At 32.8% G+C, this 115343-nt stretch carries 113 protein-coding genes, 1 tRNA gene and 1 pseudogene (2 of these 115 cut by a window edge); 63 read left to right on the top strand and 52 right to left on the bottom strand.

The window, feature by feature from the left end:
• The 11 genes from ACWNT5_RS10410 to ACWNT5_RS10360 form a co-directional block, all read right to left on the bottom strand.
• Nucleotides 1–5497, bottom strand: partial view of a hypothetical protein gene (locus ACWNT5_RS10410; RefSeq protein WP_456517295.1) — the 5' portion only. The gene continues 50 nt to the left of window position 1, outside the view; the window shows 5497 of its 5547 coding nt (coding positions 1–5497); the start codon lies at nucleotides 5495–5497; the stop codon falls past the left edge of the window.
• Between the two features lie 256 nt (nucleotides 5498–5753).
• Nucleotides 5754–6359, bottom strand: a complete 606-nt coding sequence (locus tag ACWNT5_RS10405; protein ID WP_456517294.1) for a hypothetical protein — start codon at nucleotides 6357–6359, stop codon at nucleotides 5754–5756.
• 148 nt (nucleotides 6360–6507) lie between these two features.
• Nucleotides 6508–7041, bottom strand: a complete 534-nt coding sequence (locus ACWNT5_RS10400) for an OmpH family outer membrane protein (protein WP_299600623.1) — start codon at nucleotides 7039–7041, stop codon at nucleotides 6508–6510.
• 163 nt (nucleotides 7042–7204) lie between these two features.
• Nucleotides 7205–8806, bottom strand: coding sequence for a hypothetical protein (locus ACWNT5_RS10395; RefSeq protein ID WP_456517293.1), 1602 nt, complete (start codon nucleotides 8804–8806; stop codon nucleotides 7205–7207).
• Nucleotides 8807–8864: 58 nt separating this feature from the next.
• Nucleotides 8865–10409, bottom strand: coding sequence for a hypothetical protein (locus ACWNT5_RS10390; RefSeq protein ID WP_456517292.1), 1545 nt, complete (start codon nucleotides 10407–10409; stop codon nucleotides 8865–8867).
• Nucleotides 10410–10946: 537 nt separating this feature from the next.
• Nucleotides 10947–11465 carry a hypothetical protein gene (locus ACWNT5_RS10385; RefSeq protein WP_456517291.1) on the bottom strand — a complete coding sequence of 173 codons (519 nt, stop codon included), beginning with the start codon at nucleotides 11463–11465 and terminating at the stop codon, nucleotides 10947–10949.
• On the bottom strand, nucleotides 11449–12651 hold the full coding sequence (locus ACWNT5_RS10380) for a hypothetical protein (protein ID WP_456517290.1): 1203 nt from the start codon (nucleotides 12649–12651) through the stop codon (nucleotides 11449–11451). The genes ACWNT5_RS10385 and ACWNT5_RS10380 overlap by 17 nt, the downstream gene beginning before the upstream one ends.
• Nucleotides 12651–14873 (bottom strand): type II secretion system protein GspD, encoded by a 2223-nt coding sequence (locus ACWNT5_RS10375; protein ID WP_456517289.1) that lies wholly within the window; start codon nucleotides 14871–14873, stop codon nucleotides 12651–12653. The genes ACWNT5_RS10380 and ACWNT5_RS10375 overlap by 1 nt, the downstream gene beginning before the upstream one ends.
• A 5-nt stretch (nucleotides 14874–14878) precedes the next feature.
• Nucleotides 14879–16294 carry a GspE/PulE family protein gene (locus ACWNT5_RS10370; RefSeq protein ID WP_456517288.1) on the bottom strand — a complete coding sequence of 472 codons (1416 nt, stop codon included), beginning with the start codon at nucleotides 16292–16294 and terminating at the stop codon, nucleotides 14879–14881.
• Complete coding sequence (locus ACWNT5_RS10365) at nucleotides 16294–16776, bottom strand: hypothetical protein (RefSeq protein ID WP_456517287.1); 483 nt, start codon at nucleotides 16774–16776, stop codon at nucleotides 16294–16296. Before ACWNT5_RS10365 ends, ACWNT5_RS10370 begins: the two co-directional genes overlap by 1 nt.
• A complete protein-coding gene (locus ACWNT5_RS10360) occupies nucleotides 16776–17183 on the bottom strand; it encodes a prepilin-type N-terminal cleavage/methylation domain-containing protein (RefSeq protein ID WP_299600641.1) in 408 nt (135 codons plus the stop codon). Before ACWNT5_RS10360 ends, ACWNT5_RS10365 begins: the two co-directional genes overlap by 1 nt.
• 265 nt (nucleotides 17184–17448) lie before the next feature.
• Between ACWNT5_RS10360 and ACWNT5_RS10355 the strand changes: the two genes are divergently transcribed.
• Nucleotides 17449–17583 (top strand): hypothetical protein, encoded by a 135-nt coding sequence (locus ACWNT5_RS10355; protein WP_456517286.1) that lies wholly within the window; start codon nucleotides 17449–17451, stop codon nucleotides 17581–17583.
• A 366-nt stretch (nucleotides 17584–17949) separates the two neighbouring features.
• Here ACWNT5_RS10355 and ACWNT5_RS10350 read toward each other — a convergent pair whose 3' ends face one another.
• From ACWNT5_RS10350 to ACWNT5_RS10340, 3 genes are read right to left on the bottom strand one after another with little or no spacing between them, the layout of a single operon-like run.
• Entirely contained in the window at nucleotides 17950–18513 is a 564-nt protein-coding gene (locus ACWNT5_RS10350) for an RsmD family RNA methyltransferase (RefSeq protein WP_456517285.1), read from the bottom strand.
• A gap of 1 nt (nucleotide 18514) precedes the next feature.
• Nucleotides 18515–19351 carry a DUF3822 family protein gene (locus ACWNT5_RS10345; protein WP_456517284.1) on the bottom strand — a complete coding sequence of 279 codons (837 nt, stop codon included), beginning with the start codon at nucleotides 19349–19351 and terminating at the stop codon, nucleotides 18515–18517.
• Nucleotides 19320–19979: a hypothetical protein gene (locus ACWNT5_RS10340; protein WP_456517283.1), complete on the bottom strand. Its 660-nt coding sequence runs from the start codon at nucleotides 19977–19979 to the stop codon at nucleotides 19320–19322. The genes ACWNT5_RS10345 and ACWNT5_RS10340 overlap by 32 nt, the downstream gene beginning before the upstream one ends.
• A gap of 136 nt (nucleotides 19980–20115) precedes the next feature.
• Between ACWNT5_RS10340 and ACWNT5_RS10335 the strand changes: the two genes are divergently transcribed.
• From ACWNT5_RS10335 to ACWNT5_RS10310, 6 genes and pseudogenes are all read left to right on the top strand, one after another.
• Nucleotides 20116–21543, top strand: coding sequence for an ATP-dependent DNA helicase (locus ACWNT5_RS10335; protein WP_299600654.1), 1428 nt, complete (start codon nucleotides 20116–20118; stop codon nucleotides 21541–21543).
• Nucleotides 21544–21554: 11 nt separating this feature from the next.
• Nucleotides 21555–22118 carry a DUF4126 domain-containing protein gene (locus tag ACWNT5_RS10330; RefSeq protein WP_299600656.1) on the top strand — a complete coding sequence of 188 codons (564 nt, stop codon included), beginning with the start codon at nucleotides 21555–21557 and terminating at the stop codon, nucleotides 22116–22118.
• 76 nt (nucleotides 22119–22194) lie between these two features.
• A pseudogene (gene kdsB, locus ACWNT5_RS10325) lies at nucleotides 22195–22899 on the top strand (3-deoxy-manno-octulosonate cytidylyltransferase); the annotation flags it as partial.
• A 78-nt stretch (nucleotides 22900–22977) separates the two neighbouring features.
• Nucleotides 22978–24039: an iron-containing alcohol dehydrogenase family protein gene (locus tag ACWNT5_RS10320; RefSeq protein WP_456517399.1), complete on the top strand. Its 1062-nt coding sequence runs from the start codon at nucleotides 22978–22980 to the stop codon at nucleotides 24037–24039.
• A gap of 26 nt (nucleotides 24040–24065) precedes the next feature.
• Nucleotides 24066–24617 carry a 1-acyl-sn-glycerol-3-phosphate acyltransferase gene (locus ACWNT5_RS10315; protein WP_456517282.1) on the top strand — a complete coding sequence of 184 codons (552 nt, stop codon included), beginning with the start codon at nucleotides 24066–24068 and terminating at the stop codon, nucleotides 24615–24617.
• A gap of 39 nt (nucleotides 24618–24656) precedes the next feature.
• Nucleotides 24657–25388, top strand: a complete 732-nt coding sequence (locus tag ACWNT5_RS10310) for a hypothetical protein (RefSeq protein WP_456517281.1) — start codon at nucleotides 24657–24659, stop codon at nucleotides 25386–25388.
• Here the strand turns inward: ACWNT5_RS10310 and ACWNT5_RS10305 are convergent.
• The 7 genes from ACWNT5_RS10305 to ACWNT5_RS10275 all read right to left on the bottom strand — a co-directional run bounded on the left by ACWNT5_RS10305 (nucleotide 25385) and on the right by ACWNT5_RS10275 (nucleotide 31948).
• Complete coding sequence (locus ACWNT5_RS10305; RefSeq protein WP_299897610.1) at nucleotides 25385–25900, bottom strand: hypothetical protein; 516 nt, start codon at nucleotides 25898–25900, stop codon at nucleotides 25385–25387. The two genes, ACWNT5_RS10310 and ACWNT5_RS10305, sit on opposite strands and share 4 nt — an antisense overlap.
• A 100-nt stretch (nucleotides 25901–26000) precedes the next feature.
• Nucleotides 26001–26726 (bottom strand): YebC/PmpR family DNA-binding transcriptional regulator, encoded by a 726-nt coding sequence (locus tag ACWNT5_RS10300; protein WP_299897607.1) that lies wholly within the window; start codon nucleotides 26724–26726, stop codon nucleotides 26001–26003.
• Between the two features lie 81 nt (nucleotides 26727–26807).
• Nucleotides 26808–27092 (bottom strand): 4a-hydroxytetrahydrobiopterin dehydratase, encoded by a 285-nt coding sequence (locus ACWNT5_RS10295; protein ID WP_299897605.1) that lies wholly within the window; start codon nucleotides 27090–27092, stop codon nucleotides 26808–26810.
• 16 nt (nucleotides 27093–27108) lie between these two features.
• The gene (locus ACWNT5_RS10290; RefSeq protein ID WP_456517280.1) at nucleotides 27109–29271 is read right to left on the bottom strand and encodes a glycoside hydrolase family 9 protein; all 2163 of its coding nucleotides are present in this window, start codon (nucleotides 29269–29271) and stop codon (nucleotides 27109–27111) included.
• Nucleotides 29272–29423: 152 nt separating this feature from the next.
• Nucleotides 29424–30371, bottom strand: coding sequence for a septum formation inhibitor Maf (locus ACWNT5_RS10285; protein WP_456517279.1), 948 nt, complete (start codon nucleotides 30369–30371; stop codon nucleotides 29424–29426).
• Nucleotides 30372–30472: 101 nt separating this feature from the next.
• Nucleotides 30473–31060: a Maf-like protein gene (locus tag ACWNT5_RS10280; RefSeq protein ID WP_456517278.1), complete on the bottom strand. Its 588-nt coding sequence runs from the start codon at nucleotides 31058–31060 to the stop codon at nucleotides 30473–30475.
• A 3-nt stretch (nucleotides 31061–31063) separates the two neighbouring features.
• The gene (locus ACWNT5_RS10275; RefSeq protein ID WP_456517277.1) at nucleotides 31064–31948 is read right to left on the bottom strand and encodes a geranylgeranylglycerol-phosphate geranylgeranyltransferase; all 885 of its coding nucleotides are present in this window, start codon (nucleotides 31946–31948) and stop codon (nucleotides 31064–31066) included.
• Nucleotides 31949–32149: 201 nt separating this feature from the next.
• Here ACWNT5_RS10275 and ACWNT5_RS10270 point away from each other — a divergent pair, with 201 nt between their 5' ends.
• The 6 genes from ACWNT5_RS10270 (at nucleotide 32150) to ACWNT5_RS10245 (ending at nucleotide 37686) form a co-directional block, all read left to right on the top strand.
• Entirely contained in the window at nucleotides 32150–33337 is a 1188-nt protein-coding gene (locus ACWNT5_RS10270; RefSeq protein ID WP_456517276.1) for a S41 family peptidase, read from the top strand.
• Nucleotides 33337–34734: a sensor histidine kinase gene (locus ACWNT5_RS10265; RefSeq protein WP_456517275.1), complete on the top strand. Its 1398-nt coding sequence runs from the start codon at nucleotides 33337–33339 to the stop codon at nucleotides 34732–34734. The genes ACWNT5_RS10270 and ACWNT5_RS10265 overlap by 1 nt, the downstream gene beginning before the upstream one ends.
• Nucleotide 34735: 1 nt before the next feature.
• Entirely contained in the window at nucleotides 34736–35416 is a 681-nt protein-coding gene (locus tag ACWNT5_RS10260) for a response regulator transcription factor (protein ID WP_456517274.1), read from the top strand.
• A 33-nt stretch (nucleotides 35417–35449) separates the two neighbouring features.
• The gene (locus tag ACWNT5_RS10255) at nucleotides 35450–36661 is read left to right on the top strand and encodes a serine hydrolase domain-containing protein (RefSeq protein WP_456517273.1); all 1212 of its coding nucleotides are present in this window, start codon (nucleotides 35450–35452) and stop codon (nucleotides 36659–36661) included.
• 90 nt (nucleotides 36662–36751) lie between these two features.
• Nucleotides 36752–37198, top strand: a complete 447-nt coding sequence (locus ACWNT5_RS10250; RefSeq protein ID WP_456517272.1) for a hypothetical protein — start codon at nucleotides 36752–36754, stop codon at nucleotides 37196–37198.
• A 71-nt stretch (nucleotides 37199–37269) separates the two neighbouring features.
• A complete protein-coding gene (locus tag ACWNT5_RS10245; RefSeq protein ID WP_456517271.1) occupies nucleotides 37270–37686 on the top strand; it encodes a hypothetical protein in 417 nt (138 codons plus the stop codon).
• Nucleotides 37687–37742: 56 nt separating this feature from the next.
• On the opposite strand, the gene rlmH is transcribed toward ACWNT5_RS10245, so the two are convergent.
• A complete protein-coding gene (rlmH, locus tag ACWNT5_RS10240) occupies nucleotides 37743–38216 on the bottom strand; it encodes a 23S rRNA (pseudouridine(1915)-N(3))-methyltransferase RlmH (protein ID WP_299600689.1) in 474 nt (157 codons plus the stop codon).
• 84 nt (nucleotides 38217–38300) lie between these two features.
• Between rlmH and nadC the strand changes: the two genes are divergently transcribed.
• From nadC to priA, 7 genes are all read left to right on the top strand, one after another.
• Complete coding sequence (gene nadC / locus ACWNT5_RS10235) at nucleotides 38301–39158, top strand: carboxylating nicotinate-nucleotide diphosphorylase (protein WP_299897563.1); 858 nt, start codon at nucleotides 38301–38303, stop codon at nucleotides 39156–39158.
• 3 nt (nucleotides 39159–39161) lie between these two features.
• The gene (locus ACWNT5_RS10230; RefSeq protein ID WP_299600693.1) at nucleotides 39162–40079 is read left to right on the top strand and encodes a YihY/virulence factor BrkB family protein; all 918 of its coding nucleotides are present in this window, start codon (nucleotides 39162–39164) and stop codon (nucleotides 40077–40079) included.
• A 36-nt stretch (nucleotides 40080–40115) separates the two neighbouring features.
• Entirely contained in the window at nucleotides 40116–40679 is a 564-nt protein-coding gene (locus ACWNT5_RS10225; protein WP_299600695.1) for a chalcone isomerase family protein, read from the top strand.
• A 143-nt stretch (nucleotides 40680–40822) separates the two neighbouring features.
• Nucleotides 40823–41386 (top strand): chalcone isomerase family protein, encoded by a 564-nt coding sequence (locus ACWNT5_RS10220; RefSeq protein WP_299600698.1) that lies wholly within the window; start codon nucleotides 40823–40825, stop codon nucleotides 41384–41386.
• A gap of 101 nt (nucleotides 41387–41487) precedes the next feature.
• Nucleotides 41488–41916 (top strand): DUF2147 domain-containing protein, encoded by a 429-nt coding sequence (locus ACWNT5_RS10215; protein WP_299600699.1) that lies wholly within the window; start codon nucleotides 41488–41490, stop codon nucleotides 41914–41916.
• Between the two features lie 106 nt (nucleotides 41917–42022).
• Complete coding sequence (locus ACWNT5_RS10210) at nucleotides 42023–42589, top strand: chalcone isomerase family protein (RefSeq protein ID WP_299600701.1); 567 nt, start codon at nucleotides 42023–42025, stop codon at nucleotides 42587–42589.
• Nucleotides 42590–42692: 103 nt separating this feature from the next.
• Entirely contained in the window at nucleotides 42693–45146 is a 2454-nt protein-coding gene (gene priA / locus ACWNT5_RS10205; RefSeq protein WP_456517270.1) for a replication restart helicase PriA, read from the top strand.
• A 77-nt stretch (nucleotides 45147–45223) separates the two neighbouring features.
• Here priA and ACWNT5_RS10200 read toward each other — a convergent pair whose 3' ends face one another.
• Both ACWNT5_RS10200 and ACWNT5_RS10195 read right to left on the bottom strand, forming a co-directional pair.
• On the bottom strand, nucleotides 45224–45937 hold the full coding sequence (locus ACWNT5_RS10200; RefSeq protein WP_299600705.1) for a LytR/AlgR family response regulator transcription factor: 714 nt from the start codon (nucleotides 45935–45937) through the stop codon (nucleotides 45224–45226).
• A gap of 182 nt (nucleotides 45938–46119) precedes the next feature.
• Nucleotides 46120–46830, bottom strand: coding sequence for a LytR/AlgR family response regulator transcription factor (locus ACWNT5_RS10195; protein ID WP_299897550.1), 711 nt, complete (start codon nucleotides 46828–46830; stop codon nucleotides 46120–46122).
• A gap of 213 nt (nucleotides 46831–47043) precedes the next feature.
• Between ACWNT5_RS10195 and rpsF the strand changes: the two genes are divergently transcribed.
• The 5 genes from rpsF to ACWNT5_RS10170 all read left to right on the top strand — a co-directional run bounded on the left by rpsF (nucleotide 47044) and on the right by ACWNT5_RS10170 (nucleotide 52029).
• Complete coding sequence (gene rpsF, locus ACWNT5_RS10190; RefSeq protein WP_299600709.1) at nucleotides 47044–47382, top strand: 30S ribosomal protein S6; 339 nt, start codon at nucleotides 47044–47046, stop codon at nucleotides 47380–47382.
• On the top strand, nucleotides 47382–47681 hold the full coding sequence (gene rpsR, locus ACWNT5_RS10185; RefSeq protein WP_174412104.1) for a 30S ribosomal protein S18: 300 nt from the start codon (nucleotides 47382–47384) through the stop codon (nucleotides 47679–47681). The genes rpsF and rpsR overlap by 1 nt, the downstream gene beginning before the upstream one ends.
• Nucleotides 47682–47697: 16 nt before the next feature.
• Nucleotides 47698–48147, top strand: coding sequence for a 50S ribosomal protein L9 (rplI, locus tag ACWNT5_RS10180; RefSeq protein ID WP_299897547.1), 450 nt, complete (start codon nucleotides 47698–47700; stop codon nucleotides 48145–48147).
• Nucleotides 48148–48250: 103 nt separating this feature from the next.
• Complete coding sequence (locus ACWNT5_RS10175) at nucleotides 48251–51454, top strand: TonB-dependent receptor (protein ID WP_456517269.1); 3204 nt, start codon at nucleotides 48251–48253, stop codon at nucleotides 51452–51454.
• A gap of 95 nt (nucleotides 51455–51549) precedes the next feature.
• The gene (locus tag ACWNT5_RS10170; RefSeq protein ID WP_456517268.1) at nucleotides 51550–52029 is read left to right on the top strand and encodes a DUF6495 family protein; all 480 of its coding nucleotides are present in this window, start codon (nucleotides 51550–51552) and stop codon (nucleotides 52027–52029) included.
• 469 nt (nucleotides 52030–52498) lie between these two features.
• On the opposite strand, the gene ACWNT5_RS10165 is transcribed toward ACWNT5_RS10170, so the two are convergent.
• Complete coding sequence (locus tag ACWNT5_RS10165) at nucleotides 52499–53740, bottom strand: ABC transporter permease (RefSeq protein ID WP_299600718.1); 1242 nt, start codon at nucleotides 53738–53740, stop codon at nucleotides 52499–52501.
• Between the two features lie 218 nt (nucleotides 53741–53958).
• On the opposite strand from ACWNT5_RS10165, the gene hisS reads away from it, so the two are divergent.
• Entirely contained in the window at nucleotides 53959–55329 is a 1371-nt protein-coding gene (gene hisS, locus ACWNT5_RS10160; RefSeq protein WP_456517267.1) for a histidine--tRNA ligase, read from the top strand.
• Between the two features lie 64 nt (nucleotides 55330–55393).
• Nucleotides 55394–55861, top strand: a complete 468-nt coding sequence (locus ACWNT5_RS10155) for a hypothetical protein (RefSeq protein WP_456517266.1) — start codon at nucleotides 55394–55396, stop codon at nucleotides 55859–55861.
• A gap of 222 nt (nucleotides 55862–56083) precedes the next feature.
• Here the strand turns inward: ACWNT5_RS10155 and ACWNT5_RS10150 are convergent.
• Nucleotides 56084–56157, bottom strand: a tRNA-Met gene (locus ACWNT5_RS10150).
• A 143-nt stretch (nucleotides 56158–56300) separates the two neighbouring features.
• On the opposite strand from ACWNT5_RS10150, the gene ACWNT5_RS10145 reads away from it, so the two are divergent.
• Nucleotides 56301–56693 carry an START-like domain-containing protein gene (locus ACWNT5_RS10145; RefSeq protein WP_299600729.1) on the top strand — a complete coding sequence of 131 codons (393 nt, stop codon included), beginning with the start codon at nucleotides 56301–56303 and terminating at the stop codon, nucleotides 56691–56693.
• Between the two features lie 64 nt (nucleotides 56694–56757).
• Nucleotides 56758–57606 carry an aminotransferase class IV gene (locus tag ACWNT5_RS10140; protein ID WP_299600731.1) on the top strand — a complete coding sequence of 283 codons (849 nt, stop codon included), beginning with the start codon at nucleotides 56758–56760 and terminating at the stop codon, nucleotides 57604–57606.
• Here the strand turns inward: ACWNT5_RS10140 and ACWNT5_RS10135 are convergent.
• From ACWNT5_RS10135 to ACWNT5_RS10115, 5 genes are all read right to left on the bottom strand, one after another.
• Complete coding sequence (locus tag ACWNT5_RS10135) at nucleotides 57603–58163, bottom strand: YqgE/AlgH family protein (RefSeq protein ID WP_299600733.1); 561 nt, start codon at nucleotides 58161–58163, stop codon at nucleotides 57603–57605. The genes ACWNT5_RS10140 and ACWNT5_RS10135 overlap by 4 nt on opposite strands.
• Before the next feature lie 131 nt (nucleotides 58164–58294).
• Nucleotides 58295–58567 carry an HU family DNA-binding protein gene (locus ACWNT5_RS10130; protein WP_027391128.1) on the bottom strand — a complete coding sequence of 91 codons (273 nt, stop codon included), beginning with the start codon at nucleotides 58565–58567 and terminating at the stop codon, nucleotides 58295–58297.
• Nucleotides 58568–58753: 186 nt separating this feature from the next.
• Nucleotides 58754–59701, bottom strand: coding sequence for a methionyl-tRNA formyltransferase (fmt, locus tag ACWNT5_RS10125; RefSeq protein ID WP_456517265.1), 948 nt, complete (start codon nucleotides 59699–59701; stop codon nucleotides 58754–58756).
• A gap of 4 nt (nucleotides 59702–59705) precedes the next feature.
• Nucleotides 59706–61598: a RecQ family ATP-dependent DNA helicase gene (locus ACWNT5_RS10120; RefSeq protein ID WP_456517264.1), complete on the bottom strand. Its 1893-nt coding sequence runs from the start codon at nucleotides 61596–61598 to the stop codon at nucleotides 59706–59708.
• A 10-nt stretch (nucleotides 61599–61608) separates the two neighbouring features.
• Nucleotides 61609–62166 carry an AAA family ATPase gene (locus ACWNT5_RS10115; RefSeq protein WP_456517263.1) on the bottom strand — a complete coding sequence of 186 codons (558 nt, stop codon included), beginning with the start codon at nucleotides 62164–62166 and terminating at the stop codon, nucleotides 61609–61611.
• A gap of 180 nt (nucleotides 62167–62346) precedes the next feature.
• Here ACWNT5_RS10115 and ACWNT5_RS10110 point away from each other — a divergent pair, with 180 nt between their 5' ends.
• The 7 genes from ACWNT5_RS10110 to murA all read left to right on the top strand — a co-directional run bounded on the left by ACWNT5_RS10110 (nucleotide 62347) and on the right by murA (nucleotide 69163).
• The gene (locus tag ACWNT5_RS10110) at nucleotides 62347–62808 is read left to right on the top strand and encodes a (2Fe-2S)-binding protein (protein ID WP_456517262.1); all 462 of its coding nucleotides are present in this window, start codon (nucleotides 62347–62349) and stop codon (nucleotides 62806–62808) included.
• Nucleotides 62809–62827: 19 nt separating this feature from the next.
• A complete protein-coding gene (locus tag ACWNT5_RS10105; protein WP_456517261.1) occupies nucleotides 62828–64981 on the top strand; it encodes a molybdopterin cofactor-binding domain-containing protein in 2154 nt (717 codons plus the stop codon).
• Between the two features lie 3 nt (nucleotides 64982–64984).
• Nucleotides 64985–66055 (top strand): XdhC family protein, encoded by a 1071-nt coding sequence (locus ACWNT5_RS10100; protein WP_299600749.1) that lies wholly within the window; start codon nucleotides 64985–64987, stop codon nucleotides 66053–66055.
• Nucleotides 66048–66650 carry a nucleotidyltransferase family protein gene (locus tag ACWNT5_RS10095; protein WP_456517398.1) on the top strand — a complete coding sequence of 201 codons (603 nt, stop codon included), beginning with the start codon at nucleotides 66048–66050 and terminating at the stop codon, nucleotides 66648–66650. Before ACWNT5_RS10100 ends, ACWNT5_RS10095 begins: the two co-directional genes overlap by 8 nt.
• Nucleotides 66651–66710: 60 nt before the next feature.
• A complete protein-coding gene (locus tag ACWNT5_RS10090; protein WP_299600752.1) occupies nucleotides 66711–67004 on the top strand; it encodes a DUF493 family protein in 294 nt (97 codons plus the stop codon).
• Between the two features lie 158 nt (nucleotides 67005–67162).
• The gene (locus tag ACWNT5_RS10085) at nucleotides 67163–67816 is read left to right on the top strand and encodes a DUF4290 domain-containing protein (protein ID WP_299600754.1); all 654 of its coding nucleotides are present in this window, start codon (nucleotides 67163–67165) and stop codon (nucleotides 67814–67816) included.
• 30 nt (nucleotides 67817–67846) lie between these two features.
• Complete coding sequence (gene murA, locus ACWNT5_RS10080) at nucleotides 67847–69163, top strand: UDP-N-acetylglucosamine 1-carboxyvinyltransferase (RefSeq protein ID WP_299600756.1); 1317 nt, start codon at nucleotides 67847–67849, stop codon at nucleotides 69161–69163.
• A 70-nt stretch (nucleotides 69164–69233) separates the two neighbouring features.
• Here the strand turns inward: murA and ACWNT5_RS10075 are convergent, their stop codons facing one another.
• Entirely contained in the window at nucleotides 69234–70544 is a 1311-nt protein-coding gene (locus ACWNT5_RS10075; protein ID WP_299600759.1) for a DEAD/DEAH box helicase, read from the bottom strand.
• A 275-nt stretch (nucleotides 70545–70819) separates the two neighbouring features.
• Between ACWNT5_RS10075 and ACWNT5_RS10070 the strand changes: the two genes are divergently transcribed.
• Nucleotides 70820–71968 (top strand): response regulator, encoded by a 1149-nt coding sequence (locus ACWNT5_RS10070; RefSeq protein ID WP_299600762.1) that lies wholly within the window; start codon nucleotides 70820–70822, stop codon nucleotides 71966–71968.
• 11 nt (nucleotides 71969–71979) lie between these two features.
• Here ACWNT5_RS10070 and ACWNT5_RS10065 read toward each other — a convergent pair whose 3' ends face one another.
• Nucleotides 71980–72300, bottom strand: a complete 321-nt coding sequence (locus ACWNT5_RS10065) for an Hpt domain-containing protein (RefSeq protein WP_299600765.1) — start codon at nucleotides 72298–72300, stop codon at nucleotides 71980–71982.
• Between the two features lie 692 nt (nucleotides 72301–72992).
• Between ACWNT5_RS10065 and ACWNT5_RS10060 the strand changes: the two genes are divergently transcribed.
• From ACWNT5_RS10060 to ACWNT5_RS09995, 14 genes are all read left to right on the top strand, one after another.
• Complete coding sequence (locus ACWNT5_RS10060) at nucleotides 72993–73565, top strand: Crp/Fnr family transcriptional regulator (protein ID WP_299600767.1); 573 nt, start codon at nucleotides 72993–72995, stop codon at nucleotides 73563–73565.
• Nucleotides 73566–73699: 134 nt separating this feature from the next.
• Complete coding sequence (locus ACWNT5_RS10055; RefSeq protein WP_299600769.1) at nucleotides 73700–75514, top strand: acyl-CoA dehydrogenase; 1815 nt, start codon at nucleotides 73700–73702, stop codon at nucleotides 75512–75514.
• 42 nt (nucleotides 75515–75556) lie between these two features.
• Nucleotides 75557–76333 (top strand): SDR family NAD(P)-dependent oxidoreductase, encoded by a 777-nt coding sequence (locus tag ACWNT5_RS10050; RefSeq protein ID WP_299600771.1) that lies wholly within the window; start codon nucleotides 75557–75559, stop codon nucleotides 76331–76333.
• A gap of 36 nt (nucleotides 76334–76369) precedes the next feature.
• On the top strand, nucleotides 76370–77584 hold the full coding sequence (locus tag ACWNT5_RS10045) for an acyl-CoA dehydrogenase family protein (protein ID WP_299600773.1): 1215 nt from the start codon (nucleotides 76370–76372) through the stop codon (nucleotides 77582–77584).
• 34 nt (nucleotides 77585–77618) lie between these two features.
• Nucleotides 77619–78671 carry a phosphotransferase family protein gene (locus ACWNT5_RS10040; RefSeq protein WP_299600775.1) on the top strand — a complete coding sequence of 351 codons (1053 nt, stop codon included), beginning with the start codon at nucleotides 77619–77621 and terminating at the stop codon, nucleotides 78669–78671.
• An 11-nt stretch (nucleotides 78672–78682) separates the two neighbouring features.
• Entirely contained in the window at nucleotides 78683–79318 is a 636-nt protein-coding gene (locus tag ACWNT5_RS10035) for a transglutaminase-like domain-containing protein (protein WP_299600777.1), read from the top strand.
• Nucleotides 79319–79328: 10 nt separating this feature from the next.
• On the top strand, nucleotides 79329–79712 hold the full coding sequence (locus ACWNT5_RS10030) for a hypothetical protein (protein WP_456517260.1): 384 nt from the start codon (nucleotides 79329–79331) through the stop codon (nucleotides 79710–79712).
• Between the two features lie 28 nt (nucleotides 79713–79740).
• Complete coding sequence (locus tag ACWNT5_RS10025; RefSeq protein WP_299600781.1) at nucleotides 79741–80496, top strand: SDR family NAD(P)-dependent oxidoreductase; 756 nt, start codon at nucleotides 79741–79743, stop codon at nucleotides 80494–80496.
• 66 nt (nucleotides 80497–80562) lie between these two features.
• Entirely contained in the window at nucleotides 80563–81567 is a 1005-nt protein-coding gene (locus ACWNT5_RS10020) for an NADP-dependent oxidoreductase (protein ID WP_299600783.1), read from the top strand.
• 2 nt (nucleotides 81568–81569) lie between these two features.
• The gene (locus ACWNT5_RS10015) at nucleotides 81570–82547 is read left to right on the top strand and encodes an NADPH:quinone oxidoreductase family protein (RefSeq protein WP_299600785.1); all 978 of its coding nucleotides are present in this window, start codon (nucleotides 81570–81572) and stop codon (nucleotides 82545–82547) included.
• Nucleotides 82548–82572: 25 nt separating this feature from the next.
• Nucleotides 82573–83310 (top strand): 3-oxoacyl-ACP reductase FabG, encoded by a 738-nt coding sequence (gene fabG, locus ACWNT5_RS10010; protein WP_299600788.1) that lies wholly within the window; start codon nucleotides 82573–82575, stop codon nucleotides 83308–83310.
• Between the two features lie 20 nt (nucleotides 83311–83330).
• Entirely contained in the window at nucleotides 83331–83804 is a 474-nt protein-coding gene (locus ACWNT5_RS10005; protein ID WP_299600790.1) for a MaoC family dehydratase, read from the top strand.
• 83 nt (nucleotides 83805–83887) lie between these two features.
• Nucleotides 83888–84202 (top strand): hypothetical protein, encoded by a 315-nt coding sequence (locus ACWNT5_RS10000; RefSeq protein WP_299600792.1) that lies wholly within the window; start codon nucleotides 83888–83890, stop codon nucleotides 84200–84202.
• 104 nt (nucleotides 84203–84306) lie between these two features.
• Nucleotides 84307–84819: a ferritin gene (locus ACWNT5_RS09995; RefSeq protein WP_456517259.1), complete on the top strand. Its 513-nt coding sequence runs from the start codon at nucleotides 84307–84309 to the stop codon at nucleotides 84817–84819.
• Between the two features lie 24 nt (nucleotides 84820–84843).
• Here the strand turns inward: ACWNT5_RS09995 and ACWNT5_RS09990 are convergent, their stop codons facing one another.
• On the bottom strand, nucleotides 84844–86724 hold the full coding sequence (locus ACWNT5_RS09990) for a PAS domain-containing sensor histidine kinase (protein ID WP_456517258.1): 1881 nt from the start codon (nucleotides 86722–86724) through the stop codon (nucleotides 84844–84846).
• Nucleotides 86725–87035: 311 nt separating this feature from the next.
• Between ACWNT5_RS09990 and ACWNT5_RS09985 the strand changes: the two genes are divergently transcribed.
• Complete coding sequence (locus tag ACWNT5_RS09985; RefSeq protein ID WP_456517257.1) at nucleotides 87036–87512, top strand: hypothetical protein; 477 nt, start codon at nucleotides 87036–87038, stop codon at nucleotides 87510–87512.
• 16 nt (nucleotides 87513–87528) lie between these two features.
• Here the strand turns inward: ACWNT5_RS09985 and ACWNT5_RS09980 are convergent, their stop codons facing one another.
• From ACWNT5_RS09980 to hutH, 6 genes are read right to left on the bottom strand one after another with little or no spacing between them, the layout of a single operon-like run.
• Entirely contained in the window at nucleotides 87529–88047 is a 519-nt protein-coding gene (locus ACWNT5_RS09980) for a hypothetical protein (protein ID WP_456517256.1), read from the bottom strand.
• 51 nt (nucleotides 88048–88098) lie between these two features.
• On the bottom strand, nucleotides 88099–88734 hold the full coding sequence (locus tag ACWNT5_RS09975; protein ID WP_299600804.1) for a hypothetical protein: 636 nt from the start codon (nucleotides 88732–88734) through the stop codon (nucleotides 88099–88101).
• 55 nt (nucleotides 88735–88789) lie between these two features.
• Complete coding sequence (gene hutG, locus ACWNT5_RS09970; RefSeq protein ID WP_456517255.1) at nucleotides 88790–89743, bottom strand: formimidoylglutamase; 954 nt, start codon at nucleotides 89741–89743, stop codon at nucleotides 88790–88792.
• 52 nt (nucleotides 89744–89795) lie between these two features.
• The gene (locus ACWNT5_RS09965; protein WP_299600809.1) at nucleotides 89796–91799 is read right to left on the bottom strand and encodes a urocanate hydratase; all 2004 of its coding nucleotides are present in this window, start codon (nucleotides 91797–91799) and stop codon (nucleotides 89796–89798) included.
• A 50-nt stretch (nucleotides 91800–91849) separates the two neighbouring features.
• Nucleotides 91850–93097 (bottom strand): imidazolonepropionase, encoded by a 1248-nt coding sequence (hutI, locus tag ACWNT5_RS09960; RefSeq protein WP_299600811.1) that lies wholly within the window; start codon nucleotides 93095–93097, stop codon nucleotides 91850–91852.
• Between the two features lie 2 nt (nucleotides 93098–93099).
• The gene (hutH, locus tag ACWNT5_RS09955) at nucleotides 93100–94680 is read right to left on the bottom strand and encodes a histidine ammonia-lyase (protein WP_456517254.1); all 1581 of its coding nucleotides are present in this window, start codon (nucleotides 94678–94680) and stop codon (nucleotides 93100–93102) included.
• A gap of 85 nt (nucleotides 94681–94765) precedes the next feature.
• Here hutH and ACWNT5_RS09950 point away from each other — a divergent pair, with 85 nt between their 5' ends.
• Both ACWNT5_RS09950 and ACWNT5_RS09945 read left to right on the top strand, forming a co-directional pair.
• Complete coding sequence (locus ACWNT5_RS09950; RefSeq protein ID WP_299897433.1) at nucleotides 94766–95647, top strand: LysR family transcriptional regulator; 882 nt, start codon at nucleotides 94766–94768, stop codon at nucleotides 95645–95647.
• A 108-nt stretch (nucleotides 95648–95755) separates the two neighbouring features.
• Nucleotides 95756–97198, top strand: coding sequence for a T9SS type A sorting domain-containing protein (locus ACWNT5_RS09945; RefSeq protein ID WP_456517253.1), 1443 nt, complete (start codon nucleotides 95756–95758; stop codon nucleotides 97196–97198).
• 95 nt (nucleotides 97199–97293) lie between these two features.
• Here ACWNT5_RS09945 and ACWNT5_RS09940 read toward each other — a convergent pair whose 3' ends face one another.
• The 6 genes from ACWNT5_RS09940 to ACWNT5_RS09915 all read right to left on the bottom strand — a co-directional run bounded on the left by ACWNT5_RS09940 (nucleotide 97294) and on the right by ACWNT5_RS09915 (nucleotide 101422).
• Nucleotides 97294–97659 carry a SnoaL-like domain-containing protein gene (locus tag ACWNT5_RS09940; protein WP_299600819.1) on the bottom strand — a complete coding sequence of 122 codons (366 nt, stop codon included), beginning with the start codon at nucleotides 97657–97659 and terminating at the stop codon, nucleotides 97294–97296.
• A gap of 83 nt (nucleotides 97660–97742) precedes the next feature.
• Nucleotides 97743–99050 (bottom strand): cryptochrome/photolyase family protein, encoded by a 1308-nt coding sequence (locus ACWNT5_RS09935; RefSeq protein WP_299897428.1) that lies wholly within the window; start codon nucleotides 99048–99050, stop codon nucleotides 97743–97745.
• 1 nt (nucleotide 99051) lies between these two features.
• A complete protein-coding gene (locus tag ACWNT5_RS09930) occupies nucleotides 99052–99750 on the bottom strand; it encodes an SDR family NAD(P)-dependent oxidoreductase (RefSeq protein WP_299600825.1) in 699 nt (232 codons plus the stop codon).
• Between the two features lie 14 nt (nucleotides 99751–99764).
• On the bottom strand, nucleotides 99765–100259 hold the full coding sequence (locus ACWNT5_RS09925) for an SRPBCC family protein (protein WP_299600828.1): 495 nt from the start codon (nucleotides 100257–100259) through the stop codon (nucleotides 99765–99767).
• 71 nt (nucleotides 100260–100330) lie between these two features.
• Complete coding sequence (locus ACWNT5_RS09920) at nucleotides 100331–100687, bottom strand: hypothetical protein (RefSeq protein WP_299600829.1); 357 nt, start codon at nucleotides 100685–100687, stop codon at nucleotides 100331–100333.
• 72 nt (nucleotides 100688–100759) lie between these two features.
• Nucleotides 100760–101422, bottom strand: a complete 663-nt coding sequence (locus ACWNT5_RS09915) for an MIP/aquaporin family protein (RefSeq protein ID WP_299600831.1) — start codon at nucleotides 101420–101422, stop codon at nucleotides 100760–100762.
• Between the two features lie 127 nt (nucleotides 101423–101549).
• On the opposite strand from ACWNT5_RS09915, the gene ACWNT5_RS09910 reads away from it, so the two are divergent.
• The gene (locus tag ACWNT5_RS09910) at nucleotides 101550–102389 is read left to right on the top strand and encodes a DUF2911 domain-containing protein (protein ID WP_299600832.1); all 840 of its coding nucleotides are present in this window, start codon (nucleotides 101550–101552) and stop codon (nucleotides 102387–102389) included.
• Between the two features lie 55 nt (nucleotides 102390–102444).
• Here the strand turns inward: ACWNT5_RS09910 and ACWNT5_RS09905 are convergent, their stop codons facing one another.
• The 3 genes from ACWNT5_RS09905 to ACWNT5_RS09895 form a co-directional block, all read right to left on the bottom strand.
• The gene (locus tag ACWNT5_RS09905; protein ID WP_456517252.1) at nucleotides 102445–102645 is read right to left on the bottom strand and encodes a helix-turn-helix transcriptional regulator; all 201 of its coding nucleotides are present in this window, start codon (nucleotides 102643–102645) and stop codon (nucleotides 102445–102447) included.
• Nucleotides 102642–103103 (bottom strand): hypothetical protein, encoded by a 462-nt coding sequence (locus ACWNT5_RS09900; RefSeq protein ID WP_299600836.1) that lies wholly within the window; start codon nucleotides 103101–103103, stop codon nucleotides 102642–102644. Before ACWNT5_RS09900 ends, ACWNT5_RS09905 begins: the two co-directional genes overlap by 4 nt.
• Nucleotides 103104–103222: 119 nt before the next feature.
• The gene (locus ACWNT5_RS09895; protein WP_299600838.1) at nucleotides 103223–104200 is read right to left on the bottom strand and encodes a Gfo/Idh/MocA family protein; all 978 of its coding nucleotides are present in this window, start codon (nucleotides 104198–104200) and stop codon (nucleotides 103223–103225) included.
• Nucleotides 104201–104484: 284 nt separating this feature from the next.
• Between ACWNT5_RS09895 and ACWNT5_RS09890 the strand changes: the two genes are divergently transcribed.
• The 5 genes from ACWNT5_RS09890 (at nucleotide 104485) to ACWNT5_RS09870 (ending at nucleotide 109722) form a co-directional block, all read left to right on the top strand.
• Entirely contained in the window at nucleotides 104485–104751 is a 267-nt protein-coding gene (locus tag ACWNT5_RS09890) for a hypothetical protein (protein ID WP_299600840.1), read from the top strand.
• Nucleotides 104752–105050: 299 nt separating this feature from the next.
• Nucleotides 105051–105797: a 3-oxoacyl-[acyl-carrier-protein] reductase gene (gene fabG, locus ACWNT5_RS09885; protein ID WP_299600842.1), complete on the top strand. Its 747-nt coding sequence runs from the start codon at nucleotides 105051–105053 to the stop codon at nucleotides 105795–105797.
• Between the two features lie 101 nt (nucleotides 105798–105898).
• Nucleotides 105899–107929 carry a VWA domain-containing protein gene (locus tag ACWNT5_RS09880; RefSeq protein ID WP_456517251.1) on the top strand — a complete coding sequence of 677 codons (2031 nt, stop codon included), beginning with the start codon at nucleotides 105899–105901 and terminating at the stop codon, nucleotides 107927–107929.
• A 24-nt stretch (nucleotides 107930–107953) separates the two neighbouring features.
• Nucleotides 107954–108769, top strand: a complete 816-nt coding sequence (locus ACWNT5_RS09875) for a prohibitin family protein (RefSeq protein ID WP_299600846.1) — start codon at nucleotides 107954–107956, stop codon at nucleotides 108767–108769.
• Between the two features lie 326 nt (nucleotides 108770–109095).
• Nucleotides 109096–109722 (top strand): hypothetical protein, encoded by a 627-nt coding sequence (locus tag ACWNT5_RS09870; RefSeq protein WP_456517250.1) that lies wholly within the window; start codon nucleotides 109096–109098, stop codon nucleotides 109720–109722.
• Here ACWNT5_RS09870 and ACWNT5_RS09865 read toward each other — a convergent pair.
• The 3 genes from ACWNT5_RS09865 to ACWNT5_RS09855 all read right to left on the bottom strand — a co-directional run bounded on the left by ACWNT5_RS09865 (nucleotide 109707) and on the right by ACWNT5_RS09855 (nucleotide 113051).
• Nucleotides 109707–111494 (bottom strand): sodium:solute symporter family protein, encoded by a 1788-nt coding sequence (locus ACWNT5_RS09865; protein WP_456517249.1) that lies wholly within the window; start codon nucleotides 111492–111494, stop codon nucleotides 109707–109709. The two genes, ACWNT5_RS09870 and ACWNT5_RS09865, sit on opposite strands and share 16 nt — an antisense overlap.
• 117 nt (nucleotides 111495–111611) lie before the next feature.
• A complete protein-coding gene (locus ACWNT5_RS09860) occupies nucleotides 111612–112124 on the bottom strand; it encodes a hypothetical protein (RefSeq protein WP_456517248.1) in 513 nt (170 codons plus the stop codon).
• 15 nt (nucleotides 112125–112139) lie between these two features.
• Nucleotides 112140–113051, bottom strand: coding sequence for an OmpA family protein (locus ACWNT5_RS09855; protein WP_456517247.1), 912 nt, complete (start codon nucleotides 113049–113051; stop codon nucleotides 112140–112142).
• A gap of 327 nt (nucleotides 113052–113378) precedes the next feature.
• On the opposite strand from ACWNT5_RS09855, the gene hisG reads away from it, so the two are divergent.
• The 3 genes in view from hisG to hisD are tightly spaced (at most 45 nt apart) and all read left to right on the top strand, a layout consistent with a single transcriptional unit that may run on beyond the window.
• On the top strand, nucleotides 113379–114236 hold the full coding sequence (gene hisG / locus ACWNT5_RS09850) for an ATP phosphoribosyltransferase (RefSeq protein ID WP_299600856.1): 858 nt from the start codon (nucleotides 113379–113381) through the stop codon (nucleotides 114234–114236).
• A complete protein-coding gene (locus ACWNT5_RS09845; RefSeq protein ID WP_299600858.1) occupies nucleotides 114233–114652 on the top strand; it encodes a GNAT family N-acetyltransferase in 420 nt (139 codons plus the stop codon). Before hisG ends, ACWNT5_RS09845 begins: the two co-directional genes overlap by 4 nt.
• A gap of 45 nt (nucleotides 114653–114697) precedes the next feature.
• Nucleotides 114698–115343, top strand: partial view of a histidinol dehydrogenase gene (gene hisD, locus ACWNT5_RS09840; RefSeq protein WP_299600861.1) — the 5' portion only. It continues 644 nt past the right edge of the window; the window shows 646 of its 1290 coding nt (coding positions 1–646); the start codon lies at nucleotides 114698–114700; its stop codon lies off the right edge, out of view.

Below are 115343 nucleotides of genomic sequence, written 5' to 3'. Positions count from 1 at the left end.
CTCCACATCCTTGTTTTTGATGATTGCCTATCGTTTCTTTCGTATCACCTGTGTTTTTATCACGTACCTGACATTTGTAATGTACTCTTCCGTTTGGTCCGCACTCTGTGAAAATGTTGCGTGTGTTAGAACTTGACCAAGACCCATAACTTAAAGTATTTGGGTTGTTACCAATGGCCCAACGATATTCATACTCAAAAGTACCTCCATTTGCTGTAGCTGTAAGCGTAGGCGAGGATATATTGTAGTTACTTACTCCTATGGATAGTGTTAATGCATTTGGATTTGTAACATTCGTATTGATAGGTGTACTATAGTTATAATTGATTTCACTATTTAGTTTAAAACCGCCAGGAATTCCTGGAGTATCCATCACCTCTGAATATGTTTTATGAAGTCTTCCAGCGTCGTCATATTCATATTTCGTAGCCATATTGTTTGCGCCAATGATATAGGTAAGTTCATCCCAATCATTATAGACATAACTTGTCATAGAAGAGGTAAAAGGAACCATTCTAAAATCATCATAAATAGTTGTTCCCGATGTATTATATACATACACTTCTTGAGCGTTTCCAATATCTTGCGTATAAAAGTTCAATTGTACCCAATCGCCTGCTGGAATTACTTCTCCAGAATGATAAGAGATCACAGCATTAGCAGCTTTCACTTTTGTATTTACATAATTGTTGTTAGCACCTTTGTATACCCAAACAGAGATTTTGTATTTTCCAGCTTCTGGGTTTACGGCAAAAGCTTTTACATTAGCAGCAGCTTGTACACCTTTAGCTCCTGTATGATAGGTGTCGGACAGGGTAGCGGTATTGCCTTTACTCACTTGACCACTAAAATAATTGGTGTTTTCAACAAGATCCTCAGCTCCAGAATAAAACATTTGATTATATCCAGCATTCGCAACTGCGAATACTTTGGATTCATCATCTCCCATTTTAGTACTTAATTTATTGTCATTGATATCTATCGATTCTAAAGGCATTGAATAATGATCATATAAACTAACTTCAGAAGTTTTGATCCATTCTATATTGTTTTGATTGTCAGGGTTAAACCAATTAAAGTTATCATCCTCACCAGTATAACCTATATATACTCCATCAACATCAACTTCACCTTTCCAAACAAAAGATTGATGTTTACGCCAGATTTTTTCTGCATTATTAGTTGGAGTAGAAGTGGATCCGTCATAGTTTTGATAAGTCCAATTGTTATTCCAAGTACTTATATTTGCATTAATGGTAGCCCAGTCACCAGTATTATTTTTAATCTGCGTTAATGTTACTGCTGTTTGAGATAACATATTTTTATTAGTGGGGTTGTTTACTTTTGCCCCCATACTATATCCTTCTACGTTATTAGAATATTTATCTATATGATATGCAGGAACAATTTTAGTCTTAAATTCTAAACCAGTGCTTGACTTAGTTTGGGTTTCTAATAATTGCCCAGAAATATTATCATGCCTAATGAAATTTGTAGTACTAGTATAGCCATTAGTAATAGTGGTTGTACTTTTTAATAAAGAAGGATATATAATTCTAGTTGAAGTATTTATTAACCATTCATCCTGAATATCCGAACTTCTATAATTAATATCTTTATAAGACTGGAAAGATTCTTTGATAATGCCCTGACTTATTTCATTACTTGAGGCATATTCATTTATAGTTTTAGATAATAACTGTTCCTTATTATTAAAATGATTTATTTCCAATATTTGCCCTAAACATGCAAAATTGTCTATTAATTCATAACTCTTTATGTTTACATTCTTTTGGATATTATTATTGTAATTATTTAGATTTGTTTGCTCCGAAATTTCGAACAAATCACCAAACTTAATTTTATCCTGTTGTTTTTCTTCTAATACTTTAAACTTGTATGTCGTTTTATTAATAAAGCTATTAGTAGTTGAATTAACTCCACTTTTTACTGTTACATATTCATACATCGGAGTTGGTGTGGGTAGTTCTGAACCGTATGAAAAAGGTTGATCAGAGGTAGAAGGGAAAGGTAAATAACTAATAACTCCTGATGAGGTATAATTAGAATTGTTTGGATTTTCCGCTGAATTCGGTTTGTTATATAAATATTGCGTTTTGTAAACTTTTACACCATCTAAAATACTTAATTCTTTTACTCTTAAACCTCCACCAACATTGCCTTCAGGTCTTTTATTCGAAATTATATTATGAATCAAAGAATATGCTCGTGTCGAATTAGAAGCAGTTAAAGGTCTAGGCTTTTTCTGGTTTTCAGTATAATTGTTTGATCCTGTTACACTTGATATTGGAACTGCGTCTAAGATTTTAGCTAAAGTATTAGAGTTATAATTCAATTTTCCGATTGCTTCAACCTCAATAATCATAGAGTTATCCGAAGTATTCATCGATACAATGCTTGCCTTTTGAGGTTTAATATCAATTGATGGTATTAACCTTTGTGTTGGACTGGCAATATTCATACTTATGGTTGAAAACCAAATATCTACGTGAATTTTCTTATTAGGGTTAAAATAATCCGAAAGTAAAAAGTTAGATGTAGAACTATCTTGGTCATCAACTTCAATTTTTAGTTTTATTTTGGTTGGTGTACCGTTTACGAGCGGTAATTCGTCTGGAAAAAAAGTGAACTTCAGATGTTTATTAAAAATTCTTCCAGTTTCCGCTACTGCAATATCATAATCATCTGATTCATAATTTATATCAATAGTTCCTCCAGTTGGAGTGATTATTTTATTTAAAGACCATGTTTCAGGACCATTTTCATAATATCCCCATAGGTCCTTTTTGTCATAATCAAAGTTTACGTTGTTTGAATATTTGAATTTATAAGGAGGAATCAGTTGATTACCTTTTTTTCCTTTAATTGATAATCCATTTAGTGTTAACCTACCATTTAAAGAATTCGGAGAGCCTTTAGCTAGATCATAAGAGTAATGAGGAGCAAAATCAATTATTTTAATTGCACTATCTATTGTTTCAGAAATATTATCTCCTACATCTATAATATTATCTTGTAAGTTATAATCCGGAATAGATTCTTCTGTTATAGAATTAAAAATAGTGCCTGTGCTCGGTAGAGAATTACCAAGTGTTTTATTTATTAAATCATCTTCATTTTTTACAAGAATTATTTTTTCCAGTTTTAAAGATTTTTGTTCTGGTATATTAAATCTAATTTCATCGAAAAATTGTGAAGTAGGTTGTGCTCCATTTGCTTGAAAAACATGCCTTTCCCAGTTTGGGCTCGTGTAATCCACTCTAGTATTTTTAACAAATATTGCGCTATGTGTTCTTGTTTTTATTCTATCAAGATAATAAAGCTGTTTTTTTCCATATGTCTTAGTTTTTACGTTAGGATTATCTTCTGATATGCTGTATTCTTCAGCATAAGGTAGCTTCCAAACAGAATTATTAGTCCATTTTCCATAATCAAACCTCACCCAATACCCCATGTCCTTGCCGTCTGGGAAGTTTCTTGTATTAGGTTGAGTATTTACATAGTCAGGGCCGGTTATCGCTGTTAATAACCAATGTGTAGCGTAGGCACCTTGTCTAACTTCAAAATAAGATTCTCTTTCTGGTTTATTTTGTACTGCACCTATTGTTCTAATATTAGTATTTAGATTAAATACAGGTAGTGAATAATGATAAGTCTTTCCATCTGGTGCTACAATTTTAAAACCACCAATTGCGCTATCACTGTATTCACCAGTGTTAAACATTCCATCATACACACCCACACCATTTGTAGCATTTTCTACATCATATTCATATGGTAATAAAAGTCCATCTGACGCAGCTGTCCCGTCTTTTATCTGCTTAAGAGTATAATAGGATACAAAACGACCGTCTTTTTTTCTTGAAGATGACATTGTTCCAGACGAGGTATTATAGTGATCATAAATATCAGAATGGGATATATTAGTGTTAAATGAAGCTGGCTCAATGTTTAAAGATGAAGAATATTGATTGTTGAAATAAAAATTAACTTCTGGTTTGTTCTGAGAGTTGTTGTTATGGAATCCAGAATAAGATGACAGGTTGTAATTGACTTCAAAAAGATTTGAATTAGCAAAATTTCTATGTAATCCTAATAATGTTCCCGTTCTGGATATTCTTGGAGTCATTGATCCAGATAATCCTTGTGCAGAAACATTAAAAGAATCAAAAGCTGGAAACATTGCATTATTTTTGTTAAGTTCTCTTGATCCGTTAGTTACTCCAACCTCATTTACATCCATGAAATATTTACCTCCATTTGTTGGACTAGAAGAAACTAAATTAGTATCGGTACAAATAAAAAGGCTAGAACTACCTTGTAAGTTACTACAGCTACATTCATCTGGAGAATCTACATAAGCTATTGACTTGTATCTTCGTGGTTGACCATAATAAGTATTGAAAATGTACTCCACTTCACATTCATATTTTATAGCATCTCCAAAATATAACGCACCACTAACATTACTTGATTTATGAGAGTTTAAATACCATTCTACTTTTTGTTTATTATAACCTAAACTAAATATTCCAATAGGTGTACCAACCATTAATGAATAAGATTCATTATCCTGTTCAACATTGTAATCATTCATATTTATAGAATTCATGAATGATATATTGGACCCAATTCCAATTCCACCTAATTTTCCATTCACGGATATTCCACGTGAGGAAAAATTAACACCAACACCAGATTTTTTAAATGACTCTCCTTTACCGTAGGTAATGGATAAGGAGTTTTCTCCTTCGTAGCTACTATTATATCCCACAGAAATCTGATTATTTCCCCAATTATATCCTGCGTTTACTCCGACTCCGCTAGTACCAACATTAATACCAGTCGAAATTCCAAAGGAAGAAGTATAACCTACATTTGCGGATCCATAGAATTGACCTCCAGGTCGTATACCAGCGGTCGCCCCAGCACCAATTATACCACCAGCGCCATCTGGAATACCATATCCTATACTTACAGAACCTCCGAAACCTTTGTTTGAATTATATGAACTAGTATGTCCAAAGGTCCAACCTCCAGCTATTGTTGTGTAAGTTGAACCAATAGAATGAGTAGTTTCAGAACCACCAACATCGTAAAAACTTTCTTGGATAAGACCATTTTTCCAATCATCTGGATATCCATTGACACCACGATTTATCGCGCCAGGATTTAAACTCCAACCTAATCCTACCCAAGAGGCTTCTTGATCCATGGCAATACCTGCATGATATGATAATGCCAATGGATAGCCACCTTCAGGAGAAGGAACGTTTAGTATTGGAATTACATAAGTTAAATCTCCGGTTAATAGATTTACCATATCTGTTGCATCTACGGGTTCAAAAGCGGCTGCTTCTGGCGCGTTGGGTCCCTGTGCAAAAAGACTATTTAACGATAGAATAAAAGAACATATAAAACTTGTAAGTATAGATTTATATGAAATTTTAAAATGTTCTGTGTTCTGTTTTCTCATCAGCTTATGATTTGATGTTTTACTTTTTTTGTTTTTTCCTTTGACAAGCTCAGGATGCTGGATGTTGGATGTCAGGTGTGAGCTGACTGAGGTTTGGTGCCCGATTTTGGATGTCTGATGTTCGATGTTTGGTGTTGCGAAGCAAAGCTTTGCCTTTTGTCTTCCAATCTCTGACCTCTGACCCCTGACTTGGATCCTCTGTCTTCAAACATCTGATATCGGCCTTGTGACTTTTTATATCTAACTCTTTTCATTCTTACTTAAAAGCTAGTTCTAATTCGTTTTTAAATATTTTTGTGGGGACTTTAAACTTTACTTCGCCCGTGTAAAACCCAAGGTCCTCAATACTGAGTGTCATGAACTCTTGATTTGTTACTATCTTTTCTTTAGGATATACCAATAAAATTGTTGTTGCTCCACTCATACCATACATTCTAGGATAGATGTAATCAGCAATTTCTACAGTATCTTTCTTGGGTGTACAGAAATGTATTTTCTGTTCCATTCCGAAGGCTAGCTGATTTACCATTGCACCAAATTGTTGCTTGTTTCCAGCTACATTGCTTAGTAACTCCTTATTGTTTTTAGACATCGATAGGTTGAAATAGAGATATTCTCTGTATTTATTTCTTAAGCTGTCGATCTCTTTAGCGGTGGCCTGGCCACTTAATTCCTGATCTACTAAGATATCTGTAGGTTTATACACTAATGAAAAATCAACTCCATTTACTGTTTTGGTATGTATATACTCATTTTTAGGATCATTAATATATTCCCACAACTCTTCTTTGCTGTTAAAAGTTCTGCTAGAGCAGGAGGTGAGCATCAGAGTTGTTAGTATGATATATATTGTTTGTTTCATAGTGTTTTTAGTTTGATGTTTAAAGTCAGGAGTTTGGTGACCTATGACAGATGTTTTGGTGTTGTAAAGCAAAGCTTTGTTTTCGAACCCCTAACTTCCAACCTTTGTCTTTTGACTTCGGACTTCCTTCTTCTGTAATCCAACATTACTACTTCCCTTCGAATTCGGCATTTAATTTTTCCAGCACTTTATCTGTTAGATCTGCACCTTCTTCACCATACATAATAGTTCCATTTCCAGTGGCACCAAAAATGACTTTGTATCCATTTTTTTTCCCGTATTCTTTTACAAAATCATTGATATCATTGATAACTGTTTGTGTTACTTTTTTGTCTTCGTCTTGTAATTGCTTTTGTACAGCTTGTTGATAATTGTTAATCTGTTGTTGTTTATTTCCTAATAACTGCTGTTTTAGCTCTAGTTCCTTTTTACTAAGGCTACTGCGCTCTTTTTCATATGTTTTTAGTTCTTTTTGCCAATCTGCTAATAAACTATCTACATTAGACTTCATGGTTTTTGCTTTCTCATCAAATTCCGCTTTTACAATTTTGGTTCGTTTATAACCATCTAAAAGTTTATTTACATCTACATAGACTAAATCTGATGAAGATTGTAGGTAAAAGAAAGATGCTACTGCAATGGCAAGTGCTATAATGGAGATGGGTAGTGCTAATTTGTTCATTTGTTTTGTATTTGTTTTAACTGACAGTTGTCAGGTGTTCGATGTCCTAAGTTTGTTGTCAGGAGCTTGATGTTAATTGTGTTCCAAAACGGAGCTTTATCCTCGGTCTTCTGACTTCTATCTTCCGACTTTTATCTTATTTTTGTTATGATTCTTACTTTTTTTATTTTTTGTTGATTAATTCTTCAATTTTAGCTAATCTTTTTTCCAGTTCTTGGTTGTTATTTTCTAAACCTTGAATCTTATCTTTTGCTTCTTTCAATTCTTTCTCTTGAGCTATAGTGTATAATGTGAGCTCTTCAATTTTTTCTAATAATTGTAGATTCATTTGTTTGAGTTCGATACCATTTTTTTCCATTTCTGCTGCCGAAGGAATATTCGGTAAGTGTCCTTGATCATTGATATAGGCTTCTACTTCTTCAATAGATTTTAGATCATAATCTTCTAGAAATACATAATCAGGCGCTACTGCGCCGTTAAGATCTACTTTTACTTCTTGAGTATGAATATCTCCTTTTACGGTAAGTTTTGCATCTGGATTGGCGGTTCCAATACCTAATGCGCCTTCAATATATTGATTGCCTACACTGTGTACTAGTCTGGCCCAATTTCCAGTACCTTCTTTGTTTGTGCTTCTAAAATACATCCTTGGATGTACGGAGTTGTTTTTAATTACAATTTGACCGTTATATCTATAATCTGCATTGTTAGAACTATGATTCATGTTTATACCCCAAAACCACTGATTAGCTTCAGGAACATTTGCAGCATTGTAACTTTGATAAAAACCACTTTGCCATAATGTATTCCAGTCTGATGTATTATTTGGATCTTTAAGCAATAACTTTTGACTTTGGATCGTACCTATTACATCTAGTTTTTCTGAAGGACTTTGTGTACCTATTCCGACATTTCCATTGTTAGCAACGATTGTGTTGTTTTGAAGTTGAAATTCTGGTCTTCCCGATGTCGATCGAGATAATTTTAATACTGCTTCCTGAGTATCATTATTATCTGAAGCAGTAATATCTAGGTCAATGGCGTTTCCTCTATCATGAGTATTAAATCTCCAACGATATTTGTTTTCATAATTAGCAGATAAAATTAGGTTGTTAGAATTACCATTTGCCCCATAAATATCTAACTTTGCATCTGGATTTGTAGTGCCGATTCCTACATTTTTAGTTTGGTTGATACTTAATACCTCTGTTAAACCAGATGTTTTATTCGCAGCTACAGCAAATCTCCAACCTAGCCCATCTTTGTATTTTAATAAAGAACCATTGTATTCTCCATTAAAACCACGTCTTTGCATTTCTATAGTTGCAGTACCATCGGTATTCCGATGAGTCATGAACCATGTTGATACATGACTATTTCCCGTAGTTACACCTTTAGCAGACAGAATTAAATTAGCACCTTGGTAATTACCTGTTCCAGAACCTTCTATATGAATAGAAGGGTTACTATTAAAAGTTCTAATATTTCCATTTGGAGTAAAAAACACTCTGTGGATATTATTAAACGCAAAACCTATTCCTTCTGTTTTATGGATGTTAATACCATAACCAGTGTTGTCAATTGTTCCTAATGTTGGGTCGTTTGCTGCAAAAGTATTTGGGAGTCTCAGTTCATTACTTAAACGAATAACGGGAGCAACAATTTCATTGTTTGTTTGAGCTTCATTATTTGTAAATGTAAATTGAGAATAACTCTTAAATACGAATAAAATGATTGCAGTAAGAAATAAAAGATTTCTTTTCATAGTTTTATTTTATATTGGTCGTATATTAATAATATGATCTTTTCTAAGTCTTCGTTTCTTATTTTTTAGTGAGGAGAGCTTCCAATTTTTCTAAACGTGTTTCTAGCTCGTTATTTTTATTTTTCTGATTTTGTAGTTCTTTCTCTTGAGCTATAGTGTATAATGTGAGCTCTTCAATTTTTTCTAATAATTGTAGATTCATTTGTTTGAGTTCGATACCATTTTTTTCCATTTCTGCTGCTGAAGGAATATTCGGTAAGTGTCCTTGATCATTGATGTAAGCTTCTACTTCTTCAATAGATTTTAGATCATAATCTTCTAGAAATACATAATCAGGCGCCACAGCTCCGTTAAGATCTACTTTTACTTCTTGGGTATGAATGTCTCCTTTTACCGTAAGTTTTGCATCTGGAGCAGTGGTTCCTATTCCTAGGTTTCCACTATTTGTTAGACGCATGTACTCAGAAAGTTGGTGTTGTGCATCAGAATCATAATTGTTATGATTCCTGAATAACCATCTAAACCCATAGTTAGAACCTTCAAAAACACCTTTAGAAGTATATCGATTCGGACCTTTATAATTATCTTTTGGATCCTCATTATTTCTAGTAGCATTAAAACCAATATATCCAGCCCATTTGTTAGAACTTCCTCCCCAATTTGGTTCGTTAGTCCAATCCAATGTTAGTACTCCTGATCTCCCTACTCTGGTTTGACCTTCTACTTGTAGTTTTGCACTTGGGTTAGTGGTACCGATCCCAATATTTCCATTTTGATGTATACCAAAAGAACCGTTTGCTGTTTTTAATAGAAGCCCATAATAACCTGCTAATTGAACTGATGATTTGTCTGTATTGCTAGAAAGACCTTTAAAATTCCCTCTTCCTAAACCGTACCACGGACTATCGTTTATTAAATCGTTTATACTTTCCAGCGAAAATTTATCAGCTCTAACTCCATTTCCAACAACATGAAATCTTGCCGCGGGACTATTTGTGCCAACTCCTACATTTCCATCTTGATTTATAGTAACATCACTACCATGGTTATTTACTCTAAATATCATACTGTTAGTAGTGTGGACATACTGCATTCCTCCGACAAAATTATCTTCGGTGTCGGAGAATCCATAATAACCGGTTTTATTATTTGGAGATAAAAGATTGATCATAGTATTATCATCATCCTCAACTGTTAAATCAGAAAAATCATGGGTTGAACCACCAGAACTTCCATTATAAACATGAAGTTTCGTTGAGGGATTACTCGTGCCAACTCCTACATAACCATTCGTCTGAATTTTAAAGAAAGAATTTGTAAAATTGTTTTTTCCAAAATCAAAACCTTTAGCATCACTTATACGAAGGCCATAAGTGTTTTCTTCGGTATTTCCGCCACCATGTTTTAATGATAGATAATCACCAATACCTGATAACCAGCCAGATTGGAGTAGTGGTCTTGTATATTGAGCATCTTCGATCTTGAAGACAAAATCTGTTTTGATTTCATTTACTCGACCACTAGATGAATTTAAATTTACTTGCGCCGAAGTTGGCAATGCTAAAAACGTAAAAATTATAGCAAATAATACTGATTTGTTCATAGACCTATTGTTCCCCCTTATTGTTTATTTTAAAAAAGCTGCAAATATAGATATCAGTATATTACTTTTATGAGGAAAAAACATGTTTGTTAACAAATGCTTAAAAATGTTAAAAACTAATGTTTAGCTCTTCTTGTTTTCATGTAAAGTGTCTGATAATGTATAAATTTCTGGCTCTTAATTTTTTGTTATATACTATAGTGTCAGTAATACGATAAATGTTACTATGAAAAATGGACTTTTTTTTGATTTTTTTTTGATAGTGTTAAAATTTGGACTGTTTGGACTTCATTTTTTTGAGCAAAAAGGCTTACACACGAGATAAGTTTAGTAATGTTAAGTATGATAAGTCTGATGTCGTAAATCCTATGTTTGGAGTCTTGCGTTTGATGTTATGAGTCGGATGTCCGAGGACTGAGGTTCCCGAAGTCCAGTTAAGTAGAGAATTAGGAGTCAGGTTTTGGATGTTAGGAATCGAATGCTCAAGGTTTTGAATTTATTTTTTATCAGCTAATAACCTTCGTCTTCGGTTAGGAACTAATTTAACCGCTGTAAAAAAATGGTGCATTGTAAATGATTCTTCCCCGTTTTGAAATTTTTCTTTTTTTCAAAATTATTATGAATAATATTACCAAAACTATAGCTTTGTTCCAAAGCGTAAATTACTTTTATTAAAGAACTGTAAGATCCTTGTAATGTGAAATTATAGGTAGTACTCGTTTTTTGTGAAGCTTCATCTTTATATATATGAGGCTCTTCGAAAGCTATAATAGTAAAATTAGAAGTACTTGATAGTGTATTTAAAGCTTTTAATAAATTATTTTGGATAGAATTACCCTCTACATTGTTCTGCTTTAAAATTTCATCTAATTGTTTTTCTTTATTAGCTAGTGCCGCCAGTTGATTAGGTGCCGTTTCATAAGCATGCTTTTGCATTTCTAATGTATGGACCTGATCATTGACAACAAAAGTTTTAGATATTCCATATTTATAAGCAAAAAATGAAACCAGTAGTAAAGCTATTATTAGGATTATATTTTTATTTTTTTGTGTCATCAATCAGTTTAATTTCAATTTCGAAAATGGCAGTCTTTTTTTTCTGTATTCCATAGGATAGAATAGTCACTTTGTCCACAAAGTTTAGGTCTTCAATTTTATGAATCCAATTAGTGAAACTTGTTTTATCTAAAGAGTCTCCTGTTATTACTATTGCTTTTTGTTTAATAGTAATCGGTTTGTCATTTCTTAATGTTTTTAGAACAGGTTGATAGTTATATGATTTTAATAATACTGATAGTGGTAATGACTGAATTATTTGATCTGCATAATATGAACTTTTAGAAAATCCGGTAGAAAGGATACTTTGTACAATATTCTCCTTTGTGTTTACTATAAGCTGTTGTTTTTTTATAGTTTCTTTTTGAGTGTTATATACTTGCTCTTCTTCTTTTAATTCTTGTAATTTTTTATAGCTCGAATTAAAAACAAAAAAGTTAATGAGTAGGGCTATGAGCAAAAAACCAATCCCGTAGTATAAAGTTTTTTTAAAAAATCGAAGTTCTTTATGTGTTATTTCTAAAGTTGTATTCTTTTCGATAACATTACCAGAAATATTTGATATACCAGAAACTTTATGTAGAATACTGGCAAAGGGTAACAGATGAGAACTAGGGATCACTAAAGAATCAATTTCATAGTGTTCTATTTGTTGATTATTTCGAGTAATAGATAGTAATTCTTCATTCTGTATAGTAATACTTGCTGTAAAAGTTAAGACTTTAGAATCTTTTATAAAAGGAATTAATGCTGTAGTTGTAAGATTTCCAAGATCAATAGATGTGATGGCTATTTTAGCATCTTTATATGTCGAAATGATATTATCTACATATGTTTTTCTGCAGATAGAAATAAATGATTTTTCTGATGTTTTTAGAATTTGATAATAAAAATTATCTACCTCTAAATTTGGATATGCTTCAGATACGATTTCCTGATCTGTTCCTTTGGTAACAATTTCTTTAGTTAATATTTGATTATCGGTTATCACCAAATGAGCTGAGGAGATATTACTTTCAGGAAGATCTTTTAGATCATTAATCATGAATTTTTTTGTAATATCTAATTCACCATTTTTCTTAGCGACTTCTACACCAATAATTATAGTACCGTTTTCATCTTCGGTATGTTCAAAAGCATAGATAGATCTCTTTATAGGGTTATATGGTAATCTAAATCTGTTCATTAATAGAACACTGTTGGTTTGATAATTACATTTAACTTTTTCTTGGAGTCTTCTCTTCTTCTTTTACTAAATAACCATTTTATAATTGGGATCCTAGATAATAAAGGAGTTCCAGATCCAGAATCATTTTTAATTTTTTCTTCGATTCCACCTAAAATAGCTACATCATTGGCTTGCATTCTCATAATAGAAGAGAACCTTCTGCTATTAATATCTGGTGGAGCATCTTCTGCAATTCGCTCTCCACTAAAATTAGACTGTATTACCTGTATATCCAATGTAATCTGACCATCTCCCGATACAAAAGGTTTGAATTCTAACGCCAATTCAGCATCTATTGGTTGATAATTTACAATTTCTGAGGTTTGCGGATTTTGAGATCCAAAAATATTCTGACTAGTAATTGCATAATACGTTGTTTGACCACTAGACAAGTATGCTTTGTGACCATTTAATGTGCTTAGTTTAGGAGTGGATAAGATTTTGACATTCCCGTTAGATTCCATAGCCTTGATATCCATATAAAAGTTGGGAACTACATTACCCAAATTTAAAGATCCAAAACCATCGAAACCACCGATGATTCTATTAATTGTCTGTGCACCAAGGGTAATGTTTGTGTTAGGAAAAGTTGCTCCTTCTGTTGTGTTGGGTTGTTTTCCAATTCCAAATTCTAATCCAGCTTCGACTGTTGCACTTCTACTTACTTCCAGAATCATAACTTCGATAAGAATTAGAGGAACTGGCTTATCTATATACTTAACAAAGTTTTTGAATTTTTCTACTCTTGTCCCAGATCCACTTACGATAAAGCTATTTAATTCTGTATCTATCTTTATATCTAAACCTTCTGTTACAGAGGCAGGGAAAATATCAGAAATTGATCCCGCTTGCGTATCGTTATTGCCAGAACCATTGGTTCTTCCGATATTAGAATTTATACTCCCTTGGTTTCTGTTATTAATTCTGTTTTGATTGAAATTAGAATTACCTTGATTTCCAAAAAAATTTGTTCCTCCAGTTACAAAATTATTATTTCCAAAGCTGCTACCTCCAAAACCACCAGCAGGATTAGCATCACCAAGCATGGCGATTGATCGATGCATCATTTGTATCATTTCGATCTTTTTAACTGTTAATTGATTTTCAGTTCCGAAATAATATACGTTTCCTTCTTTCTTAAAAGTAAAATTATTTGTGGTAGTATTCGTATTCTGGAAATTGCCTTGAGTATTTGAATTTGTATTTCGATTATTTTGATTACTGGATGTATTATTTGTAGCACTGCTGTTAGCATTACTTTCAAAAATTTTGACTAATAAATCATCAAAACTAATAGCTTCAGCTTTTACGGTAACATTTCCAGCATTCTCTAAAGGAGAAGCTGTAAAAATATTTAACCCTAAATCTTCTGATACATTGTTTATTAATTGAGCTACAGATGCATTTTTTAAATCTACAGATAAAACATTGTGTAGCGTGTCTACAATTTTGTAATTAGTATTTCTTCGATTTCTTCTTTGTCTAGAAGTAGCGTTATTTCCATCATTTACTCCTGGAATACCTTCGAATTCATAAAACCCATCTTTAGTTTTATTAAATATTAAATCATTTGTTTCTGCTAATTTTTGTAATGCTAAATCGATAGGTACATTGCTAATGTATAGTGTTAAGTTTTTAGAATTTAATTCTGGAGTAAAAAGTAAATTCTTGCCAGAGAATTCGGTGATTTTTCGAAAAACCTTAGGAAGAGGATCATTTCTAAGATCTGTAGATAAAGTTCCAGCTGCAAGATCATAATTAATGATAGGCTCTTTTTCTGGAGCTATTTCCGCAGGTGGATTGTATTTTTTTAAGGATAAAATATTGCCAGTAAATTCTATATCTAATTGGTATTCTTTAACTAGGAATAGAAGAAGATCCTGTACATTAACATCATTAAAACCATTTACAATAGAAATAGAATTAAGATCATTAGAAAGGTTAATATTGATTTTATGTACTTGGGAAACTGCCCGTACAAAATTAGGAAGTGAAGTATTAGAAATATTCACGTTCACTTTCTCCGCTAAACCAGGTACTTCTACACTTAGAAGTTGTAATTTATTTTCTAGAGTAAGAAATCGAGCATTATCTTGTGATTGATTTTGAAAAGTATCTTGTGCATAAGAGAGTATTCCAAAACTAAAAATGAGATATATTAAAAATATATTTTTTTTCATAAATCTTAGTTATTAGCTAATAATGCATATACTTCTTCAACCGAAGTTACACCTTCCCTTACTAGGCGAATTGCATTATCTTGTAGCGTATCAATATTTTGGGTAGCAATATAATCATCGATCTGAATTTCGTTATGACGTATTGCGGTTTCTAATTCTTTTGTAAGTGGAAGTAATTCATATATAGCTTTTCTTCCTAAATATCCTGTTTGGTAACAATAATTACATCCCACAGGGATGTAGTGGTTCTGGATTTCTTCTGGGATATCATATCCTAACGGAAAATCTTCAACTTCTGATTTTTTTTCTGTTTTACAATGAGTACATAGTTTTCTTACTAACCGCTGTGCAATACTCATGGTTAATGTACTCGCTAATAGAAAAGAAGGAACTTTCATATCAATAAGTCTAGAAATAGTAGCCCAAGCGGAGTTCGTATGAATTGTAGATAATACCAAATGACCTGTTAGAGCTGCTTTTATAGCCATATTTGCCGTCTTGTCATCCCTAATTTCACCTACCATAATGATATCTGGATCTTGGCGCAGGAAAGCGCGAAGAGCAGCAGGAAAATCAAACTCAATATCTTCTCTTAGTTGTACTTGATTTATTCCCTCTAATGTATATTCTATTGGATCTTCTATCGTTAATATATTAGAAACCTCTTTGTTAAGCTCTTTTAAAGTACCATATAAAGTAGTTGTTTTACCAGACCCTGTTGGACCAGAAATCAAAATAATACCTTGAGGTTTTTTGGTAGCTTCTCTATAAAGCTTTAATTCTTTATCTGTAAAACCAAGATCTTCTAATCGGATATCTTGTGTATCTCTACTTAATAGACGAAGTACTATTTTTTCTCCATGTAATGTAGGCATTGTGGATACCCTAATATCAAATTCTTCTGAACCGTTTTTAAAAGTAATACGACCGTCCTGAGCTAATCTTTTTTGAGAAATATCAAGCCCCGATTGTATTTTTATTTGGTTTACTAATTGAGGATATTCTTTATTACTAATAGTATACTGCTCTTTTAATTTCCCGTCAAGTCTTAATCGAACTCTACAAAATTTTTCATAAGGTTCCATATGAATATCACTACTACCAAAATCTTTTGCGGTAGCGATTAATTTTTGTAAAAAATTATCCTCGTAGTGTAATTTTTGATGAGAAGAAGAAGTTGTTTTTCTATAATTTAAAGAAAGATAAGATTGTAAATTTTCTGTTGTTTCAGAAATAAGTGTAATCTTATGATTTAATATGATAGAGAGTTCTTTAGCTAATTCATCACTGTTTTTAGAATCAGTTTTGAATTGCACGATATCGTTTTCTTTTAGAAAAGGAATGATTCGATAATGGAAAGCTTGATTAGGAGTAATCAATTGCTTCAGATCTACGGGTATTTCAAAAGAATCTATTTTCATTATATTATATATAAATTAATAGTGTCTGTAATCCAATTTCCCAAAAAAATAAAAACAAAAAACAATGACATATATCCTGCTAATGGTATAGTTTCATGTTTAGCATTCTTTTTAGTAATTAACCAAGTAAACAAAGAGAAAAGTATTGAAAATACAAATAGAATAATAAAACTAATCGTAGGAAAAGCAACCGCCAATACGGTAAAAAACAATGCGTCTCCTAAACCAAATACGTCTTTAAAAAATGAACGTTTCATGATAATTCTAGCATAGGCATACAGGATAAGCATTATAGAAACTATTACTCCAATATTAATCACAATAGAATTTTTAAAATGAATAGGAAGAACATTTTTATAATGTAAATATCCTAATAGCATCAAAAGACTAGGAAACAGAAACCAATATACTTTCCGATTCTTAATATCTTGTACTATAATATAGATAAGATTAAGTATGATAAGTCCTTTAAGCAACAACATTAGTCCTTAGTAATTTGTTTAGGATTACCATTTTGATCAATTTCCCATACGTTAAATATCCCATCACCATCAAAGTCAACAACTGCGGTTGCTCTTGCTTTAAAATTGGAAATAGAAGCTTCGATCATTTCATAACTATAATTTGCAGTGCCACCATTTTTAACAGTTAGAGGAGCTTCATAATTTATCTCATTGAAATCATTGGAATATTTCGAATTAAGATATCTATATTGGGTCTGCATACTACTGATGGATTTCAACTGAATCTTTGCTTCTTGTGCTTTGGTCTGCGCTATCAATGGCAAGAAATTTGGCAACGCAATTAGAAGTAAAATTCCAATTATTGCTAATACCAAAAGCATTTCCTGAAGGTTGAATGCTTTGACCTTATATATTTTATTTCTCATATAGATATAGCTTTTCTGAACTCCTGTTTCAAGTCTGCAAAAATATACTTTTTTGACTTACTTAGTAATCTGATATTCATTATATTGATTATAGTTAAAATATCTACTTATTATTATAGTGTCTTTAAGAGCAAATTTGTTACCATGAAAATCGAATAAAATTCTATTTTAACTATTTTAAATTTATTTTCAGTAAAAGCATATTTCTAGTTAAGATGTTGTAAGCTATCATATTAAACAACGACATTTGTCTAAAAGTTTATATATGGACATTATCGATTACCTATTGGGTAGAGGAGGGTTTGCTATTTTGGCGTTGATTGTTGTTGTTATTCTACTATACAATAAGATCAAAGCACGTAGACAGTTTGGAGTATCTGATAAAAAGAGGAGAAAGTAAGTTTTTGTGATATACAATTTTGATTAGCTTCATTTAATATTATAAAAAGAGGATAAGAAAACTAACTTGTCTTCGATACAATTTTTTATCAAAAATCACTCTGACTGACGTACGTTTTCGTTTTTAAATAATTCTCGATTGATCTGTCCATGACATCATTAATTGGTATTCTATTATGGTATATATTTATCAAAACGTCAGTTCGAGTTATCTTTCGAAATGAGAATGGAGAAATATTGTATCGAGAACAAGGATTTTTATATCGATACGATCTTTCAAAGACAAATCACACTTTTAAACACGTACTAGGATATTTATGGATAATTAGAATTTCCTCCTTTGAAATAGGATAGAGGAGGATGTTTTTCAATCTTGATTATCGACCTCAACAGAAGCATTTTCGAAAAAGCTAAAAACTGAACCTCCATACTTTCTCGAATTCCTAAAGTTAGGAAGGTGTTCTAACGATGTGTGCTTAGAATGTTCTATAATTAACACACCATCATCATTGAGTAATTCGTTTTCAAATACTAACGCGGGTATTTTGGCAAACTCTTGTGCCGTAAAATCATAAGGAGGATCAGCAAAAATAATATCAGAAGTTCTTTTTACTTTTTCTAGATAGCTATATACATCACTTTTAATAGTATCAATATCAAAGTCAAGCTCTTTGGCGACACTTTTGATATACCCTACGCATCCATAATGGGCATCGACTGCAGTAATATGCTCGGTTCCACGAGATGCAAATTCATAGCTGATATTTCCTGTTCCTGCAAAAAGGTCTAACAACGTAACTTCAGAAAAAGCATAATGATGATTAAGAATGTTAAATAACCCTTCTTTAGCCATATCGGTTGTAGGACGTACAGGTAGTTTTTTAGGTGCTTGTAACCGTTTTCCTTTATATTTTCCTGAGATAATTCGCATATTAAAAATGACTTAATAACAAATAGTGTTCATGTTCATGAATGGTTGAGATCTCTTCTGAAAGATTGATAAGATTACTTCTTTTTCCAAAACTGATATGTCTAATATAAGTATATGCAATAGTGTAGCAACTACTTCTTTCCGTAATGTATCCTAAAAAGATAAGCTCAAACTCTTCTGGGTTTAACCGAAGTTGTTCTGCTGCAAACATTACATAATATAAAAAGTCTTCTTCGTTTGCGTACGGATACGAGTTGGTTAATAATAGTTTACCTTTTGATGTAATGACTAAATCAAAAGATGCCGCATTCATATGAGCATATATTTTAGTGCTATCGCTATTTTTTTCTTTGGCTAATAAAGTGTCCACTAACATTGTAGCGGCATGTTTATAGGTAAAAGTGCCAAAGGTATCGAAAAAGAAATTATTGATGTTTGCATAGGGTACATACACAATGATGATATCATGCTGGTATAATTCGTCATAAGCAATAAAATCATTTTCTAATACCTTGATATTGTACTTTAAATATTCTTTGAGCTGTTCCTCATCAAACAAGGCTTTGGGAACACAAGTGTATAAGTCATTCTGATAAATAACTTCTACACTTTCAAAATCATTGTTGAACTTAGGATGGTGATCAAATACATATTTGATTTTATCCAGTACCTGTTCTGGAGACAAGTGGATCCCGAAATTATCTTGCTCTAAGGCAATGATTTCTTTTTCTGAATTTGCGATACAAAAAGAAAGTCCATTCAGGCTAACCTGAATGGACAATGTATGTTTTTTATTACCAGAGGTGTTACTCTTCTGTGGTTGTAACGTTGGTGTCATAAATTTTTGGCCAGTTTCCTTTAGTATTAACTTCCTGCATAGAACCTACTGACAAGAATGGTCCGTTTACCTCTTCAACAGAAACAACTTGCTTTTCCTGAAATAATAGATCTTTATCAAGATCGTGTAATAAAACATCTTTCGCTACTCTCGCTTCGAAAACACTTACACGAATACCATTTTTATCAATGAATCCAGCATCTAATTCAAAATTAGCTTCTTTACCTTCTACAGGAACTTTCATCATATTTTTATAACGATCACTTCCTTTAAATAACGAATCTTTTACAGAAGCATAACCAAGAGTATCTACTACGACAGTATCTTTTGGCTCATCAATTTGTAATATTTTATTAAATCTTACAAAACTTGAATCTCTACGCTGTGTAAGAGTAAATTTAGCAGTATCTATAAAAGCAATTAATTTAGTTGGATCTTTTTCGAATCTACCAACTACGGTTTTATGAGCTAATTCTGCTTGTCGGATATCTCTTAAGTTTTCAATGGCTTTTGCGTAACGCGCTTCTTTAACTTTATTGAACCTTACAGGACCCATTACAGAATTAAATACCAGGTATCCTAAAACTCCGATAACTACCCATAGAACTAATTGAAGAACAATTTTCATTTTATAATTTAGCTTTTAGACATTAGTGTATACGCAAATCTACAATTTTTTTTTAATCGTAAAAGTTTATAGCCAAAAAATCATTACTATCTTTGATTTATTAACAGATTATGGATTTACGGAACAAGAATTTTTCATGAGGGAAATAGAGTTTTATCAATTATTAAAAGATGATTTTCCTTTTGAACCCACTCTAAAACAGGATGTTGTACTTCAAAAACTTTCAGCTTTTATTTTATCGAGTAAAAAAGATGATCTTTTTTTATTAAAAGGGTATGCCGGAACAGGAAAAACTACTTTAATAGGTACTTTGGTAAAAAACCTATGGAAAGCAAAGTTAAGCTCCGTTTTATTAGCGCCAACAGGTCGAGCTGCAAAGGTAATTAGTAATTATTCTGGACGACAAGCACAAACCATTCATAGGAATATTTACTATCCTAAAAAAACCAATAGTGGTGGTCTAGCTTTTCAACTAAAACAAAACAAGAAAAGAAATACCATTTTTATCGTAGATGAAGCTTCCATGATACCAGATACTCCAAGTGACAGTAAACTGTTTGAGAATGGTTCATTACTAGATGATCTAATGATGTTTGTTTATTCTGGTCATAATTGTAAGATCTTGTTTATAGGGGATACTGCACAGTTGCCGCCAGTAAAGCTTGAAGTTAGTCCCGCTTTAGATCCTGACACCTTATCAATGGGATTTAATAAAGAGGTAACACAAATAGAATTAGACGAAGTCGTAAGGCAAGCCGAAGATAGTGGTATACTTATGAATGCCACTAATCTTAGGGAATTATTAAATGGTGGGTTTTATGATTCTTTTCAGTTCGATATTCAGGGATATCCAGATATTATTCGATTAGTGGATGGTCATGATATCATGGATGCTTTAAATGATTCTTATGCCAGCTCAGGACATGAAGAGTCTGTTATTATACTAAGATCTAACAAAAGAGCTAATATCTATAATCAACAGATTAGATCCAGAATCTTATTTCAGGAAGAAGAGTTATCTTCTGGAGATTATCTAATGGTGGTAAAGAATAACTATTTTTGGTTAGATAATAAAAGTGAAGCAGGTTTTATTGCAAATGGAGATATTATTAAAATTCTTGAAATTTATGCAATTAAAGAATTATACGGTTTTCGTTTTGCAGAAGTAAAAATTATGATGGTGGATTATCCTGATCAAAAACCATTAGAAACAGTATTAATTCTTGACACCTTAACTTCGGAGAGCCCATCATTGTCCTATGAGGATTCGAATAAATTATATCAAGAAGTTTTAAAGGATTTCGAAGATGAAAAATCTAAGTATAAGAAGTTTTTAGGGGTAAAAAACAACAAGTTTTTTAATGGACTTCAAGTTAAATTTTCATATGGGATTACTTGCCATAAATCGCAAGGAGGACAGTGGGATACAGTTTTTATAGAACAACCTTATCTTCCTGATGGAATTAATAAAGACTATCTACGATGGCTGTATACTGCAGTGACCCGAGCGAAAGAAAAATTATATCTTATAGGTTTTAAAGATGAATTTTTTATCGAAAATTAAAGTAAAAGTATATGCAAGAGACTATTTTGAGTATATGTTTAGGAGTTGGTTTGGCTGCTTCTGTAGGATTTAGAGTTTTTTTACCCTTGTTAGCAATCAGTATAGCAGGGCATTATGGAGTTATTCCTTTAAATTCTGAATGGGAGTGGGTAGGGAGCAATACTGCGTTAATCGTTTTATCCATAGCAACGGTAGTAGAGATATTGGCTTACTATATTCCTTGGTTTGATAATTTGCTCGACACCATAGCAATTCCACTTGCAGCAATTGCAGGAACAGCAGTGATGGTTTCTACCGTCGCTAATTTGAGTCCTGTAGTTACTTGGGCACTTGCAATTATTGCTGGTGGAGGAACGGCGGCTACTGTAAAAAGTACCATGGGAGCATCGCGGTTAACATCTTCTGCTACGACTGGAGGATTGGCAAATCCGATAATAGCTACAGTAGAAACGGGAACTGCAACTGTTATGTCGATATTATCTGTATTTCTTCCATTGGTAGCTATTATTTTGGTAATAGTGTTGTTTTTTGGTTTAAGAAAAGTTTATAAAAAACTATTCAGGCGCTCTTCTTGAAAATCGATTTAAAAAACCTATTTTTGACCCGCAAAAGCAAGCAATTTTGAACAAAACTGAACTAAAAACTATCGCAATGATTCCTGCGAGATACGCTGCATCCCGATTTCCAGGGAAACTTATGCAAGATCTTGAGGGAAAATCCGTTATATTGAGAACATACGAAGCTGCGGTAAAAACATCATTATTTAGCGAGGTATATGTAGTTACCGATAGCGAAATTATATTTGATGAAATTACATCTCATGGTGGTAAAGCTATTATGAGTAAAAAAGAACATGACTGCGGAAGCGATAGAATTGCTGAAGCTGTAGCAGATATGGATATCGATATCGTGGTTAATGTTCAGGGAGATGAGCCATTTACAGAAAGAGAAAGTCTTGAAAAAGTCTTAGAGGTCTTTCAGGGAGAAGATGCAGATAAGATCGATTTGGCAAGTTTGATGACTCCCATGACCGATTGGGATGATATCGTAAATCCTAATAGTGTAAAGGTAATCGTAGATGAGAATGATTACGCATTGTATTTTTCTCGTGCTCCCATACCTTACCCACGTGATAAACAAGTAAGTCATACCTATTTTAAACATAAAGGGATCTATGCATTTAGAAAGCAAGCAATTTTAGATTTTTATCGCCTACCGATGAGAACGCTAGAAGCTTCTGAGAAAATTGAATGCATACGATATTTAGAATATGGTAAGAATATAAAAATGATAGAGACACACCATGAAGGTGTGGAAATAGATACCCCGGAAGATTTAGAAAAAGCAAGAAATTTAATTAACAAACAAAATCTTTTGAACATTACATCTACGGTTACTCCTAAAGTAAAAGAATCTTTCCATAAGAATTTTCCTATGGTGCCAAGAGTGGTTTTTGGTAAAGGATCCTTTAATCAACTAGGACAAATCCTCTCTGCAGAACGAAAGAATGGAGCCCCATTCATCTATCTTATTGATGATGTCTTTGAGAACAATAAAACATTTATCGAAGATAGGATTGAATTATCAGGTACAGACAAGATTATATATGTTTCTACAAAAGAAGAACCTAAAACTTCTCAAGTAGATCAACTTGTAACAGAATTAAAGCAAGAATTTGGCTTTACTCCAAGCGGAATTATAGGAATTGGAGGAGGATCTATTATGGATCTTGCTAAAGCGGTTGCTATTATGATGAATAATTCTGGAAGTGCTACTGAGTATCAAGGATGGGATCTGGTGAATCACAAAGCAGTGTACCACGTTGGTATTCCCACAATATCTGGAACTGGAGCAGAGGTGTCGAGAACAACAGTATTGACAGGTCCTGAAAAAAAATTAGGTATTAATTCTGATTTCACTCCGTTTGATCAGGTAATACTAGATCCAGAACTTATAAAAGACGTACCAAAAGATCAGTGGTTTTATACAGGTATGGATTGCTATATACATTGTATAGAATCTCTAAAAGGTACTTATCTTAATGCATTTAGTCAAAGTTATGGCGAAAAGGCGTATGATCTTTGTAAGGAAATATTTTTAGATAATACTTTAGACAAAGAAGAAGCTGATGCTAAATTAATGATGGCTTCATGGCATGGAGGAATGAGCATAGCTTATTCTCAAGTTGGTATTGCTCATGCTATGAGTTATGGATTGGCATACGTTTTAGGAACAAAACATGGTATTGGTAATTGCATCGTATTCGATAAATTAGGTGAGTACTATCCTGAAGGCGTAGCGATTTTTAAACAAATGAAAGAGCTCCACAATATACATATACCAGAAGGTATATGTGCTAATGTTTCAGAAGATCAATTAGATACTATGGTCTCTGTGGCTCTTGGATTGGTTCCTTTATGGGAAAATGCGCTGGGTAAAAATTGGAAGGAACATATCAATGCAGATAAGTTAAAAGGTATTTATCGCTCTTTGTAACTTCTCTTTATAATATTTAATAACTCATGAGAAAGCTATCATCTTTTATATTTCATAAAATTATGGGCTGGGAGATGATAGGTGATTTCGATGCTGATAATGTAAAAAAGTGTGTGGTAATTGCTGTCCCTCATACTAGTTGGCACGACTTTTATATAGGGCTGTTAATTAGGCAATTAGCAGGTGTTAAAATTAGCTTCATGGGAAAAAAAGAGCTTTTTAAATGGCCGTTTGGATGGTATTTTAGAAAGGTAGGAGGGATTGCACTTGATAGGACACCTGGGCAGAATAAAGTAGAAGCGATTGCTAAAGAATTTGAAAAGCGTGATGAATTAAGAATTACCCTAGCTCCAGAAGGTACCAGAAAAAAAGTGGAATCTTGGAAAACAGGATTTTATTATATCGCAATGGCAGCAAATGTTCCAATAATCATGGTAGCCTTTGATTTTGGAAGAAAGCGAGTAGTGATTTCTAAAGCTTTTCATCCAACTGGTGATTTGGATAAGGATTTACAGCATATTTACAGCTTTTTTAAAGGTGTTAAGGGAAAAGTTCCCGAATATAGTTTTGATCCTTAAATCTTTTCAATTATACCATAAAAGAACAGTGTTAATGTTATGAATAGTAATCGATTACAGTGTCCTAGTTGTGGAGCAAATGACTCTTTTAAAGAGAATAAACCAAATCTATATACTTGCTCATATTGTAATTCTGTTTTTGAGCATGTAAGTGTTATTGATTATAAAAACATAGAAGACGTTCTATATAATCAAGTGATTACACTTCTTGAGGAAAGTACCCTACTAACTCCTGATCAACCCAAGTACTTAGTCAATTTTTATGCTAAAATGGAACAAATCCATGCATACCTTAGTCAATTGGATAAAAGTAGTTTTTATCATAAGTTGTTCTCTAGATTTGAAAAAGTATTAGATCAAGAAATAGTAAGGTTACATGATATGGGTGTTTCTCTTGATGCTAGTAAAGAGTCTTTATTTGAAGAGGGTAATTATATGAAGTTTTATTCATTGATTAATTATCAAAAAATGAAAGCACTACATCTAAGTAAGATCCATGATAAAAAGGATGGGCTGCTAGAAACGCTAAAAATTGCTCAATTGGCCAAAGATATTCAGGATAAATTCATTGGAGAATATCAGGAGGAAATAGTAAGGTGTATTCTATTTTTATTACAAGAACTTAAGGAGAAAGAACGTTTGTCTTTATATCTGGACGCCTTATGTAAACAATATAAAGATAACAATACTGAAATGGAACAGCTTGATTCCGATATATATGAAATTATTGGAAAAGAAGGATATACTGAATTTAAGAATCGAAATAATTAAAATTTTCGAGTACTCTCTTTTTTAATCACTTCTTTTTTAGGTTCTTCCTTTTTTTCTTCTTCTAAAGCACTGGCTCCAAAAAGTAATTCTGTACTAGAAAATGTAGTCCCAAAGGTTTTGGCAGCAAGATAAACCTGTGATAAAGCACTTTCGACCTGTTCCGTGGTAAGTTCTTTTAACGGGTGCACATAAGCAGACCATAGGATTCCATTAGAAATGGCGTATTTTACATCCAAGGCAGAATGAAAATTCGCAGTCATAGAATCTAACAATAAATCTTTATCTAGATTACTGGAATCTGTTATAGGAGCAATGATTCTCATTCGGTTATTCCTTTCGTCGGTAACACACAACATTGGGATTTCTTTATAAATAAATTGCCAATTACCAGTGATTCCATTTATCGTATCAGCTTTTTGGGTAATTATTTCTCCTAGTGTTTCATTATTCATTTGTTGGGCTGTAACGCTTACACCAAACGATAATAAAATCAAAAATATCCATTGTTTCATTGTGTGTTGTTTTGATGTAAGTCGGAAAGATTATTTAAACATAACAAAAAAGACTGCCTTTTATAGACAGTCTTTTCATAAAGTATTGTTATACTTTTAATTATGCTTCAGAAGAAGATTCTTGCATCGTATGATATACATTTTGCACATCATCATCTTCTTCAATTTTTTCTAAAAGCTTTTCTACATCCGCTGCTTGCTCTGGAGTTAATTCTTTAGTTACTTGTGGGATACGCTCAAAACCAGAAGAAAGAATTTCAATTTCGCGACTTTCTAATTCTTTTTGGATAGTTCCAAAACTACCAAAAGGAGCATAGATTAAAATTCCATCTTCATCCTGAAACACCTCTTCAGCACCAAAATCAATAAATTCTAGTTCTAATTCTTCTGGATCTAGACCTTCTCCGTTAATTCTAAAATTGCAAGTGTGATCAAACATAAATTCTACAGATCCCGAAGTTCCTAAATTTCCATCGCATTTATTAAAATAAGATCTAATATTGGCAACGGTTCTATTATTATTATCGGTAGCAGTTTCTACAAGAATAGCAATGCCATGAGGAGCATATCCTTCGAAAAGAACTTCTTTATAATCTCCTTGTGTTTTATCAGAAGCTCTTTTGATCGCACGCTCGATATTGTCCTTTGGCATATTTACAGACTTAGCATTCTGTATAACCGCTCTTAAACGTGAATTAGAATCAGGATCTGGTCCTCCTTCTTTCACAGCCATTACAATATCTTTACCAATTCTAGTAAATGCTTTGGCCATTGCAGACCAACGTTTCATTTTACGTGCCTTTCTGAACTCAAAAGCTCTTCCCATAATCTAAATTTAAAATCTAATTACAAACATAAGTAGAAACCAAAAGTTTCACAAATAGATGTTTGATTCTACATCATATTTTTATTCTTCTTCTACAATGCCGTCAATTGCCTTTGCAAGTTCAAAGTCTTTATCCGTTACTCCATCGGCATCATGTGTAGACAAGGATATATTTACTACATTATATACATTAGACCAATCTGGATGATGATTTAATGCTTCCGCTTCAAAAGCTATTCTAGACATCGCAGAGAAAGCATCTTTAAAGTTTTCAAATTCAAAAGATGTATGTAGGGCATTATCTTCATATTCCCATCCGTCCATAGTTTTAAGACGATCCGTAATTTCAGTTTCTGAAAGTTTCATTTGGTATAATTTTATTTTATTGAATAATAATTTTTTGACTAAAAGTTTTCATTTTATTTTCGGCAGTTAATATATACATTCCTTGGTTTAATTTAGAAACATTTATGTAATCTTTAATTTTGGTTTCAATTAATTTTTTTCCAACTAGAGAAGAAATAGTTACTGTATAGTCTGAAGTATCTATATCATTCGGGAATTTTATTTTTATTTGATTTTTAGCAGGGTTAGGATATACCACTAACTTAGGATTCTTGGTGTTTGGTGTATTTACAGATAAAGTATTATTAGAATCTGAAACAAATTTTGATAAAAGTCTAATATATGCTATCTGATATCCACAACTATTTTCAGAAATTGACCATGAATTCAATGGCCAGTTGTTATTAAAATCTAGATAAGATTTCTGATCAGGTTGTCCTTTAGGAGGATTGACGGAAATAGCATTACACAAAGCATCATTTGCGGTACTTCCACAGCTACTGTTACAGCATTGATCTCTATCATAGCTTGGATTAGGTCCTCCAGGAACAAAACCGGGAGCAGGACCATATAAAGAAACACCTGTTTCATCCCAATCCGTTCCATCCTGAAACCAAGTGTGGTATATTTGATTAGCACAGCGATCACCTCCATAAGAATACATATTGGTTAGGTATACCATATTCAAAGGGTTTACTCCATGCATATAATGAATGTAGTTTTCTGCCGCTTTTTCTGCATCTACTTCTCTGGCATTGTTAAGTGCATATTCTTTAATACTATAAAATGTTAGCCCTTTCTTAGCTTTCGTGTTATTACTTCCCCAAGTGTAGGTGTCTAAATGAGCCATGTAAGGATCAACCTTATTATCAAATGACATAAAGTTAATAGCATTAGAATTCATCGAACCGTTATACGTGTTCACAATATTATCCTTAACATTGGTAGAAACTCCAGGAATTCTAGTATAGTATAATAAAGTTTCTTGTTCTCTAGCTTCGTAAGGAAAAACAAAGTTCCAAGCGATCATATGAGTTTCTGTATAGTTACTTTCAAAAAATGTTTTATAGCTATCTTGATTTGTAATTTCATACAAATGTGCTGCAGCACGCAGTTTGTACATGGCTCTTCCGTAATCATCTACTTCTTGTTGCCCAGCACCAATACCTTGCGATCCGTTAGCTGCATCATTATTTCTCCATACCACGTTAGGATTTGCCGTTGCCCAATTCCACGCATTTATGGCTGCCTGTTCTAGAGTGCTGGCGTAAGCAGTCATTCCTAAAGAGGTAAATATTTTGGCTCCATAAGCAAAAGTACTAGCAGAATTCCAAGTGCTACTTGTATTAACGGCTCCATACAAACTTGGTCCTGTTGCAGCAGAAGGAGGACTTGCATGACTTTCGGATACTACGGCAATCATACTACCATCATTATTTTGTAATCGTAGTAAATGATCCATTCCCCATTTGACTTCATCAATAATATCTGGAATGGCATTACCTGATTCCGGAATATTATAATCATCTCCCCAAACATCAGGTGATTCCTCATAGGCTAATAACATTTCGTAGATATAGTTAGAAGTCCAGTTGGTGTATTTATTATAATCACCAGCATCATACCAACCACCACTTACATCCTTTTCTGTACTAGCATCGTTTGGAGCATCGTAACTTCTGCATTGCGTATCTTGTAAAGCGCCCATATGACTGGCACTATCTGCCCAATTAGGTTCTGCGTAAGGAGTCTCTTTTGCAAACCCTACACGCTGATAATAAAATGTTCGAACTGCTTGTTTGAGTATTTCATTGTATATATCCTCTCTAATTTCGAATTCAAAAGAGCGAACATTATTAGTAGTATCTAGAATATAATAAGTTCCAGGATTTGTATGACTACTAAAATCAAACCACCAAGCTTTATCTCCTGATGATGTGTCTTCTGCACCAGCATTCCAGGTTACAGGAGTTCCTGTAAATACCTGTTGATCGTTGGAAGCATTTACTAACGCGTATGTATTTCCTGGATTAAAAGATTCGCTAGAATCAAAACCTGTTTGTGGATCTCTAATTACCGCGATTTTGTCAGAGTTTGGTCTATATCCAAATTGATCAATAACAATATGATTCGTTAACGACTGTGCTTGCATTTCGCATATGCACATGAGTAACCATATGCATAACATGAGTTTTTTCATAATTAAGTAGATTTGTTAAGTTTAATTCTTTGGTAGTAGCAATTTCTTAATAAATGCTTAGTTTTCCTAATATCACTTAACAAATATATCTCAAGAAATAAGATTTTTTGTTTGGTTTTCAGTAAGTTATGAAAAGGTTGTGCAGGTTTGTATTATTTCAAATCTAAAGCATCTCTAAGAACTTCATCTTTATTACTGTTCTTTCCCCAATACGCAGATTTAATGCTTTTTAATTTTGTAGCTGTTGTTACTAATTCCTTTGTGTTTGGACCAAAACCACTTGTAAAAGTTTCTGTCCAACTTTCTATTTCATAAGGAAAAGAAGTTGAAAAAGTAATATTCAATTTCCTCTTTAGTTCGGGATATTCCAAGCTATAATTACTATAGTTCCCTTCTTTAGTGATGGTAGCTTTGGCGTTGTAAGCTTTGATTTCTTTATGTTTTAATCGGCAATATTCCAGGGATGGGATTACTTTTATGTCTCCAGTAGGAAGATTTTCAGGATCTATTCTAATCTTAGTCCAGAGTTCATTTTCCAAAATATCCTTATCTAACGTAAAGTTTTGATCAGCCTCTCCTTGAAAATAGGAATGCGACGTAATCTCATAATTCTCTTTGTTGTTAATTTGTGCGTATACATGACCACACCATTCTTGCATAGAGCTGGATACTTTAATCGCATGTTTATTGTCAGATACTGGATAGAACGTACTTTGCATAATGGAATAAGGATAGATTCCAGTATTAAATTTTTTAGTAGCATTGAGTTTTAGAACAGGCACGTTAGTATCGTTTTGGTAATCAGCTTTTACTTGTTCTTTTGGTAAAAAATCCTCTGTTACATAAATCAGCACAGCTTTTCCTTCTCTTATTTCTCCATATCTTGCTTGTTCTAGAGTATAAGAAGTGATTTCTGCTTTTCCTGCATACCAATATTTTTTAAAATCTTCTGAAAGTTCTTTTGCTGGTTGTAATTCAGATTCTGCTGATTCGGAACTATTGTTTAATGCCGTATTGTTTTTTTCATCAGCTTTGATATTACTACAGGCAATAATAACTAAAACTCCAAGTGCACCAAATAATAGTAAAGACTTTTTCATAGCGGTAATTTTAAGTTTTATGATCTATATGATTATTCAAAATCCTTCTTACTAGTAATCCTTTTGAATAATAGATCAACAAAAACTAAATTACGACAAAGCTATGATCTAGCAAGCGCTATTAACGTTTCATAAACAAGTTGTACAGGTAGTCCCATAACATTATAGTAACTACCTTCTATATTTGTTATACCGATATATCCTATCCATTCTTGTATTCCGTAGGCACCAGCTTTATCTAATGGAGAAAACGTGTCAACATAATAATCGATTTCATCTTTCGATAAGGTTTTAAAGGTGACTTTGGTGGTTTGGTTAATAATTTTAGTTTGGTGTATCGTCTTAAAACACACAGAAGTGATGACTTCATGAGTCTTGCCAGATAAAGAAGCAATCATTTGTTTAGCATCTTCAGGATTTTTTGGTTTGCCTAATGCTTTATTCTCATGCCAAACAATAGTGTCACTTGTAACTAAAATATCATTGGGTCGTAAATCAGAAAACTCTCCAGCTTTTAGATTAGCTAAATAATCTGATATTTCGGAGCCTTTTAGATCTTCGGGATACACCTCATTTACTTCTCTTATTTGTATGATAAAATCGAGATCTAGATCTTTAAAAAATTGTTGTCTTCTGGGTGAACCTGAAGCCAAAATAAGTTGATAATCTTTTAAAACAGTTTTAAGCATAGCTTATTTCAATATGAATTGATACAATAGCATAGATAAAGAAGTAGCAAATAAGACTAGTTTTAAAATTATACTTAAAACTTTATAATCTTTGTCGTTTTCTGCTCCCCAACTTCTAAACATAAAGTATAATAAAGGAGCTACCAATACTGCTAAGACTATAACAACAGCGGTTGAATTATTAAACAAGTAAGTGTATACATAGTAAATAATCAAACCAATAGGAATTATAGTAAGACCACTGATAAGCTTTGCTGTTCTGTCTTTTCCTAAAGCAATTGGGATGGTTTGTAATCCTGCATTATGATCTTTATCCACAGTAAGAAGGTCTTTTACAATTTCTCTAATGGTAATCATAATAAACGCAAACACTGCATAGTCTACAATAATCAGGAAAATAACTTTTTGGGATGCCTTGTTCTGCTCTGTGATTGCAGGAAGTAAATCAAAAATGGCTACGGCAATTAGCCCTAAAGCCATCATTATACCCATTAGTGCATTTTTGACCACAATGATTTCTTTTAAATAGGTGGTGTAAATATAGAATATGCCAGAAACGACAATAAATAAAGCAGCCAATTTGGGTCGACCAATAATATTAGAAAGGTAAAAACCAATACCTACGGCAATAACATTAAAGATAATGAAAAGTCGGTTTGCTATTTTTTCAGAGATTACAATATTCGATTTTTCTTTATCCTCTAGATATAGCATAACATTAAGAGCTGCCACTAGAGAAATGGTAGCAATAATTAGAAGCGAGATTCCAAATCCGTTTAAAGTAATATCAATTCCAAAAGGTTCAAAAAGCCCGTACTTAATGCATAATTGAGCTAATGCTATAAGAAGAAGATTATCAAGTTTAATGAGCTTTAGATATGATTGCATAAGTGTTTGAATTGGTTTGTTCGCAAATGTAATAATTAATCTTTTTTATAGCGGTATTAACTTAGCCTCTTCAATCCTTTATATTATAAGGGTTTTTGATACTTGTTAACGTTAATGCAGGGTTAACGATCTGTAATTTTTCGATTTCTTAGAAAGCCTTCTATACTTTTGATACCATCAACAATCAAAAAACGAATAGTAATGTTAAGAATCATCATCATTTTAGGAATCGTATCGAGTTCATTCGCCCAAACAAAGTATCAAAAGGATTTTAACACCTATTGGGAAACAGTGGATCAATACTTTGCTTATTTCGACGTTCAGAAAACGAATTGGGATAAAGTACGAAGTATTTACCAACCGATTGTAGATACGATTCAAAATGATGATGATTTTATTCGTTTGTTAGAGATGACTAATAATGAGCTTTATAATGGTCATATTGGTTTAAATAGAAATTTAGCTTCCTCTAGTAGAGTAATTCCATCAGGAACTGATATATGGGTTTCATATAAAAACAAACAATTCATTGTATCTGGTATTAGAGATGGCTTTTCGGCTCAAAAATCAGGAGTTAAATTAGGAATGTGTATTACAGCATATAATGGAGTTTTAATATCAAAAGCTATTAAAAAGTTTTTACCTAAGAGTGTTACCACATATACAAAAGAAATGTATGAGTACGCAGCCAACTTATTATTGGCAGGGACGCATAATCAAAGTAGAGTTTTGAATGTTAATGACTCATTAACATTCGAATTAGAAAAGGTGAGAAACAAAAATTATGAAGAATTGGTGACCTCAAAAATCATCGATAATAATATTGGGTACATAAAAATAAATAACTCATTAGGAAATAATAATACCATTGCTGCCTTCGATGAAGCATTGCGCGCTTTAGAAAATACAAACGGAATGATATTAGACCTTAGAGATACTCCTGGAGGCGGAAATACCACAGTAGCAAGAGGAATTATGGGAAGATTTATCAACAAAGAAGCAGCCTACCAAATACATAGCTTTACGTATGAAGAAAGATTATATGGAGTAGAAAGAAAAACGATAGAATTGGTTATGCCAAGAGGAAAGATATATGGTAAGAAGTTAGTTGTTCTTTGTGGTAAATGGACAGGAAGTATGGGAGAAGGAATGACGATTGGTTTCGATGGATTAAAAAGATCCGAAACCGTAGGTGCTGATATGGCTGATTTATTAGGTGCCATCTATAATTATACTTTGCCAGAAACGAATATTGGTTTTCAAATTCCTGTAGAAAAACTATTTCATATAAATGGAAAGCCTAGAGAAGATTTTAAACCAAAACACTTTATCTTAGATTCTCAAGATCAGTTGCAAAAGGCAATTGAAATTATTAACGCATCTCTATAATGAAGAAAAATATAAACTTATTAATTATTACTTCGGTTATTGCTTTACTTGCTTTATCTGGTATACAAGGGTATTTGATATATAATACATATCAATTAAAGAAAGATGTCTTTATAAAAGAAACAAAGAAAGCTATTAGCAATATAGATAATACCAAGGAAATGGATTCTCTCGCGGAACAATGGTATACATATCTGAGTGAGAATTTAGTGGAGTACAAGAAAAACAAAATTCAAAAGAAAGAAGCTCTTGATAAGTTTAGACCTAAAACAGATTCGTTAAATGATCTTTTTAAAGAATATTATAAGAAAGAGATTGCCAAACGCAATTTAGAGTATGATATTCAATATAAAAAGGATATAAAAAGTATCGTCCTTTTTGAAGACGAAAGGATGGACAGTATATTTTCTGCAGTAGACGGTGAAAATATATACACTTTCGGAGAAAAGTTTCCACAAAAAGATGAGGTGGTAATGAGTAATGCTCGATGGTTTACAGATTTTGAGTATGAAGATGAAGTAAATAGTGGTGGAATTAAAATATCCATGGATTTAGAAGTTCGTACTGTAGATTATATCAATATCATTGGTTGGAAAAGAATCGTATTTGGGCAAATGGCATCATTGTTTATTTTTTCAGTTTTGTTAATTCTTTTTGTGGTAATACTACTATTCTATTCCATAAGGAATTTGATTCGACAAAAGAAATTAGCGGATATTAAAACTGATTTTATTAATAACATAACTCATGAATTAAAAACGCCAATGGCAACTTTAGGAATAGCTTCTAAAACCCTAAGAAAACCTGAGATACAAAGTTCACCAGATGCTTTTGCTAACACTTTAGATATACTGGATCGACAAAATGATAGATTGCAAAAGTTAGTAGATCAGGTGGTTACAAATAGTTTGGGATCCGAAGAGATTATTCTTAAAAAAGAAGAAGTATTAGATGATACTTATTTTAAAAATGTATTAAAGGATTTTCAATTATCAGTACAAAACAAAAATGTTACCGTCACCTCCAAAATAGAATTTAGAGAAGTGAATTTAAATATAGACAAGTTTATGTTTACTACAGCTTTGTTAAATATCTTAGATAACGCAGTAAAATATGGAAAAGATGAGGTAGAAATTGTTTTTAGAACTTATTTAAAAGATGATTTGTATGAAATATCAATACATGATAACGGAATTGGAATTTCACCAAAGGAACAGCGAAAGATTTTTGAAAAATTTTACCGTATTACCGAAGGAGATGTGCACGATGTAAAAGGATTAGGTTTAGGATTGTTTTTTACCAATCAAATTGTAAAAGCACATCAGGGCAATATAAGCTTGGAAAGCAAATTAGATTTAGGAACCACATTTACCATCAATATACCAATCAATGAATAAGATGAAGCATATATTATTAGCAGAGGACGATTTTGATTTCGGAAGTATTCTAAAACAATATTTAGAACTTCATGGATATAAAGTGGTATGGGCCAAAGATGGGAAAGAAGCTTTAGAAATATTTGGGCAAGAACAATTCGACATCTGCGTCTTTGATGTTATGATGCCCAAAATGGATGGGTTTACACTGGCAGAAAAAGTTATCGAAATACACCCAGAAACTCCCTTTGTTTTTTTAACAGCAAAAAAAATGAAAGAAGATAAAATACGAGGGCTAAAACTAGGTGCAGATGATTATATCGTAAAACCTTTTGAAGCAGATATTCTTGTATTACGTCTTCAGAATATTTTAAAAAGATCTCAAAGAACTCAAGTAATAAAGGAAGAGGTGTTGTCTATCGGTGATTTTAAATTCGATGCTGTAAATCATTGTTTAAAATTGAACGAGGATCGACAAAAATTAACCGAAAAAGAAACAATATTAATTCAGTATTTGTTTGATCATAAAAATACTATGATCAAAAGAGAAAACCTACTGAAAGATGTTTGGGGAAATGACGATTTCTTTTCAGGAAGGAGTATGGATGTATTTATCAGCAGACTAAGGAAGTATTTTAAAAAAGATAGTAAAATAAAAATCGAAAGTGTACGAGGTGTGGGACTAACATTTCAAATAGAATAAATTAAATCAATCATCAATCAAAAAACGAACATCATGAAAACATTACAAGTACTACTATTCTGTTGCATATCATTATATGTAAACGCTCAATTAAAAGGAGAGCAATTAGATCAAAAGCTGGAAAATATTTATAAATCCAGTAAAATTGCTGGTTTTGGAGTTTCCGTATTTACTCCTAATCAAATTTTGTATCAGAACGGTTTTGGTTATGCGGATAAAGAAACACAAAAGCCTTATACGATCAATACAGTACAAAATATCGGTTCGGTTTCTAAAACTTTTATAGGAGTAGCACTAATGAAAGCTATCGAAGAAGGGAAACTTTCTATAGACACTCCTATTAATGATATTTTGCCTTTTAGAATAAATCATCCAAGACATCCTGAAACGCCAATAACGGTAAAACATTTGGCAACACATACTTCTTCGATTTTAGATACAGATGCTTATGAAAAAAGCTATATTTTAGAAAATGAAGCGGAATTTGATGAAAAAAAATATACTAAAAGCGAGTTAAAGGACCTTATCTTGATGAAGAGCAATAAAAAGTATAGTTTAGAAGCTTTTCTAAAAAATCATTTGACATCAAAAGGGGAGTGGTTTCGAAAAAATAACTTCTCTAAGCTTCAACCAGGCGACCGATATGAATATTCCAATATAGGTTCGGCACTATTAGCATATATTATTGAAATAGCCACAGAAACTTCATTTACAGAATATACACAACAAATTATATTAGATCCACTAGGGATGAGCGACTCGGGTTGGTCTTATGAAGCATCAAACCCAGAAAACTACGCATCGATTTACACAGAAAATGGGAATAAAATACCAAGGTATGATTTAATTACGTATCCAGACGGAGGATTCAGGAGTAGTATAAAAGACCTTTCAGCGTATTTACAAGGATTGATGAAAGGATATTATGGAGAAGATTCTGTATTAAAAACCGCATCTTTTCAACAAATGATGTCCGCTAAACTGGATAAAGACCAGTTAAATAATAAAGGAAATGAAAAAGATAATTATGGTTTCTTTTGGGAAGTAGGAACTTCCGGAAAGATTGGTCATAATGGATCGGATCCAGGAATCTTAACACTAATGTATTTTAATAAAAATGATCAAATAGGAGCTATATTTTTTATGAATACAGGTTTGGAAGAAGATAAAGATGTTCTTCAATCAGTAAAAAGTATTTGGAAAGAAGTAAAACAATATAGATCCGAGTACTCCAAAAGCTTGTAAGCTTCTACAAGCAATTAATATATCAATCAATCAATCATTAACATAGTTGAGATTTCGTATTAGCGATTTCTCTTCATAAAAGCGAACAATATGAAAACAGTAATTTTTGTTATTGTAAGTCTTGTATTTGGCTTACTAACAACACAGGCACAAATCGATAAGAGATCATCGGGATCTTCTTCTAGTATTTCTATAACCTATGATACCGATGCAGAGCATAAGACATTTTACAGATCATTTGTTACGCTCGATACAGATGATAACTATCGTATTAAGATTAAGTTTATGAAACGCATGAAGTCTCACATAAAATCTTATTTGATCGATCAGTTTGGGCAAAAGGATATGGTAATAAAGGACAATACTTATTCTTGGACAAAAGGTTTAGAAGATGAAGAGGTATACGTAGTAAAACTAAAAGGAAATAAACTAAGAATAAACGTAAACAAAGAATTAGCTTCAGATAAATTATTAAAGAGATTTGGACTTATCGGTAAAGAATTAAAAGAAATGACTTCCCAAGAATCAGGAAGTTAGTATTAGTAATTATTAAAATCAATCAATAATCTTTTCACTTAAAGTGAATCATTAATCAAAAAACATGAATTATGAAAACAATCATTTTTATCTTATGTATGACAATGGCACTGCCAACAGCACATGCGCAAACAAATTCAAACACTAAAGTAACGGTTAATTATTCTAGTGATGATACGGATACAGGGTACAATATCAATATTTCTGTCTCCAATACCGATGATAGTTATAGATTAAAAGCAAGTTTTCCTTCAGATAAAACGGATAAAGTAAAAAAGTTTTTAAAAGAACATTTAGATGCAAAAATGACTAAAAGTTATGGAGCTTACGAATGGAACTATTTGGCTAAGGGAGAAGATGGGTATAAAGTGAAACTTAAAAAAGGAAAATTATCAGTCTTTTTAGATAAAGATGCAGTTTCTATTGATTTGGTAGAAGATCTTATTGATACTTTTTATGATCTAAGAAGCTTAATAAAGGATAACTAATACAATGAGTTTTGTCTCAATAGCTATAAAAATTGAGATGATTTTAGAGATGAGCTTTATCTGTGATGATAAGGCTCATTTCTTAAGATGGTAAAACCTCTGTAGAGTTGTTCGATAAAAAATAAGCGAATCATTTGATGAGAAAATGTCATTTTGGATAAAGAAAGTTTTCCGTTCGCTCGATTATAGACTTCTGGACTAAATCCATATGGTCCTCCTATAACAAATATTAATTGTTTAATACCACTATTCATATGTTTCTGTAATAGATCAGCAAAACCTACAGAGTCATATTGCTTTCCATTCTCATCCAATAAAACTAGCACATCAGAAGTGGTTATTTTCTGCAGGATCAATTTTCCTTCTTTGTCTTTTTGTTGTGCTTCACTAAGATTCTTGGAATTTTTGATATCAGGTATAATGTCAAAAGAAAACTTGATATAAAAACCTAGTCTTTTAATATATTCTGCAGTAAGATCCTGTAATTGTTTATGATCTGTTTTACCAACTGCAATTAATTTAATAGTCATTTGTATTGATTATTTATGCACTTTGTAGTTACTACTTCATTCTTCCAACTACTTTTCCTACTTTAGCAAAAATAACCATTCAATATGATTACAAAGGCTCAATTCGACAACGAAATTGAATTAATTATTGCTAATGCTATTAGAGAAGATGTAGGTGATGGAGATCATAGCTCTCTTGCTTGTATTCCAGATACGGCAACTGGCAAAGCAAAACTTCTCGTAAAGGATGAAGGAATATTGGCAGGAGTAGATTTTGCTAAGAAAGTATTTAATTATGTAGATCCAAATATGGAAATCGAGGTGATGATCGAAGATGGATCCAAAGTAAAATACGGAGATATTGCCTTTTATGTTTCTGGAAGCTCTCAATCTATTCTTAAGGCGGAGCGACTTGTATTGAATGCAATGCAAAGAATGAGTGCTATTGCCACAAAAACAAATCATTTTGTGCAACTTCTGGAAGGAACAGGAACTAAAATTTTAGATACTAGAAAAACAACTCCCGGAATTAGAGCTTTAGAAAAATGGGCTGTAAAAATTGGTGGTGGTGAAAATCATAGGTTTGCTTTATATGATATGATTATGCTAAAAGATAACCATATTGATTTTGCGGGAGGAATCACAAAAGCCATAGAAAAGACAAAAAAATACCTAGCTGATACCAAAAGAGATTTAAAAATAATTGTAGAAGCTAGAAACCTTGAAGAGATCCAAGAAATTCTTAAAACACCTGGTGTCTATAGAATTTTGATTGATAACTTTAATTATGAAGATACTAGAACAGCAGTAAAGCTTATCGGTGATACCTGTCTTACCGAATCTAGTGGTGGTATTAATGAAAATACAGTTCGTAAATACGCAGAGTGTGGTGTTAATTATATAAGCAGCGGTGCGTTAACGCATTCGGTATATAATCTAGATTTGAGTTTGAAAGCAGTATAATATATGTCTAAAGAAGTCGAAGATAAACTCCATAAAATTCCGATTATTAATCTTTTTGTTAAAATCGGTAAAAAAGTAATTCTTCCAGGCTTCGAAGGACTATCATTATATGATTTAGTAGAAATTTATTCCATCGGTATCGTAAAAGGTACATTTTCGGCAAGAGCAAGTTCTATATCATGGAGTTTTTTCTTGTCCCTGTTTCCCTTTTTACTTTTCTTACTTAATTTAATTCCTATAATTCAGATTGATGGTTTTCAGGAAAATTTCTTCGAGTTTATTACCTCTGCTTTACCCAATCAATCAAAACTTTTTTTTGAAGGGATTTATAAAGATATCTCCGATACACCAAGAACAGGTTTATTATCTACAGTTTTTGTTTTATCGCTGTTTTTAATGACGAATGGGATCAATGCAGTTTTTTCGGGATTCGAATACTCCTATCACGTAACACTGAACCGCAATTTTGTAAAGCAATATATAGTTGCCTTAGGTGTGTCTTTAATTGTGGCATCATTGTTGCTTATCACGGTAATAGTAACATTATATTTTAGTTACTTGTTAGAAAATTTAAAAGAAATAGGAGTAATGGACAATACTGTTTTTTGGTTACAATTTGGAAAATATGGATTATTCGTACTGATGATCTTTCTCATTGTAGCTACTTTGTTTTATTTCGGTACCACTGAAGGTAAAATGAATAGATTCTTTTCTCCAGGTGCTTTTATGACCACCATTCTAATTATGGTTACGACCTATTTGTTTGGTATTTACATAGATAATTTTTCTAACTATAATAAATTGTATGGTTCTATAGGTGCAATGCTAATTCTAATGGTATACATTTGGCTCAACGCTAATTTACTTTTATTAGGATTTGAATTAAACGCATCTCTTATTAAATTGAAGAAGAATTTTTAATATTTTAGCATCATACAAACATTTAATTTAATAAAAATGAAAAAACTAAGCTTATTATTTATTCTTTTAGCAATTGTAGGAACTACTCAAGCTCAAGTGAAGGTAGGAGATGCTACACTTCCAAATACAGTAACGTTTAGCGGAGAAGACCTTTCCATAAATGGAGCTGGATTAAGAGAGAAGTTCTTTTTCGATATTTATGCTGGAGGATTATATCTTAAGAAGAAAAGTGCTAGTGGGAATACGATAGCGGCAGCCGATGAAACGATGGCAATTAAATTGCATATTTTATCAGGAATGATGTCTAGAAGTAAAATGGCTGGTGCCTTAAGAGATGGATTTAAAAAATCTACAAATGGTAATACAGCACCTTTAGATGATAGAATTAATACATTTATTGGTTTCATAAAAGATGAGATCGAAGAAGGTCAGATATACGATATAGTATATGAAAAAGGAAAGGGAAGTGTGATCTATAAAGATGGTGTAGAAAAGGGATATGTAGAAGGTTTAGACTTCAAAGAAGCACTTTTTAAGATATGGATCGGAGATAATCCAGCAGATAAAGGGTTAAAAAATGAAATGTTAGGTGCTTTTTAGGATAAAATGCTTATTTTAGCGGTGAAATACACAATTTAACGTTTTTTTTTGAAAATTGCTATGCGCGCATAACAGATTTTATTACTTTTGAAACTTGATGGAAAAATTGATATTAATATACCCCAAATAAAACTTTGACAAAGATGAAGAATATTACTTTATTAATTGTAGCGTTAATTTCTCTAAATACAGCTACAGCACAAATTAGAGTAGGTAAGGCTGTGTTACCTTACGAAGAGAACTTTGGCGATACGGATCTGAAGTTAAATGGTGCGGGGATGCGCGAAATGTTATGGATTGATCTATACGCTGGAGGGTTGTATTTACAGAAAAAGAGTAAAGACCCTAGAGCGATTTTGGATGCCGACGAAACAATGGCTATTAAACTAAATATTGTTTCTGGATTTGTTACACAAAAGAAAATGATCAAAGCAGTAAGAGATGGTTTTAATAAAGCAACTTTTGGCAATACAAAAACGTTAGATGAGAGAATCAATAAGTTTATTAAGTTTTTTAATGAGCCTATTGTGAAGAACGATATTTTTGATATTGTATATATAAAGGATAAAGGCGTTCACTGTTTCAAAAATGGAAAAAAACTAGGAGAAATAGAAGGACGTGACTTTAAATATGCATTATTTAAAATATGGTTAGGTGATGAACCTGCTAGTGAAGGAATCAAAAATGGAATGTTAGGATTACAGTAATTCTAATTCCTTAATGATAAACATAAAAGCTACCTGAGCTCAGGTAGCTTTTTTAGTATCACATATTTTTTTAATATTATAATCTAAAATAAATACTCAATATGAAATTATCTCAAATCATTATTAGCTGTTTTATATTACTATCAAGTTTTGTAAATGCTCAAAATGGAATTATTGGAAAATGGAAAACAATAGATGATACTACTGGAGAAGCCAGATCTATCGTAGAAATCTACAAAAAGGGAGATAAAATTTACGGAAAGATTGATCGAATTTTAAAGGAATCGGATAGAGGACAATTATGTAAAGAATGTGAAGGAGAAGATTATAATAAACCTATCGAGGGTATGGTTATTATAAAAGGTTTAACAAAAGATGGGAATGAATATGAAGATGGAACAATTTTAGATCCTGAAAATGGAAAGGTGTACAGATGCAAAATTTGGTTAGAAGAAAATGATCCAAACACCTTAAATGTAAGGGGTTACATTGCCTTTTTATTTCGTACTCAACAGTGGGTTAAAGCATAGTGTGTTTCTTAATGGTTTAATGTTTAAACAAAATTTTAACATTTTTGATTGTTAGTTTTTAAAAAAATACAGAACTAAGACTTTGTAATTTTTAAAAAACTAAATCATGAAAAAAATAATTACCCTATCTATATTACTGCTAGTTGCAACAATGGCAACAGCCCAAATTCGAGTTGGTGATGCAGTAGTTCCTTATAAAGTAAATTTTGAAGGAGAAGAACTTACCCTTAATGGTGCCGGAGTTAGAAAAGTACTTGGCGTAGAAACATATTCCGGAGGTTTATATACCGTAAATAAATATACAGATGATAGAAAAGTTTTAGATGCAGATGAGAGTATGTCTATTAGATTAGTTATCAATTCTAAAAAAGTAACTAATAAAAGAATGATCAAAGTGTTTAGAAAAGGTTTTGATGATGCTATGTTTGGAAATACACAAAGTTTAGATGAAAGAATCGATAAGTTTTTAGAACTATTTGGTAGTAGTACGCAAATCAATGATTTCTTTGATCTTGTTTACATAAAAGGAAAAGGAATAAGAACGTATAAGAATGGAGAAGAAATTGGATATATAGAAGGAAGAGATTTTAAATATGCGTTATTCAAAATTTGGTTGGGAGATGAGCCAGCGTGTAAATTAATCAAAGGAGGAATGTTAGGTCAAAACGGATAAAATAAATTTACCCCAAAATCTAGCAAAAGCCAGGTCAATTGATCTGGCTTTTGTTGTTTATAATTTGGCTAAAGATGTATTTTTGTATGAATCAAAAATGTCGATGCAGTATTATATAGATGTAATTCTTCCTATTCCTCTTCATAAAGAGTTTACGTATAGTGTTAATGAGAGCGAGGCTCATTTCCTAAAACCAGGAATGAGAGTAGCTGTACAATTTGGTAAAAGTAAAGTGTATTCTGCATTGGTAACGAACATTCATCAAACGGCTCCTCAGGTTTATGAAGCTAAAGAGATCGAGCATATTTTGGATGAGGTTCCTATTGTAACAAATGATCAATTACAACTTTGGTCTTGGATATCAGAATACTATATGTGTTCTAAGGGAGAAGTAATGAGAGCTGCCTTACCTAGTGCATTCTTACTCGAAAGTGAAACTATTATTCTTAGAAATGATTCACATGCAATAGATGAACAAGAATTAAAAGATGATGAGTTTTTATTGTACGAAGCACTGCAGCATCAAAGTTTACTTCGCATACAGGAGGTAATGGATATTGTAGGGAAGAAAAGTGTACTTCCACTTATAAAAAGGCTTATAGAGAAAAATGTAATTACTGTTCAGGAGGAGATTTATGAGCAATACAAACCTAAACTAGTTCGGTATGTTAAATTACAGAATGCATATAGTACCGAAGAAGCATTACAAGATTTATTAGATTCTTTAACAAGAGCTCCTAAGCAAAAGGAAGTGTTAATGCATTTGTTTATGTTGCAAGCCAAAACAAATAAAGCTATTAAAGTAGCAGACCTAATTAAAGTAGCTAATAGCAGTACTAGTATTATTAAGACCTTAGTTGATAAAGGTATTTTAGAAGAGTATCACAAGCAAACCGATAGAGTAGAGTATATGTCTAATGTTAATGTTGCTAGCAAAGAATTGAATTCTTTTCAAAAACAAGCATTAGAGCAAATACAAAAACATTTACTGGAAAAAGATGTCTGTTTGTTTCATGGGGTTACTTCTTCTGGTAAGACAGAAGTATACGTGAAACTAATAGAAGAGCAAATTGCAAAAGGAAAACAAGTTTTGTATTTGTTACCCGAAATAGCTTTGACCACGCAACTAATTAGTAGATTGCAAGAATACTTTGGTGAAAAATTGACCGTATACCATTCAAAATATTCGGTAAATGAAAGAGTAGAAGCTTGGAATAATGTAAAAGAATCTAAAGCAAAAGCACAAATAGTTATTGGTGCTAGATCTTCAATCTTTCTTCCATTCACAAACCTGGGGTTAATCATTATAGATGAGGAGCACGAAAGTTCGTTTAAGCAGTATGATCCAGCTCCTAGATACCATGCAAGAGATACAGCAATTGTACTTTCCAAACTATTTAATGGTAAAGTAGTTCTTGGATCTGCTACTCCTTCTTTAGAATCATACTATAATGCCAATCAAAAAAAGTACGGATTGGTTACTCTAAATAGAAGATATGGTAATGTATTGATGCCAGATATTAATCTGGTAGATCTTAAAACGAAGTACAAGCGTAAAGAGATGAAAGGGCACTTTAGTGATACCCTATTAACAGCTATCGAAGAAGCTTTAAAAGAAGATGAACAGGTAATTTTATTTCAAAATAGGAGAGGATATTCTCCTGTCGTAGAATGTAATACTTGCGGCCATTCTCCGCAGTGTCCTAATTGTGATGTTAGCTTAACATATCATAATTATAGAAATCAATTGAGATGTCATTATTGCGGATATCATATCGCAATGTTGCAAAAATGTCTTGCCTGCGATAGCCCTGAGTTAACTACAAAGGGTTTTGGTACTGAACAGATAGAAAATGAACTTAAAGAGCTTTTTCCAGAACATCATATTGGTCGAATGGATCAGGATACTACAAGAGGAAAGCATGGATACGAAAAAATTATTACCAAATTCGAAAATGGAGAAATTGATATTTTAGTAGGAACTCAAATGCTTACAAAAGGACTTGACTTTAGAAATGTAACTTTGGTGGGTATTATGAATGCGGATAATTTGCTAAACTTTCCTGATTTCAGAGCGCATGAAAGAAGTTTTCAATTAATGCAACAGGTAGCTGGTAGAGCTGGTAGAACCAGTAAGAGAGGAAAAGTTCTGATACAGACCTATAATCCTTTTCATCAAATTCTACAACAGGTATCTATTAATGACTTTGAAGGAATGTATAAAGATCATATGGAAGAGCGTTATCAATATAAATATCCTCCATTTTACAGGATTATTAAAATAACAGGACGTCATAAAGATTATAATAGAGTTAATGACGCTACAGCCTGGTTTGCTAAATCTCTTAGAATGAGTTTTAAAGAACATGTTTTAGGGCCCGAATTCCCTCCAATCTCCAGAATTAGAAACCAGTATAATAAAAATATATTGGTTAAAATACCAGCAGGACAATCTCTAAAAAAAACAAAAGACGTTATTAAAAAAATTGAGAACTCATTTAAAAGTATTAGAGAGTTTTCTGGAGTACGGATAATTATCAACGTCGATAATTATTAATGCTCATTACAGGTTTCATTAAATAAAAAATCCCATCACTTAGAAGTAACGGGATTGTATATTTATTATACTTTGTTTTATCCGCTTAACGCCTCTATCAAGGAATGTTTTTTATGTCTACTTAGCGGTATTTTTTCATCCGCTATTTCTATGTTACGACTGTTATAACGTTCTACTTTATCAAGATTTACGATGTACGATTTGTGTATTCTTAAAAAACGATCGCTTGGTAATTCTGCCTCAAATGATTTCATCGTAGCCAAAACCACAATAGGATCACCATCTTCCATAATTAACTTTACATAATCACCTAAAGCTTCTACATACTTTAATTGATTTAAAAATATTTTTCGTTTTTTCAGATTACTTTTTACAAAGATGTAATCATCATCCTCTACAGAAGCTTGTTCTGAATTTAAACGAGACATGCTAAGTGCTTTCTCTACAGCTGCATTAAATCGATCTTTTTTTAGGGGCTTTCTTAAATAATCGATAGCATCGTAGTCAAAGGCTTTAAAAGCATATTTTGTTTTTCCAGTAACAAATATGATATGAGGTTTGTTTTCCAGATCATCTAAAAGATCAAAACCGGTGAGTATTGGCATTTCGATATCTAGAAACAATAGGTCGACCGGAGTATCTAATAATCCGTTTTTCGTCTCAATAGCATTGTTCCACTCAGCCACTAATTCTAGTGATGAGTGTTCATCTATTAATTTTACAATTGCGAGTCTTTGGAGACGTGAATCGTCTACTACTGCGCATTTTAATTGAGATTGTTCCACTTGCATAGGTTAATATTCTATACAATATTAATGAATATATATTATTTCCACAAACATTTTACGCTTTTTATCGATAAAAAATGTGTTTCATCGAAATGAAAAATTCCGATGTTTTTTTATTTTAAATGTCATTTTTTAGAATCACTTTAATCACAGTTACTTGTAAATAATTTTTATGGTTATTAATACTAAAAAGATTTTAAAATATCCCTTAATTCTTGTTTCTTTTGTCTACTAATGGGAATGGCCTCGTTTTTAATTTCCAAATAACTGGAGGTAAAACGTTCTATTTTTTCCAGATTTACAATAAATGATCGATGTACTCTAAAAAAGTATTGTTTTGGTAATAATGATTCTAAGTAAGTCATCGTGCCAGTTACAACCAAAGGAGAGCTTTTTTCTAAATGAATTTTTGCAAAATCTCCCATTGCTGATACGTATAAAATGTCTTGTAAATAAACCTTATATTCTTTTAAACCGCTTTTTATGAATATCGAAGGACTATTTTTTTCCGCTTCGATTTTTTTATGAAAATTATCGGCTTGTAAAAGTTTATCTATGGTGATAGAAAAACGACTTGATTTCAAAGGTTTTTTTAAAAAATCTATCGCATTATAATCAAAGGCTTTATGAGCATATTTCGATTTTCCAGTAACGATGACAACATGAGGCTTGTCTTCTAAATAATCAAGAAGATTAAATCCATTTAGTACAGGCATTTCTATGTCGAGAAATAATACATCCGTGTGTACATCTAGTAATCCATTCTTTGCTTCGATGGCGTTGCTCCATTCACCTACCAGTTCTAATTGGGGTTGTTTTCTGATTAATTGGGTTATAGCAAGACGCTGCATATTAGAATCATCTACTACTGCGCATTTGATTAAAGGTTTTTTCATTTTATTAGATTTAGGATGTTACAATAGTACTCAAAAATTATCTAAACTTAAATGAATTTGTGTATTTTATCGATGAATTGTGTTTTTTAACGATAGATGGATGGTTTTTACATTTTTGATAATACTTTTTATTTACTCTCTTGTTGCGTTTGTTGAATATTTTAAAAAATAGTATTACTTTTGCAGCCAATTTTAATTAAAAATAGATTTTTTATGAATCATTATGAAACTGTTTTCATCTTGAATCCCGTTTTATCTGAAGAGCAGATAAAGGAAACAGTTAAGAAATACGAAGACATTCTTGTTTCTAACGGTGCCAAGATGATATCTAAAGAAGACTGGGGTCTTAAGAAGTTAGCTTATGCAATCCAGCACAAGAAAAGTGGATTTTATCACTTATTTGAGTATACTGTACCAGGAGAAGCTATCAACACCGTAGAGGTTGAGTTCAGAAGAGATGAAAGAGTGATGCGTTATTTAACTGTAAAATTAGATAAGCATGCAATCGCTTGGGCTGAGAAAAGAAGAAATAGAAACAAACAAAAAGCTTAATTATGTCATCGATAGAACAACAAGCTAAAGGAAAAAAAGATGGAGAGATCAGATATCTTACTCCATTAAATATAGATACTTCTAAAACGAAGAAATATTGTCGTTTTAAAAAATCAGGAATTAAATATATCGATTATAAAGATCCTGATTTCTTAATGGCTTTTGTAAATGAACAAGGGAAATTATTGCCTCGTCGTCTTACAGGAACATCTTTAAAATATCAACGTAAAGTGAGTGTTGCTGTAAAAAGAGCAAGACACTTAGCATTAATGCCATACGTTGGAGATTTATTAAAATAAAATTCGTCATAACATTATGGAACTTATATTAAAGAAAGACGTTGAGAATCTAGGATTCGCAGACGATGTAGTAGAGGTGAAGAACGGTTATGGACGTAACTTTTTAATCCCAGGAGGATATGCAGTATTAGCTACTCCATCTGCTAAGAAAGTATTAGAAGAAACGTTAAAGCAACGTGCTTTTAAAGAAAAGAAAGAAATTGAAGATGCAGAAAAATTAGCGAAGAAAATTGCTGCTTTTGAAATTAAAATCGCTGCAAAAGTTGGAACAGGTGATAAATTATTTGGTTCTGTTTCTAGTGCTGATGTTTCTGAAGCTTTAGCTAAAGAAGGCGTTGAATTAGAGAAAAAATTCATCACGGTACCAGGAGGAACAATAAAACGTCTTGGTCAGTACGAAGCTTCAATTCGTCTTCACAGAGCCGTTATTACTCCACTTACGTTTGAAGTTATAGCGCAAGCATAATACTAAATCGGTTAATAAACCAGTTTATAAGAATATAAAAACCGCTCCTTTGGAGTGGTTTTTTTGTTTATTTTCATTGTATTCACACAAAAACGATCAATCAATGAAAAAAACTCTTATCACTCTAGTCTTTGCCTTATTGGTAATTACTATTCATGCTCAGGTAACGACATCCAATATTTCTGGTTTGGTATATGATAATGCTAATCAATTACTACCAGGAGCTAATATCACTGCTGTTCATTCGCCTACTGGAACCACTTATGGTGGAACAACCAATTTCGATGGTAGATTTGATCTTATTAATTTACGAGTAGGAGGACCCTATCGTGTAACAATTAGCTATGTTGGATTTAAGAAAAAGGTATTTGATGATGTGTATCTTCAGTTAGGGCAAACGTACAATATTGATGTGGTTATGATTGAGGACGCTAATCAATTAGAAGAGGTTGTAATCACTACGAATAAAAATGCTACGTTTAGTAGCGAAAGAACAGGTGCTGAAACCAGTATTGGTAATAGAGAAATAAAATCGTTACCGACGATTACTAGGTCTGCAGCGGATTTTTACCGTTTAGAACCAACAGCTTCGAGTAATGGTTCTTTTGGAGGAAGAAATGATCAGTTTAATAATTTTAGTTTAGATGGTTCTATTTTTAATAACCCTTTTGGATTAGATGCTGCAACTCCAGGTGGTCAGACCAATGCGCAACCTATTTCTTTAGATGCTATTGATCAAATTCAAGTCTCTACAGCTCCTTATGATGTTACACAGGCTGGATTTACCGGAGCATCGGTAAATGCTGTTACCAAAAGTGGTACGAATGAATGGAAAGGTACTGTATATGGTTTTTATCGTAATCAGGATTTAACAGGAGATAAAGTCGGAGATGATGATATTATAGTTCCAGATTTGACCCAAGCACAATATGGTTTAAGTATTGGAGGACCGATTGTAAAAAACAAATTATTTGTTTTCGCAAACTTCGAGATAGATGATCGCGAAGATTTAGGTTCTAATTTCTTAGCAGCCAGACCTGGATTGACTGGTGCGAATGTATCTCGTGTTTCTGCGGAAGATTTAGAATTTGTGTCAAGAAAATTAGACTCATTAGGGTATCAAACAGGACCTTATGAAGGATATACGCATAATACAGAATCAACAAAAGGAATTCTAAAACTAGATTGGAATATTAGTGATAATCACCGGTTAGCTTTAATTTATAACTTTTTAGACGCTTCTAGAGATCTACCAGCAAATCCAGAAGCAATCGGCAGAAGAGGGCCTGATCTTACTACTTTACAGTTTAGAAATTCTGGTTACACAATTAATAACAAGATTAATTCCTTTTTAGTAGAATTAAATTCCAATTTTGGAGGAAATATCTCTAATAAATTTCAGGCAGGTTATACCTTGTTTGACGATAGTAGAGATCCTTTTTCAGCACCAGCTCCACCTATTAATATTGCACAAGATGGTGTTCGATATATTGTTGCCGGGCATGAACCGTTTTCTATAAATAATAGATTGGAACAAAAAGTATATCAGGTAACTAATAATTTAAATATTGTAACCGGTAAACATACAATTACTCTAGGAGGAAGTTTTGAAAGATTTGAGTTTGATAATTCTTTTAATCTTGGAGTATATACGTATTTTAATGCCGATGGTGGGGTGGGTACTTTTGCGCCAGATTTTGATAGTGTAAGGATTACACCTGGTTCTACGAATAGTTTTGAACAAGCTGTAAATAACGGTCTTATTACAGAAGCGCTTGCGAATGCTAGAAATGTATTCGATACCAATAATTCGACAGATAATTGGGCGTTGGCAGAAACAAATGTTGGGCAATTGGCTTTTTATGCACAGGATAAATGGAGAATGAGTGACAAGTTTACGTTAACTTATGGGATTAGAGTGGATCAACCACTATTTTTTGATACCAGAGATAAAATTGCCGAAAATATCGAAAGAGCAGCTGGCGGAGAGTTCCCAGATGGGAATTACCAACCTGGAATTACTTATTTTGATGAAAATGGAAGCCCAACTAATTTAAATAGCTTAGACTTACCTTCTAAAAAATTATTAATTTCTCCTAGATTAGGATTTAACTATGATATACTAGGAGATAAGACATTGCAAGTAAGAGGAGGAACAGGGATTTTTACGGGGCGACTTCCTTTTGTATGGATAGGGAATCAAGTGGCAAATCCAAATTTCTTCTTTTACACTACGTCTTCTCCAGATTTTCAATTCCCTCAAGTATTTAGAAATAGTTTAGGAATTGATTATAAGTTTAAAAATGGTTTGATTGCATCCACTGATATTATTTATACTGAAGATATCAATGCGCAAATGGTTCGTAATTTTGGATTAGCGACACCTTCTGGAACATTAAATGGAGCTGATAGTAGACCAATATATTTGGCATCTGATAGGGCTGTTAATGAGTTTGGAGGAGTTACAAATGCCTATGTTTTTACAAATACGAATGTAGGACATTCTTTTAATTGGTCATTTAAATTACAAAAGAGTTTTAAGAATGGATTATTTGCCAGTGTTGCTTATAACTTCTTAGAAGCTGAAGATGCGAGTTCGCTTGATGCAGAAATTTCGAGTGATGCTTATGATAGAAATCCGGCTCTTGGAAATGTAAATCAGGCGATAAGTACTGCATCTAGATATGGGGATAGGCATAGAATTGTGGGGCAATTAAATAAATTTTTCCACTATGGAAAGAATAAACAATGGAGAACATCATTAGGGGCTTTTTATGAATATGCTCAAGGAGGAAGATTCTCTTACACCTATTCTGGAGATATCAATAATGATGGATCGGTATTGAATGATTTGATTTATATTCCAACACAAACAGAATTAGGGACTTATAACTTTAGTGGAACTCCAGCAGAACAAGAAGAGCAAAGAGCTGCGCTAGAAGCATATATCCAACAGGATGAGTATCTTAGAGGAAGAAGGGGGAATTATGCTGAGAAGTATGCAATTTTAAGTCCCTGGCGAGGAAGATGGGATGTAAAACTTTTACAGGATTATAATTTTCAAATAGGTGATAAGACGAATACAATCCAATTAAGCGTTGATATTCTAAATTTTGGAAATTTGTTAAATTCTGATTGGGGTGTGATCAAGATACCAGTAAATGATCAGCCAATTGGTGTTACTGTGGATGCTACTAATACACCAACCTATTCTTTTGACACTTCGCAGACAAAGACATTCGCAAATGATTTTAGTTTAGACTCTAGATGGCAAGCACAAGTTGGTTTGCGCTATATATTTAACTAAAACCATTGTATTCAGAATACTATAAAAAATCCGTTCCTAATTATTAGGAGCGGATTTTTAATTATTACTATTTTTGCAGCCAATTTATAGAAAAGATGAAGTATAAAAGGCTCACCAAAGAACAATTAGAGGAATTACATCAAGAGTTTATTAATTTTTTAGCGACACAATCTATTACAGCTGAAGAATGGAGTGATATCAAGGCAAATAAACCTGAAGTGGCAGAGGAAGAGATAGATGTTTTTAGTGATCTAGTTTGGGAAGGAGTTCTTAATAGCGCTCAGTTTTTAGAACATTTTTCTAAAGATCAAATACATCTGTTTCATCTTGGAGAAATGGAAATGCATTTGATTGCTATAAAAGTAAATGTAGAAGATATTGATATCACTACAAAAGAAGGATATGATTGGTTACGAAATAATTTATTAGACGATAAAGTAGCTTTCTATAATGCCAATAAAGCCTACGGAGAGGATCCAAATATGGATAAGTTTAAACTGATTCTTCAAGGTGCAAATATTACCAAAGGTGAGTTGTTTCAATATTTTGATAAACTTATTGGAGATAAAGAATAAGAAAAATTATTTTTTGGTTTTAGCCAATAGTAATTTTAAACCTTTATCTGATAAAACATGACCATTAAAAGAATATGTCTTATTTGTTAAAGCGTACGTTATTTTACAAGTACTATCGTATTTTTTTCTCAGCAAAATATTATAGATATTGCTAGGGAGTGACTTGTAATCTACCTTTCGTCCCTTTATGGTTTTTAAATCTACTAGTTTAATAGTTATACCAAAAATATTTTTGAATATAAGAATCTTCTTTTTAATAGAAATCGAGTGAACCATTAGGAAAAAAATAATGGTTATTACTATTCCATGTAATATGAATAGGTAATTTGGAATATTAAATAAGGCAGTACCAGTATACAAGGTTTTGCCTATTATTAATAGAGTAAAGATTGAAACATTAATTAAAATAAATCTGGATATCAGAAAAAAGTAATTTTTTTCAAATGTCATTTTAAGGTTTTATATCCAATTACTCATATCGTAACGATTCGATAGGATCTTGTTTTGCTGCTTTTACAGCTGGATAGGACCCAGAAACAACTGCAGTTAAAAATGAGGTAACTACTGCGGCGAAAATCGCTAACCAAGGCGTACTAAATTCAAAGCCTGAAACAGCTACAATAATAGCTCCAATCGTTATTCCTAGTATAATACCTACTACGCCACCGATTTGACCAATAATAACGGTTTCCATAAAAAATTGAGTAGAAATTGTGTTCTTTTTAGCTCCAAGAGCTTTTCGAACTCCTATCTCTCTGGTTCGCTCCGTTACTGAAACGAGCATGATGTTCATAAGTGCAATCGAAGATCCGAAAATAGTAATGATACTAATGATCCATGCTGCCCAATACAAATATCCAGTAATACTAGAAATACGGTTAATCAAGTCATCACTTCGTTCTAGACCAAAGTTATTTTCTTCTATAGGATTGAGACCGCGTATTTTTCTAAAAGTAATAATAGCTTCATCTTGCGCGCCTTCTAAAAACTGTTTATCATCTACCTTTACACTGATGTTATAGTTAATGTTTGGTAAAGTATAAATCGAACGTGCTACTTGCAAAGGAATTAAAACTTTAAGATCTTGATTGTTTCTAAAAGTTGCTCCCTTACTCTCTAAAACACCAATCACTTTAAATTTTACACCTCTAATGCTAATTGTTTTATTTACAGGATCAGTATCTTTAAAAATATTCTTCTTAAAATCTGGTCCGATTAGACAAACACGATTGTTGTTTTCTATATCAAAAAAAGTAAAATTTCTTCCAAATTCTACTTCTGTACCGCTATTTTCTAAATAGTTTTCATTAACTCCTACTACCGAAGCTTCAGGATCTGTTTTTTCATTTTCAAATTTTACTTCTGCATTTCGTGTTCCTGTGAATGAAATTGAAGTTTTAGAAAAAGGATATTGGAATTTTTCTTTAAACTGTCGTACGTTTCTATAACTAATAATAGGGTTTATTTTCTCTCTTTCGCCGCTACCACCTCTTCTGGTAGTAAATTCATAACGCTGAATATTAAAAGTATTAGAACCCATAGAGGCAAAATCTCCAGTAATGGTGTTTTCTAAAGCTCCTAAAAAAGTTAATATCCCTACCAATGCTGTAATACCAATAGCAATGATTAATACGGTAAGAATAGTGCGTAAAAGTTGCCCTTTAATAGAGTCTAAGGCAATACGAACATTCTCGCGAAAAAGTGAAAACATAATTAGTGAATTAGTATCGTTTCCTGTATAAGACTACAAAACGTCCTTAAAGTTACTCAAAAAAGTAAATTTTATTTAAATAAGTAAAACTCTTTATGTTTTTTAATATAAAATTTTAAGCTTTTTTAGATCTTTACATCCTTTAGAATGAATTAGAATTAGTGGTAAAAGTATAAATAAAGAATTGTATACTTTTGCGAAAAATTTAATATAAATATATGGCACAAAAACCTTCTATACCAAAAGGAACACGTGATTTTTCTCCAATTGAAGTAGCTAAGAGAAGTTATATTATGAATACTATTAGAGAACAATTTCAGTTGTTTGGTTTCCATCCCATAGAAACTCCAAGTTTTGAAAATAGTGAAACATTGATGGGTAAATATGGAGAAGAAGGAGATCGTCTTATTTTTAAAATATTGAATAGTGGAGATTATCTAAATAAGGTAGATGACACATTATATGCTACAAAAGATAGTGGTAAGATGACCTCTAAAATCAGCGAGAAAGCGCTTCGTTATGATTTAACAGTTCCATTTGCCAGATACGTGGTTCAGCATCAAAATGAAATTGATTTTCCGTTTAAAAGATATCAGATTCAACCCGTATGGAGAGCGGATAAACCTCAGAAAGGAAGGTTTAGGGAGTTTTATCAGTGTGATGCAGATGTGGTAGGTAGTAAATCGTTATGGCAAGAAGTAGATTTTGTTCAGCTTTATGATAAAGTATTTTCTAAATTAGGTTTAGAAGGAGTTACGATAAAAATGAATAATCGTAAGATTCTTTCAGGGATTGCAGAAGTGATTGGAGCTAGTGATAAATTGATTGATTTTACGGTAGCTCTGGATAAATTGGATAAGATAGGAGAAGAAGGTGTTAAAAAAGAAATGCTTTCTAAAGGTATCGAACAAACCGCCATAGATAAGGTGCAACTTCTTTTTAATTTTACAGGAACTACTGCAGAGAAGTTAGCGAAGTTGAGAGAGCTTCTGAATGCCTCTGAAGAAGGTATAAAAGGAGTAGATGAATTAGAGTTTATCATAAATGCTATCAAGGAAATTCCGTTAGAAACTGCAGAACTTGATTTGGATGTTACTTTAGCACGAGGTTTAAATTACTACACAGGAGCAATTTTTGAAGTATCAGCTCCAGAAGGAGTCAAAATGGGGTCTATCGGAGGTGGTGGTCGTTATGATGATCTTACGGGTATTTTTGGACTTAAAGATGTAAGTGGAGTAGGTATTTCATTTGGATTGGACAGGATATATTTGGTTATTGAGGAATTAGGGCTGTTTCCTGATACTGTAGCTCCAGGAACTAAAGCCTTATTTATTAATTTTGGAACGGATGAGGGATTGTATAGTCTTAAAGCGGTTGCTCAGTTAAGAAAAGAAGGTATTATTGCTGAGCTATATCCTGATAGTGCAAAAATGAATAAACAAATGAAATATGCTAATAAAAGAGCAATACCATTTGTGGTGCTTGCGGGAACTTCAGAAATAGAAAATAACAATTATACAGTTAAAAATATGAAGACTGGAACGCAAGAAACTATGAATTTTGAAGAATTAAAGTTACTTTTAAGCTAAAATTACAACCAATAAATAGACCGTACTAAAAGCAAATACTATTAACTACCCTAAAATTATAATTATGAAAAATATCTTATTGAGTTCTCTTTTATGTCTCTTATTATCTTTTGCGGTATCCTGCAAAAAGGATCCTAAAGAAGATAAAGTCGAAGTTGTGGAAGAGGTTGTTGACTCAACGGATGTTGTTGAAGTTGTGGAAGAAAAAAAACCAGTAGTAAAGAAGAAAAAGAAACCTAAGAAGAAGCCAAAAACTGAGGAAATAAAATTACCTGCTGGAGCACCTTCATTTGATAGTCAGGAAGCAAAAAAGTATATCAGGGATTATGAAGCTTATGTGGCAAAATATAAAAAAGCTGTAGAGTCCAAAGCCGATTTGGACGCTTTTTTAAAGCTGAGTGAGTCTAGTACTAGCCTTACCAAACAGTACAGGAAATTAATTTCTACATTACCTGCAGAGGAAATGGAAAAGATGAGTAAGTATATGCAGGAAAAAACAAAACAAATAGATGCTTTAAGCAGACAGATGTAGTATTAGAATTCTACTAAATAACAAAAAACCATCTTAAAAGATATTTTAAGATGGTTTTTTGTTTCGATAGTTGTTCTATTTCTTATTAGTTTAGATGTTTTAGACGGATTTAGTGCATGATGGTAAGAGTTTTATTATACTTTTTAGATAATAATATATAAACTACGAATTCTTTCATAAAACCAAAAAAGCCCTTATTTCTAAGGGCTTTGTGAATTAATGTAGCGAGAGGGGGGCACGATCCCCCGACCTCTGGGTTATGAATCCAACGCTCTAACCAGCTGAGCTACCTCGCCAAATAGATGCTACATCATTTTAATTCGGGTGCAAATATAAAAACAAAAACCGTTGTAGCAAACAATAAAGTAGAATTAATTTTTTTCAAATATTTTTAAAGTCAATAATTAATCTATATATTGGCTTACTAACAATTTCCAATATGTCTGAAAAAATAAAATACGAGCTTGAATTTGTAATACAATCTTCTCCTCAACTATTATATCAATACATTTCTACTCCTTCAGGACTTTCTGAGTGGTTTTCTGATAATGTAAATTCACGAGGTGAAATGTTTACATTTATATGGGACGATAGTGAAGAGGAAGCAAAGCTTTTAAGTAAAAAAAGTGGTGAAAGAATTAAATTTAGATGGTTAGCAGATGACGAAGATGGGAGTGATTATTTTTTCGAAATGCGAATTCAGGTAGATGAAATTACTAAAGATGTATCCTTAATGGTTACAGATTTCTCGGATGATGATGAAATCGATGAAAATAAAATGTTATGGGAGAATATGATTAGTAACCTAAAACATGTACTAGGTTCTGCTTAATTCCTATATTTTTATAATGTATATTTGCCCCGCCCAATGATAATTGGTAATAAGGGGCTTTTTTATGATTAATATAAACGGAAATTTGTTGAAAGATAATGAAGCTACATTATCTACAGCCAACAGAGGATATGCCTACGGTGATGCTTTGTTTGAAACGATACGAGTAAATTCTGGGACTATTCTATTTTGGGAAGACCACTACTTTAGATTAATGGCTTCCATGAGGATTCTAAGAATGCAAATTCCGATGAAGTTTACACCAGAGTTTTTACAGGAAGAGATTTTAGGTCTTATAGAAGAAAATGGTTTGTCAAACTCTTCTGTTCGTGTAAAGATCATTGTAAATAGAAAAGAAGGAGGATTATATACGCCAGCTACCAATGACGTTGATTATTCTATTTCGGTAAAGCAACTTACATCGTCCTTTTATACTTTATCTGAAGATTTTTATGAAGTGACATTATTTAAAGATCATTATGTTGCTACAGATTTATTATCCACACTAAAATCTAATAATAAATTGGTGAATATTCTTGGTGGTATTTTTGCTAAAGAAAATGGATACAATAATTGTTTATTACTTAATTCCAATAAAATGGTTATTGAGGCTTTAAATGGAAATTTATTTTTGATAAAAGGGAATAAGATAAAAACTCCGCCAGTTGCTGATGGCTGTCTTAAAGGTATATTACGTAAGCAGTTAGTAAGAATTATTGAAAAGTTACCAGAATACGAAATAGAGGAAGCTTCTATTTCTCCTTTCGAATTGCAGAAAGCAGACGAACTTTTTATAACTAATGTAATACAAGGTATTCAACCTATTACTAAGTTTAGAAAGAAAGAGTATAATTTAGATATTGCTAGAAGATTACTTGGGGTATTAAATGCACAAATAAGACTGGGAAATTAATTATAACTAGGATCCGCAGGCGCGTTGGACCACAGCACATATTCTCCTCCAAGTTCGATCATTTTTTCTTTCCAGAAAGTATTATAGGATTTTCCTATAATATTCTTCTCATAAGTGTTTTTAACAATCACCCAAGAGTTAGCTTCTAATTCTTGTAGTAGTTGTTTTGCATCCCATCCAGAATACCCTAAGAAAAAACGAATTTCATTAGGTGTAATTTTATTTTCGATAATTAATTTAGATACTACCGAAAAATCACCACCCCAATAAATTCCTGAAGAAATCTCCACACTATTAGGAATTAACTCTGGAATTTTATGAATGAAATACAGATTATCCTGCTCAACAGGACCTCCGTTATAAATTTGAAATTCTGATTCTACTTCAGGAACTAAATCAGAAAGCACATAATCTAATGGTTTATTCATGATAAAGCCTATAGATCCCTGATTACTATGATCTGCTAAAAGTACGACCGAACGATTAAAAGAAACATCGCCAATAATCGATGGTTCTGCAATCAGAAGGTGTCCTTTTGCTGGTTGTAATGAAATCATAGATGGTGTAGTTTATACTAAAACTAAATAATTATTTCTAATAATCAAAAAGTATAGCCGATTTTTAGCTGTTCTCCATAAAAAAAGCTCCTTTAAAAAGGAGCTCTTTATAATATCAAAAACTAACTAAATTAGTTAACTGAACTAGATAAATCTGCACCAGCTTTGAACTTTACAACGTTTTTAGCAGCGATCTTGATAGTTTTTCCTGTCTGAGGGTTTCTACCTTCTCTTGCAGCTCTTTTAGAAACTGACCAAGAACCGAATCCAACTAAAGAAACACGGTCACCTTTTTTAAGAGAACCTTCAACATTTCCTAAAAAAGACTCTAAAGCTTTCTTTGCTGCTGCTTTTGTAATTCCAGCATCAGCTGCCATTGCATCGATTAATTCTGTTTTGTTCATAATTCTGTTTTTAAATTAATTGTTGGTTAAACCAAATTTTTGTTAAACGCTCTACAAATTTATACGGATTTATGATTCGTGCAAGGATTAGCCCAGTAAATACGGGCTTTTGTTGATAACTCAAGGTGATTGTTAATAAACATATATGAATTATTGGATTTTTCTTACTCCTTTGATAGCAAGGGCTCAGCACATTTTAGCATCTTTATAAAAAGTGTACCCGTTAAGGAGTGCTTTAGCTTCCATAGCTTTTTTCCCCGGAAGTTGAATCTTATTTAAAATAATATATCCTTTTACTACCGAAACTTTGATTTTAGAATCTTCAATGATTACTTTTCCTATCTCAAAATTATGTTCTATAAGTTCTATTTCAGCTTCATATACTTTTATAGATATTTCTTCTCCTTTATTATATAGGTTACTCCAGGCAGAAGGATAAGGACTCAAACCTCTAATAAGGTTGTAAATATTTTCAATTGAGTCCTCCCAATTAATCTTGGTATTTTCTCTATGCAATTTATAGGCAGTCTTAAAAGTCTCTTCTTTTGGTTGTTTCGTAGTAGTAACCGTTTCGTTTTCTATAGCTTTAATGGTGTCAATTACCAAAGCTGCTCCTTGTGTCATTAATTTATCATGAAGTACTCCTGCAGTATCCTGTTTTTTAATTTCTACTTCTTTTTGAAGAATGATATGACCAGTATCAATTTTTTCATCAATAAAAAAAGTAGTAATTCCAGTTTTTTGTTCTCCATTAATGATAGCCCAATTAATTGGTGCAGCACCTCGGTAATCTGGTAATAAAGATGCATGAAGATTAAATGTGCCATACTCGGGCATACTCCATACTACTTTAGGTAGCATTCTAAAGGCAACTACGATATTTAGATTTGCTTCTAAGGAAGCTAGTTCTTTTATAAAATCTTCATTTTTTAGATTCGTTGGTTGTAATATTGTTAGACCTTGGGATAATGCATATTCTTTTACCGCAGACGCTCTTAATTTTCTACCTCTTCCGGCAGGTTTGTCTGGAGCAGTAATAACACCAACAACATTAAATTTATTTTCTATAATTGTTTTAAGGGTTTCTACTGCAAAATCAGGTGTACCCATAAATAGAATTCGTAAGTCTCTCATGTATTTATACGAGTTGATAGTTGTTATAAGAATTTATTTTTATAATACGATGTTCGTTTAATTCTCTTAGTATTTTTAATCCTTCTTCTTCGGAGCAATCTAGTTGATGTAGCAATTCTCTGGAGGATAAGTCTTGTTTTGTTAAAAGAGTGAGTATTTGTTTTTTGATTGCTACAGGATCAATATCAGATTTTTTTTTTGCAAGGCATATATCACATATTCCACAATCGACAGCATCTTGTTCACCAAAATACTTTAGCAAAAATCTACTTCTGCATATTTTCTCGTTTTGTACAAAATCAATCATTGCATTTACCTTTTTGGTTTTTGATAATCGCAATTCTGTTATATAAGGTTTTATTCTATTAATTGTATGATCATCTTCTCTAGGTACTAAAAAAGTAATATTAGCATCCGTTAGTTTGTGCTTAAAAATAAGAAGTTCGGCTTCCTCTAGTTGTTTTAATGTGTCGATTACATCTATTTCTGTGCAATTAACTTTGGAAGCGATTAGTGATAGATTAACTTTTACTTCTTCATCAAAGATACCTCCATATGTTCGCAATATTGCTTTGGTAATTAATGCTAAGTGGGGTTTTTGTTCTAGATACCCTAAAAGATGATTTCCGGTGGTAGTGATATGGATTGTACTCTTTTTGGAGTATCGTTGAGAAAAACTTAATACACTACAACGATCTAAAAACTGTAATGCATTGTAGGTTATCAGTGTATTTAAATTATAAGTTTTGCAGAATATATTAAAATTGAAACCGTGGGAAGATTGTTCACCTTCTCCATAAGATATCCGAAAATAATTGCAAAGTTTACGATAAACCAATTTTACAAATTCTATATCGGGTAATACTTTTATAAATTGATTTTTAACATTACGAATATCATTATTGCTATTTAATAAGAATGCAAATGATTTGGTTCCGTCTCTTCCAGCTCTTCCGGCTTCCTGAAAATAACTTTCGATACTTTCGGGAATGCTATAATGTATAATGGTTTTTACATTCGATTTATCAATACCCATTCCAAAAGCATTGGTAGCTACCATAATAGTAGTTTCCTCCTGCATCCATTGTTGGAAACGTTTGGTCTTTTCTTTTGCGTCGACACCTCCATGATAGTAAGTTGCCTTCAGTTTATTTGAGTTTAGGAAATCGCTAATCTCTATGGCAGATTTTCGATTTCGTACATAAATGATAGAACTACCTTTATATTTAGAAAGAATCCGAAGTAATTGATCATTTTTATCTAAAGTTTGGGTTACGATATATCCCAGGTTATTCCGGTAAAAAGATTGTCGGAATACTTTTGGCTGAAATAAATCTAATTCAATTATAATATCATCTACTACTTCGGGAGTAGCAGAGGCCGTAAGTGCAATTATAGGAACAGAAGGTTTTAGCTCTCTTAGAGTTCTTATCTTTTTATAAGAAGGCCGAAAATCATTACCCCATTGTGATATACAATGTGCCTCATCTACTGCAATCAGATTAATGTTCATTTTTTTTAAACGTTCTTTCACTAGATCTTGCTGTAATCGCTCTGGCGAAAGATAAAGGAACTTATAATTACCATAGATGCAATTATCTAATAGCGTATCTAGTTCAGAATATTTGATTCCACTAGTAAGCGCTATTGCCTTAATACCTTTTTGTTGTAAATGTTGTACTTGATCTTGCATTAAAGCAATTAGTGGTGATATAACAATACAAATACCTGGTTTTAAAAGGGCTGGAATTTGAAAACAAATGGATTTACCTCCACCAGTAGGTAGTAGACCAAAGACATCATTATTTTGGAGGAGCGCATTGATGATCTCTTCCTGAAAAGGTCTGAAAGAATCATAATTCCAATTTTCCTTTAATAGTTGAATAGGGGAAATCATCAATACTATTTTATAAAACGTGTTCTAATATAAAGGTACTGCGTTCTTTTACATTTCCAAAAGGAACTTCTATACAATTGTATCCAAACTTTGTATAAGTGTTTAATAAGTGAAGGTAGATTTGTTTTGCTTCCTCAAAACTTTCATATCTTTCTTCATCGGAAGTGTAAATGTCTTCCCATGGAGGAAGTATGAAAATCTTATTATACCGATACGACTTACAAGCATCAATAAAAGTTTCATCATATGTTTGATTAAACAAATCCATGTACGCAAGAACATCAGGAATTCCACGATCATAAAATGAAATTTGTTTATCACTAGCCTTAGGATCCTGATACTGATCAATTCTACCTTGCAAAAGTTGTAAGTTGAAATCGTAAGGATCATCAACAGATACAATAGGATTAGAGGTGATTTCCATCGCGTCGTTGCTAAGTTTCACCTCTTGAGTTATACTTCTAATAAATTCTGGAAAACAAAAGAAACCATCACTTTCAAGTTTGTTTATGATGGATGTCTTTCCAGTAGAAGGGCCTCCTGTAATTACTATTTTGTGTTTCGTCAAAGAAATATTTTTTTACAAATTTCGGAATTATTAAAGGATTTTGAAAATAGATTGATATGGATACAATAAAACTCTGTTAAAGTTGAATTCTCCAGTATTTATTTTTAGTAAATTCAGAAATCAAATAACGATTTAACTGTTATTTAGACTAATTAAATACAAATCTTAAAAATAAAACTCATGCCTGTTTATAATCTAAAAGTAAATGGTAAATCTCTTTCTGTTGATGCAGATAAGGATACACCATTATTATGGATTCTACGAGATCATTTTGATTTAGTGGGTACCAAATTTGGTTGCGGAATTGGACAATGCGGTGCTTGTACAGTACATGCAGATGGAGTAGCTACCAGAAGTTGTTTGTTACAAGTATCTGTAGCAGCTGAAATGGAAATAACTACAATAGAAGGGTTATCTGAAGATATTTCGCATCCAGTTCAACAAGCTTGGAAAGAAATAGATGTTCCTCAGTGTGGATATTGTCAGGCAGGACAAATTATGACCGCTGCCGCGTTTTTAGAGCAGAATCCAAATCCTAATAGAGAGGAGATTAGAACTGCTATGAGTGGAAATCTATGTAGATGTGCTTCCTATAATAGGATAGAAAAAGCTGTAGAAAAAGCTGCAAGTAAGCTAAGTTAACCAATTTAAATCCAAAAAAATGAAACGTATTACAACACCTTCTGTTAGTAGAAGGTCATTTATAAGAACATCCGCATTGGCTGGTGGAGGAATGTTAATTGGTTTTAACCTATTTCAGGCTTGTAAACCAGAAGCTGAGCCTCCTGTAGATATTGCTGATTTGAATTTTAATGATTTCAATGCATTTATTAAAATAGCAGATAATGGAATGGTCACTATTTTTTCTCCAAATCCAGAGATTGGGCAGGGAGTAAAAACTTCGATGCCGATGTTAATCGCAGAAGAGTTAGATGTTGCATGGGATAATGTAGTGGTAGCACAAGGAGCATTGGATACCAAAAACTTTACAAGACAAGTGGCTGGAGGTAGTCAATCTTTAAGGCATGGTTGGGAACCATTAAGAAAAACAGGAGCTACAGCTAAGCAAATGCTAGTGAATGCTGCAGCGGCAAAGTGGGGAGTAGATCCTTCTACATGTACTACTAAAGAAGGAGTGATAACCAATAGCAATGGAGATAAACTAGGATATGGAGAAGTGGTTAAAGAAGCAGCTTCTTTGGAGATTCCTGAAGATATACAATTAAAAGATCCTAAGGATTTTACTATTATCGGAAAAGATATTCAAAATGTAGACATTGATAAAATAGTATCTGGTAAACCTCTATATGGATTGGATTATAAGGAAGAAGGAATGCTATACGTTAGTGTAGTGAGACCACCTGCATTTGGTAAAAAACTAGAAGATTATGACGCTACAGAAGCTAAAACGGTAAAAGGTGTTGTCGATATATTCAAGTTTGGTGATAAGATTGCTGTAATGGCTGAAAATACTTGGTCAGCGATGAAAGCTAAAAAAATCGTAAAAGCAAAGTGGAAAGATGATTCTAAACTAGAGAATACAGAAGATCATGATAAAGCATTAACTGCTCTTTTGGATGGGAGTGAGTTCAATACAATGAGAGCAGACGAAGATGTTAAAAAAGCTTTTGCAAATGCAGATAAGGTTCTAGAGAGAACATATGAATCTCCATTTCTACCACATAACTGTATGGAACCTATGAATTTCTTTGCAGATGTAACCCAAGAAACAGTGCGTTTGGTTGGTCCTATTCAAACACCAGCAGGAACTGCAAGAAGAGTAGCGGAACTATTGAATAGAAAGCCTGAAGAAGTTACCGTAGATATGACCAGAATGGGTGGTGGTTTTGGTAGAAGATTATATGGAGATTTTGCTTTAGAAGCCGCAGAGATCTCTAATATCGCCAAAAAACCAGTAAAAGTGGTATATTCCAGAGAAGATGATATGTCTGCAGGGATCTACAGACCCGCAATAAAATATAGAATTAGTGCTGCGATAAAAGATGGTAAATTAACAGGTTATCACTTAAAAGAAGCTGCAGTGAATTCTAATATGTATGGTTTAATTCCTAATTTTTTTCCTGCGGGAGCAGTAGAAAATTATCAAGTAGACGTTGCTAAATATGATAGTAATATTACCATAGGAGCATGGAGAGCGCCATACACGAATTTTCTTGCTTTTGCAGAGCAAAGTTTCTTTGATGAGCTAGCTGAAGTAATGGAAGTAGATAATATACAATTGCGACTAGACTTATTGCAGAATGTGAAAGGGCATAATGATGAAAGAATTCAATATTCTCCAGAGCGATTAGAACAAGTGATCAAAACCGCAGTTGAGAAATCTGAGTGGGGTAAAAAACCTGAAGGAGTATTTCAAGGGTTTAGTTCTTATTATTGTCATAATACTCATGTAGCCGAAGTAGCAGATGTAGTCATAGAAAATGATCAACCTGTAGTAAAAAAGATAACTTGTGTGGTTGATTGTGGTATTGTTGTAAATCCTTTAGGAGCTAAAAATCAAATTGAAGGAGGAGTTATCGATGGAATAGGGCATGCTATGTATGGAGATTTTACCTTTAAAGATGGTCAACCTCAGGATACTAATTTTAATACATATCGTTTAATTAGAATGAATGAAACACCTATTGTAGAAACACATTTTATCGAAAGTGATGTTGCACCTACAGGATTAGGTGAACCTACATTACCACCAGCAGGAGCTGCTATTGCCAATGCTATAAAAGCTGCAAAAGGTGTTCGAATGACAAAACAACCTTTTGTGAAAAATATGAAGGAAAAAGAATTGCTTGGGTAGAATATGACTCATGAGTTTAAAGAAATAATAGCTTCTTATAAAGAAGCAAAGAAAATAGGAATGCGAGCCGTCATGGCAACAGTTGTTGATATTGATGGCTCGTCTTACCGTAGACCAGGAGTTGGAATGTTGATTCTGGAAAATGGACAGATGACTGGAGCGGTTAGTGGAGGATGTGTAGAAAAAGAAGTGTTAAGGCAAGCTAAATCTGTTTTCGATTCTGGACGAGCTAAGATTATGACCTATAATGGGAGGTATCGTTTGGGTTGTGAAGGTGTTTTATATATTCTGATAGAACCTTTTCTAATTAGTTCCGAAAATATAGACGAAATAGAGTCATATTTACAATCTCGAACATCTTTTGAGATGAGTTCTTTTTATGCAAAAGAAGAGAATACGGAACTTCTTATGGGATCTACTTTGTCTTTTGATGCTACTCGTAGCTTTAGATTCTATGATGATTTTGAATTAATGTCAATAGATGATACTAATGGAATTCATTGTTTTAAAAGAGAAATGAAACCGTGCTTTCGATTAGTAATTATTGGTTCTGAGCATGATGCAGTAGTCTTGAGCGAAATAGCTCATAAAACTGGATGGGAAGTAGAGGTGGTAAATTCTCCAAAAAACCCAAAGACAATTGCTGATTTTCCTGGATCTAATAGAATCATTAATAAATCTCCTGAAGATTTAATAATTGATAAAGTAGATAAGCAAACTGCAATTGTATTGATGACACATAATTTTGCGAAAGATCTGTTATACCTGCAAGCAATCAAAGATACAAGTCCTGTGTATATAGGTTTGTTAGGACCTTCTAGAAGAAGAGAAAAACTGTTATCCGCATTTATAGAATATTTTCCTGAAGTTACAGATGAGTTTATGGATTGTATTCATGGGCCAGCCGGACTTAATTTAGGAGCAGAAACTCCACAAGAAATAGCTATTTCTATTATTGCAGAAATACTTTCTGTGGTTCGTAATCAGAGGCCTATTCCATTACACGAAAAAATAGGAGGTATTCACAGTGATTATTCCAATGATCTCGCTCATAATACAGTAAAAGATCGTTAAAGAAATAGCGCATATCATATTAGCAGCAGGAGCTTCTACCAGAATGGGATCTCCAAAGCAATTGTTACCTTGGAAAGAAGAATCTTTGATAGTATCTGAAATCAAAAAGGTTCAAAAATTATCTCAATTAGAAACTTATGTCATATTAGGAGCTAATTTTGATCTCATTAATAAGGAAATAGAACATTTACCAGTTCGTATTTTGTACAATCAAAGTTGGCAATCTGGAATGGGAACTTCTATAAGTACAGGAGTTCGACATATAATGAGTGCAACGAAGAAATATAAAGCAGTATTAATATCTTTAATTGATCAACCTTTTATAGATCTTGCGCATTTCAATAATTTGATACAGCATTATACCGAAAATCCAAATGCGATTGTAGCTACAGCAATGCAAGCTAAAATAGGAGTTCCAGCAATATTTTCTAGCATTTACTTTGAAGAATTATCAGAGCTTAAAGAAGATTTTGGAGCAAGATATATTATTAAGAAATATGAGGATAAGGTTATTACCTTAGATGGTAAAAATAAGACGGATGATATGGACACAATCGAACAATATCGGTTGTTAATTAAAAGGCTAAAAGAGTAATATATCACTTCTTAATATATAAAAGAGAAGGTGTATCTTTGCCCAAAAATTTTGTAATAGATGAGTGACCCTTCAAAATCTGAAGAATTTTATAAAAAATTAAAAGCCCAATTAGCAGATACGGCCCTTTGGCCAACAAACTATTTGTATAAGTTTATCGTTCCTACAGAAACTGAAAAAGTGAATCAGGTAGAAGAGATTTTTAATAATCTTGGTGCTGTGATTACTACCAAACAGTCCAAAAATGGAAAATACACTAGTGTTTCTATAAACGTTCGCATGAAAAACCCGGACCATGTTATTTCTAAGTATAAAGAAGTAGCGGATAAAGTAGAAGGTGTAATTTCTCTATAAAAGGAATATTTTTAGATTCATTTTGAGCATACTAATATTATTTTAGTATTTTGCAAACAAATATTGAGCCGCCTAAAAGTCAGGATATATTACTTACCATTCCTTTTTGTAGATGCTCAAGACTACTACTTATACATTTTATAGACTTTAACAATCATATGAGTATAAATAATTTAGAATATAATACCGAACGGGATAAGTTGATTATTCCAGAGTATGGTCGTCATCTTCAAAAAATGATTGATCAAGCTGTTGAAATAGAAGATAGAGAAGAGAGAAATAAGGTAGCAAAAGCGATTATAGCGGTTATGGGAAATCTTCAACCTCATTTAAGAGATGTTCCAGATTTTCAACATAAACTATGGGATCAGCTTTTTATTATGAGTGATTTTAAACTTGATGTAGAAGCTCCTTATCCTATACTCACAAAAGAAAAGTTAGAAGAAAGGCCAGAGCCTTTAGAATATCCTCAGAATTTCCCAAAATATCGATACTACGGTAATAATATCAAGAGAATGATCGATGTTGCAATAAGTTGGGAAGAAGGAGATTTAAAAACTGCGCTTACGTATACAATTGCCAATCATATGAAGAAATGTTATCTCAACTGGAATAAGGATACGGTTGATGATCAGGCAATTTTTAATCATCTTTTGGAATTAAGTGATGGTAAAATAGATCTTCGTAATAGTAGTGAGGATTTAAGTACTTCTACTGATCTACTTAGAGGAAAAAAGAAAAACTATCGTGGAGGTTCTGGAAAAAAGAATTATCGAAGCGGTGGTAATAACCGAGGAAAAAAACGTTATTAACCAAAACATTACCTTAACCAATCAACTTTTATGAGTACTTTTCAGATAGAAGGAGGGCATCAGCTCAAAGGTGAAATTACACCTCAGGGAGCGAAAAACGAAGCCTTACAAATTCTTTGTGCAGTATTATTAACTCCAGAAAAAGTTACGATTTCTAATATTCCAGATATTAGAGATGTAAACAAATTAATAGAGATTCTTAGAAATTTAGGAGTAAAAATTCAGAAACTTGGAAAGGGTAAATATACCTTTAAAAGTGATGAGCTGAATCTAGAGTATCTGGAGAGTGAGCAATTTAAGCAAGAAGGAAGTGGATTAAGAGGATCTATAATGATAGTTGGGCCGTTATTGGGCCGTTTTGGAAAAGGATACATCCCAAGACCAGGAGGAGATAAAATTGGACGTCGTAGATTAGATACTCATTTTGAAGGATTTATCAATTTAGGAGCAGAGTTTAGGTATAACAAGGAAGAACGTTTTTATGGCGTAGAAGCTCCAGAAGGTCTTACAGGTACTTATATGTTATTGGATGAAGCCTCTGTTACAGGAACGGCTAATATCGTAATGGCTGCAGCATTAGCTAAAGGAAAAACAACAATATACAACGCTGCTTGCGAACCGTATTTACAACAACTTTGTAAAATGATTAACTCCATGGGTGGTAAGATTCAAGGTGTTGGATCTAATTTGCTAACTATCGAAGGAGTTGAATCTTTAGGTGGATGCGAACATAGAGTATTGCCAGATATGATCGAGATTGGTTCTTGGATCGGTCTTGCTGCTATGACCAAAAGTGAAATTACGATCAAGGATGTAAGCTGGGATAATCTTGGTATTATTCCAAATACATTTAGAAAACTTGGTATCACTCTAGAACGTGTAGGAGATGATATCTACATACCTGCGCATACTGATGGTTATCAAATTGAAAGCTATATAGATGGATCCTTTATGACAATTGCCGATGCTCCATGGCCTGGATTTACTCCAGATTTGTTAAGTATTGTACTGGTTGTAGCTACACAAGCTAGAGGAGAAGTAATGGTACATCAGAAAATGTTCGAAAGTCGATTGTTTTTTGTAGATAAATTGATAGATATGGGGGCTAAGATCATTTTATGTGATCCACATAGAGCAACTATTATTGGTCATGATTTTAAATCTACATTAAAAGCAACCACTATGGTGTCTCCAGATATTAGAGCTGGAATTTCTTTGCTAATAGCGGCTTTAAGCGCAAAAGGAACATCTACGATTCATAATATTGAGCAGATAGATAGAGGATATGAAAATATTGATGATCGATTGAGAGCCATAGGAGCTAAGATTATTAGAATGGACTCATAAGTAAAAGATCTACTTATATTGAAAAAAACAAAAAGAGGAACTAAACTGTTCCTCTTTTTGTTTTAATCCTTTAAATCATGGTCACTCTAACTTTTTTCTTTTTTAGTCGAGTATTCGTAACCTGTTCGATTACTTTTTTTGCTTTAGAAGCCTTTACGGCTGCAAAAGCACAATCAGGTTTGATTTCTATAATCCCTAATTCATCCCTGTGTAACTTTCCTTGTTTTATAAAAAGACCAGCAATATCTCCTTTGGATATTTTGTCCCTTCTTCCTCCAGAAATAAATAATGTTTTCCATTCAGATCTATTCGGAATGGGAGCATCTATCAATTCTTCTACTTCAACTTCATCTATAAAATCAGGAAGTATTTCTTCTTCCCATTGCAGGATATAAGCGGTCCCATTAGCATTCATCCTTGCTGTTCTACCATTTCTATGTGTGAATTCCTCACGCTTCATAGGTAAATGATAATGTATAATATATTTGATTTCGGGAATATCAATTCCTCTTGCAGCAAGATCTGTAGCAACGATTATTTGATGTGTTCCATTTCGGAATTTTATTAAGGCTCGTTCTCGATCTTTTTGTTCCATACCTCCATAAAAACAACCATGATCTATCTTGTTCTCTTTTAAAAATGCGCTGACACGTTGTATAGAATCTTTGTAATTACAGAATATAATTCCAGGCTGATTCCCAATGTGTTTAATTGTTTTTACTAATACTGGTAATTTGTCTTTAGACTCAGAGATAACTCTTTTTTGCGTTAATTGAGAGGTAGCTTGATCTAGATAATTGATTTTTATTGGATTGTGAAGTCTCACAAAATCTGGTATTGTAGACTCTTGCGTGGCAGAAGTAAGTACTTTTTTCTTGATATTGGGTAATGCATTGATAATCTCTATCATTTCTTTTTCGAAACCTACTTCCAATGATTTATCAAATTCATCCAAAACAATAGTGGTAAGATGAGCTACTGAGATGTTATCCCGTCGAAGTCTATCGGCAATCCTACCGGGAGTTCCAATAAGAATCGCAGGACGATGTTTTAAATCTAATTTATCTTGTGAGCCCGATCTTCCTCCATAGACGGCATTGATCTTAAATCCAGTTCCCATATCTCTGGCAACTTTTTCTATTTGTATCGCAAGTTCTCTAGACGGAACTACTATAATCGTCTGGATTTCTTGGCAATCAACATCTAGATTGGCAAAGATAGGTAACAGAAAAGCAATAGTTTTTCCTGTTCCAGTTGGAGACAATAAAATGACATTATCGCTGGAACTAATTGCCAATCCTGCTTCTTCTTGCATAGGATTAAGCTTATCTATACCTAGTTTTTTTAAAAATACCTGCTGGTTTTGATCTGTAAATGACATTTTGCAAATGTACAGGTTACTGAAAGATTAACTACTGTTTTTCTAACTATTATAAAACTATCTTTAATTGATTTTTTCGAATAAAAACTGTAACTTGAATTACACAAATATTTTGAAATTAAAATTATCTACTTGTGTATTTAGGTGAAAATTCCCTAAATTTATAAAACGACTAATAATATCTTTAGTGATTTTGTCGCTAACAGATACTTCCACAAATCCAAATAGTACAGGCTCGATTAAGATTTTATAATAAGTTTTAAATTAGATATATAATGAAAAGAATTTTAGCGATTGATGATCAGCAACTAATACTATTATCTTTAGAGAAACATCTTACGGATTTAGGATATGAAGTAAAATGTGCGGATAGCGGACAAGAAGGATTACGTCTTTTTGATTCTTTTGACCCTGATCTTATCATCGTGGATATTAATATGGATGGAATGTCTGGTTTAGAAGTGATAGAAACCGTAAAAAGAGAAAAAAAACCTGATGTAAAGGTATTAGTACTTTCCGGAAATAACGATGAAGATACCATCATTAATGGTTTTGATTTAGGGATCGATGATTATATGAAAAAACCTCTGTCATTGAATGAAGTTTCGGTTAGAATAGGTAGGATTTTAGGGGTGAAGAAAGACAGGATTCCTAGCGATGATTCCAAAGGTAAAATACTACAAAGAAATTGTGTGGGAGTGGTAATTCCGTGCTACAATGAAGAGAAAAGATTGTTAAGTAAGGAGTTTATAGATTTTACAAATAGTAATCTAGGATATCATTTGTGTTTTGTAAATGATGGTAGTACAGATGATACGCTTAATGTTTTATTAGAGTTACAAAAAGGCAGAGAAGATAATATTAGTGTTTATAATTGTGAGAAAAACGGCGGAAAAGGTGAGGCAGTGAGACAAGGAGTATTGCATATGGCAAAAGATAAACAGTTAGATTATATAGGATATCTAGATGCCGATCTTTCTACAGATTTCAAGGACTTTGATGATTTGGTAAAAACAATAGCCTCTTCTGATTTTAAAATTGTAAGTGGATCCAGAATGAGTAGGATGGGAGCGGATATCACCAAGGAATCAGCACGTAAAATAATTAGTAAAACTATTAATCTGATCATTCGTAATATATTGGGTATGTCATTTAATGATACTCAATGTGGCGCCAAGATAATGGATAAAGAGGTTTTTAACGAGTTATTTAAAGAAAAGTTTATTACCCGATGGTTATTCGACGTGGAGATTTTTATGAGAATGCGAAAATTTTATGGAAAGAAAAAAGCAATTTCTTATATATGTGAACAACCACTTAAAAGATGGATTCATGCTGATGGATCCAAATTATCCATGAAAGATTCTGTGAAAATTGTTGGACAATTGGGGCAAATAGCATACCACTACAGTTTAAAAAAGTAGCAGGGTAAATTTTATAGTGTTTCTGCTAAATAGGTGGTGATATTAGTTAAGATATTTTCAAACTCCTCTTTTAGTACTTCAGAGGATTCTTTTAGATTATCTTCATATTTCTCTGCAACATCATATCCTTTTTCTAATCCTAAGATGCTAATTTTGTGTTTAAGCTTATGCACATCTTCTGCTGCTTTTGTATAATTTTTTGATTTTATACTTAAAAAATATTTTTCTTTTTCTTCAGGAAACTCTTTTCGAATTACTTTAAAGATCTTTTCTTCAAAGACTTTATCTCCGTTAGATAGTTTAGTAATAAAAGATAGGTTTGGTTGCTCCATAAATCAAATCTATGTTTAGTTTTTAATTGTTTGGCATACAGTTTTTTATAAAGATTGTGTGTTGGTGTAAGGGGAATTTACCTCTAATTTAAGAACAAAAATTATGAAAAACTACAAGTTTTTATCAAAATATGCCTAGGCATATTTATGAATAATAGTTTCGTTTTTTGATTATAAATCACTTTCCATGATTGCATACTACGTAGATTTTTGAATTTAGATGTAGGTGATCTTCCTAGTTATTAACAAAAATTGCAGTTATCAACATAGTTATTAACAATAATAGAAAGAAATAACTTACATTAAGGTCTTTTATAAATTAATATAATTAATTTTATCCGAAAAAATTAACTTTTAAACAATTTATAAACATAAATTAAACAATAATTTTGTTAAATTGTTAATAACTATGTATATTTAGCTTGTTTAATCTTTAAATCACACAGTTATGAATCACCTTTATTCTTCTATTGAGCTTATTTTGAAAAGTGCAGTTGATTTTTTAAGAGACCTTCCCGGAGCATCTAGTTATGCGATCCGTAAATAATAAATTGTTTAGTTGTAGTTTATAAATAGTCGAAAAAGGTTACTTCTTGTAAGTGGCCTTTTTTTTTATACTATAAACTCATTCCTCTTCTAATACTTGGTCTTTATATAAATATTTTGTTCTTTCGTTGATATAGCAATAAGTATTGAAAGATTTAGAAGAAAAAATACGGTCTTTTACACCAGTTAGCGATTCGGATATGGAATTTGGGCTTCAGTTTTATAAAAAAGAAACATATAAAAAAGGAATGTTTCTCGTAAAACCAGGGCAATATATCCGGGATTTCTATTATATGAAGCAAGGTTGTGCTACCTATTATACTGTAGAAGATGGTGTAACAAGGGTTATGGAGTTTTATACGGAGAACACTTTTTTTACGGATTTATATCCTTATATAGAAGAAATACCTTCAGAATCATATTTGGAACTTACAGAAGATTCAGTAGTTTATGCGATATCTAAAAGTGATGCATTAAAAGTTTTTGATCATTCTCATGCATTAGAGCGCTTTGGGCGATTGTCCATGCAGAAGGCCTATATAAATAATTTTCAAAAAATTAATCGCATTAAAAATTTGTCAAATCAGGAACGATATCTTCAGTTGTTGGAAAAAAGGCCTTCACTTTTTCAACGAGTTCCCCAATATATGATTGCTTCTTATCTAGGATTGACACCAGTAGGACTTTCAAAAATAAGAAAACGTCTTAGTCAGCAATAGAGCTTGTTTTTGTTATATCGAAAACCTAAGGAAATCTTAAATTTCTCATTTATTAAACATGTTTAATGAGAATGTATTAAATATTCACGAAATTTAATGAGTTGTCAATAATCAACTTCTTAAAACTTCGTACAATGGCTAATCAATATGTAGATATAGATACTTTAAAATTCTTTTTATATGACGTTCATCATTTAGAAGAGGTATTACAGCAAGAACGTTTTGCCGATCATGATAAAGATTCGTTGAATTTGTTTATAGATTCGGTAAAAGAATTTTCGGATAGAGAACTATTTCCGTATTTCAAGGAAATGGATGAAAAACCTGCGTATCACAAAAATGGTGGAGTAGTGGTTCATAAACAGGTAGAAGTAATGATGAAAAAAGGTGGAGAAATGGGACTCATTTCAGGAACCTTTGACTATGAGGCGGGAGGATTGCAAATGCCTATGATGGTTTATACAGCCTCTTCTTTTATTCAGGATGCAGCCAATAATCACTTACCTGGTTATGTAGGCTTAACCTTAGGAGCGGCAGAACTCATCATTCATTTTGCTAATAAAGAATTGAATGACACATACGTTCCCAAGATGTTATCTGGTGATTGGGGAGGAACAATGTGTTTAACAGAGCCCCAAGCTGGTAGTTCACTCTCGGATGTGGTTACAAAAGCTTCACCACAGGATGACGGCTCTTATAAAATTTCAGGACAAAAAATATTTATTTCTGGAGGAGACCATCAATATGCAGAAAACTTTGTCCATTTGGTACTCGCACGTATTGAAGGGGCTCCAGCAGGAACAAAAGGAATTTCCTTATTTATTGTACCTAAAAAACGACTTGATGGTAAAGGAGGACTTATTAGTAATGATGTAACTACGGTTGCAGATTTTCAAAAAATGGGTCAACGCGGTTATTGTACTACACACTTAGGTTTTGGCGATGCAGATGATTGTAAAGGCTGGTTGGTTGGTGAAGCGCATCAAGGACTGAAATATATGTTTTTGATGATGAACGGTGCAAGAATCGCTGTAGGAAGAGGTGCAGCGGCAATTGCTACAGCAGCTTATCATGCCTCATTACAATATGCAAAAGAACGTCCGCAAGGAAGAAAGCTAGCAAGTACCGGAAAAAAAGATCCTGAACAAGGCCAGACGTTAATTATCAATCACCCTGATGTTCGTAGAATGCTTTTATTGCAAAAAGTAATTGCAGAAGGTTCACTAAGCTTGGTATTGTTAGCTTCAAAATATTATGATCTTAAAGAGACTGTTACAGATCCTTTAGAAAAAGAAAAATATAGCTTATTGTTAGAATTGATCATTCCGATGGTAAAAACATATCCTTCAGAGATGGGAGCACAAGCTGTTTCTAATGGTCTACAGGTATTAGGTGGATATGGGTTTTGCGCAGATTTTATATTGCAGCAATATCATAGAGATATAAGAATATTTCCAATTTACGAAGGTACTACAGGTATACAATCTCAAGATTTACTAGGTAGAAAGCTTTTAATGGAAAATGGAAAGGCTTTAGAATTACTTACTAAGGAAGTAATGCTAACTATAGAAAATGCATCTAAGTTCGAAGATCTAAGAAAATATGCAAATACCCTTGGAGGTAAACTTCAATTAGCTCAAAAAGTAATTGGATTTTTAGTCGGTTTTGCTAAAAAAGGCGATTACGAAAGATTTTTATCTGATGCTTCTCCTTTTATGGAATTTTTAAGTAATATCACCCTAGCTTGGGTTTGGCTAGAAACAGCAACTTTTGCTAAGAGCAAATTGGTTTCTGGCGCTTTAAAATATTCAGAAGAGTTTTATGAAAGTAAAATTCATGCAATGCGGTTTTATTATAAATACGAGTTGCCAAAGACTACTGGATTAGCAGAAATTCTAACGAATGAAGAAGTACTTACAGTAGCAACTGAAAAAGAGATCTTACATTAATTTATCCCACAATTTAAAAATTATTAATTCATTAAACACCTAATGAAGAGTATACAACAATCATTCAATTTAAAAGGAAAAGTAGCTATCATAACTGGTTCTAGCAAAGGAATTGGAAAATCAATCGCTCAAGGATTGGCAGAATATGGAGCCAAAGTGGTTATAAGTAGTAGAAATCAGGAAGCGGTTGATAATGTCGCAGAAGAGTTCAATAACAATGGTTTAGAAGCGATTGGAGTTGCTTGTCACATTGGTAAAGCAGATCAGCGTAAAGAGCTAATAGAAAAAACCATAGAACATTATGGCGGAGTGGATATTTTGGTGAACAATGCAGCTATTAATCCTATTTATGCTCCAATTGAAGAAGCCGAAGAGGAAGTTTTTGACAAGATTATGGATGTAAATGTAAAAGCACCTTGGCTATTATCTAATCTGGTATTGTCTTCTATGAAAGAAAGAGGAGGTGGTAGTGTAATTAATATAGCCTCTGTAGAAGCTTTGCATCCAGGAGCTGGTTTAGGTTTATACAGTACGAGTAAAGCGGCTTTACTAATGTTAACCAAGAATCAAGCTAAAGAATGGGGACAATATGGTATCAGAGCGAACGTAATTTGTCCAGGACTTATCAAAACTAAATTCAGTGCTGCTCTTTGGCAAAATGAAAAATTACTTAATAAAATAGAAAAATCATTGCCTTCATCTCGTATGGGAATGCCAGACGAAATGGCAGGGATTGTTTGTTTACTAGCTTCAGATGCTGGAGCTTATATGACAGGAGGAGTGTATACCGCGGACGGAGGTTATATGATAGCAGGTTAATCTTGAAACATAGATGTTGAAATAATAATTATATATATGAATTTCGATTACTCAGAAAAAATTATAAATCTTCAAGAGAGACTTACTTCGTTTTTTGATGCGCATATTCTGCCTGTAGAAAAGGAGGTTAATGAATTTCTGTATCATCCTGATAATCTTTGGAAACCATGGCCTGGTATGGAATCATTAAAACAGAAAGCCAAGGAGGAAGGTTTATGGAATTTATTTCTACCCAAAGCGTATGGAGATCTAAGTCCTGGATTAACAAATCTGGAGTATGCTCCTCTAGCAGAAATTATGGGGCGCATTTTATGGTCTTCAGAAATCTTTAATTGCAGTGCGCCAGATACGGGGAATATGGAAGTTTTGGCAAAGTATGGATCAAAAGATCAGCAAAAACAATGGTTAACGCCTTTGTTAAATGGTGATATTCGTTCTGCTTTTTTAATGACAGAACCTCAAGTCGCTTCTTCGGATGCAACAAATATCGAAACATCCATAGTGAGTGATGGAAATGACTATGTAATCAATGGTAGAAAATGGTGGTCTTCTGGCGGAATGAACCCTAATTGCAAAATAGCTATTGTAATGGGTAAAACAGATCCACAAGCTCCAAGGCATCAACAACAAAGTATGGTCTTAGTACCTATGAATACACCTGGATTAAAAATAATTAGACCTTTATCGGTTTTCGGCTTTTATGATTCACCAGAAGGGCATGCAGAGATCTTACTAGAAAATGTTCGTGTTCCCAAAGAAAATTTGATTCTGGGAGAAGGAAGAGGTTTTGAAATAGCACAAGGAAGACTAGGCCCTGGACGTATTCATCATTGCATGCGTCTTATCGGAATGGCTCAGAGATCTTTAGAGCTAATGTCAAAACGAGCTTCAGAACGTATAGCTTTCGGAAAAACATTTAAAGATTATAGCAATATTAGACAAGAAATTGCAAAATCACAATGTGATATTGAGCAAGCTAGATTATTGACACTTTCTGCAGCTGATAAGATGGATAAATTTGGGAATAAATCATCCAAAGATTTAATTGCTATGATTAAAGTAGTAGCTCCTAAAATGGCATTGAAAGTAATTGATAGAGCCATGCAAATTCATGGTGGAAAAGGTGTGGGTCCAGATACTCCATTAGCACATTTTTTTGTTGCTGCAAGAATGCTAAGGTTAGCAGATGGACCAGATGAAGTACATATGTACCAATTAGGAAAAAGTATTATAAAAAAATACGCTGAGTAATATATAAAATCAACGCTTTTTAAAGATTACTATCATGCAAGATGTTCGTAAAGGAGAAGAACTTAGTGAAGAAGCATTAAAATCATTTCTACAAAAAAATGACCTTATACAGAGTATAAAGAGTCCATGGAAGGTTACGCAATATACTCATGGCTACTCCAATCTTACATATTTAATAGCAATAGAAGATGAGGAGTATGTGTTAAGACGTCCTCCATTTGGTGCCATAAAACGAGGACACGATATGGGACGAGAATTTAGAGTTCAGTCCGGTATTTATAAGGCGTTTCCAAAAGTTCCCAAGATGCATGCTTATACTGATGATGAAAGTATTTTGGGATGTCAGTTTTATGTGATGGAAAAAGTGGAAGGAATTATTCTAAGCATTCAAGAAGCAAAAAAGAGAAATATTAATGATACAAGTTTTAAGAAAATAGCAGAATCTTGGTTAGATACTTTTGTTCAATTACATGCGATAGATTATAATAAAGCAGGGTTAGAAGATCTTGGTAGGCCAGAGGGATATGTGGAGCGTCAGGTATCTAATTGGAGTAAGCAATATGTGGTAGCAAAGACTCAAGATGTTCCAGAAGCGCAAAAAGTAATGGAATGGATGGAGACACATCAACCAAAAGAGTATACATACAGCTTAGTTCATAATGATTTTAAATACGACAATATTGTTTTTAAAGATGAGAACTGGAATGAGGTAAATGCTGTTTTGGATTGGGAAATGGCAACGCTAGGAGATCCTTTAATGGATTTAGGCACATCTTTAGGATATTGGACAATGCAGAGTGATCATGAATTTGTAAAAAAAGGAATTCCTTCACCTACCATAATGGAAGGTAATCCAACTAGAAGTGAAATTGTTCAGAAATATGCAGAAAAAAGTGGAAATGCTGTGAATAATTTGATTTTTTATTATGCTTTCGGACTTTTTAAAATTGCAGTGATTGCTCAGCAAATTTACTACAGGTATGATAAAGGATTAACAACAGACCCGCGTTTTGCCCAATTGGATCAGGCATCGGCTTTGTTATGTTCGTTGGCATGGAGGGCAATCCAAACAAAAAAGATTGACTAATACTGGAAAAAATGAATTATTTAGAGGAAACATACTATTACGATCATCAAAGTGCTGATATTAAAAATATGATACAGGAGTTTGATAATGAAGAGCTAACACAAAAGGAAAAAGCGGTTGGTTTATATCTGAAAGTTAGAGATGGGTGGCGTTATGATCCTTATCATATCCGTTTAAAAAAAGAAGCGTATAAGGCAAGTGCATTAGTAAAAAGAAATAGTGGGCATTGTTTAGATAAATCGATCATATTAATCGCAGGATTACGAGGTCTTGGAATTCCTGCAAGAATACACTTAGCAAAGGTGAAAAACCACATAGGTGTGGAGCGATTGATTGAAAAAATTGGTACGAATGAATTAACACCGCATGGAATGATTAATGTCTTTCTTAATGGAAAATGGTTAAAGGCTTCTCCAGCATTTAATAAAGAGTTGTGCGAAAAATGTAATGTAGCACCACTAGAATTTAATGGAGAAGAAGATTCGATGTTTCAAGAGTTTGATAATGAAGGAGGTACTTTTATGGAGTATTTAGAGGATTATGGGCATTTTGAAGATGTACCATATGATTTTATTTTAAATAATATAAAAGAACATTACGGCGAAATTTATAATAAGTATGAAGGATTAAAAGAAATAAGATTGTAAAATCAACTTTATGAAAACCTATACTAGTATAACTGAAAAACAATTAAGTGATTTTTTGAAATTACCTATCGAAGGATCTTTTCAAATGATTAATCTATTGAAATTTAAAGATATTATAGAAGAGCAGGGAATAACTGGAGAAGAAGGTTATGCAGAATATATGAAAGCGGCACTTCCTTTTTTTAAAGCAACAAACGCTGAAATAGTTTACAACGGAAAACCAATCTATGAATTAATTGGACCTGCAGATACTTTAGAATGGGACAAAATACTAATTGTACAATATGAAAGTAAAGAAGAATTTATGGGAATGATTAGTCACAAGGCGTATCCGATGGAAATGAGAAGAAGATCCTTATTAGACTCTCGTCTTATTTTATGTGCAAATCATTAGGAAACAACCTCATCAAAAGTAAACGAATATGCAAGTACAAAATAAAATAGTTATCGTAACAGGAGCAGGTTCTGGGATTGGAGCTGCTACGGCAAAACATTTCGCAAAACACAAAGCAACAGTTGTAGTATCGGATATAAAGGAAGGAAAAGCAAAGCGTACAGCGGATCAAATACGGGAAGAAGGAGGAAAGGCTTCAGTGATTCCAGCGAATGTGGCAAGTTATGAAGAGGTAGAAACTCTTATTGCGAAAACAGTTGATCAATTCGGGCAGTTGGATGTAATGGTAAATAATGCGGGAATTGGTCCTAGAAATATGTCTAAAACAGCAGAATATACATTGCAAGACTGGGATAATGTGATTGCCGTCAATCAAACAGGAGTGTTTTATTGTATGAAATTAGCACTACAGCAAATGATGAAACAAGGTCATGGAAATATTGTAAATATAGCTTCTCTGGCTGGTCTAAAAGCATCATTAAAAAACCTGTCATATAGTGCTAGTAAGTTTGCCGTAGTAGGAATGACAAAGTCAGCTGCATTAGAATACGCTACGAAAAACATTAGAATCAATGCAGTATGTCCCGGATATACAGAATCTGCACTACTTAATAAATTATTATCTGTAAGACCAGATATGGATGATATGCTTAAAAGTGTAATTCCTATGAAGCGATATGGTCAGGCAGAAGAAATAGCAGAAGCAGTAGTGTGGTTAGCATCTGATGCTACAAAGTTCATAACAGGACAAACTATAATATTGGATGGAGGAACATCTTTGTAGACAAATTTTAAGATAAACTATTAATACACAAAAGAACTAAACTAATAGAGAAATAAAACAATACACATGAATAAACAAATCATCTTAAAAAATAGACCAGAAGGATTACCAGATGAAAATACTTGGGAATTACAAAATAATGTGATTCCAGAACCAAAAGAAGGTGAAGTTCTAATACAACATCATTATATATCATTGGATCCTGCAATGCGAGGTTGGATGCGAGAAGGAAAATCATACATAGAACCGGTAGAATTAGATGATGTAATGAGAGCTGGATCTATAGGTAAAGTGATAAAGTCAAATAATCATCCAAAGTTTAAAGAAGGTGATTTTTTGAAGGGTACAGGAGGTGTTCAACAGTACACGGTAACGAATGGCGAAAATTGGTATCCTGTAGATCCAAGCTTAGCGCCTTTGCCAATGTATATAGGAACGCTAGGTATGCCTGGAATGACAGCATATTTTGGCATTCTCGAAGTTGGTAAGATTAAAGAAGGAGATACCGTTTTAGTTTCTGGAGCTGCAGGAGCTGTTGGCAGTATTGTTGGGCAAATCGCTAAGATTAAAGGATGTCGTGTAATTGGTATAGCTGGAGGGACTGAAAAATGTAAATACATAAAAGAGGTACTAGGTTTTGATGGAGCTATAGATTATAAATCTGAAGAAATTTATGATGCAATCAAAAGAGAATGTCCAAAAGGAATTGATGTTTATTTTGATAATGTAGGAGGTGAAATTTTAGATGCGGCTTTATCAAGACTTAGAATGCATGCAAGAATAGTAATTTGCGGAGCAATTTCTCAATATAATAATATGAATGATGTAAAAGGCCCCAAAAATTATTTGTCTTTGTTGGTGAATAGAGCAACTATGCAAGGAATGGTTGTCATGGATTATGCAAAGGATTATGGGAAGGCAGCTAAAGAAATGGGAGGTTGGCTAGCACAAGGAAAACTAAAAAGTAAAGAAGATGTGTATGAAGGAATTGAAAATTTTCATGATACTTTTTTGCGCCTTTTTTCTGGAGACAAAATGGGGAAACTAGTCCTAAAAGTTATAGAGGAATAATTATGAAGGCTATTGTGTGCAAAAATTATGGACCTCCTTCTGATTTAGTTTTTGAGGATGTAGAAAGTCCGAAATTAAAGAAAGATGAAGTTCTTATTCGGATAAAATCTTGTGGAGTTAATTTTCCCGACACCTTGATTATTCAAGGATTGTATCAGTTTAAACCAGAGTTACCATTTGTTCCAGGAAGTGATGTTGCGGGAATAATTAAAGAAGTGGGCAGTGAAGTGAAACATTTAGAGGTTAATGATGAGGTTTTTGGATTTGTAATGAAAGGTGGATATGCGGAGGAAGTAGCAATGCCAGCAAATATGTGTTTTAAAAAACCTCAAAAAATGTCTTTTGAAATAGCCTCTTCATTTATGATTGCATATGGGACATCTTACCATGCATTAAAAGACCGAGCGAATCTAAACGAAGGAGATACATTGTTAATTCTTGGAGCTTCAGGAGGTGTAGGTCTTGCTGCCATTGAATTAGGGAAACTAATGGGAGCTAAAGTAATTGCAGCTGCTTCTTCTGAGGATAAATTAAAGCTATGTAAGGAGTATGGTGCCGATGAGGTTATTAATTATACCACAGAAGATCTTAAATCTAAAGCGAAAGAGTTAACTGATGGCAAAGGAGTAGATGTTGTATATGATCCGGTGGGAGGAGACTATTCTGAACTAGCATTACGTTCTATGGCTTGGGAAGGGCATTACTTGGTGGTAGGTTTTGCAGCTGGCTCAATTCCTAAAATCCCACTGAATTTACCTTTGTTAAAAGGATGTTCAGTTGTGGGTGTTTTTTGGGGCAGTTTTGCGATGAAGAATCCTAAAATGAATATGGATAATACGATACAATTAATGAAATGGCTAGAAGCAGGAAAATTGAAGCCTCATATTCATAAGGTATATGAGCTAAAGGATGCTGCTAAGGCCTTAGTGGAGATGATGAATCGAAAAGTAAAAGGGAAAGTAGTGATTCAGTGTTCTTAATGATATCGATATAATTATTAACGAGATGAGATTAAAAAATAAAGTAGCTGTTATTACAGGCGGAGCCAGAGGAATTGGAAAAGCAATTTCTACCTTATTTGCAAGCGAAGGTGCTAAAGTAATTATTTGGGATCTTTTGGAGGAAGGTAAGGATGTAGCAAGTACAATAGCTGATCAAGGTCAAGTAGCCGAGTTTACAAATATTTCTGTAACTGATAAAAATGCAATTGAAATAGAAGCAGAAAGGATATATCAGAAATATGGAAAAATAGATATATTAATTAATAATGCAGGAATTACGAAAGATCGTACATTACATAAAATGAGCGAAGCCGAATGGGATGCCGTTATAGATGTAAATCTTAAAGGAGTTTTTCTCTGTACTCAGGTTATTTCTAAGTATATGAAAGAAGCTGGCTACGGTAGAATAGTTTCTGCAGCATCGAATGTAGGGCTAAGAGGAAATTTTGGACAGACAAATTATTCGGCAACTAAAGCAGGCGTTATTGCTATGTCTAAAACATGGACTATGGAGCTTGGAAAATATGGTATTACGGCGAATGCTTTAGCGCCAGGTTTTACGCTAACAGAAATGACTGATCAAATCCCCAAAGAGCATATTGATGGAATAAAATCACAAATACCGTTACAAAAAGCTGCAACACCAATGGATATTGCATATGGATATTTATATTTGGCTTCTGATGAAGCTTCTTATGTGTCAGGAATTTGTTTGACCATAGATGGAGGCATTTCTAGGTAAATGAATCTATACGTAAATATATGGAACAGCTTATTTGTAAAAATTTTGAAGAATTTAAAACTCACAAAGGAGAGAAGTTGCCAATAGGAGAATGGGTTACTGTTACTCAGGAAATGATTAATTCTTTTGCAGACGCAACTCAAGATTATCAATGGTTACATGTTGATTTAGATCGTATTGAAAAGGAGTCACCGTTTAAAAAACCAATTGCTCATGGTTTTTTGTCGATTTCACTTTTATCCAAGATGCTAATGGATCTTGTGATTGTTGAAAGTTTAGAAATGGGTGTAAACTATGGTTTAAATAAAGTTAGATTCCCACATCCTGTTATTGTTGATAGTAGATTGCGATTGCATAGCAGTATTGCAGAGATAGAGCCATATACTAAGAAAGGATTAAAGATTACTTGGGATTGTTCTGTCGAAATCGAAGGTGTTAGAAAGCCCGCCTGTGTAGCAGAATTTGTTTCATTGATGTTTGAGAATCAAGAATGATATTATTTAAATAATGAAAAGTTATAAAATTGTTATTTATATTTGGAATAGATCTAAATAACAATTAATTTTGTTCCTGGAATATGGAATTACTATTTGCCTCAAAATATTACACTTCTTATCAGTCTGCTGAAGAGCGTTGTTTTTATATTGATTTTGGTCATAAATTAATAAAAGTATCCTTTTGTCAACTATTGAGTCTTCGATACAAAGCAAAACAATTATCTACCAAAGAACATATAGAATATATGCTTAATCAGAATGATACCACTCTTCTGTCGTTTTGTGATAAACAACATGTATTATTATTAGATACACTTCAGGTGTTAGATTTTGTGGAGCTAATTCATGGAACTTTTACGATGATAGAATTGCAAGATGTTCTTGTTACCGCCTAATCTTACTTATATTTAGACTTCTTATAAATTGATATAGGTATTATTTTCTCTTTCTTTTTTTGTTTAATTTTAAATAAAAATTAATTGACAAATCACACAGAAAGATGGAAAATATAGCAAGACAACAGATCAGTATCAATTTAGAAGTAATGGATTTGCTTAATGCTCAAATTGCAAAAGAGCAACATGCATCATCTGTATATTTAGCGATGGCCTCTTGGTGTGATCAAAAGGGTTTGCTAAAAAGTGCTGATTTTTTCTACAAACAATCTGAAGAAGAAAGAGAGCATATGATGAAAATTTTTAGGTTTATCAACGATGCTGGAGGTGCTGCGTACTCTCCAGAAGTAGCCAATCTATCAAATGCTCATGAATATAGCTCTTTAAAAGAAGTATTCGAATCTGCCTTAGAGCAGGAAATTAGTGTTACCAAGTCTATATACAAAATAGTTGCTAAATGTAGAAGTGTTCTAGATTTTGGAACAGAAAACTTTCTGCAATGGTTTGTAGAAGAGCAAATGGAAGAGGAGCAAACGATAAGAGATATCTTAAATATGATAGATCTTATGGACAATATGCCTTTAAAATTTGTAGATGAAAGAATTCCGACAGAATAATTAATAAATCATTTCTTTATTTTACTATTCCTTCCGGTAAGGAATAGTAAAATAAAATATACTTCCGATATCCTTTGTACTATCCAGCCATATACTACCACCCAACATTTCGCTGTATGCTTTAGCAATGGATAAACCGATACCAGCTCCTTCAATAGCATAATTATTTTCAATATCCGCTTGTACAAAACGTTCAAAAATGGCTTTTTGTCTATCCTTAGCTATTCCCATACCAGTATCTTTTACATAAAACTGTAAAAAATCATCCTCTAATTCATAACCAAAGGTAATAGAGCCTTCAGGAGTGTATTTAAGTGCATTTTTGACAAGATTTGTAAGTATTGCGTTAAACTTTTCTTTATCCGTTTTAATAATAGAATCACTATCAGGCAGTCCATTTTTGAAGGAAAGTTCCAGATCTTTTCTGTCTGCTTCGGGTTTAAAGAAATTATATAAATAACCTACTTGTTCATTTACATTTAAATCAGATAAGAATACTTTTACCTGTCCAGATTCAATTTTAGAAATATCAATAATATCTCTAATAATATTTAGCATTCGAGCACCACTCTCTTCGATTAAACTAATGTATAGTTGTTGCTCATCACCAGTAAGTACGGGTTCTTTTAATAACTCGGCAAATCCTAATATCCCATTCATTGGAGTACGGATTTCATGACTCATATTGGCAAGGAATGCAGATTTTAATCGATCACTTTCTTCGGCTTTATCTTTTAGTTTGTTAAGTTCTATTTCATAGAGTTTTAAATCTGTGATATCTGTAGTAGTTCCAACATAGCCGATCACTTCTCCTTTTTCATTATATTCTGGAATTGCTTGACCCAATACCCATTTTATTGTTCCATCAGGACGTAAAAAACGATATTCTGCATGAGAAGAATCTTTTTTCTTAGAGTCTTGATACCATCCTTGCTTTAGTTTTTTTCGATCTTCTGGGTGAACCGCTTTTAACCACCCATCATTCATCGCTTCTTGCTGAGAAATTCCAGAAATCTGGCACCATTTTTCGTTTACAAAAGTAGTTTTTCCATTAGCCTTTGTCATAAAAATACCTACTGGAGAAATATCAGTCAGTGTTTGATATCTATTTTCACTGAGTTGAATAACTTTTTCAGCTTCTTCAAATTTTTGACGGTAGGTTAGAGAATGATATACATCTTTAAAAGTGGCATAGGTATTTTCGTTGATTTCTTTTTGTATGTATTTTAAATACACAGTAAAAATAATCCCATAATAAAAACTCATAGTAATTTTAGAAGCTAAACCAGATATTAAAAAAGATATCATATTACTATTGTTCCAAAAGCCTACAACGCTAAAGAGAATCGCATCGAAAGTGAGGATGGTAAGCATCGTTAAGAATATGCGAAAGAATAGATTTTCGATATATTTAGAGATATATTCATATATGAAAATGAGTAATATAGAATCGACAAATAATAATACCGTACCATAAATCAACAAAAAGATGTTTGTGTTAAAAAAATCAGAGATCATTTTAAAAGACATCTGATGTATCTTAGAGTCTTGTAGGTTGATGCTGAATAACAGTAATAAAATTACGATCATCAAATTAGCAATGACTAAGGCATAAATAAGTCTTCTGGTCAGTAATGCATCTTCCTTTATGTAAAATATTAAAACTGAAAATAGAGTAACAGAGAATAGTACAGAAGAGCCAGGAGAAACTGTAATACCATCATATATCTCGAAATACATAGTAGTCGCGGTGAATACCTGTATGAATTGAAACATCCCAAGTGCGGTAAAAAGTAAACCATTACCAGTGACTTTGCGAAAATGGAACAATATCAATACCAATGACGAAACAACAAACCCTTGTAGTAGAAAAACTGATATTTGATAAAAATTAATAGCTTCCATAGAACATAATTAATCATCCTAACTTTCATTGAAAGAAAGAAATTTTTAGTGCCGTTTTAAAAAAATCTTCAAGATGATCGATGTGTATATCGTTAAGAGAATTAATGTATTGTTCTAAGATACAAAAGTATTTATATATACGTCCTCTTAATATTTAAGTTTTTAGAGATATGATTTTTCTCCCTTTTTTAATTACCTGCTGCTTTACAAAAATTGGAGGTTTTTTTGTATTTTTAAAGGTGAATTTAAATATGTTATTTTCATATTTATTTCAATCATAATAACTTTTAGAACCTTTTAAATAAACAACAATGGGGATTTTTTTAGGCACATATGTTCCAGAGTTAGGAATGAGTCCTGATTCTGAAATATGCCATACTTTCGTCTACAGATGGCTAATAGCTAATGGAAATTTTACAGGAGATTATCCAGATCCGTTACAGAATATCTCTTCTGTAGAAGCAGAACGATTCTTTTTTCCTGATATGGGTTTGCCAGCTAGAGTTGGTGGAGAAGTTCAAGTTCGTGAAAACTCTGTAATTGGGTTTTGGGATCATGGTGGAGTTTTACAACACACCATGTTGGCAATAACACCTACTTCTTGGGTAGGAGCTAATAATACAGGATGTTTTGGAGTACAAGGCGGAAGAACCCAAATTAACGATGTGGATGAGTTTGTAAATGGTCCTCGAAGTCATTTCGGCTGGGTAGATGATGATAATGGTTGGCAAGGACAATATCAGGGTTTAACGGTTACCTACAGAGATTTACCAAGAAGAGCTTTTTAGGTTTTATAGCAGCAATTTATATGGTGTTTTGAAGATACGTATACACAAAAAATAAGGTAGCAGCAAATACTGCACTAATCATAAATAGAGGGATTCGCTTTGGATCCTTTTCTTTTTTGGAACTAATTATCTGTATTACTTTGGAAATCCTATTCTTTTCAAAAATTAAAAGGACGAAAAGAATTACAAGAAATACAATTGCATTAACCGTAGCACCGGTCTTTACTTCGTAAAAAATATCAAATAATACGATATTAGTCATAATTGGAATTAGTAGTAAAATACCAATGATTTTTGTTCTATAAAATAATAGAAATATAGCTCCTGTTACTTGTAATAATCCAATAATTATAGGTAGTGTTTGAGTGTATCCAAAAAAAGACCACATAAGTTCCATTCCTGTAAGTTCACTTACAAGTTTATCTGGAAATCCATTGTTGTTTTGAAATTGTAAAGGTTTTGCAGCTCCATATACGAAAATGAAAAATGCTACGAAATAACGCAACGTACGTTCGATAATATTTTGAAAAGCCATACAGGAAAAGATTTAGTAATCAGACGATTTACTAGAAATGTTGTTACAACATTAGGTCTTTGAGATTTTTCTTCTCCAAAAGGTAACAAAAAGTAAAGTAATTACAGATGGGGTTATCCAGACCCACAGAGTGCTTGAGTCTAAGGCGGCAAGAAGGAATGCTGTTACGGCTGCTCCAAAAGCTCCAGACATTTTACCAAGATGATTGGATAAATAAGCTGTAGGATTTGTTTTAAAGGTTTTGTAGAGTTTTATGTCTCTTATGGTAGCCATAATGCCAAATCCTCCAAAAAAGAAAAATAAAGCGCTCTTAGGTATCGCATTTATTTGATAATACACTCCCACAGCAATCATTCCCAGAAAAACAATACCCATTACTGAAGTAATAATAATGTCCGTATTACCTAGGGTATGATTTCTTTTAAACTTAAGTACACGATTTCCAGAAACAACCAAATAGATAGTAAAAATAGAAAGTAGGTGTAATAATAAGTTTTTATGATTTGGTAGCAATGTGATTGGTATAGCAATCAATGAACTTATAAGCATACTTATAGAAAAAACTACACCACCTTTCTTATGGTAAAATCTTCCTTTTTTTCCAACCAAACTTATAAATCCAGATAATAATCCAATACTACCAAAGAAAGCATGAATATAAATAAGTGTTTTAGCTGTTAATTCCATTTAAGTAATTCCGATTCTTAATAGTAAAGATAAAGAAAAGGAATTGCGAATCATGTTATAAAGTAGAAATATACTTCATGATATAATAAATTAACCTTGCTGCTAATCTAGCGGTACAATTATCAACATCATGAGCTGGATTAAGTTCTACAATGTCAGCGCTAATAAGTTTTTTAGAATTACAAATCTTTTCGATAGTGTGTAATGCTATAGAAGGAGAGAATCCAAATGGAGAAGGAGCACTCACACCAGGAGCATATGCAGAAGAAAAGCCATCTAAATCTATAGAGAGGTACACATAATCAACAGTATTAATGAAATTGGTGAGGGTTTTGTCTATATGATCTATATGGCTCATAGTAAATTCTGTGTTTTTGATGAAGTTTACACCTAATTCACGAGCGGTTTCAAATAAAATCCTATTGTTTGCTTCTTCCTGAATGCCTAAGCATAAGTATTTGAAATGATCGTTCTCTTTTGCTATTTGGTAGAATGGAGTACCGGAATTTCCTTTTCCGTTAGGGACTCTTAAATCAAAATGAGCATCCAAATTGATAATTCCGATAGTGGCAGTTGGGAGATGTTTTTTAAGACCATTATAATGCGCATATCCTAAATCATGACCGCCTCCTAAAACTACATTAAAGTATTCTTTTTCAATTACTTGTTTTATTTTATTTGAAGTAAAACTTTGGGTTTTTTCTAAATCATCATCAACACATTTTACATTGCCAATATCTATGATATTGACATCATCTTGAAAATGATTTGATAAAGACCCCATCATTTTTCTAATAATATCAGGAGCAGCTGCTGTACCTATACGCCCTTGGTTTCTTTTAACTCCTTCTTCACATTCATATCCTAATATGGAGAATCCAATATTTTGATTTCTAGTTAATTCCTCTTTTTCAAGATCGATGCATTGCACCTTTTCATGCAGGTATAGTTCCTTGTCAGATGTTCTTCCTTTCCATATATTATCAGAGGTCTTTTCGTAACTAGTCATTTTTATAAAATTATTGAGATCTATTTGATTATAATTATTTTGAATGTAAGCTTTAAAATATTTTGTCTAAAATATTAGTATTTAATTTATTAGGAATAGTTACTTTAAGTGTTGGTGTACGTTTCATTTCTCTTTTTATGGCAAAAATGGCCTCTTCATTTCTTGCCCAACTTCTTCTGGATATACCATTATTCACGTCATAAAAGAGCATGTTTTTTAATTTGATTGAAGCTTCGTTAGATCCATCGAGTAAAAGTCCAAATCCACCATTGATTACTTCGCCCCAACCAACACCACCTCCATTATGAATGGATATCCAAGTGGCACCTCTAAAACTATCACCAATGACATTATGGATAGCCATATCAGCGGTAAATTTACTACCATCATAAATATTGCTCGTTTCTCTATATGGAGAATCTGTACCGCTAACGTCATGATGATCTCTTCCTAAAACAATAGGAGCAGATATATCACCTGATTTAATAGCTTTATTAAACGCCTCAGCGATTTTTATTCTTCCTTCGGCATCAGCGTATAAAATTCTTGCTTGAGAGCCTACAACAAGCTTATTTTGTTTTGCTTCCTCAATCCATGTAATGTTGTCTTGCATTTGTTGTTGGATTTCTTCTGGTGCTTCTGCTTTTATTTTTTGCATTATGGCAATGGCTATTTGATCCGTTTTGTCCAGATCCTCTGACTTACCAGATGTACAAACCCATCTAAAGGGTCCAAATCCATAGTCAAAACACATAGGACCCAAAATATCTTGGACGTATGAAGGGTATTTAAAATCCACTCCGTTAGTACTCATTACATCCGCACCAGCTCTTGATGCTTCTAATAAAAATGCATTTCCATAATCAAAGAAATAAGTTCCCTTGGCTGTATGCTTATTTATTGCTAAAGCATGTCTTTTTAGAGATTCCTGAACTTTTACCTTGAAACCATCAGGATTGTTGGCAATCATTTCATTAGATTGTTCATAGCTCATATCTACAGGATAATATCCTCCAGACCATGGATTATGCAATGATGTCTGATCGGACCCTAAGTGGACATAAATATTTTCCTCATAAAATCGTTCCCATATGTCAACCACATTTCCTTTATAGGCTATAGAAACAACTTCGGTATTAGAAATTGCTTCTCTAACACGATTTACTAATTGATCTAAATTGTCTATAATTTCGTCTACCCAACCTTGCTCATATCTTTTTTGTGCAGCGGCAGGATTTACTTCTGCACATACGGTGATACATTTGGCGATATTACCAGCTTTTGGTTGTGCTCCGCTCATTCCACCTAATCCAGCAGTTAAGAAAATTTTTCCTTCAGAAGTTTCTCCTGGTTTGAGAGTTTTTCTAAAAGCATTCATTACTGTGATTGTGGTGCCGTGCACAATTCCTTGAGGACCAATATACATATAACTGCCAGCAGTCATTTGTCCATATTGTGTAACTCCAAGGGCATTGAATTTTTCCCAATCATCTGGTTTGGAGTAATTTGGAATCATCATTCCATTGGTAACAACAACTCTTGGAGCGTCTTTAGATGAAGGAAATAGTCCCATTGGATGACCAGAATACATGTGCAATGTTTGTTCCTTAGTCATTGTGGCTAAATAATGCATCGTTAGTAAATACTGTGCCCAGTTTTGAAATACTGCACCATTACCTCCGTAGGTAATAAGTTCATAAGGGTGTTGAGCAACTGCAGGATCTAAATTGTTTTGTATCATGAGCATGATTCCAGCAGCTTGTAAATTGTTTGCTGGATATTCATGTATAGGTCTGGCATACATATCATAATCGGGCATAAATCGGTACATATAAATTCTGCCATATTCATTTAGTTCTTCAAGAAACTCTGGAGCTAATTCTTCATGCCATTCTGAAGGAAAGTATCTCAGAGCATTTTTAAGTGCTAGTTTCTTTTCATCAATTGATAATATTTGTTTCCTTTTTGGAGCTCTGCTTATGGTTGTGTCAAATTCCTTTTTTTTAGGAAGAGTTTGTGGGATACCTGTTTTTATTTGCTCTTTGAATGTAGTCATGATAATGAATTGTAATTGACTTTTAATTACTAGATTTTTTGATCGATTGGTTATTTAGAATACACAGTTTCACCTCTTTTCCATACTTGTGAAGGAGTGAGTTTACCTTGATGATATAATATTTCGTTATAATGATGAGACGGAAATAGACAAAAATCTGCAAGCATTTTTGGTGCTAAACTACCTCGATCATTTAGTTTAAGTGCAGCAGCAGCTCTGCAAGTTATGCCGGCTAAAACTTCTGCATTGCTAAGTTTTTGAAAGGTTCCTAAAATGCAAGCTTGTGTTAGTAAATCACCCATAGGTGCAGAGCCAGGGTTCCAATCACTCGCTATTGCTAAAGCGCCTCCTTGATCCAAAATTTTTCTGGCAGGAGTAAAGTCACACCCTAAACCTATGGATGCTCCTGGTAATGCCACTGCAATAGTATTGCTTGTTGCTAATTTTTCTATTTCCTTTTCTGTGCTGGCTTCTAAATGATCGGCACTAATAGCGTCAAATTTTATGGCTATTTCACTACCGCTAGTTGTAAACTGATCTGCATGCACAGTGATATCAAATCCCATTTCCTTTGCTTTATGAAAATAAGGTTCTATATGTTCGTAAGAAAAAGCGCTTTGTTCTATAAATGCATCAATTCGATTACTTAGGTTTTCAGTTTTTAGAATTGGAAATAGTTTTTCGGCAATTTCGGCGAGGTAAGTATGATGATCACCATCATAATCTTTTGGTAACATATGTGCTGCCAAACAAGTTGGGATAAGATCGGATTCCGAATTTGAATTCGCTTGATTGATTGCTCTAAGCATTTTCAATTCTTCTGATATGGAAAGTCCATATCCGCTTTTAACTTCTACGGTAGTAACCCCGTTTTTAAGCAAGCAATTCGCTCTTTTTATAACCGAATGGCATAATTCTTCTTGATTTGCGGCTCTTGTTTTAGTGACTGTATCCCAGATACCTCCACCAGCTCGTGCGATTTCTAAATAGGTCTTTCCCGAGTTTCGCATAGCATAATCATTAGCTCTGGAACCTGAAAAGCAGATATGCGTGTGCGCATCTATAATACCAGGCATGCAAACATAATCTGTGTGTAATTCAATGATCTTGGCATTCAATTTAAGTGCAATCTCCTTGATTGCTTGATAATCGCCAACGGAATGAATTAACTCATCTTCTATTAGAATTCCTGCATTTTCAATTACACGAAGTTCTTCATTTTTTAGAGCACCTTTTAGTGGAATATTATCCATCGGTAATACTTGGGAAATAGGCCCAATAAGTGTATATTTTTCCATAATTAATATGTTTCAAATGAGGAAGAAAACTTGGTTTCTAAGGATAAGTTCTTCTTTTCGGTTACTTCATTTGCTAGGTTTATGAGACTATTGTTTCTAATAATATCAATTCCTTTTCCTATATCATCTGAGAAAACCCGATCTTTTTCTGCAAAAGAAACTTTGGTACGCACCATTTTATGGATTTCATCTAAGATAGGACCAGATTTCATCGGTTTTCGGTATTCGAATGCTTGTGCAGCGGTTAAAAGTTCTATTGCTAGTATCTTTTCTACGTTATCAATCACTCGCATAGCTTTCCTTCCTCCAATAGATCCCATACTTACGTGATCTTCTTGACCTAAAGAGGTTGGAATACTATCTGCGCTAGAAGGGAAACATAATCCTTTGTTTTCACTTGCTAAAGCCGCTGTTGTGTATTGCAAAATCATATATCCAGAATTAATACCTGTGTCTTCCATTAATAGCTTTGGAACGCCAGGAGAATTTCCTTCTAAAGCGAGATATATACGTCTGTCTGAGATATTTCCTATTTCGGATGCAGCAATACAAGCGTAATCTATTGCCATAGCTAAAGGTTGTCCGTGAAAGCTCCCGCCACTTATAGTTAATTCTTCATTGATAATAATGGGATTATCAGTTACAGAATTTAATTCTATCTCCAATAATTCTTTAAGATGAAGCCAAGCGTTTCGAGAAGCTCCATGTACCTGAGGAATACATCGCAAAGAATAGGGATCTTGAACACGGTCACAATCAATATGATCTTCCATAATTTCAGAACCTTTTAATAAAGATTTTACTCTGGAGGCAACATGAATGGTACCTTTGAATGGTCTTAAAGCGTGTAATTCATTATAGAAAGGTTTAACAGAACCTTGCAATCCTTCTATCATCATTGCTCCGATAATATCCGCTTGAGAAAGACAATTATGTAGTTTTTCAATAACTTTAACGGCATGAGCAGCAATAAATTGCGTTCCGTTAATCAAAGCTAACCCTTCTTTTGGTCCTAATTCGATAGCTTGTAAACCTGTAAGCTCAAATAACTTTGATGTGCTAATTTCTGTACCCTTATAGATTACTTTTCCTAAACCAATTAGAGGTAAAAATAAATGAGAAAGGGGAGCTAGGTCTCCAGAAGCTCCTACAGATCCCTGCGAAGGTACTATCGGAATAGCATCATTATCAAGATGCCATAAAATACGATCTAAAGTTTTTTCTGCAATTCCAGAATACCCTTTGGCTAAGGATTGTAATTTCAGGATTAGCATGAGTTTGCTAATTTCCTGATCAATTGGATCTCCAACGCCCACGCTATGACTCTGTAGTATATTGGTTTGTAATATCTTAGTTTCTTCTTTAGAAATCATCGTAGTACAAAGCGGTCCAAATCCTGTATTGATCCCATACACAGGCTTTCCCGTTTCAACAATGTTTTCTACGATGTGTCTGCTCCTTTTTATTTTTTCTCTCGCATCATTAGAAATTACCCCTTTTAGTTCTTTTCTAGCTATTTTTATTGCTTTTCCAGCAGTTAAATAGTCTTCTCCAAAGTGGAAGTGTGATGATATTTTAGACATTTTGTACGATTCTTTATTTGTGTACATAAAGATAATATGTATTTTTAATACTTATAAATACTAATTTAATCAATAATTAATAACTATGAGTTATCAATTAGAACTTCGACATTTTACTTATTTTTTAGCAGTGGCTGAAGAATTACATTTTCGAAAAGCTGCAGAGCGCCTGTTTATTTCTCAGCCTGGGTTAAGCAGACAAATAAAGCAAATGGAAGAGATTATCGGAGCTGAACTTTTTATTAGGAATAAACGTAACGTAAGTTTGACCGCTGCAGGAATGTATTTGAAAAAAGAAATATCTTACATTTTTAATCATATTGATTTTACTGTAAAGCAAACAGCTTTAATAGATAAGGGTAGTGAAGGGGAGATACGAATTGGGTTTTTGGGCTCCGCCATGCAAACTGTTATTCCTAATCTTCTAATAAATGTTAATAAAGAATTTCCTAAGATTCAGTTTAGTTTAGAAGAAATGTCTAATTATGATCAGGTAAATGGAATATTAAGTGATCAATTGGATGTCGGTTTTGTAAGATTAGCGAGAGTTCCAGATGGAGTTAGTATTAAGCAGGTGCAAACCGATACTTTTTCATTGGTGCTGCCAAAAAATCATTTTTTGAATCAAGAAAACTTTACTAGTGTGGCTCAAGTATCTAAGGAGCATTTTGTTTTATTTTCTTCAGATTATAGTTCTATTTATTATGATAAAATAATGAGTATTTGCGAAGATCAGGGTTTTACACCAATTGTATCCCATAAATCTGTTCATGCACAAACTATTTTTAAATTAGTAGAAAGTGGTCTTGGAGTGGCTATTGTACCTACTTCTCTACAATATGGTTTTGATTTGAAAGTGAAATTTTTAGAAATTCCAAGGATTTCTCAAAGAGCTGAGTTGTCTGTAATATGGAAAGAAGATAATCGTAATCCTGCTTTAGCTAAGGTGAAGCAATTATTGTTTTAGATTTTTTAAAAAACCACTTTTTTTTAAGGAATTGTTATTTCAAGAAGAACGTATAATTATTGTTGTTTTTTTTCGTTGGGAATTACACTAACAAAATAATCAACTTACATGAAAACTATTATCACGTTAATGGTCACATTACTCACGTGCCAACTTTTCTCACAACGCTCTAAAAAACCTTGGCATAATCATGAGAATTACAAAGAAGATGTCATTGAAGCTATTAAACAGAGTCCTGAAATTTTAAATCCAAAGGATTTTTTTGATTTTCCAGAGGAGTCTACTACTACAATCAATAATAATTATGAACAGCAATCTAATGCTAATGTTTCGGAGTTCGTAAATGGTATAAATATCGCTTGGGTTTCATTTGGTAGGGATATAGGAGTAGATCCAGAATATGGAACAGAATACCATCCAGATTTAGATGCTTTTAGTTTGGTTATGGATAAGGTAGTTAATGCTGGTGGTAATGTTTTGCGCTGGTGGTATCATACAAATGGTTCGACGAATCCAGTTTATGATATGGATCAAAAAGTAACAAATAGCCCAGCTTTTTTTCATGAGGATGTTATAAAAATACTGGATCTGGCATCTTCTAAAGGGGTACAAGTACAAATATGTCTTTGGTCATTTGATATGTTAAAAGATCAGTGGAATGTCGACGCTGTTGCTAATAAAAAAGTGCTCACTGAGGATGAGAATATGGAAGCATATCTTACTAATGCCTTGATTCCCTTGGTTCAGGCTGTTGGAGATCATCCTGGTTTGTATGCTTGGGAAATTTTTAATGAAGCAGAAGGTATGACTACTGAGTTCGGGTCTCATTGGCCGGGATTTATAGAGAAAGTTTCAATTGTAGATATTCAAAAATTTATTAATAAAGCATCTGCAACGATTAGAAGAGTAGAACCTAATGTTATGATAACAAATGGAGCATTAGGTTTTCTTACAAACGTAGAAGATATTGATTTGGGGTATCAAAATTATTATACGGATCAAAAACTTGAAGAAATTGGAGGCGAATCTGGGGGTTACCTAGATTTTTACAATATTCATTATTACAATTGGGCAGGAGAGAATGGTTCTCCATTTCATAATTTTTATGATGTTGAAAAAGTAGACAAAAAAGCTGTTATTGCAGAATATTATCCTGAGAACACTTTTGGAGTAGAAGCAGAGCACTTAGGAGTTGTCTTAAAAGAAAATGAATGGCATGGTTCTTTAGTGTGGTCTTGGACCGATCGTCCCTGGAGTACTATGGAGCCTATAATGATAAATATAGAATCAAACATATTGTCTGTTTCGGATATTGCACCTTTGGATTCTTCTAAAGTTATTTTGACTCCAAATCCGGTCGATAATCTTATTACAGTACATGGAATCACTAAAAATACGTTGGTTGAAATTAGCGATATTACTGGTAAAACCGTTTTTAAAACCATACTCAATAATGGTTTTCAAAACGTGATCGATCTTGGAGGTTTACAAGAAGGGATGTATCATGTTACATTAGATAAGATCGTGGTAAAAAGAATTCTAAAAAAATAATCTGATTAAGATTTGGAATAAATTTTAATAAAAAAACAAGCTTCATCAGAAGTGAAACTTGTTTTTTTTTAGATTTTACAGAAAATATAGATCTATTACGAAGGCATTGAATAGAAAAACTGTTCTTCTACTATTTTTCCATTATCTACACTATATACAGCTAATTCTTCCATTTGCATCCTTCCTTGACCTTTAAAAGTACAGTCCATTTTCATTCTGCAAGAGAAATGATTGTCCGCAACCACTGGATCAGAAATTTCTCCGCCATGAAATTCTTCTACGGTAGCATACCATTCCTGACTTTTTTTGGTTACAGCATCTTTACCTTGTATCACTGGGTTTGGAGCTCCAGGCATTTCTTTACTAATAATATTATCTGCGTATAATTCCTTTAATGCCTGCATATTCTCACCTTGACGGCAAAGTTCTACCAGACGATTAGCTACTTCTTGTGTATTCATTGGTTTTAATTTTAATAATTTGTGACCCTTAAATTACAAAAAATAGCTATCTGCATTTTTAAAGAAATGTTATAATTTGGTTATCAGGCAACTGCTTCTTTATATACTTTTAAGCAGCGTTCTCTAGCCATTTTGTGATCTACCATGGGTTTAGGATATGTAAGTTCATTAATATCTGGTACCCATGTATTGATATACTCTAGTTTTTTATCGAATTTGGTTACTTGTGTTGTTGGGTTAAAAATTCGGAAATAAGGAGCAGCATCTACTCCAGACCCAGCAGCCCATTGCCAATTTCCAATGTTGGCTGACATGTCGTAATCCAATAATTTTTCTGCAAAATATGCTTCACCCCAACGCCAGTCTATAAGAAGATGTTTACATAAAAAGCTAGCAACAAGCATTCGTACTCTATTATGCATGTAGCCGGTCTCATTTAATTGTCGCATACCTGCATCTACCAATGGATATCCTGTTTCACCTTTTTTCCACTTCTCAAATTCTTCTTCATTATTTCGCCATTCGATTCGGTCGTATTTAGGTCTAAACGCCTTATCCTTTGTATGTGGAAAATGCCATAGAATTTGCATAAAAAATTCTCTCCAGATTAATTCAGACCAAAAAACCTCATTCTTTTCTGCTATAGCTTTTTTTACCATTTTGCGAATACTAACCGTACCAAATCGCAAATGTGGACCTAGTCTTGATGTGCCATCTTCTTTAGCAGGGAAATTCCGTGTATCCTCATAGTTTTCAATTAGTGTAGGCGTAACAGTATAATCAGGAACTGTGATGTTGGATTTATTAAATCCCATATCAGATAATGATAAATTAGGCAGTCGGGTGTTTTTGATAAGATTATCAATATGCTGACTGGTATAATGGATTTTTAATTTTGACTCATCAAATTCTTCTTTCCACTTATTTTTGTAAGGCGTATATACGACATAGGGATCACCATCGGATTTTACAATTTCATCTATTTCAAAAATCACTTGATCTTTAAATGTCTTAAACTTAATAGAATTATCGTCTAATAACTTTTTAATACTTTCATCTCTTTCTTTCGCATAAGGTTCATAATCTCGGTTGGTGTATACTTTTTCTATCTTGTAATCCTTGATTAATGCTTTAAATATATCTAAAGGCTTCCCGTGAAAAAAAGCAATGGAGCTATCATTATTTTCTTGTAACTCTTTTCTCATATTTTGCAAAGTTTCGAATATAAAAGATACCCTCGCATCGTTTTCTGGAAGTTTGTCCAATATTTCGTCATCAAAAATGAATACGGGCAGTACAGGATTTTCGTCTTTAAGTGCTTCAAGGAAACCAATATTATCATCAAGCCTAAGATCTCTCCTGAACCAGAAAATGTTTACTTTTTTAGACATTTTAATTAACGTTTAAAGTAGACATACCTCCATCTACACCTAAGATTTGTCCTGTGATCCAGCTGCTATCATCGCTTAATAAGAACTTAGCAATATTGGCAATATCTTCGGCTTCTCCAACTCTTTTAAGTGGGTGGCGTTGATCCATTTTCTCTCTTTTCTTTTCATTTCCTAATAACCTTTCGGCTAAAGGCGTATCGGTTAGAGAAGGAGCAATAACATTAACTCTTAGTTTCGGAGCATATTCGGCAGCTAGCGCTTTAGCAAAACCTTCTATAGCTCCTTTGGCAGCTGCTACGCTTGTATGGAATGGCATACCTACTTTTACCGCCACGGTACTGAAAAAGATAATACTTGCTTGCTCGGATTTTTTTAGATGAGGAACAATAGCATGCATGATTTTTATTAAAAACATAAAATTAATCTGCATATCTTCTTGAAAAGCCTCTAGACTTAGCATTTTAAAAGGTTTTAGGTTGATACTACCTGGACAGTATACAAAACCATCTAATTGTTCTGGAAGTAAAGAAGTATCAATTTCATCGGTAGAAGCATCATATGGAATATGTGTCACCTCTAAATTCCCTAAATTTTGAGAGGTTCTAGATGCAATATATATATTATGATCTTTATAAAGCTTTAATGCAATTTCAAAACCAATTCCGTGACTTCCACCAATTAGTAAAATATTTTTTCTCATATTATTTTTTATTCTTAAACTGTTGCTGTTTCTTGTTTTGTGTTATGCTTGAAGGTTCCAAAAAGTTCAATTAACTTTTGCTCACGATACTCGAATATCTCTTTTAGTTTTGGCTTAACCAAAAAGGGATGTACCAATTGACCTAAAATGCCAAAAGGGACTTTATAATCAATAATATCTTCCATTTCTACACCTCCAGGAATTTCTTTAATAAAATGTTTATGATGCCATAAAGCATAGGGGCCAAATCGTTGTTCGTCCACAAAGTATTCCTTATCAATAGCATGTGTGATTTCTGTGACCCATTTGGTTTTGATTCCTGCGATAGGTGTTACTATATATTGTATGATTTGTCCCGCATACATTTTTCTATCAGCTCCGGATAAGATTTCAAAACCCATATAATCGGGTGTAATGGTCTTTAGATTATTCGGATCAGATAAGAAATCCCAGGCTTCTTGCAAGGAGATCGGAAGATTCTGTTTCGTCTGTAATGTATAAATTTTCATTGTATACCTTTTTATTAGGATAAAGGTACAATGATTTTGTTTAATTCTTTAACTAAAAAAGTTAAACAAAATTAAAAATAAGAAATAGCCCAAGATTTAGCTTCTTCTAAACAATCAAAAAACACAAATGATTTATCGAACAGTTTTTGCTCTTCAAGAGCTTTATCACGATCTGTTTTTTCTTTTGAAACAATAGCAAGGCCTTTCATATTTGATAGTTGACCTTGTTTGTATACATCAATAGATACTTCGTGATTGTTGAGTCTGTTTGAGATTAAAACAAACTTTTTGTCTTTATAAAAACTACGTAGTTCCTTTCTAATGATATTAGCTTTTTCCAAAGTAAACGTAATTCCATTATTAACGGTTATAATAGCAAACTTTTCATATAACTCTATCGTACAAAAATCTGTAGTTTGTAATTGCATAAAAATTAATAAGCAATAAAGATATGTTAAATAAAGTTAATTTTAAAACGACCGGATTTTAGATATATCAGGTTAACAGTCGTTGCAGCAATTATCAGCTTTTGTTAATCTGCAAGTTAGAACAGCTAAAATAGCGCCTATTATTGGTGCTGTCATATACAGCCATTGGTGTTCCCAATGTCCTGATAAAAGTGCTGGTCCGAGTGATCTAGCTGGATTCATAGAAGCATTCGTCATGGGACCTGCAAACATAGCTTCTAAAAGTACAACACCACCAATAGCAATACCCGCCATCATACCAACTTCTTTAGAACCAGTAGATACATTTATAATGACTAACATTAAGAAATAGGTAAGGAGTAATTCTAAAACAAATGCTTTATATGCTTCAAAAGATGGTAGAGTACCACCAAGAAACTCACTTTCAGGGAATAAAAATAATAAAATACTACTGGCAGCGATAGCGCCAATACATTGCGCTAGAATATATTTAGGGACTTCTTTCCAACTAAATTTTTTTGCAAAGGCAAATGCGACAGTAACCGCAGGATTAAAATGAGCCCCAGAAATGTCACCAAAGGAATAAATCATAGCCATCACAATCAATCCCCAGGTGATAGCAATTCCTACGTGAGTTACATCACCACCAGTTACTTCATTAATAGTCATTGCTCCCGTACCACAAAATATCATGGTGAAAGTTCCTATAATCTCTGCTATATATTTACGCATCATACAATTGAAAATGATGGCAAATATAACACTCCTTATTTTAAGTTTTTGTTAACTCTTAATGTATGTGTAATTATTATTTTCGTTACCAATAATACTAATTAACGGAATAAAATTAAATACAATTACAATGAAAAAGATCGTCTTATTTGTTTCTGTGGCTTTATTATCATTAGGTGTAAAAGCGCAGGTAGAAACTCCACAGCCAAGTCCTTTATCAAAAATTGAGCAAGTTGTTGGGTTAACTGATGTAGCTATCGAATATTCTCGTCCTAGCATGAAAGGGCGTACTATTTTTGGAAACTTAGTTCCTTTTGATAAATTATGGAGAACAGGTGCCAATAAGAATACACAGGTAACTTTTAGTGATGATGTAAAAGTGGAAGGAGCAGACCTTAAAAAAGGTACTTACGCTATTTTCACCAAACCAGGAAAAGACAGCTGGGAAGTTATCTTTTATAGTGATGCTAATAACTGGGGTACACCGCGCCAATGGGATGATAGTAAAGTAGCTGCTACTGTAAAAGTAAAAGCGACTAAGATTCCTATGAACGTAGAAACATTTACTATCATGTTAAGTGATTTTACGATGGATAGTGCTTTAATTAATATTTTATGGGAGAATACTGAAGCGGCTATAAAGTTAGAAGTTCCTACAAAGAAAAAAGCTACAGAGAGTATAGAAAAGATTATGGCAGGTCCTTCTGCTAATGATCATTATCAAGCGGCTGTCTTTTATAAAGAAACAGGAGACATTGCAAAAGCAAAAACACATATTGAAAAAGCAGTAGCTGGAAGAGCGGATGCTTTCTGGTATCACAGACAACATTCTTTAATATTAGCCAAGAGCGGAGATAAGGCTGGGGCAATAAAAGCTGCTAAAACTTCGTTACAATTAGCAGAGAAAGCAAATAATGCGGATTACGTAAAACTAAATAAAGATTCCCTTGCAGAGTGGGGAGCTAAATAAACACTCTTTTTTTTCACACAAATGGAAAAGCGCTCTGAAACTCAGAGCGCTTTTTTTAATCATCACTGTCTAAAAAGAATATTTCTTCTACTGGTTTTTCAAATAGCTTCGCTATTTTTAGCGCTAAAACAGTAGAAGGTACACACTTGTTCTTTTCCATAGCATTTATGGTTTGTCTACTTACTCCAATTTTTTCAGCTAAATCAGCTTGAGTGAAATCATGAATAGCTCGCTCAATTTTGATTTTATTTTTCATGATCTATTGTTTTTATAGATAACGTAGTGAAACCTAACAATAAAAATAAGCAGTGGAGTAAACATGTTATAAATTAATACATGAAAATACTTCATGTCATAAATAAAGATAGTTAACAATAGGAGCAAAGAATAGTTTACAATAATCGACCAAGCTAGAGAGTCTAGTCTTGTTTTTGCAATAAATTCATCTTCTATCTTTTCTTTAGAAAAACTAATCAGCAATCCTCCTATGATAATAAAAGCGATAATAAGTTCGTCTAAAATGTCATTTTCTATGATTCTTATAATACCATTCTTTTCTTTTTCAAAAGAATCATAATGAAATAAGGAAATAACAGAAGTCCTCATTTGATCTGATTCGAATCCCTGTGGTTGAAGATAAATTCCCGCAATACTTCCAATAATGAAGAGTAACCATCCTGGTTTTTTAAACTTGTTTGATAATAAATATTTCATCTTGTTCGATTTTTGATTAATATTTCAAAAGTATGATTTTTTTTTACTAAATGTAAAATAAACTTTACAAAAAGTAAAATAATTACAATGTTTTGTGGTTTTTTGTAAAAATCGAATGGTTAGTATTCCAGTTTGATTTCTTTTCTAATTTTATCTAGTAATTCGATAAGGTGTAGGCTTTTTTCAAAAGACATTACTGTACTTTCTATATTTCCTCTTTCTAACATATTATGTACGTGAATCGCCTCATAACTATATCCATTAGTTACTACTGGAAATTCGTACAGTTTGGAATTTCCATTTTTAATAATGGTGACAGAAGATGGTTCGTGAAAACGACTATTTATTATAATACTTCCATGCTCTAGTTGGATAAAAGCTTTTGTTTCAGTTTTTTGAATAACAGAAGAAAATAGATCAGCGGATACATTGTTTTTGTAATGAAGCGTCATATTGCAATCTTCATCTATCCCAGTTTCTCCAAAATTGGCAGAAGCTTTGATTTTTTCTGGAACTCCAATCATGCTTAAAGCTGCGAACAATGGGTATATCCCAACATCTAATAAACTGCCACCTCCTAGTTCTTTTCTAAATATTCGGTTATTAGGATCAAACGTGCTAGCAAATCCAAAATCAGCTTTCAGAGACTTAATTTTACCTAGCTGATTCCCTTTTAAAGTTTGCAAAACAAATTCATAATGTGGTAAAAAGTATGTCCAAAGTGCTTCCATCAGAAATGTATTTTGCGTTTTAGCCATTTGTATCATTTCAGAGACTTGAGCTTTATTCATCGCGAAAGGTTTTTCACATAGAACCGCTTTTTTTTCATTAAGACACATCATAGTGTTTTCGTAATGAAATACATGCGGAGTGGCAATATATATGATGTCAATTTTGGTATCCTTGGCAAGTTCAATATAACTTCCATAGTGGGTTGGTGTTTGATAAGTATCTCCAAAATCTTTTGCTTTTTCTATATTTCTGCTGGCTACGGCTTGTAATTTTGCATTAGGAATACTTTGTAGATCTTGAGCAAATTTATGGGCTATTTTACCACAGCCTAAAATACCCCAATTATATATTTTGTTAGAATTCATTGTCTTATTAAATAGATGACTTTTTGATTTAATTAAGGGGATTTTCCCTTAATTAAATTATCATTTTTATATTTTTTTAGAGATTTAATAATAATTTATTTGCAATTTGTTTAAATGTTTAACAAAAACATAAAACATAAAGCTGTAATGCTGGATTTTTTTGATCTTTTCATATTTATTGGTAAATTTAAAACACTCACTTTTAAAACCAAACCATTATGGAAAATGACATTACTTTAACACTCTCTCCAAATCGTCAAAAGCATACCCTCAGGTTGAGCAGAATGAAAGAAGAGCTTTCCGCTATGCTTTCTGATTTACACTCTTACCGTTGCGAGCCATGCACTCCAGATATGCATCAACAGTATTTAGAATTAGACCATAACGGTCGCAAGTTATCACAAACGTTAATGAATACCACAGATTTGCTAAAAGATGCCGGTCGATTATCAAAAGAGGTAGGAGATGAGATTTTTGGAGTAATGAAAACTTATAATGCGTTTCAGAAGGATTTATCTTCTTATCGATCAGAAGCAGTTGCGCATCATTGATTATAAGTTCAAATATGATTTTTTTAAAACCTTGATCTATGAAAGATCAAGGTTTTTTATTTTATTTAAGCAGCTGCATAATGAAGTTTGTTAACCCCAAGATATTCAGTACTCTAAATAGAATGAAGTAAAGTATTGGAGCTTTAATGTGTTTTAGAGATCATATTATATGCTCAAAACCCTGTATAAATCAATGTTTTTATTATTGTATGCCTGAGAGTTATTCTTATATTTGAAAACACAAATCAGGCATATTATAGCGATATGATATGTGATACCAAAAAAATATTACAGAGCGAATGAATCTCTTACAAGGTAAAACTGCTATTATCACAGGTGCTACACGTGGTATTGGCAAAGGAATTGCACAGGTTTTTGCAAAAAATGGTGCTAACGTTGCATTTACATTTAGTTCTTCAGTAGATGCTGCAACAGAATTAGAAAAAGAATTAAACGATTTAGGAGTTAAAGCAAAGGCTTATCAGAGTAATGCTGCAAGTTTTGAACAATCAGAAAGTTTGGTTAAAGATGTATTAGAAAACTTCGGAAGTATTGATGTGTTAGTTAATAATGCTGGGATTACAAAGGATAACTTATTGATGAGGATGAGCGAGGAGGATTTCGATAAAGTAATCGAAATAAATCTAAAAAGTGTTTTTAATATGACCAAAGCGGTTCAGCGTACAATGCTTAAACAACGTAAAGGAAGTATTATTAATATGAGTTCTGTTGTTGGAGTTAAAGGAAATGCAGGTCAGGCTAATTATGCTGCTTCTAAGGCAGGTATCATTGGATTTTCGAAATCGGTAGCGTTAGAATTAGGATCTAGAAATATTAGAAGTAATGTAATTGCTCCTGGATTTATCGAAACGGAAATGACTGGAAAGTTAGATGATAAGGTGGTAGATGAATGGAGAAAAGCAATCCCACTAAAAAGAGGTGGCTCTCCAGAAGATATTGCAAATGCTTGTCTATTTTTAGCTAGTGATTTAAGTGCATATGTTACGGGTCAAGTACTAAATGTAGATGGTGGTATGTTAACCTAAATCTTCAGTTTTTTAATAAGTTTAAGATCTTTTAAATTAAATCTGATTAATTTTCGTTTTGAAATATGAAATCTTAAATTTTAAGATTGTAACAAAAAAGAATGCAGATACATAATATAGGATTGATTATCGCAGCAGGAATAATTGCACTAATTATTTCTATATTTCAGTATATTTATAAAGCAAAAAACAGAACAAAAAAGCATCTGTTTTTTGCTTTATTACGTTTTTTAAGTGTGTTTACACTGTTGATTTTATTAATCAACCCTACGTTTCGCAAAAAATCGAGCTATATCGAAAAACCTTCTTTGATCATTGCGGTAGATAATTCATCCTCTATAAAACATTTGAGTCAAAATAAACCGGTTATTGAACTTGTTGATAAATTTCAAAATTCGGAAGAACTTCAAGATAGGTTTAGTATAAAGTATTATACTTTTTCAGATCGTTTAGAAGATACATTGAATTTGAATTTCGATAAAAAACAAACAAATATTTCGAATGCTCTTGGAAATTTAGATCAGATTTATAAAAACTCCAATGCACCAACAGTTTTGGTGACCGATGGTAATCAAACATATGGAGCAGATTACCAATTCAGTAGTAAAACTTATAAACAACAGGTTTTTCCAGTAATTGTTGGAGATACGGCAAAAGTTGTAGATACTAAAATTCAACAATTAAACGTAAATCGATATTCTTATTTGAAGAATAGATTCCCAGTTGAAGTAATTCTTACTTACTCAGGTATAGATGATGTATCAACAAAATTTGAAATAAAATCAGGTCAGAATACAATTTATTCTCAGCCAGTTTCTTTTTCTAAAGATAATAATTCGGAAATTATAAATTTAACGTTAGGAGCTTCTAAAGCTGGAGTTTTGCAATATACCGCAAGATTGGTGCCGTTAGAAAATGAAAAGAATGTTATTAATAATAACAAAGATTTTGCAGTAGAGGTAATTGATCAAAAAACAAATATTCTTTTGGTTAGTGATATGACACATCCAGATCTTGGAGCTATAAAAAAGAGTATAGAAAGTAACGAGAGAAGAAGTATAACGATCCTAAAGCCAGCAGAAGTTCGAGATATAGAAGATTATCAGTTAATAATCTTATATCAACCTAATACAAGATTTAGCGGTGTTTATAAGAAGATAACAGATGCTAAGAAAAATCACTTTACTATTACGGGCTCTAAAACAGATTGGGTGTTTTTAAACAAAGCTCAAAATTTATACAAGCAGGAAATTACAAGGCAAACGGAGTATTATCTTCCAAGATTCAATAATAATTACGGAACTTTTTTATTAGATGATATTGGTTTCGGTGGTTATCCACCATTAATAGGAACATTTGGAGAGATTGCCATGAATTCTTCTTATGATGTGATACTTCATAGAAATATAAGTAATATCAGTACTGAAGAACCCTTACTGGCAACTGTAGAAGATAATGGTACCAGAGAAGCAGTTTTGTTTGGAGAAGGTATTTGGAGATGGAGAGCACAATCTTATTTGGATACAAAGAGTTTTGAAACTTTTGATGAATTCTTGGGTAAACTAATTCAATATCTTGCTTCTAACAAGAAAAAAAGTAGACTTAATACGATTGCAGAATCTTTTTATTATGGAAATTCCAGTATAAAAATAAAGGCGGAATATTTTACCAAGAACTATGAATTTGACAATAGAGGCAATCTTAGTATCAGTCTAAAAAATAAAGATACAGAGCAATCGCAAACAATTCCTATGTTACTAAAGAATAATTCATATGAAGTGGATTTAAGTAGTTTGTCTTCGGGGAATTATGATTATACGGTATCGGTTATTGGAGAAAATATTAGCCGTTCAGGTAGTTTTAGTATTTTGGATTATAATGTCGAACAACAATTATTAAATGCAGATGTAACAAAACTTACTGAAGTAGCGACTAATACGAATGGAAAGGCTTATTTTATGAATCAAGATGATATTTTGATACAAGATCTTATGGCAGATGAAAGGTATAAAGCGGTTCAGAAGAGCAAGGAAAATATCGTATCTTTAATAGATTGGAAATATCTCTTAGCAATACTCATAGCGCTATTAAGTATCGAGTGGTTTATGAGAAAATATAATGGGCTTATTTAATTATTAAAAAACTAAAAAATTATCATGGAAAAATTACCTAAAATAGGATTACCTATTCTAATCATCATTGTATTAACTATTGTGTTTGTGTCGAAGTCAACAGTTACTATCGGATCTGGAGAGGCTGGAGTTCTTTATAAAACATTTGGAGGCGGAGTAGTAACAGATGCACCACCACTAGGAGAGGGATTTCATCTAGTAGCGCCATGGAATAAAGTAATAGTATATGAAGTTAGACAACAAGAAGTATTTGAAAAAATGCAAGTTTTATCTTCTAATGGTCTAGAGATTAAATTAGATGCTTCTGCTTGGTTTCAACCAGATTATGGGAAGTTAGGTTTGTTACATCAGCAGAAAGGAGAGGAATATGTACAGCGAGTATTACTTCCAACAATTCGTTCTGCAGCACGTAGTGTAGTAGGTAGATACACACCAGAACAGTTATACTCCAGTAAAAGAGATGCGATTCAAAAAGAAATTTTCGAAGAAACTAAAAAGATTGTTGGAGATCAGTATATTCAGTTAAATGAAGTTTTAGTACGTGATGTTACTTTACCTCCAACCATTAAAGAAGCGATAGAAAGAAAGCTGAAACAAGAGCAAGAAGCGTTGGAGTATGAGTTTAGATTAGAGAAAGCTAAAAAAGAGGCGGAGAGACAAAAGATTGATGCAGAAGGTAAAGCTGTAGCCAACCAGATTCTTAGTGCTTCTTTAACAGATAAAATTCTAAAGGAAAAAGGAATCGAAGCTACATTACAATTAGCAAAATCTCCTAATGCGAAAGTTGTTGTAGTAGGATCTGGGAAGGATGGTATGCCTTTAATTCTTGGAAACCAGTAAAACATAACAGAATTTATTGCGGTTAGGTAACTGCAAACTTTTTAAACCCATCTTTCAACTAAGTGTAAGATGGGTTTTTAATTTTGTAACATTTTGGATCATTTAGATACTTATAAATAAAACAAGATTATACTATGAACTATATGTTTTTTGCTTTATTGAGTTTTGCTGGTTTTCTTTCTTTAGAAAATGAAAAGAATGGCAAAAAGAAACGATTGTTTACGTTTTTATATGTGTCTTTAATAGTTGTAGGTTTGCTATACTGTTTTGGAGAATTTATTGGAAAGTTGTTATATAACTTTCTTCATCTGTAATTTGTTGATTTAATGAGAAAGATAGTTCCATTTGATAATTTTGAAGAAGCAATTAAATCCTTAGATAACGGAGGAAGATTTTACAATATACTAACGAAAGCAGAGGATGGTGTGATCTCTACTGCCGAATTGGGTAAGGTTTCTGGCTTGTTTAATGATAAACAAAAAATGATTTTATTTCTGGATGTAGCGACTTCTAAATTAGAAGTTTCTGATAGAAACAGAGTAATATCGTATTTGTCAGATGAATTACAATTGATTTATAATTCACATAAAGCCAGGGAAGTTATCGATGCTAAAGAGATGGAGTCGATCGAGTTATCATCAAATGTGATCATCACGGGAATACCCAAAAAGATTGCTTCCAAATCAAATTTTAATGGTTTTATAATGGTTCCCATTGTAGCTGGAAAAGTAACAACTTTTAGTATGATTCCTATCATAGATACCTACAATGTTTATGAAATATCAGATATCAATTCCTCTACAAGTTGTATCATTGCGCATTCTAAGGAATTCAAAAAACTTCCAGAAAGACAAATGAAAATAGCGGGTGTAGTAAAAGAAATCACGTCTAAAAAAGACGCAGAAGAGTCTTCTAATAAATATGTGGAAGCACTTTATTATTTAGAACTATAATCTTTCCTTCTTATTTTTAAAAGAACAATTACTGCTACAGCTGTAATAGTAAATAATATCAGGGCACCTATGAGATTACCATAAATAAGATATCCAGTGCCAAATAGCGAGCAATATACAAGCAATACACCTAATAACATAGACGCTAGATCAATTGTAAATTTATCCGAACTATCATCTAACTCAATATTATCTGTTCTTACTTTTTGTTTAAAACCATTCCATCCAGTACCGAAAGGTTTTACTTTATTATAAAATTTAATCAGTGTTTCATTTTCAGTGGGTTTGGTTAGTAAAGTAGCAGCTACCCAACTTATTGTTGTTAAAATTACTCCGATTACTAATTCTTGATATCCTTCTAAACGAGAACCAAATATATGCTCATGGATAAATTCAAACCAAAGTGCAATAATAAATGAAACGATCATCCCAGTTATTTCGCTATAGGCATTTATACGCCACCAAAACCATCTTAGAATAAAAATTAAGCCTGTTCCAGCGCCAATTTGCAATAGTATTTTAAAAGTACTTAATGCGCTTTCTAGAGCCAATGCAATTAATGCTGCAAATAACATAAGGCCTATGGTACTTACACGTCCAACATTAACTAGCTTTTTTTCACTGGCATTGGGGTTCATAAAGCGTTTGTAAAAATCAATAGCGATATATGAAGATCCCCAGTTAAGATGGGTGGAAATAGTACTCATAAAAGCAGCAATTAACGAAGCTACAACTAGCCCTAATAAACCAGCTGGTAATTTGGTTAACATTGCTGGATATGCAAGGTCGTGTCCAATGATTCCAGAGTCTACATTAGGAAAAGCTTGTTGTATGGAGGTTAATTCTGGAAAAATTACTAATGAAATTAAAGCAATTAGGATCCATGGCCATGGACGCAAGGCATAGTGTGCAATATTAAATAGCAGGGTAGCACCGACAGCATTTTTTTCATCCTTGGCAGAGAGCATTCTTTGCGCTATATAACCACCACCACCAGGTTCTGCACCAGGATACCAAACGCTCCACCATTGCACAGCTAATGGTATTATCAATAGTGTTATAAGAGAATTGGAGTCATTAAAATCGGGTAAAAAATTAAGCTGAGGACTTACATTTTCATGTGCTAACAAATTAGATAATCCTCCAACTTCAGGAAGGTTAATAAGATAATAAGCTGCTGCAATTGATCCTATCATTGCCACAATAAATTGAAGAAAATCTGTAAAAATCACACCTCTTAGCCCTCCTAATGCACTGTAAATTACAGTGATGATAGAAGCATATAAGACACATTCCCAAGGCGCCAATCCAAATAAAATACCGCCGATTTTTATAGCTGCAAGACACACAGATGCCATGATCATGATATTAAAAAAGACACCTAGATAAATAGCTCTAAAACCTCTTAGAAAGGCGGCAGCTTTTCCGCTATATCTAATTTCGTAAAATTCCAAATCGGTTAGTACTTCTGATCTTCTCCATAATTTAGCATATACGAATACAGTTAGCATTCCAGTAAGTAAAAATGCCCACCAAACCCAGTTTCCTGAAATTCCATTTTGTCTAACAATGTCTGTTACCAAATTTGGAGTATCCGCAGAAAATGTGGTAGCTACCATAGAAATACCTAATAACCACCAAGGCATGTTACGTCCGGATAAGAAAAATTCGCTAGCACTTTTACCTGATTTTTTGGAAACAGCAATACCAATGATAGCAAAAACAATAAAGAATGAAATAATGATAATCCAATCTAAGGTAGATAATGACATATAATAGAGAGTTAATTAGATCACGTAAATCTAACACTTTTTATTATTCTTTATTTCAAAAAAAAGCCTTTAAGCGTTCATCGCTTAAAGGCAAATATTGATTAGAGGTAATTTATATTACTTCTGATTTTTTAGTTTTTCTGCTTGATCGGTCCAATCATCCCGTTCTATTCGACCAGGGAAGAACTGAATCAGTTCGGTAACTGTTTCGATATCTTCTTTGGTAAACCTACTGATTTGATCAAAAGTAAATATTCCAATACTATTTAGTTTTTTCTCTATAAAAGGACCAACGCCACTTATTCTTTTCAGATCATCTTTTTGAGTTTCATCAGCTTTACCGAAACTTTCGAAATTTAATTTTGGTTTTTCAACAGCTTCCGTTTCAACCTTTATATCTGTTGTTTCAATTGCTTTAGGCGCTTCTACAGGAATTGGTTGAGAGAATGTAGTATTAGCTTTTTTATAACTTCCATTTCTAAGTTTTTCCTTTTCCTTTAGACATTTGTCTAATTCTGCTTGGTATTTATTTTTAAGTGACCACCTAGATAATAACCATCCTAAAAGGAAAGCGATTAATAATAATAGTAATAGGCACCACCAGTTTGCTTCGTTTAAAAAATCTAACATTGTTATCGTTGGTATTTAGTTTACAGTTATTTCTATTCTTCTATTTTTTGCTCTGTTTTCTTCGCTATCATTAGGAACGATAGGGTCTGTTTCTCCTTTGGATTTAGAAGAAAGCTTTTCTGCAGAGATCCCTTGAGAGATGAAGTACTTTTTAACATTTTCAGCTCTTTTTAACCCAAAGTACTGATTGGATTTGTTATCACCAATATCGTCTGTATGTCCAGTGATCAACACTTTTTTAGCTGGGTATTTGGTAAGATAACTTTTTAACTCGAGCGCATAATTGGCAAGGGTTGCATCCGGTTTGAATTCTTTTGACCCAAAATCTGAATACAATGTTTTATTGGCAATACCTTTTTCTACTTCTTCTAATCTAGATGTATCTAGTGTATGGAAGTTTAAAAGAATTCCACCATTATATTTTCCATTTTCATCATAAGAGTATTCTTGTAATTTTGCTTTAGAAACAAGGCGATCACCATTAATTCCTGCATCAATCAAAATATTCTTAATAAAATTAGCTCTGGAAATACCTGTAAGGCTATCAGCTTCTTTTTCGGCAGAAGTTTCATAACCGTATATAATTAATTCCTGATCTTGGTGTTGTCCTATATAATCAGCTATTTTAGATTCAAAACCTTTTAGTTTTTCCGGAATGAATACATCGAGATTAGAATTGTTAATTTGAAGATTGGCAGGATACCTGAAGATATCGTTGTTATCGATATCTAATGCATATAATCCATTAGCTAAAGCAATACTGTCTTCGTACGCTTTTTTTGCTTTGGCTTCTGCTTCAGGATCTATTTGTTTGACAATGGTGGAATTACTATCTCTATCTCCTAAACAGATAGGGCAGGAATAGTACCACCACATGGCCAGTAATGCAAATAGGATAAAAATTAAAAAGGAAATTAAATTTCTCATAGGTTGATGATTAGTATTACTCTTTTAAATTTATGAAATGTTTTAATTAATCTGTTAAAGCAGAATGATTTATGCATCAAAAAAAGATGAATTGCAAAAAATTAAGCTGAAATACATTTTGAGTAAAACTTTTTTTTTATAAATTCGCTGCAGATTTAGAAAAAATGAAAAACATACTTTTACATCATCATCATTCTTACATTTCCGCCCAAGCGTGGTAAGTTGATATGTGTAAAAGTGAATCATATATAGTAACCCGTTTGAGCAAAGTCAAACGGGTTTTTTGTTTAAACTTGTTTTGAACTGACCAAACACAACAACAAAAACATGTCAAAAATTAGAATTGCTATTCAAAAAAGTGGAAGATTAAACCAAGATTCGGTTCAGATCCTTAAAGATTGTGGAATTTCCATAGATAATGGAAAAGACCAATTGAAGGCAGCCACTAGAAATTTCCCTATGGAAGTTATGTTTCTTAGAAACGGAGATATTCCACAATATTTAAGAGATGGAGTAGTGGATATTGCTATTATCGGTGAAAATGTATTGGTAGAGAAAGGAAAGGATATTGATATTGCGGAGAGATTAAATTTTTCTAAGTGCAAAGTATCACTTGCGGTTCCAAAGGATATGGAGTATAATTCTATTCAGGATTTGGAAGGAAAAAGAATTGCTACTTCTTATCCCAATACTGTCATTGAATATTTAAAGGAGAAAGGTGTTTCTGCTGATCTCCACCAGATTTCAGGTTCGGTAGAGATAGCGCCGAATATCGGTCTAGCTGATGCAATTTGTGATATAGTGTCTAGCGGAAGCACACTATTCAAGAATAATCTAAAAGAAGTAGAGGTTATGCTTACTTCTGAAGCAGTTTTAGCGGTTTCTCCTAAGATTAGTGAAGAAAGCAAAGAGATATTAGCTAAGTTACAATTCAGAATACAAGCAGTACTTAAAGCAAGAGCTTCTAAATATGTTTTGCTAAATGCTCCAAATGATAAAATCGATCGTATTGTGGATATTTTACCAGGTATGCGAAGTCCTACAGTATTACCGCTGGCAGAAAAAGGTTGGAGTTCTATACACACTGTGGTAGAGAAAAATAAGTTTTGGGATATCTTGGATGAATTAAAATCAGAAGGAGCTGAAGGGATTCTGGTATGTCCAATTGAAAAAATGGTATTATGATATCAATCACTCTTATACCTAAAGAAAATATCCCAATCATTGTTCCTTTTTTAGAACAACTCAATCCTAATATCGGTAGAGAAATCTTGTCAAATAGGTTAGCAGAAATGATTCTTCAAGGGTACGAGTGTGTTGGTGTATATGATGATAAAACTTTAATTGGTATTTCTGGGTTGTGGTTTCTTACCAAATATTATATTGGGAGACATGTAGAGCCAGATAATGTATTTATTCTTCCAGAATATCAAGGAAAGGGAATAGGTGAGCTTTTGATGAATTGGATTTTTGATTATGCCAAATCTAAAGGGTGCATCGCTTCTGAGTTAAATTGTTATTTAGGTAACGAAAAAGCACATAATTTTTGGGAGAATCAAGGGTATAAGAAAATTGCATATCATTTTCAGAAAGAATTATAATGATTAATATCTCTTACTAATAGAGATCAAAAAGTATTGATTGTTTTGAATAAAATATATAATCCAGAAAAAAGTACGTGGTCGGAAATTTTAAAACGACCAACTCAAACGGTAGCAGATATTGAGGACGTTGTTTTAGATGTTTTTAATGAGGTAAAGGAAGATGGGGATCTTGCTATTAATAAATATACAGAGAAGTTTGATAAGGTTTCTCTTAGTACTACTTTAGTTAGTAAGGAAGAAATAGAAACAGCTAAGAACAGTGTCTCATCTGATCTTAAAGATGCTATTCTTATTGCCAAATCTAATATTGAAGCTTTCCACGCAGCACAAAAAACGGATAAGGTTTATATTGAAACTGCAAATGGTGTTAATTGTTGGCAAGAGAAAAGACCTATTCAAAAGGTTGGTCTTTATATTCCAGGCGGAACAGCTCCATTATTTTCTACAATTTTAATGTTAGCAGTTCCAGCTACTATTGCAGGATGTAAAGAAATTGTGCTGTGTTCGCCTCCTGATAAAGAAGGAAAAATAAACCCCGCTATTTTGTATACAGCTGATCTTTGTGGAGTTACTAAGATTTTTAAAGTAGGAGGAATTCAAGCAATAGCAGGAATGACTTTTGGGACAGAAACGATTCCTCAGGTATATAAGATTTTTGGTCCTGGAAACCAATTTGTAACCGTTGCTA

The organism is Aquimarina sp. 433 (assembly GCF_054054605.1).
Note: the sequence above shows the minus strand (reverse complement) of the source record. Positions and strands in the feature narration are given on the sequence as shown.

What these genes read in the sequence shown, in the direction of transcription:
- ACWNT5_RS10405 (WP_456517294.1), bottom strand. Translation starts at nt 6,359, where the DNA reads ATGAAACAAACAATATATATCATACTAACAACTCTGATGCTCACCTCC.
- ACWNT5_RS10400 (WP_299600623.1), bottom strand. Translation starts at nt 7,041, where the DNA reads ATGAACAAATTAGCACTACCCATCTCCATTATAGCACTTGCCATTGCA.
- ACWNT5_RS10395 (WP_456517293.1), bottom strand. Translation starts at nt 8,806, where the DNA reads ATGAAAAGAAATCTTTTATTTCTTACTGCAATCATTTTATTCGTATTT.
- ACWNT5_RS10390 (WP_456517292.1), bottom strand. Translation starts at nt 10,409, where the DNA reads ATGAACAAATCAGTATTATTTGCTATAATTTTTACGTTTTTAGCATTG.
- ACWNT5_RS10385 (WP_456517291.1), bottom strand. Translation starts at nt 11,465, where the DNA reads ATGACACAAAAAAATAAAAATATAATCCTAATAATAGCTTTACTACTG.
- ACWNT5_RS10380 (WP_456517290.1), bottom strand. Translation starts at nt 12,651, where the DNA reads ATGAACAGATTTAGATTACCATATAACCCTATAAAGAGATCTATCTAT.
- ACWNT5_RS10375 (WP_456517289.1), bottom strand. Translation starts at nt 14,873, where the DNA reads ATGAAAAAAAATATATTTTTAATATATCTCATTTTTAGTTTTGGAATA.
- ACWNT5_RS10370 (WP_456517288.1), bottom strand. Translation starts at nt 16,294, where the DNA reads ATGAAAATAGATTCTTTTGAAATACCCGTAGATCTGAAGCAATTGATT.
- ACWNT5_RS10365 (WP_456517287.1), bottom strand. Translation starts at nt 16,776, where the DNA reads ATGTTGTTGCTTAAAGGACTTATCATACTTAATCTTATCTATATTATA.
- ACWNT5_RS10360 (WP_299600641.1), bottom strand. Translation starts at nt 17,183, where the DNA reads ATGAGAAATAAAATATATAAGGTCAAAGCATTCAACCTTCAGGAAATG.
- ACWNT5_RS10355 (WP_456517286.1), top strand. Translation starts at nt 17,449, where the DNA reads ATGGACATTATCGATTACCTATTGGGTAGAGGAGGGTTTGCTATTTTG.
- ACWNT5_RS10350 (WP_456517285.1), bottom strand. Translation starts at nt 18,513, where the DNA reads ATGCGAATTATCTCAGGAAAATATAAAGGAAAACGGTTACAAGCACCT.
- ACWNT5_RS10345 (WP_456517284.1), bottom strand. Translation starts at nt 19,351, where the DNA reads ATGACACCAACGTTACAACCACAGAAGAGTAACACCTCTGGTAATAAA.
- ACWNT5_RS10340 (WP_456517283.1), bottom strand. Translation starts at nt 19,979, where the DNA reads ATGAAAATTGTTCTTCAATTAGTTCTATGGGTAGTTATCGGAGTTTTA.
- ACWNT5_RS10335 (WP_299600654.1), top strand. Translation starts at nt 20,116, where the DNA reads ATGAGGGAAATAGAGTTTTATCAATTATTAAAAGATGATTTTCCTTTT.
- ACWNT5_RS10330 (WP_299600656.1), top strand. Translation starts at nt 21,555, where the DNA reads ATGCAAGAGACTATTTTGAGTATATGTTTAGGAGTTGGTTTGGCTGCT.
- ACWNT5_RS10320 (WP_456517399.1), top strand. Translation starts at nt 22,978, where the DNA reads ATGGTGCCAAGAGTGGTTTTTGGTAAAGGATCCTTTAATCAACTAGGA.
- ACWNT5_RS10315 (WP_456517282.1), top strand. Translation starts at nt 24,066, where the DNA reads ATGAGAAAGCTATCATCTTTTATATTTCATAAAATTATGGGCTGGGAG.
- ACWNT5_RS10310 (WP_456517281.1), top strand. Translation starts at nt 24,657, where the DNA reads ATGAATAGTAATCGATTACAGTGTCCTAGTTGTGGAGCAAATGACTCT.
- ACWNT5_RS10305 (WP_299897610.1), bottom strand. Translation starts at nt 25,900, where the DNA reads ATGAAACAATGGATATTTTTGATTTTATTATCGTTTGGTGTAAGCGTT.
- ACWNT5_RS10300 (WP_299897607.1), bottom strand. Translation starts at nt 26,726, where the DNA reads ATGGGAAGAGCTTTTGAGTTCAGAAAGGCACGTAAAATGAAACGTTGG.
- ACWNT5_RS10295 (WP_299897605.1), bottom strand. Translation starts at nt 27,092, where the DNA reads ATGAAACTTTCAGAAACTGAAATTACGGATCGTCTTAAAACTATGGAC.
- ACWNT5_RS10290 (WP_456517280.1), bottom strand. Translation starts at nt 29,271, where the DNA reads ATGAAAAAACTCATGTTATGCATATGGTTACTCATGTGCATATGCGAA.
- ACWNT5_RS10285 (WP_456517279.1), bottom strand. Translation starts at nt 30,371, where the DNA reads ATGAAAAAGTCTTTACTATTATTTGGTGCACTTGGAGTTTTAGTTATT.
- ACWNT5_RS10280 (WP_456517278.1), bottom strand. Translation starts at nt 31,060, where the DNA reads ATGCTTAAAACTGTTTTAAAAGATTATCAACTTATTTTGGCTTCAGGT.
- ACWNT5_RS10275 (WP_456517277.1), bottom strand. Translation starts at nt 31,948, where the DNA reads ATGCAATCATATCTAAAGCTCATTAAACTTGATAATCTTCTTCTTATA.
- ACWNT5_RS10270 (WP_456517276.1), top strand. Translation starts at nt 32,150, where the DNA reads ATGTTAAGAATCATCATCATTTTAGGAATCGTATCGAGTTCATTCGCC.
- ACWNT5_RS10265 (WP_456517275.1), top strand. Translation starts at nt 33,337, where the DNA reads ATGAAGAAAAATATAAACTTATTAATTATTACTTCGGTTATTGCTTTA.
- ACWNT5_RS10260 (WP_456517274.1), top strand. Translation starts at nt 34,736, where the DNA reads ATGAAGCATATATTATTAGCAGAGGACGATTTTGATTTCGGAAGTATT.
- ACWNT5_RS10255 (WP_456517273.1), top strand. Translation starts at nt 35,450, where the DNA reads ATGAAAACATTACAAGTACTACTATTCTGTTGCATATCATTATATGTA.
- ACWNT5_RS10250 (WP_456517272.1), top strand. Translation starts at nt 36,752, where the DNA reads ATGAAAACAGTAATTTTTGTTATTGTAAGTCTTGTATTTGGCTTACTA.
- ACWNT5_RS10245 (WP_456517271.1), top strand. Translation starts at nt 37,270, where the DNA reads ATGAAAACAATCATTTTTATCTTATGTATGACAATGGCACTGCCAACA.
- rlmH (WP_299600689.1), bottom strand. Translation starts at nt 38,216, where the DNA reads ATGACTATTAAATTAATTGCAGTTGGTAAAACAGATCATAAACAATTA.
- nadC (WP_299897563.1), top strand. Translation starts at nt 38,301, where the DNA reads ATGATTACAAAGGCTCAATTCGACAACGAAATTGAATTAATTATTGCT.
- ACWNT5_RS10230 (WP_299600693.1), top strand. Translation starts at nt 39,162, where the DNA reads ATGTCTAAAGAAGTCGAAGATAAACTCCATAAAATTCCGATTATTAAT.
- ACWNT5_RS10225 (WP_299600695.1), top strand. Translation starts at nt 40,116, where the DNA reads ATGAAAAAACTAAGCTTATTATTTATTCTTTTAGCAATTGTAGGAACT.
- ACWNT5_RS10220 (WP_299600698.1), top strand. Translation starts at nt 40,823, where the DNA reads ATGAAGAATATTACTTTATTAATTGTAGCGTTAATTTCTCTAAATACA.
- ACWNT5_RS10215 (WP_299600699.1), top strand. Translation starts at nt 41,488, where the DNA reads ATGAAATTATCTCAAATCATTATTAGCTGTTTTATATTACTATCAAGT.
- ACWNT5_RS10210 (WP_299600701.1), top strand. Translation starts at nt 42,023, where the DNA reads ATGAAAAAAATAATTACCCTATCTATATTACTGCTAGTTGCAACAATG.
- priA (WP_456517270.1), top strand. Translation starts at nt 42,693, where the DNA reads ATGCAGTATTATATAGATGTAATTCTTCCTATTCCTCTTCATAAAGAG.
- ACWNT5_RS10200 (WP_299600705.1), bottom strand. Translation starts at nt 45,937, where the DNA reads ATGCAAGTGGAACAATCTCAATTAAAATGCGCAGTAGTAGACGATTCA.
- ACWNT5_RS10195 (WP_299897550.1), bottom strand. Translation starts at nt 46,830, where the DNA reads ATGAAAAAACCTTTAATCAAATGCGCAGTAGTAGATGATTCTAATATG.
- rpsF (WP_299600709.1), top strand. Translation starts at nt 47,044, where the DNA reads ATGAATCATTATGAAACTGTTTTCATCTTGAATCCCGTTTTATCTGAA.
- rplI (WP_299897547.1), top strand. Translation starts at nt 47,698, where the DNA reads ATGGAACTTATATTAAAGAAAGACGTTGAGAATCTAGGATTCGCAGAC.
- ACWNT5_RS10175 (WP_456517269.1), top strand. Translation starts at nt 48,251, where the DNA reads ATGAAAAAAACTCTTATCACTCTAGTCTTTGCCTTATTGGTAATTACT.
- ACWNT5_RS10170 (WP_456517268.1), top strand. Translation starts at nt 51,550, where the DNA reads ATGAAGTATAAAAGGCTCACCAAAGAACAATTAGAGGAATTACATCAA.
- ACWNT5_RS10165 (WP_299600718.1), bottom strand. Translation starts at nt 53,740, where the DNA reads ATGTTTTCACTTTTTCGCGAGAATGTTCGTATTGCCTTAGACTCTATT.
- hisS (WP_456517267.1), top strand. Translation starts at nt 53,959, where the DNA reads ATGGCACAAAAACCTTCTATACCAAAAGGAACACGTGATTTTTCTCCA.
- ACWNT5_RS10155 (WP_456517266.1), top strand. Translation starts at nt 55,394, where the DNA reads ATGAAAAATATCTTATTGAGTTCTCTTTTATGTCTCTTATTATCTTTT.
- ACWNT5_RS10145 (WP_299600729.1), top strand. Translation starts at nt 56,301, where the DNA reads ATGTCTGAAAAAATAAAATACGAGCTTGAATTTGTAATACAATCTTCT.
- ACWNT5_RS10140 (WP_299600731.1), top strand. Translation starts at nt 56,758, where the DNA reads ATGATTAATATAAACGGAAATTTGTTGAAAGATAATGAAGCTACATTA.
- ACWNT5_RS10135 (WP_299600733.1), bottom strand. Translation starts at nt 58,163, where the DNA reads ATGATTTCATTACAACCAGCAAAAGGACACCTTCTGATTGCAGAACCA.
- ACWNT5_RS10130 (WP_027391128.1), bottom strand. Translation starts at nt 58,567, where the DNA reads ATGAACAAAACAGAATTAATCGATGCAATGGCAGCTGATGCTGGAATT.
- fmt (WP_456517265.1), bottom strand. Translation starts at nt 59,701, where the DNA reads ATGAGAGACTTACGAATTCTATTTATGGGTACACCTGATTTTGCAGTA.
- ACWNT5_RS10120 (WP_456517264.1), bottom strand. Translation starts at nt 61,598, where the DNA reads ATGATTTCCCCTATTCAACTATTAAAGGAAAATTGGAATTATGATTCT.
- ACWNT5_RS10110 (WP_456517262.1), top strand. Translation starts at nt 62,347, where the DNA reads ATGCCTGTTTATAATCTAAAAGTAAATGGTAAATCTCTTTCTGTTGAT.
- ACWNT5_RS10105 (WP_456517261.1), top strand. Translation starts at nt 62,828, where the DNA reads ATGAAACGTATTACAACACCTTCTGTTAGTAGAAGGTCATTTATAAGA.
- ACWNT5_RS10100 (WP_299600749.1), top strand. Translation starts at nt 64,985, where the DNA reads ATGACTCATGAGTTTAAAGAAATAATAGCTTCTTATAAAGAAGCAAAG.
- ACWNT5_RS10090 (WP_299600752.1), top strand. Translation starts at nt 66,711, where the DNA reads ATGAGTGACCCTTCAAAATCTGAAGAATTTTATAAAAAATTAAAAGCC.
- ACWNT5_RS10085 (WP_299600754.1), top strand. Translation starts at nt 67,163, where the DNA reads ATGAGTATAAATAATTTAGAATATAATACCGAACGGGATAAGTTGATT.
- murA (WP_299600756.1), top strand. Translation starts at nt 67,847, where the DNA reads ATGAGTACTTTTCAGATAGAAGGAGGGCATCAGCTCAAAGGTGAAATT.
- ACWNT5_RS10075 (WP_299600759.1), bottom strand. Translation starts at nt 70,544, where the DNA reads ATGTCATTTACAGATCAAAACCAGCAGGTATTTTTAAAAAAACTAGGT.
- ACWNT5_RS10070 (WP_299600762.1), top strand. Translation starts at nt 70,820, where the DNA reads ATGAAAAGAATTTTAGCGATTGATGATCAGCAACTAATACTATTATCT.
- ACWNT5_RS10065 (WP_299600765.1), bottom strand. Translation starts at nt 72,300, where the DNA reads ATGGAGCAACCAAACCTATCTTTTATTACTAAACTATCTAACGGAGAT.
- ACWNT5_RS10055 (WP_299600769.1), top strand. Translation starts at nt 73,700, where the DNA reads ATGGCTAATCAATATGTAGATATAGATACTTTAAAATTCTTTTTATAT.
- ACWNT5_RS10050 (WP_299600771.1), top strand. Translation starts at nt 75,557, where the DNA reads ATGAAGAGTATACAACAATCATTCAATTTAAAAGGAAAAGTAGCTATC.
- ACWNT5_RS10045 (WP_299600773.1), top strand. Translation starts at nt 76,370, where the DNA reads ATGAATTTCGATTACTCAGAAAAAATTATAAATCTTCAAGAGAGACTT.
- ACWNT5_RS10040 (WP_299600775.1), top strand. Translation starts at nt 77,619, where the DNA reads ATGCAAGATGTTCGTAAAGGAGAAGAACTTAGTGAAGAAGCATTAAAA.
- ACWNT5_RS10035 (WP_299600777.1), top strand. Translation starts at nt 78,683, where the DNA reads ATGAATTATTTAGAGGAAACATACTATTACGATCATCAAAGTGCTGAT.
- ACWNT5_RS10030 (WP_456517260.1), top strand. Translation starts at nt 79,329, where the DNA reads ATGAAAACCTATACTAGTATAACTGAAAAACAATTAAGTGATTTTTTG.
- ACWNT5_RS10025 (WP_299600781.1), top strand. Translation starts at nt 79,741, where the DNA reads ATGCAAGTACAAAATAAAATAGTTATCGTAACAGGAGCAGGTTCTGGG.
- ACWNT5_RS10020 (WP_299600783.1), top strand. Translation starts at nt 80,563, where the DNA reads ATGAATAAACAAATCATCTTAAAAAATAGACCAGAAGGATTACCAGAT.
- ACWNT5_RS10015 (WP_299600785.1), top strand. Translation starts at nt 81,570, where the DNA reads ATGAAGGCTATTGTGTGCAAAAATTATGGACCTCCTTCTGATTTAGTT.
- fabG (WP_299600788.1), top strand. Translation starts at nt 82,573, where the DNA reads ATGAGATTAAAAAATAAAGTAGCTGTTATTACAGGCGGAGCCAGAGGA.
- ACWNT5_RS10005 (WP_299600790.1), top strand. Translation starts at nt 83,331, where the DNA reads ATGGAACAGCTTATTTGTAAAAATTTTGAAGAATTTAAAACTCACAAA.
- ACWNT5_RS10000 (WP_299600792.1), top strand. Translation starts at nt 83,888, where the DNA reads ATGGAATTACTATTTGCCTCAAAATATTACACTTCTTATCAGTCTGCT.
- ACWNT5_RS09995 (WP_456517259.1), top strand. Translation starts at nt 84,307, where the DNA reads ATGGAAAATATAGCAAGACAACAGATCAGTATCAATTTAGAAGTAATG.
- ACWNT5_RS09990 (WP_456517258.1), bottom strand. Translation starts at nt 86,724, where the DNA reads ATGGAAGCTATTAATTTTTATCAAATATCAGTTTTTCTACTACAAGGG.
- ACWNT5_RS09985 (WP_456517257.1), top strand. Translation starts at nt 87,036, where the DNA reads ATGGGGATTTTTTTAGGCACATATGTTCCAGAGTTAGGAATGAGTCCT.
- ACWNT5_RS09980 (WP_456517256.1), bottom strand. Translation starts at nt 88,047, where the DNA reads ATGGCTTTTCAAAATATTATCGAACGTACGTTGCGTTATTTCGTAGCA.
- ACWNT5_RS09975 (WP_299600804.1), bottom strand. Translation starts at nt 88,734, where the DNA reads ATGGAATTAACAGCTAAAACACTTATTTATATTCATGCTTTCTTTGGT.
- hutG (WP_456517255.1), bottom strand. Translation starts at nt 89,743, where the DNA reads ATGACTAGTTACGAAAAGACCTCTGATAATATATGGAAAGGAAGAACA.
- ACWNT5_RS09965 (WP_299600809.1), bottom strand. Translation starts at nt 91,799, where the DNA reads ATGACTACATTCAAAGAGCAAATAAAAACAGGTATCCCACAAACTCTT.
- hutI (WP_299600811.1), bottom strand. Translation starts at nt 93,097, where the DNA reads ATGGAAAAATATACACTTATTGGGCCTATTTCCCAAGTATTACCGATG.
- hutH (WP_456517254.1), bottom strand. Translation starts at nt 94,680, where the DNA reads ATGTCTAAAATATCATCACACTTCCACTTTGGAGAAGACTATTTAACT.
- ACWNT5_RS09950 (WP_299897433.1), top strand. Translation starts at nt 94,766, where the DNA reads ATGAGTTATCAATTAGAACTTCGACATTTTACTTATTTTTTAGCAGTG.
- ACWNT5_RS09945 (WP_456517253.1), top strand. Translation starts at nt 95,756, where the DNA reads ATGAAAACTATTATCACGTTAATGGTCACATTACTCACGTGCCAACTT.
- ACWNT5_RS09940 (WP_299600819.1), bottom strand. Translation starts at nt 97,659, where the DNA reads ATGAATACACAAGAAGTAGCTAATCGTCTGGTAGAACTTTGCCGTCAA.
- ACWNT5_RS09935 (WP_299897428.1), bottom strand. Translation starts at nt 99,050, where the DNA reads ATGTCTAAAAAAGTAAACATTTTCTGGTTCAGGAGAGATCTTAGGCTT.
- ACWNT5_RS09930 (WP_299600825.1), bottom strand. Translation starts at nt 99,750, where the DNA reads ATGAGAAAAAATATTTTACTAATTGGTGGAAGTCACGGAATTGGTTTT.
- ACWNT5_RS09925 (WP_299600828.1), bottom strand. Translation starts at nt 100,259, where the DNA reads ATGAAAATTTATACATTACAGACGAAACAGAATCTTCCGATCTCCTTG.
- ACWNT5_RS09920 (WP_299600829.1), bottom strand. Translation starts at nt 100,687, where the DNA reads ATGCAATTACAAACTACAGATTTTTGTACGATAGAGTTATATGAAAAG.
- ACWNT5_RS09915 (WP_299600831.1), bottom strand. Translation starts at nt 101,422, where the DNA reads ATGATGCGTAAATATATAGCAGAGATTATAGGAACTTTCACCATGATA.
- ACWNT5_RS09910 (WP_299600832.1), top strand. Translation starts at nt 101,550, where the DNA reads ATGAAAAAGATCGTCTTATTTGTTTCTGTGGCTTTATTATCATTAGGT.
- ACWNT5_RS09905 (WP_456517252.1), bottom strand. Translation starts at nt 102,645, where the DNA reads ATGAAAAATAAAATCAAAATTGAGCGAGCTATTCATGATTTCACTCAA.
- ACWNT5_RS09900 (WP_299600836.1), bottom strand. Translation starts at nt 103,103, where the DNA reads ATGAAATATTTATTATCAAACAAGTTTAAAAAACCAGGATGGTTACTC.
- ACWNT5_RS09895 (WP_299600838.1), bottom strand. Translation starts at nt 104,200, where the DNA reads ATGAATTCTAACAAAATATATAATTGGGGTATTTTAGGCTGTGGTAAA.
- ACWNT5_RS09890 (WP_299600840.1), top strand. Translation starts at nt 104,485, where the DNA reads ATGAAAGAAGAGCTTTCCGCTATGCTTTCTGATTTACACTCTTACCGT.
- fabG (WP_299600842.1), top strand. Translation starts at nt 105,051, where the DNA reads ATGAATCTCTTACAAGGTAAAACTGCTATTATCACAGGTGCTACACGT.
- ACWNT5_RS09880 (WP_456517251.1), top strand. Translation starts at nt 105,899, where the DNA reads ATGCAGATACATAATATAGGATTGATTATCGCAGCAGGAATAATTGCA.
- ACWNT5_RS09875 (WP_299600846.1), top strand. Translation starts at nt 107,954, where the DNA reads ATGGAAAAATTACCTAAAATAGGATTACCTATTCTAATCATCATTGTA.
- ACWNT5_RS09870 (WP_456517250.1), top strand. Translation starts at nt 109,096, where the DNA reads ATGAGAAAGATAGTTCCATTTGATAATTTTGAAGAAGCAATTAAATCC.
- ACWNT5_RS09865 (WP_456517249.1), bottom strand. Translation starts at nt 111,494, where the DNA reads ATGTCATTATCTACCTTAGATTGGATTATCATTATTTCATTCTTTATT.
- ACWNT5_RS09860 (WP_456517248.1), bottom strand. Translation starts at nt 112,124, where the DNA reads ATGTTAGATTTTTTAAACGAAGCAAACTGGTGGTGCCTATTACTATTA.
- ACWNT5_RS09855 (WP_456517247.1), bottom strand. Translation starts at nt 113,051, where the DNA reads ATGAGAAATTTAATTTCCTTTTTAATTTTTATCCTATTTGCATTACTG.
- hisG (WP_299600856.1), top strand. Translation starts at nt 113,379, where the DNA reads ATGTCAAAAATTAGAATTGCTATTCAAAAAAGTGGAAGATTAAACCAA.
- ACWNT5_RS09845 (WP_299600858.1), top strand. Translation starts at nt 114,233, where the DNA reads ATGATATCAATCACTCTTATACCTAAAGAAAATATCCCAATCATTGTT.